General features: G+C 72.1%; 102 protein-coding genes and 1 tRNA gene (1 of these 103 only partly in view). 50 read left to right on the top strand and 53 right to left on the bottom strand.

From position 1 onward, the window contains the following. From MRBLMI1_RS07790 to MRBLMI1_RS07775, 4 genes are all read left to right on the top strand, one after another. Positions 1-168 carry the 3' end of a DUF4956 domain-containing protein gene (locus MRBLMI1_RS07790; RefSeq protein WP_367729205.1) on the top strand. 498 nt of this gene lie to the left of the window's left edge, so only the last 168 of its 666 coding nucleotides appear in the window; its start codon lies off the left edge, out of view; its stop codon occupies positions 166-168. After that, positions 165-1,007 carry a polyphosphate polymerase domain-containing protein gene (locus MRBLMI1_RS07785; protein ID WP_367729201.1) on the top strand — a complete coding sequence of 281 codons (843 nt, stop codon included), beginning with the start codon at positions 165-167 and terminating at the stop codon, positions 1,005-1,007. Before MRBLMI1_RS07790 ends, MRBLMI1_RS07785 begins: the two co-directional genes overlap by 4 nt. Then, complete coding sequence (locus MRBLMI1_RS07780; protein WP_367729199.1) at positions 992-2,560, top strand: carbohydrate-binding domain-containing protein; 1,569 nt, start codon at positions 992-994, stop codon at positions 2,558-2,560. Before MRBLMI1_RS07785 ends, MRBLMI1_RS07780 begins: the two co-directional genes overlap by 16 nt. A 187-nt stretch (positions 2,561-2,747) precedes the next feature. Beyond that, positions 2,748-3,350, top strand: a complete 603-nt coding sequence (locus MRBLMI1_RS07775) for a hypothetical protein (protein ID WP_367729197.1) — start codon at positions 2,748-2,750, stop codon at positions 3,348-3,350. A 15-nt stretch (positions 3,351-3,365) separates the two neighbouring features. On the opposite strand, the gene MRBLMI1_RS07770 is transcribed toward MRBLMI1_RS07775, so the two are convergent. After that, positions 3,366-4,124, bottom strand: a complete 759-nt coding sequence (locus MRBLMI1_RS07770) for an alpha/beta fold hydrolase (protein WP_367729195.1) — start codon at positions 4,122-4,124, stop codon at positions 3,366-3,368. A 356-nt stretch (positions 4,125-4,480) separates the two neighbouring features. Between MRBLMI1_RS07770 and MRBLMI1_RS07765 the strand changes: the two genes are divergently transcribed. The 5 genes from MRBLMI1_RS07765 to MRBLMI1_RS07745 all read left to right on the top strand — a co-directional run bounded on the left by MRBLMI1_RS07765 (position 4,481) and on the right by MRBLMI1_RS07745 (position 12,474). Next, positions 4,481-5,620, top strand: coding sequence for a hypothetical protein (locus MRBLMI1_RS07765; protein ID WP_367729193.1), 1,140 nt, complete (start codon positions 4,481-4,483; stop codon positions 5,618-5,620). Between the two features lie 507 nt (positions 5,621-6,127). Next, complete coding sequence (locus MRBLMI1_RS07760) at positions 6,128-7,576, top strand: MFS transporter (protein ID WP_414685829.1); 1,449 nt, start codon at positions 6,128-6,130, stop codon at positions 7,574-7,576. Between the two features lie 2 nt (positions 7,577-7,578). Then, positions 7,579-9,678: a molybdopterin oxidoreductase family protein gene (locus MRBLMI1_RS07755; protein WP_367729191.1), complete on the top strand. Its 2,100-nt coding sequence runs from the start codon at positions 7,579-7,581 to the stop codon at positions 9,676-9,678. Continuing rightward, positions 9,671-11,242 (top strand): FAD-dependent oxidoreductase, encoded by a 1,572-nt coding sequence (locus MRBLMI1_RS07750; protein ID WP_367729190.1) that lies wholly within the window; start codon positions 9,671-9,673, stop codon positions 11,240-11,242. Before MRBLMI1_RS07755 ends, MRBLMI1_RS07750 begins: the two co-directional genes overlap by 8 nt. A 599-nt stretch (positions 11,243-11,841) precedes the next feature. Further along, the gene (locus MRBLMI1_RS07745) at positions 11,842-12,474 is read left to right on the top strand and encodes a LysE family translocator (RefSeq protein WP_367729188.1); all 633 of its coding nucleotides are present in this window, start codon (positions 11,842-11,844) and stop codon (positions 12,472-12,474) included. A gap of 583 nt (positions 12,475-13,057) precedes the next feature. Here MRBLMI1_RS07745 and MRBLMI1_RS07740 read toward each other — a convergent pair. Next, entirely contained in the window at positions 13,058-14,542 is a 1,485-nt protein-coding gene (locus MRBLMI1_RS07740; protein WP_367729185.1) for an FAD-dependent oxidoreductase, read from the bottom strand. A 476-nt stretch (positions 14,543-15,018) separates the two neighbouring features. Here MRBLMI1_RS07740 and MRBLMI1_RS07735 point away from each other — a divergent pair, with 476 nt between their 5' ends. The 4 genes from MRBLMI1_RS07735 (at position 15,019) to MRBLMI1_RS07720 (ending at position 19,431) form a co-directional block, all read left to right on the top strand. Next, entirely contained in the window at positions 15,019-15,687 is a 669-nt protein-coding gene (locus MRBLMI1_RS07735) for a TetR/AcrR family transcriptional regulator (RefSeq protein ID WP_367729183.1), read from the top strand. A 113-nt stretch (positions 15,688-15,800) separates the two neighbouring features. After that, entirely contained in the window at positions 15,801-17,042 is a 1,242-nt protein-coding gene (locus MRBLMI1_RS07730; RefSeq protein WP_367729180.1) for an acyl-CoA dehydrogenase family protein, read from the top strand. A 159-nt stretch (positions 17,043-17,201) separates the two neighbouring features. Continuing rightward, positions 17,202-18,383: an AI-2E family transporter gene (locus MRBLMI1_RS07725; RefSeq protein WP_367729164.1), complete on the top strand. Its 1,182-nt coding sequence runs from the start codon at positions 17,202-17,204 to the stop codon at positions 18,381-18,383. A gap of 4 nt (positions 18,384-18,387) precedes the next feature. Next, a complete protein-coding gene (locus tag MRBLMI1_RS07720; protein WP_367729162.1) occupies positions 18,388-19,431 on the top strand; it encodes an ATP-dependent DNA ligase in 1,044 nt (347 codons plus the stop codon). A gap of 210 nt (positions 19,432-19,641) precedes the next feature. Here the strand turns inward: MRBLMI1_RS07720 and MRBLMI1_RS07715 are convergent, their stop codons facing one another. The 4 genes from MRBLMI1_RS07715 to ligD all read right to left on the bottom strand — a co-directional run bounded on the left by MRBLMI1_RS07715 (position 19,642) and on the right by ligD (position 24,211). Beyond that, positions 19,642-19,983 (bottom strand): hypothetical protein, encoded by a 342-nt coding sequence (locus tag MRBLMI1_RS07715; protein ID WP_367729160.1) that lies wholly within the window; start codon positions 19,981-19,983, stop codon positions 19,642-19,644. Continuing rightward, positions 19,980-21,050, bottom strand: coding sequence for a hypothetical protein (locus tag MRBLMI1_RS07710; protein ID WP_367729159.1), 1,071 nt, complete (start codon positions 21,048-21,050; stop codon positions 19,980-19,982). The genes MRBLMI1_RS07715 and MRBLMI1_RS07710 overlap by 4 nt, the downstream gene beginning before the upstream one ends. A 70-nt stretch (positions 21,051-21,120) precedes the next feature. Then, positions 21,121-22,998 carry an alkaline phosphatase gene (locus MRBLMI1_RS07705; protein ID WP_367729158.1) on the bottom strand — a complete coding sequence of 626 codons (1,878 nt, stop codon included), beginning with the start codon at positions 22,996-22,998 and terminating at the stop codon, positions 21,121-21,123. Between the two features lie 187 nt (positions 22,999-23,185). Further along, positions 23,186-24,211 (bottom strand): non-homologous end-joining DNA ligase, encoded by a 1,026-nt coding sequence (gene ligD / locus MRBLMI1_RS07700; protein WP_367729155.1) that lies wholly within the window; start codon positions 24,209-24,211, stop codon positions 23,186-23,188. A 128-nt stretch (positions 24,212-24,339) separates the two neighbouring features. Between ligD and MRBLMI1_RS07695 the strand changes: the two genes are divergently transcribed. After that, positions 24,340-24,966 carry a DUF1684 domain-containing protein gene (locus MRBLMI1_RS07695; RefSeq protein ID WP_367729154.1) on the top strand — a complete coding sequence of 209 codons (627 nt, stop codon included), beginning with the start codon at positions 24,340-24,342 and terminating at the stop codon, positions 24,964-24,966. Between the two features lie 639 nt (positions 24,967-25,605). Here the strand turns inward: MRBLMI1_RS07695 and MRBLMI1_RS07690 are convergent. The 3 genes from MRBLMI1_RS07690 to MRBLMI1_RS07680 all read right to left on the bottom strand — a co-directional run bounded on the left by MRBLMI1_RS07690 (position 25,606) and on the right by MRBLMI1_RS07680 (position 29,906). Next, positions 25,606-26,670, bottom strand: a complete 1,065-nt coding sequence (locus tag MRBLMI1_RS07690) for an SseB family protein (protein WP_367729153.1) — start codon at positions 26,668-26,670, stop codon at positions 25,606-25,608. Positions 26,671-26,854: 184 nt separating this feature from the next. Next, a complete protein-coding gene (locus tag MRBLMI1_RS07685; RefSeq protein ID WP_367729149.1) occupies positions 26,855-29,290 on the bottom strand; it encodes an ATP-dependent helicase in 2,436 nt (811 codons plus the stop codon). A gap of 94 nt (positions 29,291-29,384) precedes the next feature. Next, on the bottom strand, positions 29,385-29,906 hold the full coding sequence (locus MRBLMI1_RS07680) for a general stress protein (protein ID WP_367729147.1): 522 nt from the start codon (positions 29,904-29,906) through the stop codon (positions 29,385-29,387). A 152-nt stretch (positions 29,907-30,058) separates the two neighbouring features. On the opposite strand from MRBLMI1_RS07680, the gene MRBLMI1_RS07675 reads away from it, so the two are divergent. Next, positions 30,059-30,463 (top strand): YccF domain-containing protein, encoded by a 405-nt coding sequence (locus MRBLMI1_RS07675; protein WP_367729145.1) that lies wholly within the window; start codon positions 30,059-30,061, stop codon positions 30,461-30,463. A gap of 9 nt (positions 30,464-30,472) precedes the next feature. On the opposite strand, the gene MRBLMI1_RS07670 is transcribed toward MRBLMI1_RS07675, so the two are convergent. Beyond that, positions 30,473-31,411 (bottom strand): hypothetical protein, encoded by a 939-nt coding sequence (locus MRBLMI1_RS07670; RefSeq protein WP_367729143.1) that lies wholly within the window; start codon positions 31,409-31,411, stop codon positions 30,473-30,475. A 69-nt stretch (positions 31,412-31,480) separates the two neighbouring features. Here MRBLMI1_RS07670 and MRBLMI1_RS07665 point away from each other — a divergent pair, with 69 nt between their 5' ends. The 7 genes from MRBLMI1_RS07665 (at position 31,481) to MRBLMI1_RS07635 (ending at position 35,211) form a co-directional block, all read left to right on the top strand. Continuing rightward, positions 31,481-32,395, top strand: a complete 915-nt coding sequence (locus MRBLMI1_RS07665) for a DMT family transporter (RefSeq protein ID WP_367729141.1) — start codon at positions 31,481-31,483, stop codon at positions 32,393-32,395. Continuing rightward, positions 32,376-33,125, top strand: coding sequence for a GntR family transcriptional regulator (locus MRBLMI1_RS07660; protein ID WP_367729139.1), 750 nt, complete (start codon positions 32,376-32,378; stop codon positions 33,123-33,125). Before MRBLMI1_RS07665 ends, MRBLMI1_RS07660 begins: the two co-directional genes overlap by 20 nt. A gap of 69 nt (positions 33,126-33,194) precedes the next feature. Further along, positions 33,195-33,270 (top strand) — tRNA-Met (locus MRBLMI1_RS07655). Positions 33,271-33,308: 38 nt separating this feature from the next. Beyond that, positions 33,309-33,536 (top strand): DUF1653 domain-containing protein, encoded by a 228-nt coding sequence (locus MRBLMI1_RS07650; protein ID WP_367729138.1) that lies wholly within the window; start codon positions 33,309-33,311, stop codon positions 33,534-33,536. Between the two features lie 106 nt (positions 33,537-33,642). Next, positions 33,643-34,395 carry a DUF2071 domain-containing protein gene (locus tag MRBLMI1_RS07645; protein ID WP_367729137.1) on the top strand — a complete coding sequence of 251 codons (753 nt, stop codon included), beginning with the start codon at positions 33,643-33,645 and terminating at the stop codon, positions 34,393-34,395. Positions 34,396-34,400: 5 nt separating this feature from the next. Beyond that, positions 34,401-34,934, top strand: a complete 534-nt coding sequence (locus MRBLMI1_RS07640) for a DUF1697 domain-containing protein (RefSeq protein WP_367729135.1) — start codon at positions 34,401-34,403, stop codon at positions 34,932-34,934. A gap of 52 nt (positions 34,935-34,986) precedes the next feature. Beyond that, positions 34,987-35,211 carry an RNA-binding S4 domain-containing protein gene (locus MRBLMI1_RS07635; RefSeq protein WP_367729133.1) on the top strand — a complete coding sequence of 75 codons (225 nt, stop codon included), beginning with the start codon at positions 34,987-34,989 and terminating at the stop codon, positions 35,209-35,211. A gap of 77 nt (positions 35,212-35,288) precedes the next feature. Here the strand turns inward: MRBLMI1_RS07635 and MRBLMI1_RS07630 are convergent, their stop codons facing one another. The 3 genes from MRBLMI1_RS07630 to ykgO all read right to left on the bottom strand — a co-directional run bounded on the left by MRBLMI1_RS07630 (position 35,289) and on the right by ykgO (position 36,078). Beyond that, complete coding sequence (locus tag MRBLMI1_RS07630; protein WP_367729131.1) at positions 35,289-35,585, bottom strand: hypothetical protein; 297 nt, start codon at positions 35,583-35,585, stop codon at positions 35,289-35,291. Next, positions 35,582-35,890, bottom strand: a complete 309-nt coding sequence (locus tag MRBLMI1_RS07625) for an ArsR/SmtB family transcription factor (RefSeq protein ID WP_367729129.1) — start codon at positions 35,888-35,890, stop codon at positions 35,582-35,584. The genes MRBLMI1_RS07630 and MRBLMI1_RS07625 overlap by 4 nt, the downstream gene beginning before the upstream one ends. A 65-nt stretch (positions 35,891-35,955) precedes the next feature. Next, positions 35,956-36,078 (bottom strand): type B 50S ribosomal protein L36, encoded by a 123-nt coding sequence (gene ykgO, locus MRBLMI1_RS07620; RefSeq protein WP_367729123.1) that lies wholly within the window; start codon positions 36,076-36,078, stop codon positions 35,956-35,958. 79 nt (positions 36,079-36,157) lie between these two features. Between ykgO and MRBLMI1_RS07615 the strand changes: the two genes are divergently transcribed. The 3 genes from MRBLMI1_RS07615 (at position 36,158) to MRBLMI1_RS07605 (ending at position 38,283) form a co-directional block, all read left to right on the top strand. After that, complete coding sequence (locus MRBLMI1_RS07615) at positions 36,158-37,159, top strand: GTP-binding protein (RefSeq protein ID WP_367729121.1); 1,002 nt, start codon at positions 36,158-36,160, stop codon at positions 37,157-37,159. An 84-nt stretch (positions 37,160-37,243) separates the two neighbouring features. Continuing rightward, on the top strand, positions 37,244-37,450 hold the full coding sequence (locus MRBLMI1_RS07610; RefSeq protein WP_367729119.1) for a hypothetical protein: 207 nt from the start codon (positions 37,244-37,246) through the stop codon (positions 37,448-37,450). Beyond that, the gene (locus MRBLMI1_RS07605) at positions 37,450-38,283 is read left to right on the top strand and encodes a DUF72 domain-containing protein (RefSeq protein ID WP_367730826.1); all 834 of its coding nucleotides are present in this window, start codon (positions 37,450-37,452) and stop codon (positions 38,281-38,283) included. Before MRBLMI1_RS07610 ends, MRBLMI1_RS07605 begins: the two co-directional genes overlap by 1 nt. A 207-nt stretch (positions 38,284-38,490) precedes the next feature. On the opposite strand, the gene MRBLMI1_RS07600 is transcribed toward MRBLMI1_RS07605, so the two are convergent. The 4 genes from MRBLMI1_RS07600 to MRBLMI1_RS07585 all read right to left on the bottom strand — a co-directional run bounded on the left by MRBLMI1_RS07600 (position 38,491) and on the right by MRBLMI1_RS07585 (position 42,960). Beyond that, positions 38,491-39,576, bottom strand: coding sequence for an ABC transporter permease (locus tag MRBLMI1_RS07600; protein ID WP_367729118.1), 1,086 nt, complete (start codon positions 39,574-39,576; stop codon positions 38,491-38,493). After that, positions 39,573-40,568: an ABC transporter ATP-binding protein gene (locus MRBLMI1_RS07595; protein ID WP_367729116.1), complete on the bottom strand. Its 996-nt coding sequence runs from the start codon at positions 40,566-40,568 to the stop codon at positions 39,573-39,575. The genes MRBLMI1_RS07600 and MRBLMI1_RS07595 overlap by 4 nt, the downstream gene beginning before the upstream one ends. Positions 40,569-40,749: 181 nt before the next feature. After that, complete coding sequence (locus MRBLMI1_RS07590) at positions 40,750-41,679, bottom strand: NAD(P)/FAD-dependent oxidoreductase (protein WP_367729114.1); 930 nt, start codon at positions 41,677-41,679, stop codon at positions 40,750-40,752. A gap of 294 nt (positions 41,680-41,973) precedes the next feature. After that, positions 41,974-42,960, bottom strand: coding sequence for a glycerophosphodiester phosphodiesterase family protein (locus MRBLMI1_RS07585; RefSeq protein WP_367729112.1), 987 nt, complete (start codon positions 42,958-42,960; stop codon positions 41,974-41,976). Positions 42,961-43,101: 141 nt separating this feature from the next. On the opposite strand from MRBLMI1_RS07585, the gene MRBLMI1_RS07580 reads away from it, so the two are divergent. The 3 genes from MRBLMI1_RS07580 to MRBLMI1_RS07570 all read left to right on the top strand — a co-directional run bounded on the left by MRBLMI1_RS07580 (position 43,102) and on the right by MRBLMI1_RS07570 (position 46,227). Beyond that, positions 43,102-43,971: a Bax inhibitor-1/YccA family protein gene (locus MRBLMI1_RS07580; RefSeq protein WP_367729109.1), complete on the top strand. Its 870-nt coding sequence runs from the start codon at positions 43,102-43,104 to the stop codon at positions 43,969-43,971. Positions 43,972-44,188: 217 nt separating this feature from the next. Beyond that, the gene (locus tag MRBLMI1_RS07575) at positions 44,189-45,412 is read left to right on the top strand and encodes a DNA polymerase domain-containing protein (protein ID WP_367729107.1); all 1,224 of its coding nucleotides are present in this window, start codon (positions 44,189-44,191) and stop codon (positions 45,410-45,412) included. After that, complete coding sequence (locus tag MRBLMI1_RS07570; protein ID WP_367729105.1) at positions 45,409-46,227, top strand: formate/nitrite transporter family protein; 819 nt, start codon at positions 45,409-45,411, stop codon at positions 46,225-46,227. The genes MRBLMI1_RS07575 and MRBLMI1_RS07570 overlap by 4 nt, the downstream gene beginning before the upstream one ends. Before the next feature lie 44 nt (positions 46,228-46,271). On the opposite strand, the gene MRBLMI1_RS07565 is transcribed toward MRBLMI1_RS07570, so the two are convergent. The 8 genes from MRBLMI1_RS07565 to guaB all read right to left on the bottom strand — a co-directional run bounded on the left by MRBLMI1_RS07565 (position 46,272) and on the right by guaB (position 55,250). Further along, positions 46,272-47,645, bottom strand: coding sequence for a glycosyltransferase (locus MRBLMI1_RS07565; protein WP_367729104.1), 1,374 nt, complete (start codon positions 47,643-47,645; stop codon positions 46,272-46,274). Continuing rightward, positions 47,642-48,094: a nitroreductase/quinone reductase family protein gene (locus tag MRBLMI1_RS07560; protein ID WP_367729102.1), complete on the bottom strand. Its 453-nt coding sequence runs from the start codon at positions 48,092-48,094 to the stop codon at positions 47,642-47,644. The genes MRBLMI1_RS07565 and MRBLMI1_RS07560 overlap by 4 nt, the downstream gene beginning before the upstream one ends. Positions 48,095-48,803: 709 nt before the next feature. Continuing rightward, the gene (gene guaA, locus MRBLMI1_RS07555; protein WP_367729101.1) at positions 48,804-50,384 is read right to left on the bottom strand and encodes a glutamine-hydrolyzing GMP synthase; all 1,581 of its coding nucleotides are present in this window, start codon (positions 50,382-50,384) and stop codon (positions 48,804-48,806) included. After that, positions 50,381-50,914, bottom strand: a complete 534-nt coding sequence (locus MRBLMI1_RS07550; RefSeq protein ID WP_367729096.1) for a DUF3817 domain-containing protein — start codon at positions 50,912-50,914, stop codon at positions 50,381-50,383. Before MRBLMI1_RS07550 ends, guaA begins: the two co-directional genes overlap by 4 nt. A gap of 10 nt (positions 50,915-50,924) precedes the next feature. Then, positions 50,925-51,746, bottom strand: a complete 822-nt coding sequence (locus MRBLMI1_RS07545; RefSeq protein ID WP_367730824.1) for an SURF1 family cytochrome oxidase biogenesis protein — start codon at positions 51,744-51,746, stop codon at positions 50,925-50,927. Positions 51,747-51,822: 76 nt separating this feature from the next. Beyond that, on the bottom strand, positions 51,823-52,938 hold the full coding sequence (locus tag MRBLMI1_RS07540; protein WP_367730822.1) for a GuaB3 family IMP dehydrogenase-related protein: 1,116 nt from the start codon (positions 52,936-52,938) through the stop codon (positions 51,823-51,825). A gap of 15 nt (positions 52,939-52,953) precedes the next feature. Continuing rightward, positions 52,954-53,676 (bottom strand): TMEM175 family protein, encoded by a 723-nt coding sequence (locus MRBLMI1_RS07535; RefSeq protein ID WP_367729092.1) that lies wholly within the window; start codon positions 53,674-53,676, stop codon positions 52,954-52,956. Between the two features lie 71 nt (positions 53,677-53,747). Continuing rightward, a complete protein-coding gene (gene guaB / locus MRBLMI1_RS07530; protein ID WP_367729088.1) occupies positions 53,748-55,250 on the bottom strand; it encodes an IMP dehydrogenase in 1,503 nt (500 codons plus the stop codon). Positions 55,251-55,548: 298 nt separating this feature from the next. On the opposite strand from guaB, the gene MRBLMI1_RS07525 reads away from it, so the two are divergent. From MRBLMI1_RS07525 to MRBLMI1_RS07510, 4 genes are read left to right on the top strand one after another with little or no spacing between them, the layout of a single operon-like run. Next, the gene (locus tag MRBLMI1_RS07525) at positions 55,549-56,841 is read left to right on the top strand and encodes a branched-chain amino acid ABC transporter permease (RefSeq protein ID WP_367729087.1); all 1,293 of its coding nucleotides are present in this window, start codon (positions 55,549-55,551) and stop codon (positions 56,839-56,841) included. 11 nt (positions 56,842-56,852) lie between these two features. Continuing rightward, positions 56,853-57,833, top strand: coding sequence for a branched-chain amino acid ABC transporter permease (locus MRBLMI1_RS07520; RefSeq protein WP_367729084.1), 981 nt, complete (start codon positions 56,853-56,855; stop codon positions 57,831-57,833). After that, positions 57,826-58,761, top strand: a complete 936-nt coding sequence (locus MRBLMI1_RS07515) for an ABC transporter ATP-binding protein (protein ID WP_367729083.1) — start codon at positions 57,826-57,828, stop codon at positions 58,759-58,761. The genes MRBLMI1_RS07520 and MRBLMI1_RS07515 overlap by 8 nt, the downstream gene beginning before the upstream one ends. Continuing rightward, on the top strand, positions 58,758-59,540 hold the full coding sequence (locus MRBLMI1_RS07510) for an ABC transporter ATP-binding protein (protein ID WP_367729081.1): 783 nt from the start codon (positions 58,758-58,760) through the stop codon (positions 59,538-59,540). The genes MRBLMI1_RS07515 and MRBLMI1_RS07510 overlap by 4 nt, the downstream gene beginning before the upstream one ends. Positions 59,541-60,067: 527 nt before the next feature. Here the strand turns inward: MRBLMI1_RS07510 and MRBLMI1_RS07505 are convergent. From MRBLMI1_RS07505 to groES, 3 genes are all read right to left on the bottom strand, one after another. Continuing rightward, positions 60,068-61,351 (bottom strand): ABC transporter substrate-binding protein, encoded by a 1,284-nt coding sequence (locus MRBLMI1_RS07505; RefSeq protein WP_367729068.1) that lies wholly within the window; start codon positions 61,349-61,351, stop codon positions 60,068-60,070. Positions 61,352-61,534: 183 nt separating this feature from the next. Continuing rightward, positions 61,535-62,476 (bottom strand): EamA family transporter RarD, encoded by a 942-nt coding sequence (rarD, locus tag MRBLMI1_RS07500; RefSeq protein ID WP_367729066.1) that lies wholly within the window; start codon positions 62,474-62,476, stop codon positions 61,535-61,537. 128 nt (positions 62,477-62,604) lie between these two features. Then, the gene (groES, locus tag MRBLMI1_RS07495; RefSeq protein WP_039394204.1) at positions 62,605-62,901 is read right to left on the bottom strand and encodes a co-chaperone GroES; all 297 of its coding nucleotides are present in this window, start codon (positions 62,899-62,901) and stop codon (positions 62,605-62,607) included. Between the two features lie 343 nt (positions 62,902-63,244). Here groES and MRBLMI1_RS07490 point away from each other — a divergent pair, with 343 nt between their 5' ends. From MRBLMI1_RS07490 to MRBLMI1_RS07475, 4 genes are all read left to right on the top strand, one after another. Continuing rightward, positions 63,245-65,302: an Hsp70 family protein gene (locus tag MRBLMI1_RS07490; RefSeq protein WP_367729058.1), complete on the top strand. Its 2,058-nt coding sequence runs from the start codon at positions 63,245-63,247 to the stop codon at positions 65,300-65,302. A gap of 31 nt (positions 65,303-65,333) precedes the next feature. Next, positions 65,334-67,883, top strand: coding sequence for a LuxR C-terminal-related transcriptional regulator (locus MRBLMI1_RS07485; RefSeq protein ID WP_367729056.1), 2,550 nt, complete (start codon positions 65,334-65,336; stop codon positions 67,881-67,883). 148 nt (positions 67,884-68,031) lie between these two features. After that, a complete protein-coding gene (locus MRBLMI1_RS07480) occupies positions 68,032-68,745 on the top strand; it encodes an IniB N-terminal domain-containing protein (RefSeq protein ID WP_367729054.1) in 714 nt (237 codons plus the stop codon). Between the two features lie 118 nt (positions 68,746-68,863). Continuing rightward, the gene (locus tag MRBLMI1_RS07475; protein ID WP_367729052.1) at positions 68,864-69,454 is read left to right on the top strand and encodes a hypothetical protein; all 591 of its coding nucleotides are present in this window, start codon (positions 68,864-68,866) and stop codon (positions 69,452-69,454) included. Here MRBLMI1_RS07475 and MRBLMI1_RS07470 read toward each other — a convergent pair. The 4 genes from MRBLMI1_RS07470 to MRBLMI1_RS07455 all read right to left on the bottom strand — a co-directional run bounded on the left by MRBLMI1_RS07470 (position 69,386) and on the right by MRBLMI1_RS07455 (position 74,785). Further along, positions 69,386-70,939, bottom strand: a complete 1,554-nt coding sequence (locus MRBLMI1_RS07470) for a dynamin family protein (protein WP_367729050.1) — start codon at positions 70,937-70,939, stop codon at positions 69,386-69,388. The two genes, MRBLMI1_RS07475 and MRBLMI1_RS07470, sit on opposite strands and share 69 nt — an antisense overlap. Next, on the bottom strand, positions 70,936-72,918 hold the full coding sequence (locus MRBLMI1_RS07465; RefSeq protein WP_367729048.1) for a dynamin family protein: 1,983 nt from the start codon (positions 72,916-72,918) through the stop codon (positions 70,936-70,938). Before MRBLMI1_RS07465 ends, MRBLMI1_RS07470 begins: the two co-directional genes overlap by 4 nt. A gap of 130 nt (positions 72,919-73,048) precedes the next feature. Further along, the gene (locus MRBLMI1_RS07460) at positions 73,049-73,903 is read right to left on the bottom strand and encodes a hypothetical protein (protein WP_367729047.1); all 855 of its coding nucleotides are present in this window, start codon (positions 73,901-73,903) and stop codon (positions 73,049-73,051) included. A gap of 30 nt (positions 73,904-73,933) precedes the next feature. Further along, a complete protein-coding gene (locus tag MRBLMI1_RS07455) occupies positions 73,934-74,785 on the bottom strand; it encodes a hypothetical protein (protein WP_367729045.1) in 852 nt (283 codons plus the stop codon). Positions 74,786-75,069: 284 nt separating this feature from the next. On the opposite strand from MRBLMI1_RS07455, the gene MRBLMI1_RS07450 reads away from it, so the two are divergent. Further along, positions 75,070-76,272, top strand: coding sequence for a THUMP-like domain-containing protein (locus tag MRBLMI1_RS07450; RefSeq protein ID WP_367729043.1), 1,203 nt, complete (start codon positions 75,070-75,072; stop codon positions 76,270-76,272). A 21-nt stretch (positions 76,273-76,293) separates the two neighbouring features. Here MRBLMI1_RS07450 and MRBLMI1_RS07445 read toward each other — a convergent pair whose 3' ends face one another. Genes MRBLMI1_RS07445 through tsaB form a run of 4 tightly spaced genes read right to left on the bottom strand, consistent with a single transcriptional unit; the run spans position 76,294 to position 79,278 of the window. Next, entirely contained in the window at positions 76,294-76,782 is a 489-nt protein-coding gene (locus MRBLMI1_RS07445; protein WP_367729041.1) for a hypothetical protein, read from the bottom strand. Beyond that, positions 76,779-77,972, bottom strand: a complete 1,194-nt coding sequence (gene tsaD, locus MRBLMI1_RS07440; RefSeq protein ID WP_367729040.1) for a tRNA (adenosine(37)-N6)-threonylcarbamoyltransferase complex transferase subunit TsaD — start codon at positions 77,970-77,972, stop codon at positions 76,779-76,781. The genes MRBLMI1_RS07445 and tsaD overlap by 4 nt, the downstream gene beginning before the upstream one ends. Then, positions 77,972-78,646, bottom strand: a complete 675-nt coding sequence (gene rimI / locus MRBLMI1_RS07435) for a ribosomal protein S18-alanine N-acetyltransferase (protein WP_367729038.1) — start codon at positions 78,644-78,646, stop codon at positions 77,972-77,974. Before rimI ends, tsaD begins: the two co-directional genes overlap by 1 nt. After that, positions 78,646-79,278, bottom strand: a complete 633-nt coding sequence (gene tsaB / locus MRBLMI1_RS07430; protein ID WP_367729037.1) for a tRNA (adenosine(37)-N6)-threonylcarbamoyltransferase complex dimerization subunit type 1 TsaB — start codon at positions 79,276-79,278, stop codon at positions 78,646-78,648. Before tsaB ends, rimI begins: the two co-directional genes overlap by 1 nt. A gap of 147 nt (positions 79,279-79,425) precedes the next feature. On the opposite strand from tsaB, the gene MRBLMI1_RS07425 reads away from it, so the two are divergent. Then, positions 79,426-80,439: an alpha/beta fold hydrolase gene (locus MRBLMI1_RS07425; RefSeq protein WP_367729035.1), complete on the top strand. Its 1,014-nt coding sequence runs from the start codon at positions 79,426-79,428 to the stop codon at positions 80,437-80,439. Here the strand turns inward: MRBLMI1_RS07425 and tsaE are convergent. From tsaE to coaA, 8 genes are all read right to left on the bottom strand, one after another. Beyond that, complete coding sequence (gene tsaE, locus MRBLMI1_RS07420; protein WP_367729033.1) at positions 80,331-80,834, bottom strand: tRNA (adenosine(37)-N6)-threonylcarbamoyltransferase complex ATPase subunit type 1 TsaE; 504 nt, start codon at positions 80,832-80,834, stop codon at positions 80,331-80,333. The genes MRBLMI1_RS07425 and tsaE overlap by 109 nt on opposite strands. Continuing rightward, positions 80,831-81,952 (bottom strand): alanine racemase, encoded by a 1,122-nt coding sequence (gene alr, locus MRBLMI1_RS07415; protein ID WP_367729031.1) that lies wholly within the window; start codon positions 81,950-81,952, stop codon positions 80,831-80,833. The genes tsaE and alr overlap by 4 nt, the downstream gene beginning before the upstream one ends. Then, a complete protein-coding gene (locus MRBLMI1_RS07410; protein WP_367729029.1) occupies positions 81,949-82,389 on the bottom strand; it encodes a holo-ACP synthase in 441 nt (146 codons plus the stop codon). The genes alr and MRBLMI1_RS07410 overlap by 4 nt, the downstream gene beginning before the upstream one ends. A 370-nt stretch (positions 82,390-82,759) precedes the next feature. Further along, positions 82,760-84,610 carry a glutamine--fructose-6-phosphate transaminase (isomerizing) gene (gene glmS, locus MRBLMI1_RS07405; protein ID WP_367729012.1) on the bottom strand — a complete coding sequence of 617 codons (1,851 nt, stop codon included), beginning with the start codon at positions 84,608-84,610 and terminating at the stop codon, positions 82,760-82,762. Between the two features lie 11 nt (positions 84,611-84,621). Next, on the bottom strand, positions 84,622-85,674 hold the full coding sequence (locus MRBLMI1_RS07400; RefSeq protein WP_367729011.1) for an HTTM domain-containing protein: 1,053 nt from the start codon (positions 85,672-85,674) through the stop codon (positions 84,622-84,624). Next, positions 85,671-86,480, bottom strand: coding sequence for a DUF5819 family protein (locus MRBLMI1_RS07395; protein WP_367729009.1), 810 nt, complete (start codon positions 86,478-86,480; stop codon positions 85,671-85,673). The genes MRBLMI1_RS07400 and MRBLMI1_RS07395 overlap by 4 nt, the downstream gene beginning before the upstream one ends. Positions 86,481-86,482: 2 nt before the next feature. Further along, a complete protein-coding gene (locus tag MRBLMI1_RS07390) occupies positions 86,483-91,057 on the bottom strand; it encodes a choice-of-anchor G family protein (protein ID WP_367729003.1) in 4,575 nt (1,524 codons plus the stop codon). A 560-nt stretch (positions 91,058-91,617) separates the two neighbouring features. After that, a complete protein-coding gene (coaA, locus tag MRBLMI1_RS07385) occupies positions 91,618-92,559 on the bottom strand; it encodes a type I pantothenate kinase (protein ID WP_367729002.1) in 942 nt (313 codons plus the stop codon). A gap of 202 nt (positions 92,560-92,761) precedes the next feature. Between coaA and MRBLMI1_RS07380 the strand changes: the two genes are divergently transcribed. Next, a complete protein-coding gene (locus MRBLMI1_RS07380) occupies positions 92,762-93,694 on the top strand; it encodes a Ppx/GppA phosphatase family protein (RefSeq protein WP_367729000.1) in 933 nt (310 codons plus the stop codon). Positions 93,695-94,039: 345 nt separating this feature from the next. Here the strand turns inward: MRBLMI1_RS07380 and glmM are convergent, their stop codons facing one another. From glmM to MRBLMI1_RS07360, 4 genes are all read right to left on the bottom strand, one after another. Then, a complete protein-coding gene (gene glmM / locus MRBLMI1_RS07375; RefSeq protein ID WP_367728998.1) occupies positions 94,040-95,395 on the bottom strand; it encodes a phosphoglucosamine mutase in 1,356 nt (451 codons plus the stop codon). 14 nt (positions 95,396-95,409) lie between these two features. Continuing rightward, a complete protein-coding gene (rpsI, locus tag MRBLMI1_RS07370; RefSeq protein ID WP_367728996.1) occupies positions 95,410-95,880 on the bottom strand; it encodes a 30S ribosomal protein S9 in 471 nt (156 codons plus the stop codon). 24 nt (positions 95,881-95,904) lie between these two features. After that, on the bottom strand, positions 95,905-96,351 hold the full coding sequence (gene rplM, locus MRBLMI1_RS07365) for a 50S ribosomal protein L13 (RefSeq protein WP_367728991.1): 447 nt from the start codon (positions 96,349-96,351) through the stop codon (positions 95,905-95,907). Between the two features lie 205 nt (positions 96,352-96,556). Beyond that, complete coding sequence (locus MRBLMI1_RS07360) at positions 96,557-97,318, bottom strand: type II CAAX prenyl endopeptidase Rce1 family protein (protein ID WP_367728988.1); 762 nt, start codon at positions 97,316-97,318, stop codon at positions 96,557-96,559. Between the two features lie 76 nt (positions 97,319-97,394). Between MRBLMI1_RS07360 and MRBLMI1_RS07355 the strand changes: the two genes are divergently transcribed. Both MRBLMI1_RS07355 and MRBLMI1_RS07350 read left to right on the top strand, forming a co-directional pair. Beyond that, positions 97,395-98,060 carry a low molecular weight phosphatase family protein gene (locus MRBLMI1_RS07355; protein ID WP_367728987.1) on the top strand — a complete coding sequence of 222 codons (666 nt, stop codon included), beginning with the start codon at positions 97,395-97,397 and terminating at the stop codon, positions 98,058-98,060. A 498-nt stretch (positions 98,061-98,558) separates the two neighbouring features. Beyond that, positions 98,559-100,061 (top strand): polysaccharide biosynthesis tyrosine autokinase, encoded by a 1,503-nt coding sequence (locus MRBLMI1_RS07350; protein ID WP_367728972.1) that lies wholly within the window; start codon positions 98,559-98,561, stop codon positions 100,059-100,061. A gap of 117 nt (positions 100,062-100,178) precedes the next feature. Here MRBLMI1_RS07350 and MRBLMI1_RS07345 read toward each other — a convergent pair whose 3' ends face one another. Then, complete coding sequence (locus tag MRBLMI1_RS07345) at positions 100,179-101,015, bottom strand: alpha/beta fold hydrolase (protein ID WP_367728970.1); 837 nt, start codon at positions 101,013-101,015, stop codon at positions 100,179-100,181. A 154-nt stretch (positions 101,016-101,169) separates the two neighbouring features. On the opposite strand from MRBLMI1_RS07345, the gene MRBLMI1_RS07340 reads away from it, so the two are divergent. Both MRBLMI1_RS07340 and MRBLMI1_RS07335 read left to right on the top strand, forming a co-directional pair. Then, a complete protein-coding gene (locus MRBLMI1_RS07340) occupies positions 101,170-101,748 on the top strand; it encodes a PepSY domain-containing protein (RefSeq protein WP_367728968.1) in 579 nt (192 codons plus the stop codon). Positions 101,749-101,922: 174 nt separating this feature from the next. Further along, the gene (locus MRBLMI1_RS07335; RefSeq protein ID WP_367728966.1) at positions 101,923-103,242 is read left to right on the top strand and encodes a hemolysin family protein; all 1,320 of its coding nucleotides are present in this window, start codon (positions 101,923-101,925) and stop codon (positions 103,240-103,242) included. Positions 103,243-103,904: 662 nt separating this feature from the next. Here MRBLMI1_RS07335 and MRBLMI1_RS07330 read toward each other — a convergent pair. Continuing rightward, positions 103,905-104,030 (bottom strand): hypothetical protein, encoded by a 126-nt coding sequence (locus tag MRBLMI1_RS07330; RefSeq protein WP_367728964.1) that lies wholly within the window; start codon positions 104,028-104,030, stop codon positions 103,905-103,907. 176 nt (positions 104,031-104,206) lie between these two features. On the opposite strand from MRBLMI1_RS07330, the gene MRBLMI1_RS07325 reads away from it, so the two are divergent. The 4 genes from MRBLMI1_RS07325 (at position 104,207) to MRBLMI1_RS07310 (ending at position 107,420) form a co-directional block, all read left to right on the top strand. Beyond that, a complete protein-coding gene (locus MRBLMI1_RS07325; protein WP_367728962.1) occupies positions 104,207-104,713 on the top strand; it encodes a MarR family winged helix-turn-helix transcriptional regulator in 507 nt (168 codons plus the stop codon). Between the two features lie 49 nt (positions 104,714-104,762). Then, positions 104,763-105,182 carry an organic hydroperoxide resistance protein gene (locus MRBLMI1_RS07320; protein WP_367728960.1) on the top strand — a complete coding sequence of 140 codons (420 nt, stop codon included), beginning with the start codon at positions 104,763-104,765 and terminating at the stop codon, positions 105,180-105,182. Positions 105,183-105,591: 409 nt separating this feature from the next. Further along, positions 105,592-106,239: a response regulator gene (locus MRBLMI1_RS07315; RefSeq protein ID WP_367728958.1), complete on the top strand. Its 648-nt coding sequence runs from the start codon at positions 105,592-105,594 to the stop codon at positions 106,237-106,239. Further along, positions 106,236-107,420 carry a sensor histidine kinase gene (locus tag MRBLMI1_RS07310; protein ID WP_367728955.1) on the top strand — a complete coding sequence of 395 codons (1,185 nt, stop codon included), beginning with the start codon at positions 106,236-106,238 and terminating at the stop codon, positions 107,418-107,420. The genes MRBLMI1_RS07315 and MRBLMI1_RS07310 overlap by 4 nt, the downstream gene beginning before the upstream one ends. 378 nt (positions 107,421-107,798) lie before the next feature. On the opposite strand, the gene MRBLMI1_RS07305 is transcribed toward MRBLMI1_RS07310, so the two are convergent. Further along, a complete protein-coding gene (locus MRBLMI1_RS07305) occupies positions 107,799-108,845 on the bottom strand; it encodes a PIG-L family deacetylase (protein ID WP_367728953.1) in 1,047 nt (348 codons plus the stop codon). Positions 108,846-109,073: 228 nt separating this feature from the next. Between MRBLMI1_RS07305 and MRBLMI1_RS07300 the strand changes: the two genes are divergently transcribed. The 3 genes from MRBLMI1_RS07300 (at position 109,074) to MRBLMI1_RS07290 (ending at position 110,849) form a co-directional block, all read left to right on the top strand. Next, entirely contained in the window at positions 109,074-109,364 is a 291-nt protein-coding gene (locus MRBLMI1_RS07300; protein ID WP_367728949.1) for a hypothetical protein, read from the top strand. A 732-nt stretch (positions 109,365-110,096) separates the two neighbouring features. After that, a complete protein-coding gene (locus MRBLMI1_RS07295) occupies positions 110,097-110,621 on the top strand; it encodes a YbhB/YbcL family Raf kinase inhibitor-like protein (RefSeq protein ID WP_367728947.1) in 525 nt (174 codons plus the stop codon). 9 nt (positions 110,622-110,630) lie between these two features. Beyond that, positions 110,631-110,849, top strand: coding sequence for a three-helix bundle dimerization domain-containing protein (locus tag MRBLMI1_RS07290; protein ID WP_367728942.1), 219 nt, complete (start codon positions 110,631-110,633; stop codon positions 110,847-110,849). A 123-nt stretch (positions 110,850-110,972) separates the two neighbouring features. Here MRBLMI1_RS07290 and MRBLMI1_RS07285 read toward each other — a convergent pair whose 3' ends face one another. Together MRBLMI1_RS07285 and MRBLMI1_RS07280 are read right to left on the bottom strand one after the other, a co-directional pair. Next, complete coding sequence (locus tag MRBLMI1_RS07285) at positions 110,973-111,164, bottom strand: hypothetical protein (RefSeq protein WP_367728939.1); 192 nt, start codon at positions 111,162-111,164, stop codon at positions 110,973-110,975. A 105-nt stretch (positions 111,165-111,269) separates the two neighbouring features. After that, complete coding sequence (locus MRBLMI1_RS07280) at positions 111,270-112,415, bottom strand: PIG-L family deacetylase (protein ID WP_367728937.1); 1,146 nt, start codon at positions 112,413-112,415, stop codon at positions 111,270-111,272. Positions 112,416-112,709: the final 294 nt, after the last annotated feature.

Here is a 112,709-nt window from a genome sequence, read left to right as displayed (position 1 = left end):
CTCGTCGACGACACCACGCTCGTCGACGTGCGGTACCGCGTGCGGGCCGCCGCGGCCCCCACCGCCCGACCCGCCGACGACGCCCGCGCGGACACCCCCGCCGCGCGCCGCTCCGACGAGGACGGCACCGGCATCGCCTTCGCCGACCTGATCGGCGGCGCCCGATGAGCCCCCGCGACCGTGCGACCGACGCCCTCGCCGCCCTCCCGTCGATCGGGCTCGACGCCCTGACCGCCGATGCGGCGCTCCTCACCCGGGTGGACCGCAAGTACGTGGTGCCGATGGATGCCGCCGCCTCCCTCCTCCACGCCCTCCACCGTTCCGCCGACGCCCCGTCCGCGCTGGAGATCGCGGGCGAGCGGGAGCTGGCCTACCGGTCGGTCTACTTCGACACCCCCGACCTACTGAGCTTCCGCCTCGCCGCTCACGGCCGCCGCCGCCGGTTCAAGCTCCGGACGCGCACGTACCTCGACACAGGCGCCGCCTACCTCGAGATGAAGACGCGCGGAGCGCGCGGCCTCACCCGCAAGGAGCGCGACGAGTACGACATCGGCGCCGCCGAACGTCTCACCTCCGCGGCGCGCGACGACGTCGCCGAGGCGTTCGGGGCGATCGGGGTCGCCCCGGCTCGCGCCGACGACCTCGACGCGCGGCTGCAGACCCGGTACCGGCGCGCGACGCTGCTGCTGCCCGGGGCGATACCGTCGCGTGCCACCGTCGACCTCGACCTCGAATGGGTCGACGCGGACGGCGCCGGCTTCACCCTTCCCCGCTTCGCCATCGTCGAGACGAAGTCCCCCGGCCAGGCGGGAGCCCTCGACCGCGCCCTGTGGCGCGCCGGGCACCGCCCGCAGCGCGTCAGCAAGTACGCCACCGGGATGGCGGCGCTGCGCCCCGACCTGCCCCGGAACCGCTGGACCCGGGTCCTCTCCGGACCGTTCGCCTCCCCGGCATCCCTCTCCCCCTCCCGCCCCGCTCGAAAGGACACGCCATGCGCCGCCGCCTGATCCCCCTGACCCTCCCCCTCGCCCTGGCGGGCCTCGTGCTCGCCGGATGCGCCGTCACCGCGCAGCCCGCCGCGACGCCGTCGGCCACGTCGCCGCTCAGCACCGAGTCGAGCGTGCAGACCACCATGGACGTCGACGCGGCCATCCCCGCCGCCGCCGCGGAGCTGCTCGCGGCGAACGCCGACGGCACCGTCGTGAACGACGACGAGTGGAGCACCGCGGATGCCGCGACCATCACCCTCTCCGGCTCCACCGCGTCCAGCGACGCGGACGGCGTCACCGTCGACGGCTCGACCGTCACGATCACGGCGGCCGGCGTCTACCGCCTCACCGGGACCCTCGACGGTCAGGTCGTCGTGGACGCCCCCGACGACGCGCAGGTGGTCCTCGTGCTCGACGGGGCGACGATCACGAGCACCTCAGGCTCGGCGATCCACGTGGTGACCGCCGACGACGTCGCCCTTTCGCTCGCCGACGGCTCGACGAACGCCGTCACCGCGGCGAGCTCGGCCGACGCCGACGCGAGCGCGGCGATCTCCGCCGACAGCGACCTCACCGTCTCGGGCTCCGGCGCGCTCACGGTGACCGACACCGGCAACGACGGCATCTCCGCCACTGACGACCTGGCCATCCTCGGCGGGACGATCACCGTGGATGCCGCCGACGACGCCCTCCGCGGCAAGGACTCCCTCGTGGTGTCCGGCGGCACGCTCACCCTCACCGCCGGCGGGGATGCGCTGAAGAGCGACCAGACGGACGACGCCACCCAGGGCTACGTGTGGGTGTCCGGCGGCACGATCGACGCGACCGCGACCGATGACGGCATCGACGCGCAGACCGACGCCGTCGTCACGGGCGGCACCGTGGCGATCGCGGCCGAGGGCGACGGCATCCATTCCGAGACCGCCCTCGCGATCACCGGGGGCGACATCACCGTCAGCCGGTCGAACGAGGGCATCGAGTCGGCCGACATCCGCATCGCCGGCGGCACGACCCGCGTCACCTCCTCCGACGACGGCGTGAACGCGTCGGGCACCACCACGTCCGGCGGCGGGATGGGCGGCGGGATGCAGGACACCGGCGAGACCGTCACCATCTCGGACGGCACCCTCGTGATCGACGCGGAGGGCGACGGTCTCGACTCCAACGGCAGCATCACCATGACCGGCGGGGACGTCACCGTCTACGGACCCACCGGTCAGGGGAACGGGGCGCTCGACTCCAACGGCGGGCTCACCGTCACCGGTGGCACGCTCGTCGCGATCGGCAGCACGGGCATGGCGGAGTCGCCGGACGCCTCGTCGGCGCAGGGCTGGATCGCCGCGACGGCGTCGGGCTCCGCCGGGTCGACGGTGGAGATCCAGGATGCCACCGGCTCCGTCATCGCCTCGTACACGGCCGAGAAGTCGTTCGGGTCGGTGGTGTTCTCGTCGTCGGCGGTGACCGACGGCCAGACCTACACGGTGAGCGTCGACGGCTCCGCGACGTCGGTGACCGCCGGCGTCGCCGCGGCGGGCGGCATGGGGATGGGCGGCGGCGGCCAGCGGCCCTGACGCCCGCCGCGGGTCGGGGCGGGCGCCGCCGGGTCGGGGCGTGCGCCGCGGGTCGGGGCGGGTCGGGGCGCGGCGCTCGGGGCGGGTCGGGGCGCGAGATGTGCAGTGGGGCGGACGTAGGTCGCCCCCTGCACGAATCGCGCCCCGAACCGCGGGCCGGCGCCGCGCCGCGTGGGAGGCTGACGGCGTGAAACTGTATTCGGACTTCGCGCCGCGGCGGACGCGGCAGATCGTGGCGGACGTCGTCGCGGTCGCGCTGATCGCCGCGAGCGTCGCCATGGGCATCCTGGTGTTCTCCGTGGTGAACGAGCTCGCCCGGTTCGGCCGGCAGATGCAGGATGCCGGCGCGGGGCTGCAGTCGTCGATGACCGACGTCGGGGGTCGACTGGGTGGCATCCCTCTCATCGGCGAGAGCATTCGCGACCCGTTCGACGCGGCGAGCAGCGCCGGAGAGACGCTGCAGTCCGCCGGTCAGACCGAGCAGGACCTCATCCTGCGGGCGGCGACCGCCCTCGGGATCGGCGTCGCGGCCGTTCCGATCCTCATCCTGCTGCTCGTGTGGCTCCTCCCCCGCATCCGGTTCGTCACCCGCGCCACGCGCACGCGGCAGATGATCCGCGTCGGCCTCGACATCGACCTGCTCGCGCTTCGCGCCCTCACGAATCAGAAGGTCGGAGCGGTCGCCCGGATCGACCCCGACCCGCTCGGCGCCTGGCGTCGGAGGGACCCCGAGGTCATGAGGGAGCTCGCGAATCTGGAGCTGAGGTCCATCGGCATCCGGGTCCCCTGACCGCACTGCGGCGATTCATCGAGGCGGGTGCGCCGCCACGAAAGCCCGGATGCGGTCGGCCGTCTCGATCGGCGCGGTGAAGTGCGCGAGGTGCCGGTGGCCCGGGATGGTCACGATGTCGGCGTCACGGGCGCGAGCCCGCAGAAGCGTCAGCCAGTCCTGGGAGGCGATGGGGTCGTCGCCGCCCCGCATGAAGAGGACGGGCGCGGTCACATGCGCCACCCTGTCCTCGATCGGGTACCGCAGCATGTGTCGCGCCTGCCGGGCGTACCAGACCAGGCCGCAGCGGACGTAGTCACTGACGACGATGCCGAGCAGCCGGGGCGGCTCGAGCGCGGAGTCCCGCGCGAGGAGCAGCGCCTGGGTGACCGCCCCGCGGCGCCGGCTGTCGGCGACCGGACCGAGTGCCACGACCGCGCGGGCCAGATCCGGGCGGCGGGCGGCGAGTTCCACCACCCACTGCGACCCCATCGACTGCCCCACGAGCACCGCGTCGCGGACGCCGAGGTCGTCGAGCACACCACCCAGGGCGTCGGCCGTCTCGCGGATGCCCGGCGATCGCCCGGGCGTGGGGACGCCGGCGAAGCCGGGCAGGTCCACCGAGTGCACCTCGGCATCCGTCGCCAACTCGTCATGCAGGCGCCGCAGATAGCGGTGCGACATCCCGATGCCGTGGACGAGCACGTAAGCGGTCGCGCCCGGCCGCCGGGTCGAGAAGGACTGGAAAGGGAGGCCGTTCACGCGGTGGGAACGGGGAGGGGGCGTGAGCGTCACGCGCGCCACCGTAGGCGGCTCGGGCGGGTGGGCGGATGAGGGTTGCGGTGGCCGCGGCTCTCGGGTGACCTGGGCCGGAAACCGACCACCGAGCGCGATGGCGATGGGCCCGCCCCAATCGCCCCCGTGGGCGAGGAAATGGTCGTACCCGAGTTCGCCCACGAGCTGGGGTCGGCGATCTGGGACGTCATATGGAGTAAATGCGCGGCCAATGAAATTCGTGAACTCAAACCTACTGAGGCACGGGCCTTATTATTTCTCGTCAACGGCGGGACGGGGCAGCACCCTCTTGCCATCGCGAGCCCGGCTGATCTCACGCAACTTAAGATGTCGGAGCCATCCCATAACGTTGCTGCGTGGACATGTATACGCCTCTGCCGCCCGCTGACCCGTCTGACGTGGCGTTCCTGCAGCAAGTGCATCAGATTTGGAACCAGGGTGACCCGGCACAGGCCTCTAACTTGGTGCGAGCCAAAGCGGAGGCCAATCATCCATGGGCAGCGGCACTTCTGGCATGGATGCTCATGCAGCAGGGCTATCCCAGCCTCGAGGAAGGTGTTACCTGGGCATTGAGAGCGGCGGAAGCGGGCTTTGCGGGACAGCTCACGCAGACGTACCACAACGTCATCGGCAACCTCAGCTCCTACCCCCATCTCGCTAGCCGCCTTGCCGAGCTGCTGACTTACGGCGCGCCCTGGTGGTCAGGCCCCGATTTTGTTGGCCAGGCGTGGAACCTCCTGGCCAATGGCCAATCGGACCTAGCGGCGCGTTTACTCATGACGCCGAACCCACCTCCCCCAACTGTTTCGAACGAGCATCTGACGCACATCGTCGCCAGTGCGGGTGATCGGTTGCGCGGACTGGAAGGCACGGCGGCGGCAATCGAAAAGTTTGAATCGGAAATCCAAGAGACGAGCGTGCGAGCCCAGGAGGCCATCGATCGCGCAACGAGTGATCTCGAAACCAAAGCTGGCCAGGCGGGGCTGCTCGTCAATGCGACAACTTCGGACGCGACGAACTCCTTGTTCAAGGCTGACGCCGCTCGCAACGCGAAGGAGTCCAAGGGGTCATGGGTTGGAGGTCTTATCACTCTGGGAGCCGCAGCAACGGTGGCTGTCCTGCCCGTCGTGCTGCACTACCTGCAGATTGGTCCCGATTACACCGCGTTCGAACAAGTGGGACTGCATCTCGTCTCGACGGCCGCGCTAGCGACGTTCGCCGGTGTTCTATTGGCTCGCGCGCGATCACGCGACCAGTCAGCTCAGCGCGCGCACGACCTTTCGACGGCGATGGGCACGATGATCGCTTATAGCAATCAGATCGGCGACCCCACTGAGAAACAGCGTTTCATGACAACGATGGGCCAACTTGTACTACAGGCCCACCTCACGACGGGCGGAAAGGGCGGAACAGGTGATGAATCTCTGAGTGGGATGCTCACACTAGCGAATCTCATCAAGCCTGCCACAGCCTCCGCTACGTCGCCTACCTCGTAAATGGCGGAACGCGCATTTTCTCGGATCGCTGAAGCGGGCTCGTTGATAGTGCCACAACGGTCGAGGGCTGCTGAGAGGCGGGATGGAGCATCCAGAAGGCAGTGCGGCTCGGGTGGGTGTCCGACGCGAGCTCGGCGACGAGTGGCTTCCCCGGGGGGCGTTCTATCGACGGTCGCTCCTCGCACCGTGAATGGGGCGCATCGAAGGTGCCGGGCGGGAGAGCCTCGCAACATACGCGAGCCGAACCATCGGATGTGCGTGATTACCGGTCGCGTCTCAGCAGCTTCGATGTTCGACCGCCACCGCTCCGCCCTCCGCTCCCCGCTCCGCCCGGCGTGTAACGGCCACGTAAACTCCCCCTCTCCCCCGCCCCCACCGCGGGTGAGACAACCGTTACCTCCCCGCCCCCGACGACGCGGTCCCGGGTAATCCCTCCTCCCTACGCTGGCGGCACGCCCAGCCCATGCGGGGCGCTGCACCTCCCCACATCGCCCTACGGAGGACCCCGTGACCGTCACCGACCCGCGCCCCGACGCCGCCCCGGCGCACCGCGCACCCCGAGCCGAAGCCGCGAGCACCGCAGCAGCGACCGCGACCACCGCAGCAGCACCCACCGAAGCCGCGAGCGCAGAGCTGAAACACCGCCCCGGCCGCTGGATCGACAATTGGAACCCCGAGAACGCCGCGCAGTGGGCCCGTGAGGGCAAGGCCATCGCCTCCCGCAACCTGCGGTGGTCGATCTTCGCCGAGTTCCTCGGCTTCGTCGTCTGGCAGCTGTGGTCCGTCGTCGTCGTCTCGCTGCCGGCCGCGGGCTTCACGCTCTCGACGGGCGAGATCTTCTGGCTCATCTCCATGCCGAGCCTCGTCGGCGCGACGCTGCGCATCCCCTACACGTTCATGGTCCCGCGCTTCGGCGGCCGCAACTGGACGATCGTCTCGGCGGCGCTGCTGCTGATCCCGAGCATCGGCCTGGCGGTCGCGGTCTCCAACCCGGCCACCCCGTTCGGCGTGCTCCTCGTCATCGCCGCTCTCGCCGGCTTCGGCGGCGGCAACTTCGCCAGCTCCATGGCGAACATCACCTACTTCTACCCGGCCGCGCAGAAGGGCTACGCCCTCGGACTCAACGCCGCCGGCGGCAACCTCGGCGCCTCGGTCGCGCAGTTCGTCGTCCCCATCGTCATCACGGTCGGCGCCGCCGCCACCCTCAACCTGCCGCTCGCGGGTCTCATCTGGGTGCCGCTGATCATCGTCGCGATGGTGGGCGCGTACTTCCGCATGGACAACCTCTCCAACGCGAAGTCGGACATCACGGCATCCCTCGCCGCCCTCAAGGAGCCGCACCTGTGGGTCATGGCCGTCCTTTACATCGGCACGTTCGGGTCGTTCATCGGCTTCGCGGGCGTCTTCCCGAAGCTGCTCGCCGACACGTTCCCCGACTTCACGGGCATCGCGATCGGCTCGGCCACCGTCACTCTCGCGTTCATGGGCGCGCTCGTCGGCTCCCTCGCCCGCCCGTACGGCGGCAAGCTCGCCGACCGCTTCGGCGGCACCGTCATCACGATGGGCGCCTTCACGGTGATGGGTCTCGGCATCCTCAGCGTCATCCTGACCCTGCCGATGCAGAACTTCGCCGTCTTCCTGGCGTGCTTCCTGGTGCTGTTCGCCGCGGCGGGCATCGGCAACGGCTCGACCTACCGCATGATCCCGACGATCTTCACCCTCCGCGCCAACGGCGGCATCGGCGCGCAGCGCAAGGCCGCCGCGGCCCTGGGTCTGATCTCGGCGATCGGGGCCTACGGCGGCTTCTTCATCCCGCAGCTGCTCGGCTTCTCGAAGACGACCTTCGGCTCCTACACCCCCGCCCTCGGCTGGTTCGCCCTCGCCTACGTGGCCTTCCTCGCGATCACCGCGAGCGTGTACCTGACGCTGTCCAAGAAGTCCGGCACCCGCATCTGACCATGAGCTCCGCCGACACCCACTGCCCCTACTGCGCGCTGCAGTGCGCGATGACCGTCACGCACACCCATGACACGACGGTCGCCGGGCGCGACTTCCCCACCAACCGGGGCGGTCTGTGCGCCAAGGGCTGGACGTCGGCGGAGCTCCTGGCATCCCCCCAGAGGCTCCGGATGCCGCTGCGCAAGGCCCCGGACGGCTCCTTCGCCGAGATCACCTGGGACGAGGCGCTGGATGCCGTCGCCGCGGCGTTCCGCGACGCCAAGAACACCCACGGCGCCGACGCCAACGCGATCTTCGGCGGCGGCGGGCTCACCAACGAGAAGGCCTATCAGCTCGGGAAGTTCGCCCGGGTGGCGCTGGGGACCTCGCGCATCGACTACAACGGCCGGTTCTGCATGTCGTCGGCGGCCGCGGCATCCAATCGCGCCTTCGGAATGGACCGGGGCCTGCCGTTCCCCGTCACCGATCTCGACGACGCCGAGACGATCCTCCTGCTCGGCTCGAACGTCGCCGCGACCATGCCCCCGTTCCTCGCCCACCTCGCCGGCGCGCGGGCCCAGGGCGGGCTCATCGTCGTCGACCCGCGCCGCTCGGCGACCGCCCGGCTGACCGAGGACGGCGCCGGCACCCACCTGCAACCCGCCCCGGGCACCGACCTCCCCCTGCTGCTCGGTCTCACCCATCTCGCGTTCGCGGAGGGCCTGGCCGACCGGGCGTACCTCGACGAGCGGACCACCGGCGCCGACGCGGTGCGCCGCAGCGTCGCGCAGTGGTGGCCGGAGCGCACGTCCGCCACGACCGGCGTCCCGGTGTCGCTCCTGCGCGCGACGGTCCGGCGTCTCGCCGCGGGACGGTCCTACATCCTCACGGGCCGCGGCGTCGAGCAGCACGTCGACGGCACCGCCACCGCGACCGCCGCCATCAACCTCGCCCTCGTCCTGGGTCTCGTCGGCCGCGCCGGTTCCGGATACGGCACCCTCACCGGGCAGGGCAACGGGCAGGGCGGGCGCGAGCACGGGCAGAAGGCCGACCAGCTCCCCGGCTACCGTTCCATCCGCGACCCCGAGGCCCGGCGGCACGTCGCGGGCGTGTGGGGCGTCGACCCGGACGGACTTCCGGATGCCGGCATCCCCGCGACCGCCCTCCTCGCGGAGCTGGGCGGGCCGGTCCGGACGCTGCTGGTCGCCGGATCCAACGTCGTGGTCTCCGCCCCGGACGTCCAGGCCGTCCGCGCGCGGCTCGGCGCCCTCGACATGCTCGTCGTCTGCGACTTCGTCCTGTCCGAGACCGCCGCGCTGGCGGACATCGTCCTGCCGGTGCTGCAGTGGGCCGAGGAGGAGGGGACGATGACGTCCCTCGAGGGCCGGGTGCTCCGCCGCCGTCGGGCGCTGACCCCGCCCGAGGGGGCCCGGAGCGAGCTGTGGGTGCTGTCCGAGCTCGCGCGTCGTCTGGGGGCGGCATCCACGTGGTCCACCGATCCGGCGACGGTCTTCGACGAGCTCGCGCGCGCCTCCGCCGGCGGCATCGCCGACTACTCGGGGCTCTCCCACGCGCTGCTCGACACGGGCGTCGAGGCCTACTGGCCGTTCGCGACCGAGAGCACCCCGCGACCGTTCGCCGAGCGGTTCGCGCACGCGGACGGGCGCGCGCGTCTCGTGCCGGTGGATGCCGCTCCCCCCTCACCCGTGGACGCCGGCGGCGACCTGACGCTGGTCACGGGCCGCTACCTGCAGCAGTACCAGTCGGGGGCGCAGACCCGCCGCATCGCGGAGCTGCACGACGCCCGGCCCGAGGCTCGGCTGGAGATCCATCCCGCGACGGCGGGAGGTCTCGGCATCCGGGACGGGGTGTTCGTGACGGTCGCCAACGAGCGCGGGACGGTGCGGGCGCGCGCGACCGTGACCGAGGACATCCGGCCCGACACGGTCTTCCTGCCGTTCCATTACGCGGGCGACGGCTGCGCCAACCGCCTCACGGAGGACGCCGTCGACCCGACCTCGGCGATGCCGGAGTTCAAGCGCACGCGCGTCCGCGTGTCGCTCGCCGAGCCGGCGGCCGGGGCTGCCGCTGGTTCCCTGAAGGAGGACGTCCATGTCTGAGCGTGTGGTGCTGGTGGGCTACGGCCCCGTCGGAGCGCGGCTCGTCGACGGGCTCCTCCCCGCGGTCCGCGACGGACGCATCGACCTCACCGTCGTCGGGGCCGAGACCCACGACGTCTACAACCGCGTCCTGCTGGCCGAGTATGCCGTCGGCCGCATGGACCGCGCCGGCCTCGACATGGACGACCGCCGTGTCGCCGAAGCGGCCGGGGTGCGCTTCGCGCTCGGCACCGCGGTCGTCGGCGTCGACCGTCATCGCCGGGCGGTGCGTCTGCACGACGGCATCCATCTGCCGTACGACCGGCTGGTGCTCGCGACCGGCGCCCGGGCGAACGTGCCGACGCTCGCCGGGATGGAACGCGCACGGCGCGACCGGACGGCCCGGCCGACGACGCCGGACGAGCTCGACCTCGGCGGCGCGCCCCTGCCGCACGGCGTGGTCGCACTGCGGGACCTCGCCGACGCCGAGCGGGTGCGGGCGGCCGTGACGTCCGGGCAGCGGATCGTCGTGCTAGGGGCCGGGGTGCTCGGGATGGAGCTCGCCCTCGCCGCGGCCGAGGCCGGGGCCGAGGTCGTCGTCGCCTACCACTCGGCCGCGCCGATGAACCGAACGCTCGACGAGAACGGCGGGCGCGTGCTCGCCGCCGCGGCGAGCGCTGCCGGCGTCGAGATGGCGCCCCACGCCCGCGCGGAGAGCATCGACCTGCGGTACGACGATCATGGACGCGCCTGGTTCGGCGGACTCGTCTGCGCGGACGGCAAGGTGCTGACGGGCGACCTGCTCGTGCTGTCGTGCGGCGTCGGGGCGCGGACGGAGCTCGCCGCGGCGGCGGGCGTGGCCACCTCGACGGGCATCCTCGTCGACGGAGCGTCGCGCTCCTGGACTGACCCGGCGATCTTCGCGATCGGCGACTGCGCACACGTCGCCGAGCCCTCCGACGTCGAGGCCGCGGGACGTGTGACGGGCGGGCCCAGCGGACTCGTCGGCCCCGGCTGGCGGCAGGCCGATCGTCTTGCGGCCCTGCTGTCCACGGGGGCCGCGGTGCCGGCGGTCGCCGAACGGCCCGGTGTCGTCATGCTCAAGGCCGAGGGGATCGACGTGGTGGCCGGCGGTGACGTCGACGTCGACCCGTTCGCCGCGATCCATGCACCTGGATGCCACGTCCCCCAGGCCACGGTCTGGGCCGACCCCGCCCGCGGGTCCTACGTCAAGATCGTGACGGTCGACGGCGTGCTCACCGGGTTCGTGGCGGTCGGGATGCCGCGCACCGGCGCCGAGCTCACCCTGCTGTTCGAGCGGGGATCCGAGCTGCCGGCCGACCGCTCCTCGCTGCTGCGACTGGACGCCCCCGACCTCGGGGCGCCGATCGCCGGAGACCCGTTCGCCGCGGACGCCACCGTCTGCTGGTGCAACGGCGTGACGGCCGGCGCCATCCGGGACGCCGCCGCGGCCGGCGCGCCGACGCTCGCGTGCGTCAAGGCCGCCACCCGCGCGGCGACCGGGTGCGGGACCTGCGCCGGCCGCATCACCGAGCTGCTCGCGCGCGACGCGGTCCCGGCCTGACGCCCGGGCGGGGCTTCCCGCCGAACTCCGGAGAACCGCGGCAGGACGCCGTCGAGAACGGCCGCGCGAGCCGGTGGCATCCACTTTCTCCGGAGTTCGGAGGGCCGACGGCTGACGGGGCTTCCTGCCGCACTCCGGGGAGTCGCGTGCGGCGGGCGGCGGGCGGGGGTTCCCGCCGAACTCCGGAGAACCGCGGCAGGACGCCGTCGAGAACGGCCGCGCGAGCCGGTGGCATCCACTTTCTCCGGAGTTCGGCGGGCCGACGGCGGACGGGGCTTCCTGCCGCACTCCGGGGAGTAGCGTGCGGACGGGGCTTCCCGCCGAACTCCGCAGAACCTCGGCAGGACGCCGTCGAGAACAGCCTCGTGAGCCGGTGGCATCCACTTTCTCCAGAGTTCGGCGGGCCGACGGCGGACGGGGCTTCTTACCGCACTCCGGGGAGTCGCGTGCGGACGGGGCTTCCCGCCGAACTCCGGAGAACCGCGGCAGGACGCCGTCGAGGACGGCCGCGTGAGCCGGTGGCATCCACTTTCTCCGGAGTTCGGCGGGCGGACGGCTGGCGACACCCGCACGAAACGCAGCGGCAGTACGCTGCGCGAGTGCTCCCCCTCGAGAACGTCGTGGCCTTCATCGCCGCCTCGGTCGTCATCATCGTGATCCCCGGTCCGAGCGTGCTGTTCGTCATCGGGCGCTCGATCGCGCTCGGCCGCCGCGCGGGCGTGCTGAGCGTCGTCGGGAACGCACTGGAAACCGTCCCGGCGGTGCTGGCCGTGGCCTTCGGGGTGGGGGCCATCGTCGCCTCGTCGGTCGTCGCATTCACCGTGCTGAAGATCGCGGGGGCCGTATACCTGGTGTGGCTCGGCATCCAGGCGATCCGCCACCGCCACGCGAACGTCGTCGGTCCGTCGCGGGTTGCCACGTCCTCCTGGACGCTGCTGCGGCAGGGCTTCGTCGTCGGCCTCACCAACCCCAAGACGATCGCCTTCTTCGTCGCCGTGCTGCCGCAGTTCGTCGCCCCGCACGCGGGCGCGGTGTGGCTGCAGCTGCTCCTGCTCGGGCTCACCTTCCAGGTGCTCGCGCTCGCCTGCGACAGCGCGTGGGCCCTCGCGGCCGGGACCGCGCGGAACTGGTTCGCCCGCTCCCCCCGCCGGATCTCGACCCTGTCCGGCACCGGCGGCGTCATGATGATCGGCCTGGGCGGCGCCCTCGCCGTCACCGGCGCCAAGAGCTGACGCGCCGGCCGGGCACGCGCGCGTCCGGAGAGCCGGCGTCGCACCCTGCGCCCGCGGCGCCCGCTCGCGCAACTCCGGAGAACCGGCGCGCCCACCGGCCCCGCTCACCCCGCCCACAGCCCGCGCCACCCGCCAGACACTCGCGCAACTCCTGAGAACCGGCGCGCCCACCGGCCCATCGCGTGCACCGACCCACGCCGTCGGCAGCCGCGCAGATCCGGTGCCACGCTCTGCAGAACGACGCGGTGGAGCCGTCCAGAATGGATGCCACTGGCCCGCGGCATCCATTCCTCCGGAGCCCGGCACGCCGACACCGGCGCCCACCCGCCCGCCGAACTCAGGAGTTACGCGAGCCGCCCCGCCCCCGTACCGCGCCCCAGTCGCGCCCGCCGAACTCAGGAGTTACGCGAGCCGCCCCGCCCCCGTACCGCGCCCCAGTCGCGCCCGCAGAACTCAGGAGTTACGCGAGCCGCACCGCGCCCACACCGCGCCCCGCACCCACCGCCAGAATTCAGGAGTTACGCGAGCCGCACCGGCCACCCCGCACCACCGCCGCACCGCGACCCGGCCCACCCGCCGGAGCTCAGGAGGTACGCCCCACCTCCGGCAGGTCGTGCGACGCCGCGCCCTCGAGCCGGCGACCGTCGGGCGCGAAGCGCGAGCCGTCGACGGGGCTGTCCCAGGACCGCTCGGCGTCGTTCCAGGTGAGCGGAACCGGAGCGACGACCGTGCGGGTCGTCCCCGCGGTCGTCGATACGGCCGCCGTCCGCAGGCCCCGACGCACGACGACTCCGGCGCCCTCGGCCGGCCGCGGGGCCGGGGCCGGAACCGCGCCCGACAGAGCCGCGCCCACGGTTCGGGCGCGGCGAGCGGCCTCGGCCAACCCCCGCCCGAGGTCGGCCGGGACGGTCATGCGCGTGCCGATGGTCCGCAGCCACTGCGGACGGTTCCGGCGCGACACCCCGCGGATCTCGTCGGCCAGCCGCATCGCAGCCGCGGGTCCGTTGGTGAGCCCCCACCCCGCATACCCCGTCGCGAAGCGGATGCGGCCGAGACCGCGCGGCATCCCTCCGACGAAGGGCACGAGATTGTGCGACTGGTAGTCCTGCCCGGACCAGCGCGCCAGCTCGTCCCCCACGGGCAGCGTGCGCCGCGCCCAGGCCGCGAGCTCCTCGGCCAGGGCGACCTCGGACCGCCCCGACCCGACCGGATGCCGCGCGCCCGTCACCAGCAGGGCGGGACGCCCGAACGAGGTGGGCACCGCCATCACCCCACGTCCATCGGCGCCCACCTCGGACCACATGCCGCCCGGGGCATGCGTCGCGTCAGCGAGTTCGTAGGCGATCGCCCAGGACCGGAGCGCCCGGGTCTTGAGGTCGTAGAGTCCGCGCCGCGTGAGCGGCGTCCCGGTCGCGAGGACGACCGTGTCGCCGAACAGCGCGCCCTGATCCGTGTCGATCCGGCCCTGCGGCAGCGCGTGCACGTCGCGCACGGTCACGCCCGTATGCAGCGCCGCCCCCGCGGCGACCGCCTGCTGCGCCAGGGTGGTCGCGAGACGCACCGGGTCGAGGGCGAGCTGGTCGTCGAGGGCCACGGCGCGCGCCCGCGACCGTCCGCCGAAGTCGTCGGGGGTGTCTTCGCGGACGGGCAGCCCCGCTTCCTTCGCGGCGGCGAGCACGGCGTCCAGCGCGGGGTCGGTGTCCGGGCCGCGACCGAAGGTGAACGACGTCCGGCGGTCGGCGTCGGCCCCCGCCCGCTCGACGAGCCAGTCGAACCCGGCCCGGTTCGCGTCGACGTAGGCGCGCACGAGACCAGCGGGATGGTGCGACCGCAGGGTGGCCAGCGTCGTCCCCTGGAGGAGGGATGCCTCCGCCGCCGAGGCCCCGGTCGCTCCCTGCCCCACGGGTCCGGCGTCGACCACGGCCACGTCGACGCCCGCCTCGGCCAGCAGCACGGCGGTCGAGAGTCCCGTGATGCCGGCCCCGACGATGACGACGTCGTGCCGACGGTCGGGTACGAGGGGGGTGCCCTCGACGGGGGCGGACGCGGACTGCCAGAGCGAAGTCATGGTCCTATCCCACTGCGGGACCCTGGCCGCCGGCATCCACTTGCCGCGGCCCGCCGAGTCGGTTACGGGCCGCCGCCCCTCCCTGCCGGGTCCGGCACGCGTCGCCGCCGGGTCCGGCACGCGTCGCGTTCCCGGGTCCGGCACTCGTCGCCGCCGGGTCCGGCCCACGTCGCCTTCCCGGGTCCGGCCCGCGCCGCCTTCTCGGGTCCGGCACGCGTCTGCAGGACGGGTGGGACGGATGCCACCCCCTGCGACTCCCACGCCTCCCCCAGCCCCACCGCCCCTGCATCCTCGCCGCGCCGCACCCCACCAGCCCCACGGCCCCGGCATCCTCGCCACCCGCGCCCCACCAGCCCCACCGCCCCTGCATCCTCGCCACGCCGCCCCACCCCGCGCCCCCCACCCCGCGCCCCGCGCCCCGCGCCCCACCCGCGCCGCGCCCGCCCTCCCCGCGCCGGGCCAATAGGCTTCGCGGTGTGAGCGACACGTCCCCCGCCCCCAGCCGCACGGCCGTCGTCGCCGCGGCCATCGACCTCTTCGCCTCGCAGGGGTACGACCACACGTCGGTCGAACAGATCGCCCAGGCCGCCGGAGTGTCGCGCTCGACGTTCTTCCGGCAGTTCGGCGGCAAGGAGGACGTCGTCTTCGCTGACCACGAGGTGCTGCTCGACGAGTCCCGCGCCTACCTCGCGCAGCCCCACGACGACCCGTGGGCCGCGGTCTGCGACGCCTCGATGCGCGTGTTCCGTCACTTCGCCGCCGACCCCGAGCTCGCCCGCCGCCGCTACGCCATCGTGCGCCAGGTCCCCGGGCTGCGCGATCGCGAGATCGTCACGGTCTTCCGCTACGAGCGCCTGTTCGACGAGTACCTGCGCGAGTCCCTGCTCGGACTGGACCCCCTGGATGCCGTCGGCTTCGCAGCCCTGGTCACCTCGGTGCACAACCACGTGCTGCGCCGTCTGCTGCGGGGCGGCCGCGTGCCGGCGGCAGTGCTGCGCCGGGCCCTCGACGACGCCATGCGACGGTACGGCGTGCATCCGGACGGGGACGCCTCCGCGGACGACGACCTCGTCGTGGCGACGTTCCCGCGGCGGATGCCGGCCGCCGAGGTGACGCGCCGCCTGCGCGCCGCCCTGCCCCGCTGACCCGCGCGCTCCCGCCCGGGGCCCGGCGCCTTCCCCGGACCCCACCACGGGTCCCAGCCGACTCACGGCGACGAGGGTGACACTCAGTACCGCCATGCGCGATACTGGGAACCATGAGCATCGACGCTGACGCCCGCACCCTCCCCGGTGAGCGCACCGCCCGCTACGACGTGCTGGGCCGCCGCGACACCGACTACTACGCGCTGTTCGCCGACATCCCGCAGGACGACCGCGCGGCGTGGGACCGGGCCAAGGCCTTCGTCGACGAGGTGGGCACGACCATGCACGCGCACTGGGACGCCGCGACCTACCCCGTCGAGATGCTCCGCCGCATGGGCGAGCTCGAGCTGTTCACCGACGGCATCGAGCACCCCGCGCTGCCGGCCTCGTCGCCGCTGGCCGCCGGCCTGGTCAACATGGAGATCTCGCGCGGCGACGGCTCGCTCGCCACCGCTCTCGCCGTGCAGGGCGGCCTCGCGCTGCGCACCCTCGCGCTCTTCGGCTCGCCGGAGCAGCAGGACCGATGGCTGCAGCCGCTCGCCGCGGGCACGGTGCTCGGTGCGTTCGCCCTGACCGAGCCCGACCACGGCTCCGACTCCGTCTCTCTCGAGACGACGGCGACGCGCACCGCGGACGGCTGGTCCCTCAGCGGGACGAAGAAGTGGATCGGCAACGGCGCCTCCGGCGGGATCACGTTCGTCTGGGCGCGCGTCGCGGACGAGGGCGGCGAGGGCCACGGCGCCGTCCGCTGCTTCCTCGTCGAGCAGGACACCCCGGGCTACACGGGCACCGTCATCACCGGCAAGGTGTCGCTCCGCGGCATCCATCAGGCCCACATCGCCCTCGACGACGTGCGCCTTCCCGCCGACGCCGTGCTGCCGGGGTCGCACACCTTCAAGGACGCGTCGCGGGTGCTGTACGCGACGCGCTCGGGCGTGGCGTGGTCGGCGCTCGGACACGCGACCGCCTGCTACGAGGCCGCGCGGACGTACGCGACGGAGCGGACGCAGTTCGGCAAGCCCCTCGCGTCGTTCCAGATGGTGCAGGAACGCCTGGCGCAGATGCTCGACGAGCTCACCGCGATGCAGCTCTACTGCCGTCGGCTGGCCGACCTCGAGGCATCCGGGGGTCTCCGTCCCACGCAGGCGTCCCTGGCGAAGTACCACAACACCCGCGCCGCCCGACGGATCGCGGCGACCGCGCGCGACCTCCTCGGCGGCAACGGCATCCTCCTCGAGAACGGCGTGATGCAGCACATGGCCGACATCGAGGCCATCCACACGTACGAGGGCACCGAGAGTGTCCAGGCCCTGCTGCTGGGGCGTGACATCACCGGGGTCGGCGCCTTCGTCTGACACGGGAGGGATGCCACCACCCCCACGACCGCCCGGTCCGGAGCCGAGCGGGACGGGCGGAGGGATGCCGCCATTGCTTACGACCGCCCGGTGTATGCCGCCGCGGGGTCGCAGCGCAACCGCCCGCGGGATGTCGGCCCTCCCGGCTACCTTCGGAGCATGAGCCTGTTCTCTCGTCGCCCCGAGCCCCGCACCGTCGTGGCCCCTGCGGCCCTGCCGCCGGGCGCGGACACGCCCCGGAGCCTCTGGTCCGACGGGTTCGGACGCCTCGCCGTGCGCGCCGTGCAGATCATCGTGGTCGTCGTGCTCGTCGCCGGGCTGATCTGGGGCATCCAGCAGGTGACGCTCGTCATCATCCCGCTGATCCTCGCCCTCATCTTCGCCTCGGCCTTCGGCCCCGTCACCATGTGGCTGCGACGCAAGGGCGTCCCGGCGGTCGTCGCGACCCTGCTGACGCTGCTCGCCGTCGTCGCCGTGCTCGGCGCGCTGGGCTGGCTCGTGGTGAACGCCGTCGTCGACCAGTGGGACTACCTCAGCGCGCAGGCCGTCGAGGGCTTCGAGACGGCACAGGACTGGTATCACACGCTGCCGTTCGCCATCTCGCCCGATCAGGTCAACCAGGCGATCAGCGGCATCCAGGACTTCGTCACGAGCGCGCAGTTCGGCACCGGCGCCCTCGCCGGCGTGAGCGCGGTGGCCTCGTTCGTCACGGGCTTCGTGCTGATGGTCGTCATCCTGTTCTTCTTCCTCAAGGACGGGCCGCGCATGTGGGAGTTCGTCCTGCGCCCCTTCCGCGGCGCCGACTACGACCGCGCCCGTCGCATCGGCGACAAGACGGTGACCGTCCTCGGTTCGTACGTCCGCGGCACGGCTTCGGTCGCGGCCGTCGACGCCATCGGCATCGGCATCGGCCTCGCGATCCTGCAGGTCCCGCTCGCCCTGCCCCTGGCCGTGCTGGTGTTCATGCTCGCGTTCATCCCGATCGTGGGTGCGGTGACCGCCGGCATCCTGGCGGCCCTCGTCGCGCTCGTCACGAACGGCTGGGTCGTCGCCTTGATCGTCGTCGGGATCGTGGTGCTCGTGAACCAGCTCGAGGGCAACTTCCTGCAGCCCGTGCTCATGGGCCGCTCGATGAAGCTGCACTCGTTCGTCGTGCTGGTGGTGCTCGCCGGCGGCACCGCGATCGGCGGCATCCTGGGCACCCTGCTGGCCGTGCCGCTCACCGCCGTCGTGTGGGGCATCGTCACCGTGTGGAACGGGCCCGACAAGCCGGCCGAATGGGCGCGCAAGAAGAAGCGGTCGAACCCCGTGCCTCTGTCCGGGGACGAGAGCAAGGCCTGAGTCCATGGGCTACGACATCCCCGCACCGATGCTGGCGAAGTCGGTGCCCGCGGTGCCGGAGCACGGCAAGGTCGCGGGCGGCTTCAGCTACGAGCCGAAGTGGGACGGGTTCCGCGCCCTCGTGTCGTGGGACGGCACGGAGGTCGAGATCGGCAGCCGCGGCGCGAAGCCGCTGACCCGCTACTTCCCCGAGCTGGTGGCGGCGTTCGCGGAGATCCTGCCCGAGCCGTGCCTCATCGACGGCGAGGTCGTCGTCGCCCGCGGCGAGCCGGGGGCGCAGCGCCTGGACTGGGAGGCGCTGTCGCAGCGCATCCACCCCGCCGCGTCGCGCGTCACCATGCTGTCCGAGCAGACGCCGGCGATGTTCATCGCGTTCGACCTGCTCGCACGCGGCGACCGGGACCTGCAGGACGAGCCGTTCTCCGAGCGCCGGGCCCAGCTCGTCGACCTGCTCGGAGACGTCCCGCACCCGGTGCACGTCACCCGGACGACCGACGACCCCGATCTCGCGCGCCGCTGGCTCGCCGAGTTCGAGGGGGCCGGTCTGGACGGCGTCATCGCCAAGCCGCTCGCCCAGGCCTACGCACCGAACAAGCGGACGATGTTCAAGATCAAGCACGCGCGCACGGCCGACGTGGTCGTTCTCGGGTATCGCATCCATAAGTCCGGTCGCGGCGTCGGCTCGCTGCTGGTCGGCCTCTACGACGGCGAGGGGCGGCTCCACGGAGTGGGCGGCATCTCGGCCTTCACCGACAAGCGCCGGCTCGAGCTCATCGACGAGCTGGAGCCGCTGGTCGAGCGCGACGACGCCGGCGACGCGGTCGTCGGCGAGACGGACCGTTCCCGCTTCTCGGCATCCAAGGACGTGTCGTTCGTCCGCCTGCGCCCCGAGCGCGTGGTCGAGGTCCGCTACGACCAGCTCGAGGGCATGCGCTTCCGCCACACCGTCCAGTTCGAGCGGTGGCGCCCCGACCGCGAGGCCCGGTCGTGCACGTTCGACCAGCTGGAGTCCGTCGGCGCCTACGATCTGGGCGACGTCCTGGACTGACCTGCGCGTCTGCAGGACTGGTGGGGCGGATGCCACTCCCTGCACCCCCGCAGTACGCACCAGCCCTACCGGCCCTGCATACTGACGGCGCAGCCCCACCAGCCCCACCGGCCCTGCAGGCTCGCAGCGCAGCGCCCCATCAGCCCCACGGGTCCTGCACGCTCGCGGCGCAGCACCCCATCAGCCCCACCGGCCCTGCGGGGCAGGAGCCTACGTCCGCGGGCGCCTTCGCAGCGCGGCGCCGATCGCCGCGAGGGCGACGGCCGCAGCCCCGCCGAGCAGCCACGGCGACCCGCCGGTCGCGGCGAGTCCGTCCGGCGTCGAGGAGGACGCACCGGGGGCCCGGGTATCGAGGGGATCGGGGGTGGCAGCATCCGGAACCCCCGCCCGCGCGGGCACGTCGACCTGCAGGCGGATGACCGCGCTCTCGTCGGACGGGTCGAGAGGGGATGCCGCCGCCGTCACGGCCCCGCTCATTCCGGCGGTCAGCAGACCGAGGCCCACCGCCATCGTCAGCACCGGCACGCCGACGCGGTTGCGCGGGAGCGTCACCGGGTCCCTGCCGCGGCGGTCTCGCGCGTCGCGTCGACGGTCTCGGGCTCGGTGGCATCCGGAGTCGCCGGGCGGCGCCGACGACGACGTAGGACGAGGGCGGTGACGGCCCCCGCGAGGAGCACGAGGAGGGCGAGGCCGGTCCATGACGGCGCCGCGGCGACGAAGTCGGCGTCGACGGGGGCCGGAGAGGTGATCGCATCGTCGCCGAGTGCGACGGGACGCACCTGAGTGGACCCGAACAGGGCGAGGATCGGCCAGGCGCTCGTCTCGGTGACGACGGTCGCGGAGTCGCCGGGCAGCAACTCGGTGGCGTCGCCGGTGAGGGACGCGGAGGTGATCCCCGGACCGGAGATCGCGGCGAGGGCGCCGAGGCGGACGTTGCCGGTGTTGGTGACGACGGTCTCGACACGGAGGATCCCGGGCGCGAAGGGGATCCACGACGGTGAGAACGTGGTGGACACCTCGCCGACCCCGAGCGCGGGGACGATGTCGCCCGCGACCTGGAGGTGCACGCGGACGCCGATGCGGTTCGTGACGGTGACGCCGTCGTCCGCGGTGCTGACGCCGACGACGACGCCGGCCGGGTGGTCGCCCGGGGTCACGTCCGCCGGCACGTCGATGCGCAGCGGGAGGACGCGGGTCTCGCCGGGCGCGACGGCGACGGTGCCGTCGGGTGCGCCCTCGAGGGTGATCCAGGCGCCGGAGTCCTCGGGCGCTCCGGCGGCGATGTCGAACGCACCGTCGTCACCGACGACGCCGTCGCCCGCCGCCACCGTGTAGGTCGCGGGCTCGGTGCCCAGGTTCGTGACGGCGATGGCGTCGGTCGCCGAGCCGCCGGGGTCGATCGTGTGACGCAGCGAGATGCGCCCGTCGGGGCCGTCGGCGTTCGCGGGGGCGACACTCCACTGCGCGGCCGCGGCAGAGGCGGGGGCAACGGCGGCGGAGCCGGGAGCCGCAACAGCGGCGGAGCCGGGAGCCGTGACAGCGGCGGCGGCCGGGCCGGCGGAGAGCAGCAGACCGCCGGCCAGGACGGCGGCGGTGAGAACGGGGATGCGGGGGGACACGGGGGTTCCTTCGAGTCGGGAGGAGGACGACGGCCGGTGCGCCCCGTCGGGACGCACCGGCCCGGAGCGATCAGTCCTTCGCGAAGAGCGTGAGGGTGATCTCGCTGCCGTAGCGGCCGCTCTCGGCGGTCGCGGGGATGGTGAGGTTCAGGTCGGCGGCGACGACCGTCTCGCCCACACGGCCGACGCGGTCAGCGTCGGCGAGGGTGGCGGGCTTGTCGAGGGTGGCGGTGCCACCGGCGACGGCCCCGGCGGCCGAGCTGACGACGCGCGGGGTCCACGCGAGGTTCTCGGCACCGAACGAGCGGTTGCCCGCGACGAACGCGGACGCGGAGCCCGAGAGCGTCCAGCCGCGGCCCTGGGCCTGCGCCTCGTTGCGACTGTCGGTGACGACGACCTGCGGCAGGGCCGCCTTCTGCGCGGAGGTGTCACCGGCGAAGGCCACCGGGCCCTCGACGGCGGGCACGGCGAGGCTCAGCTGACCGGCCTGCGCGGGCAGCGGGACGGATGCCTCGACGCCGACGGCGTCGCCCTCGGCCGGCGCGTGTCCGAGCAGGTCGAAGATCGTCTTGCCGAGGTCGGTGTTGTCGAGGTAGGCCCCGCGGACGAAGTCCCACTTGGCCGCGCGGGCCGGGAGGACGTCCGCACCGGCGCCCTGCGCGTAGAGCGGCACGAGCGCGTTGGTGTGGTTGCCGGAGTGCCACGACACGTTCGGCAGCTGACCGGCGGTACCGGTGAGCGCGGTCCACCCCTTCTCGACACCGGCGCCGGGGCCGGCGAGGTAGCCGGTCTCGTGGTCGGCGGTGACGATGACCAGCGTCTCGTCCCAGTTCGAGTTCGTCTCGACCCAGTCGGTCACGGCCTCGACGGACTCGTTGAACGACAGCTGCTCCTCGACGATGCGGGTCGTCTGGTTGGCGTGGCCGGCCCAGTCGACGGCGCCGCCCTCGACCATGAGGAAGAACCCGTCCTCGTCCTTCTCGAGCACGTTCAGCGCGGCGGTGGCCGACGTCGCGAGGGAGGGCACGTCCGCGTTGATCTTGTCGGTCCAGGGCAGCACGGTCTTGTTCGACAGGCCGGGACGGTTGTACTGGAACGTCTCGGCGACGCGGGCGAGGCCGAAGAGCTTGTCGGGGACGTTCTCACCGGCGGCGATCTTCTCGAAGTCCGCCTTGCTCTCCACGTACGAGAACGGGGTCTTGCCCTGCGTGACGCGGTCGAAGTCCGTCTGCGAGATCCACGAGCCGGTCCCGAAGTGCGACGAGCGCGAGGTGTTGGCATCCGTGTAGTTGGGGTGCCCGCCGCCGATGATCACGTCGACACCCGAGTCGATCATCTCGGTCGCGAGACCGTGGTAGTCGTTGCGGCTCTTGTTGTGCGCGATGAAGCCGGCGGGGGTGGCGTGGTTGAACGGCACCGACGTGACGAGGCCGACCTTCTTGCCGACCTCGAGGGCCTGCTCGCCGACGGTCAGCAGGCGCGTGCCGTCGGGGGCGAAGCCCAGGGTGCCGTTGGTGGTCTTCACACCCGTGCCGAGCGCGGTGCCCGCTGCGGCGGAGTCCGTCGCGCCGGAGGCGACCCACGTGAAGTCGCCCCACGCGAGGTCGGGGTCGTACGCCGCGCGGCCGCCGGCGGAGTAGTGCGACTGCGCGATCTGCACGGCGAAGTCGTCGTACACCTCGCTCTTGGTCCCGGGGACCTTCGTCGCGGTGCCCGATTTCGGGGCGACCTCGACCTGCTGGTAGCTCGCGCCGGTCTCGTAGAGGCGGGCGGCGTCGAACTGGTTGTAGCCGCCGCCGTCCGAGATCAGCACGATCACGTTCTTCGGGACGGGCGTCTCGGCGGTCTCCGCGGAGGCGGCCACGGCCGGGGTGGCACCGAGGGCGACGCCCGCGACGGTGCTCATGACGATCAGACGACGCGCGCGTCCGGTCGTGCGAGGGTTCATGATGTCTCTTCCGTTTCGTATGGGGGATGCCGACCGGTGGCCGACTTCCCCGAGCATGACGAACGGAGAAGACCTGAGAACGTCTCTCAGGAAGCGTCGAGGTGAACGTTCGCCCGGCTTCGTCACGGTTCCGTGAACGCTGCGCCGGGAAGTGGCATCCCGAGTCCCGGGATGAGAGGGTGTGCGCTCAGGCGGAGGGCGTGCGCGCGCGGGACGGCTGGACGCGCGGCGGCTCCCCGGGCATCTTCGGGAACTCGGGCGGGAACGGCAGCTCCCCCAGACCGGCGTCGACGTCGCGCTGCCACCACTCCAGGAGGGTGTCGACGCGACCGGGACTCTCCGAGAAGCCCGCCCAGGGGTCGCCGATGGATGCCAGCCGTTCCGGCACCGACCGGACGGTGAACGCGAGCGGGTCGAGGCCGTCCAGCTCGTCCCACGAGAGCGGAGTGGACACGGTCGCCGCGGGGAGGGCCCGCGGGGAGTAGGCGCCGGCCATCGTCCGATCGCGGTTGGCCTGGTTGAAGTCGACGAAGATGCGCTGGCCGCGCTCCTCCTTCCACCAGTTGGTCGTCACGGCATCCGGCATCCGTCTCTCCAGCTCGCGGGCCGCTGCGATGACCGCGTGCCGGACGTCGAGGAACTCGTGCGTCGGCTCGATGGGGCAGAACACGTGCAGACCGCGGTTGCCGCTGGTCTTGATGAACGCATCGAGGCCGGCTTCGCGCAGGACCGTGCGCAGCTCCCGGGCGGCGGGGACGGCCTCGGCGATGCCCGTGCCCGGCTGCGGATCGAGGTCGATGCGCAGCTCGATCGGGTGGTCGGGGTCGCTCGCGAGCGAGGCCCACGGGTGGAACACGATCGTGTTCATCTGCGCCGCCCACACCGCCGATCCGATCTCGCCGAGGAAGAGCTGTGGATGCCGCCGCCCGCTGTTGTACGTGACGGTGACGGCCTCGACGAAGTCGGGCGCACCCTTGGGCGGGTTCTTCGAGAAGAAGCTCTCGCCGCCCACGCCCTCGGGGAACCGCTCGAGCGAGACAGGGCGGTGACCGGTGGCGGCGAGGAAGGGCTCGGCGACGGCGATGAGGTACTCGGCGAGCTCGCGCTTGGTGATGCCGCTGTCGGGCCAGAGCACCCGGTCGGGGTTGGAGATGCCGATCTCGCGGTCGCCGTCGGGTCCCGGCACGGTGAGCATGATGCGGGGGGATGCCATGGTGCCGACGCTAGCCGCCGCGGCGGGGCCGTGTCTGCCCGTTGCGTGATCGCCGGGTCGTCACCCGGCCCCGCGCGCGCGTGTCCACCCCTGGACCGCGGTTCCCGGCATCCGCCTACGCTCGGATCATGACCACCCGCGCCGCCCGCACCGCCCTCGACATCGCCGACTGGCGCCGTCGCGTCTTCGCCCTGTACAGCGCCGTCCGCGAGATGGACGACGTCGAGGACGCGCACGAGCTGTGGCGGATCGAGCGCGATGCGCTGTTCGCCGACCACCCGGCCACTCCCCTGCTGCCCGAGCAGCGCGACGGGTTCGTCGGGCTCCCGCTCGCGCCGTACGACGCCGCGTGGCGCTTCGAGCTCCCGCTGCTCGACGCCGACGAGGCCTCCTTCGTCGCCACCACCGGCACGGACGGCGAGGTCGCCTTCGAGCGCATCGGACGGGTCGAGGTGCCCGACACCGGTTCGCTCGACGTGTGGCGTCTGACCTCGTACGGCGGCGGGATCTTCATTCCGGTCCGGGATGCCGCCGCGGGACGGCCCGGCGGAACCTACGGCGGCGGCCGCTACCTGCTCGACACCATCAAGGGCGCCGACCTCGGCCCCGGGGCCGCGCCGGACACGATCGTGATCGACTTCAACTTCGCGTACAACCCCTCGTGCGCCTACGACCCGGCGTGGGCCTGCCCGCTCGCTCCCGCGGGGAACGTCCTGCCGGTCGCCGTCCCCGTCGGGGAGCTGTCGGGGCACTGACCGCGTCCGGCGTCGGGCCGCGCTGACTCGCACCCGGGGCGAACCGCGCTGTGCCGCAGCGCCGTCGAGCCGCACTGACTCGCGCTCGGGTCGAACCGCACTGACGCGTGTCGCGGAGTGGCCCCGGGGCCACCCCCGACGCCCCGGGGCCACACGCGGCCACAACCACGGCCGGCGCAAAGCACTCCCCCCACAGGCGCACACGCAACCGCGGCCACGGCCGGCACAGGCCGCTCCCCCACACGGTCGCGGAGTGGCCCCGGGGCCACCCACGGCGCCCCGGGGCCACACGCGGCCACAACCACGGCCGGCGCAAAGCACTCCCCTCACAGGCGCACACGCAACCGCGGCCACGGCCGACACAGGCCGCTCCCCCACACGGTCGCGGAGTGGCCCCGGGGCCACCCCCGATGCCCCGGGGCCACACGCGGCCACAACCACGGCCGGCGCAAAGCACTTCCCTCACACGCGCACACGCGACCGCGGCCACGGCCGGCACAGCCCACTCCCCCACACGGTCGCGGAGTGGCCCCGGGGCCACCCCCGACGCCCCGGGGCCACTTGCGCACGCGCAAGCACAGCGCCGGAGCCGGCCAGGGTCCCGCCCAGAGGTCCGAGCCGGCGAACGCGAGGAGCGGACTACGCGCGGGCGATGACGGGCGCGAGGTCGTCGCGGGTGAGACGGATCCAGGGGCCCGCGGGGTCGATGAGCAGACCGGTGAGGCCCTCGTCGCCCGCAAGGGCCTTGGCGAGCTGCTCGACCTTGAGCGGCAGGGGCTGGTCCCCGCGGCCGAGGGCGAGCAGTTCGAGCGGGTGCGAGAACACCTCGAGGTAGCGCTCTCCGGTAGCCGACCGCGATTCGGCGACACCGACGGGGCCGCCCTCCTCGGTGCGGTTGACGGCGATCCACAGCGGCACCTCGGCGAGGATGGCCGCGACGACGGCGGCCGCGGTCTCGTCGGTGCGCGTCTCGCTCAGCGCGGTCTTGATCCGCAGCTCCGGATCGGCCTGCTCGACCATGCGCTCGAGCAGCGGACGCGGGAGCACCGCGCGCGCCGGCGACGAGGCGGGGTCCAGGACGATGCCGCCGTAGGGGCCGGCGAGCACGTGACGCAGCAGGGCCATGATGGGCTGCCCCATCGCGGAGGTGTCGTGGTCGCCGTCCGCGCTCACGCTGGCCCGCAGGGCATTGCCGCCGGTGAACGCGAGGACGAGCTGCTCGTCGCCGCGGGAGGCGACGGCCAGGGGCAGCTCCTTGCCCTCGGCGAGGAGCGCGCGGGCGTCGCCCTTGACGCGGAGGAAGACGTGCCCCTGCAGCAGCTGACGGGCGACGTTCAGCAGGTCGGCGTTCTGCGGCGGGTCGGTGAGCTCCGAGAGGGCGATACCGAGCAGGGCGTTATCGCGAAGACCTGGGATGCTCTCGGATCCGACGGGGGCCTCCGCGGGTCCCGGCTGGCGTGCCGACGGGCGGGCGGCCACCGGGGGCTCGGTCGGCGACGCTGCTCCGACACCCCGGAACGACGACATCGAGATGTTCACCGTGGGCGCGGCGTCGGCCGGGGCGGCGTCGCCCGGGGCGGTCGTGTCCGCGTCGCTCGGGCCGGCCGGGTCGACGGGCTGTTCGCCCGGCTCGATGGTCGAGTCGGGGCGGTCGGCCGACGCGTCTTCGGAGTCGGACTTGTTTCGGCGCGAAAAGAGGGCCATTGAGCAAGCCTATCCGCGCGCTCCCCCGCACCGGCCCCACCGCTCGCGCACTCCCGCCCCGCAGCTCCACCCCGGCCCCCGCCGCATGTGCGTTCCCGCCCCGCAGCGCGCGCACGACCGCTCGGCCGACGCGCGCTGCACACCACCCCCACCGCACCGGCAGGCGGCGGACCGGAGGGATGCCTCAGAGCTTGGCGATCGGCGCGATCTTGACGAGCAGCTTCTTGGGTCCCACGCTGTCGAACCGCACGTGCGCGACGCGCTTGGCGCCTTCGCCGGTGATGGCGTCGACCCGGCCCTCGCCGAAGTCGTCGTGGCGGATGCGGTCGCCCGCCGCAAGCTCCAGGTCGCCGTTGTCGCGGACCTTGGCGGGGATGCGATTCGGGAACTTCGACGGGTCCGCCGGCTCGCGCTTGGGCAGGGGGACGAGGTCGTCGCCGTACCGGTTGCCGCCGGACGGGGAGCCGGGGCGACGACCGCGCGCGTTGAGCGCCCGGGACTGCGTCCCGCCGCGGCCGTTGACGTCGCCTGGCGACTGACGCCAGTCGATGAGGTCCGCGGGGATCTCCTGCAGGAAGCGGCTCGGCATCGCGACGGTGACCTCGCCGAACTGGGCGCGGGTCATCGCGAGCGAGACGTGCAGTCGTTTGCGGGCGCGGGTGATGCCGACGTAGAAGAGCCGGCGCTCCTCCTGCGGTCCGCCCGGCTCGTTGGCCGAGATGCGGTGCGGGAGGAGGTCCTCCTCGACGCCGGTGAGGAACACCGCGTCGTACTCCAGTCCCTTCGCCGTGTGGAGGGTCATGAGCGACACCGAGCCCGACGCGTCGTCGAGGTCATCGGCATCCGCCACCAGGGTGACCTCCGTGAGGAAGTCGATGATGGTGCCCTCGGGGTTGTTCCGCGCGAACTCGCGGGTGACCGCGATGAGCTCGTCGAGGTTCTCGAGGCGCGCCTCGTCCTGCGGGTCCTTGCTGGCGCGCAGGGCGTCGAAGTAGCCGCTCTTGTTCAGCAGAAGCGTGAGGCCCTCGGTCACCGAGGTGGACGGGGCGAGCTCACCGGATGCCGGGAGCATGACGGCCGTGGCCTCGGTGAGCACCGCGTCGAGCTGGTCGATGGCCTTCTGCAGCTTGGGGCCGACCCCGATCTGCGCCGAGTTGGCCAGGGCGTCGCGGAAGGTGATGCCGTGTTCGGCGGCGTAGCGGGCGATGGCCGTCTCGGTGACGTCGCCGATGCCGCGGCGCGGCCGGTTGAGGATGCGGCGCAGCGCCATCGAGTCGGCGGGGTTCGCGACGGCGACGAGGTACGCGAGGGCGTCCTTGATCTCGGCGCGCTCGTAGAACTTGGTACCGCCCATGATCTTGTAGGGCACCGCCGAGCGGATGAGGATCTCTTCCAGCGCACGGGACTGCGAGTTGGTCCGGTAGAACACCGCGACGCCCGAGTAGTCGACGCCCTTCTTGTGCAGCGCCTCGATCTCGTCGGCGACGAACTGGGCCTCGTCGTGCTGCGAGTAGCCCGTGAAGCCGATGATCGGGTCGCCCGCGCCGACGTCGGTCCAGAGCTTCTTGTCCTTGCGGTCGAAGTTGTTGGCGATGACGGCGTTGGCCGCGGACAGGATGTTCTGCGTCGAGCGGTAGTTCTGCTCGAGCAGGACCACCTTGGCGCCCGGGTAGTCGCGCTCGAACTCGCTGATGTTGCGGATGTCGGCGCCGCGGAAGGCGTAGATCGACTGATCGGAGTCGCCGACGACGGTGAGGGATGCCGCCCCCTCGGCGGCCGGTTCGGCGTCGAAGATCATCATCCCGCCGGACGAGAACGGCTCGGCGTCCGAGCCGGGGGCCCGGGTGAGCTCGTGGATGAGGGCGTACTGGGCGTGATTGGTGTCCTGGTACTCATCGACCAGGATGTGGCGGAACCGCTTGCGGTAGACGTCCGCGACCTGCGGGAACGCGCGGAACAAGTAGACCGTCTGCGCGATGAGGTCGTCGAAGTCGAACGCGTTCGCGCGCTGCAGCTCCCGCTGGTACGAAGAGAAGATCTCGACGAAGACGCGTTCGGCCGGGTCGCTCATGTTGGCGGACCGCGCGTAGGACTCGGCGTCGGCCAGCTCGTTCTTGAGCTTCGAGATGCGGCTCTGCGTGCCCGCCGGGGTGAGCCCGAACGAGTCGCCCTCGTGGTCCTTCACGAGGCGCTTGATGAGTGCGCGCGAGTCGCCGGAGTCGTAGATCGTGAACGACTTCGTGAAGCCGAACTGCTCGGCCTCGCGACGGAGGATCCGGACGCAGGCGGAGTGGAACGTCGAGATCCACATCCCGTCGGCCTTCTGCCCGATCAGCTGGTGCACGCGCTCGCGCATCTCGCCGGCGGCCTTGTTGGTGAAGGTGATCGCCAGGATCTGGCTCGGATACGCCTCGCGCGTGCGGAGCAGCGAGGCGATGCGGCGGGTGAGCACGCTCGTCTTGCCGGACCCGGCACCGGCGACGATCAGCAGCGCCTGACCGCGGTAGACGACGGCCTCGCGCTGCGGCCCGTTCAGGCCGACGAGGAGGTCGGCGTCGGGACGGGCATCGGACGGTGCGGGACCGTCGACGATCAGGGGCGTGCGAGAGGCGTCGGTCATGGCGGGATCAAGTCTAGGCGGGGCCTCCGACATCGGCCCCGCCCCGAGACGCACGGAGGCGCCCGCGGTCAGGAGACCGCGGGCGCCTCGACGATCAGACCGCGGGAGCCGGCGGTGCCGGCGGACGCGGGGGCACGACATCGGCCGGAGCGTCGCCGACCGAGCCGGAGAGGATGGACTGCGCGCGGCTCAGGTGCTCGGCATCCACCATGACGTCCCAGCGCTCGGCCTCGAAGCCCTGCACGGACGAGAAGTCGCGGCGACCGCGGGTGAAGGCGTGCCCGGCGAAGCCGAAGACGGCACCCCACACGGCACCGAGGACGGCGCCCCACAGGAGGAGGCCGATCCACGTGGCACCGGGTGCCAGGATGCCGAAGACGAGTCCGATCAGCAGACCGAACCAGGCGCCGGACGCCGCGCCGAGACCGGCCGCGCGTCCTCGGGTCATCCGTCCGGTGACCTGCTCGACGATGCGCACGTCGTGACCGACGATGGCGGTGTTCTCGACGGGGAAGCCTTCGTCCGACAGGCGGTCGACGGCGGCCTGGGCGCCCGCGTACTCGCCGAAGCTCGACAGGACGCGGCGCTCGGGGGTGGCTCGAGTGAAGTCGCTCATGATGTGTCCCTCCCTGGTGACGCCGCCACGGTAACCGCGCCGCCTGTGGGCGACAGGGCACTTGCGCGCGGCCTCCCGCAGGGATAGCCCCTCCCGGTGACGTGATGTCAAACCCCCGGACGCCTCACAGACCCTGCGGCCAGGATTCCTCTATGCGGCTCATCCTCAACGTCCTCTGGCTGGTGCTCTCCGGCTTCTGGCTCTTCATCGGGTACATGGTGGCCGGGGTCATCCTGTGCCTGCTCATCGTCACGATCCCGTGGGGCATCGCGTCCTTCCGGATCGGCGCCTACGCCCTGTGGCCGTTCGGCCGCGACATCCGCGATCGGTCGACGTCCGGTGTCTTCTCGCTCATCGGCAACGTGATCTGGGTCGTGGTCGCCGGATGGTGGCTGGCGCTCAGCCACATCCTCAGCGGGGTGGCGCTGTGCCTGACGATCATCGGCATCCCGCTCGGCATCGCCAACTTCAAGCTCGTGCCGGTGTCGCTGATGCCGCTCGGCAAGGAGGTCGTCGAGACCCGGCGCGGCGCCTTCGACCGCAGCATCACGCGCTGACGCCGCTTTCTACAGGGATTCGCGCGTCTTCTGCCGCCCGGGCAGCGCGAGCGCGATCCCGATGATCGCGACCACGGCGCCGACGGCGGCAGAGACCGCGACGAGTTCGACGGCGAGCCCGCCGCCGCGTCCCCCGGTCATCTCGCCGAGGTTCCAGGGCAGGACGCCGATCTGGTCGTTCCACGAGTCGAGGGCGACGGCCGCGCCGAGGGCGGCGACGGTCGCTGCGGGCAGGGCGTATCCGGCGCCCACGCCGGCGAGGGCGATGCCGGTGGCCCGGCGCGCACCGATCTGCGCCGTGAGCGACCAGCCCGCGGCGACGAAGAGCCACGCCAGCAGGGCGAAGGCGATGCTGATGTAGAGGACGCGGACCGTCGGCCGGGTCCACAGCGCCTGCCAGACGCCCTCCGGGCCGGACAGCGATACCGCGCCGAGCGCGACCGTGCAGCGCAGCACGAGCGCTCCGCCCACCGCGGCGATGACGGGCCACGGCGACCGACGGCCCAGCAGCAGACGGACGGCGAGAGCGAAGACGAGCCAGCCGGCGAGCGCGACGAGCACGCTGAGCGCCCCGTCGTGCGGGGCCTGGACGAACCGCGTCGCGACCAGCAGCCCACCGGGGACGACGATCATGAGCCACCGGTCGAGCGGAAGCACGCCGAGGGCGGACTCCCTCGCGCGCCAGGGACGGGTCGAGGCGACCCACGTGGCGCGTGCCGCCGCAGCGCCCGGCCGGCGGACGAGCCGCGTCCGTGCGGCGACCATTCCGATCACGAGCCAGGCCGCGGAGAGCACGAGCAGGCCGCGGGCGTACCACTCCGTCTCCGCGCTGACCGTGACGGGCAGACGGGTGAACGGGTCGACCAGGGCGGCCAGCAGCACGCCGATCCCGAGGAGCATCACGGCGGTGGCGGCGGCGAGGGTCCCCCGTCCTGCCCGCATCGCCATGCGCCTACGTTACCCGCCGTCGAGAGGCGTCCCCGCCATCGCCTCCGCGGATTGTGTAACAATCTTGACATGCTCCCCGCCCTCGCGATCCTCGCCGCGGCACTGTGCTTCTCCACCACGGGGACGGCGCAGGCGCTCGCCCTCGTCGACGCCTCCCCCCTGGCGGTGGGGGCCGCGCGGATCGTCGTGGGGGGCGGCATCCTGGGCCTCATCGCCCTGGCGCGCGCTGGCCGCACCCGCGCGCCGGGCCGTCCCGCCCTCCCGTCCCGCGCGACGGTGCTCCTCGTCGCCCTCGGCGTGGTCGGCGTCCTCGCGTACCAGCCGCTGTTCTTCCTCGGCACGCGCGAGAACGGCGTCGCGATCGGCACCGTCGTCGCCCTCGGTTCAGCGCCGATCGCCACGGGGATCATGGATGCCGTCCGCCTCCGCCGTCCGCCGACCTCGCGCTGGATGCTGGCCACGGCCGTCGCCCTCGCGGGTGTCGTCCTCGTGTCGGGGGTCACCGGCGGCGCCGTCGCCCTCGCGCCCGGCGGTCTGCTCGCCTCGGCGGGAGCGGGGATGTCGTACGCCCTCTATACGGTCGGCGGCAAGTCGCTGATCGAGAGGGGGTGGGACTCGACCCGCGTGATGGGCACGGTGTTCGGCCTGGCGGCCGTGGCCAGCCTGCCGGTGCTCCTGCTGGCCGGGACGTCGTGGCTGTTCGCACCCGCCGGGCTCGCGCTCGCCCTGTGGCTGGGCGTCGTGACGACCGCGGTGGCGTACCTGCTGTTCGGCTGGGGGCTGGCGCGCCTGAGCGCCGTGACCGTCGCGACGCTGACCCTCGCGGAGCCGCTCGCCGCCACCGTCCTCGGCCTGCTCGTGCTGCGCGAGGAGCTCACGGCGATCAGCGCCCTCGGCCTCGCCCTCATCGCGGTGGGCCTCGCGATCGTGTCGGTCCCCGCGCGTCGTCGGAAGGGGGCCCTGGATGCCATCCCCTCGGCGTGACGCGCCCGACCACTCCCCCGCGGCGAACGCCCGCGCCGCTGCGGTCCGCCCGGTCGATGCCGGCGGCCGCGCCGGCGCCCCGAACGCCCGCACCGGCGGCGATGCCCCGGGCCCGCGGGCGGCCGACCTCGTCGCGGAGGCGGTGCGGAGCGGCATCCTGTCCGGCGAGCTCGCCCCGGGCACGCCGCTGCGCGAGGAGGAGCTGAGCGCGGCGCACGGGGTGTCCCGGCACACCGCCCGGACCGCCCTCGCCCGGCTCACGGCCGAGCGGCTCGTCACCGCCGAGCCGTACCGCGGCGTGCGGGTGTCCCTCCTCGACGACGCCGCGCTCGTGGCGCTGCAGCAGCTGCGCTGCGCCCTCGAGACAGAGGCCGTGCGGATCGTGAAGGAGGGCGGCATCCATCCCGCCGACGTCGACGACGCCCTCGACGCCCTCGCCGCCGCGGAGGAGTCCGGCGATTGGCCCGCGACGCTCGACGCGCACGCACGCGTGCATCTCGCCCTCGTCGACGCGGCCGGCAGCCCGCGGATCGCCGAGGAGTACCGCCGGCTCGATTCCGAGATGCACCTGCTGCTCACGCATGTCCGGCCGGCCTACCCCGCGGGCGCGCTGACGGCCGAGCATCGCGCGTACGTCGCCGCGGCCCTCGCCGACCCCGAACGGGCCGTGCGGGCGCACCTGGACCACTCGACGCGGGCGATCCTCGACAGCCGTCGTCGCGACGCCTGAGGACACATCCCGTCACCCGGCGCAACGAAACCCTGCAGCGCGACGGCCTGGGTTAGCGTCGGAGGACATCGCGGCGATCCGGGCGGTCCCGGGCCTCGGCTCATAACCGGAGGCGTTGCGGGTTCGACTCCCGCCGTCGCGTCCACTCCCCCGGGTGCACACCCGGCCCCGTACGATCACGGGATGCCATCACCTGATCCCGTCGCCGTCGAGCCCGGCATCTATCAGCACTTCAAGGGCGCCCGCTACGAGGTCATCGGCACCGGCCGGCACAGCGAGACCGAGGAGCCGATGGTGTTCTACCGGAAGCTGTACGACGACTACTCCTTCTGGGTGCGCCCCCTCGCCATGTTCACCGAGCACGTCAGCCGCGACGGCTACGACGGTCCGCGCTTCACCCGCCTGTTCTGAGCGTCCCGGCGCCGAGCGCGAGCTGGACCGTCGCGGATACCTCGACGCCGTAGCGCTTCCCGCCGTCGCCGTTGCCCCGCTCGGCCGCGCCGAGGAGGATCGGGCCATGGCCACCATCATCCCGACAATGGCTGCGACCATCGAGCGCCGCCTTCTCGTCAACTACCGCGTCGACCCCGCCGTCGCGCGCGAGCTCCTCCCGCAGGGGCTGCGCCCGCAGCTGATCGACGGGAGCGCCGTCGCCGGGGTCTGCCTCATCCGGCTCGGCGCTTTCCGACCCGCGTGGGTGGGCCCCGAGATCGGGCACCGCAGCGAGAACGCCGCCCACCGCATCGCCGTCGAGTGGGACGCGCCGAGCGGCACCCGGACGGGCGTTTACATCCCCCGGCGGCACAGCGCCTCCCGCCTCGCCCGGCTCGTGGGCGGCCGCGTCTTTCCCGGCGTCCACCGTCGTGCGCGCATCGTGTCGAAGGAGACGGATGCCGAGATCTCCGTGCACATCGACGCCGACGACCTGCGGGTCCGGGTCGATGCGCGGCTCGCTCCCGACGAGGCGTTCCGCAGCGGGCTGTTCCCATCCTTGGCATCCGCGTCGGACTTCTTCCGCAAGGACGCCGTCGGATGGTCTCCCGCCCGTAACGGGAGCCTGGAAGGCCTGCGACTCGACACGGACGCGTGGCGCGTCGAGGCGGCGACGATCGACACCCTCGAGTCGAGCTCCTTCGACGGGCTCCCGGCGGGCTCCGCGGAGTTCGACGACGTCCTCGTCATGCGCCGGGTGCCGGCCCGGTGGAGCAGCCCGTCCGACCCCGCGCCCGCGTCGCGGACGGAGCGCGCCACCTCGGGCCGCGACCGCTGACCGTCATGTCCTCGCCGACGCCGTCTTCGATGCGCCGCGTCGCGTTCATCCGCAATCTCAACCAGGGCCAGCGCGGCCACGTCTCGACGGCCGACCTCGTCGGGTCGTTCGACGATGCCGGATGCCGCGACGTCGCGCCCTTCCAGAGCAACGGCACCGTGGTGTTCTCCGGCCCTGCCGCCCTCGCGACGGACGCGATGTCCTCCCTCGCGGTGCGGACGGGGGTCGAACGCGAGGTCTTCGTGCACGGCTTCGACGACCTCGCGGACATCGTCGCCGCTCACCGGGGCGCCGATGACGCCGCACGGCGAGAGCTCACCCTGCATGCCCCCGTCCTCATCGCCCTCGACGAGCGGGCCGCGAGCGAAGCGGCGCGACGTCGCTGTTCGCTCCTGCAGACCGCCGTCGGCTGGACGGTCACCCGGAACGAGCGCGACCGCGAGTCGAACGCGACGCCCGTCATCGAACGCCTCACGGGCGCTCCGGCGACGTCGCGCGGCCTGCCGACCCTCATCCGCCTGGTCGATCGCGAAGCGTGACCGAGCGCGTCCGGTGCGACGGACGCGCTCGGAGTGCTGGCATCCTGGATCCATGACCTCCCCCGCGCCCCAGGACGTCCCGATCGGCAGCGAGGGCATCCGCCTCGGTTCGTTCCTGAAGCTCGCCGGCGCCGTCGACTCCGGCGGCGAGGCGAAGGAGGCCATCATCGACGGGTACGTCCAGGTCAACGGCGAGATCGACCGCCGCCGCGGGCGGCAGCTGCAGGTCGGCGACGTCGTGACGTTCGAGGGACGCGCGTTCCGCCTGACGGCCTGACGCCGCACGCGAACGGCCCGCCTCCCCCGGAGGGAAGACGGGCCGTTTCCGTCCCGAGTGCGTCGGGGGCGGGCGCCTCAGTGCTCGTCGTAGTGCGTCTCGTGGAGGGCGTGGCGGTGACCGTCGTGGACGTAATCGGCGTGACCGTCGTGGTCGATCTTCTCGTGCCCGCAGTCGTCGCCGTGACGGTGCTCGTCGACCGTGTGCTCGGCCGGCGACTCGTGCTCGTCGTAGTGGTCGCCATGGAGGGCGTGGTGGTGGGTGCCGTGCACGTAGTCGATGTGGTCGCCGTGCTCGATCTTCTGGTGGCCGCAGTCGTCGCCGTGGGCGTGCTCGTCGACGGTGTGTTCGGCGTGGGTCTCGGTCGTGCTCATGAATCGTTCCCCTGTTCGGTGGGCTCTTGAACGTGGGCGATCGCGTCGAGCACGACGTGCGAGACGTGCTGGTCGACGAGGGCGTAGCGGATCTCCTTGCCCTCGCGTTCCGACGTCACCAGCTCGGCCTGCCGCAGGGTCCGCAGGTGTTGCGACACCAGCGGCTGCGACAGACCGGTCTGTTCGGCGAGCGCACCGACCGTCAGCGGTTCGCGGCTCAGCAGCCAGACAAGCGCGAGGCGCGACTCGCTGCCGAGGACCTTGAACAGCTCGGCGGCATCGTGCAGGCCCGCGATCTTGTCCACGCCCTCCACTTCACCGCACACATAAACGAATTGCAATATGTGCAGTCAATCGGTAACGGTTCTCGTTACCCCTGGCGCCCCTTCATCCGCGGGTTGAGCTTGTTGATGACGTAGACGCGCCCGCGCCGGCGGACGACCTGCGCCCCCGGCTGGTTCTTGAGTGACTTGATCGATGCGCGCACCTTCATGGCGACCTCCTTATTGATAACTCTTCTCGATAAGAGGGTAGGGTGTCGAGAGTTCGACGACAAACGAAGGGTGGATGCCATGGATGCCACGATCGCGATCATGGGCGTGTGCGCGCCGGAGCGGCTGGCGTACGCCGAGCGCACCGCGACCGCGACGGGACGCGCGCTGCACCTCGCTCGTCGTACCGACCACGGGACGGCGCACACGCTCCCCCGCCCCCGACCGCGGACGGATGACGGCCGGATCGTCGTCGACCTCGGCACGGACGTGGACCTCGTCCACACCCTCCTCTCGCACGGCGGCGTCGCGGCCGAGGCCGTCTGCATCGTCGATGCCCGCCACATGATCGGGGACCTGCTCGAGGACGCCGCCCTCGTGGCATCCGCCCGGCCCGGGGACCCCCGCGGCGACGTGGGCGCCCGTGCCCGCCAGGCCGCGACCGCCCTGGAGCTGGCGACGCGCATCGTGTGGGTGAACTGGGAGCAGGTGCCGACCGCGGCCCTCGCCGTGCAGATGGCGCTCGCCTCGCACCTCAACCCGGCCGCGATCGTCCGCCTCTCCCTCGATCCCCTGCGCGACCTCGCCTCGCCGGCCGTCCGCGACGGCGAGTCCGAGGTGCTCGAGCGCGCGGGATGGGTGCGGGCGCTCAACGACGAGCACGACCCGTACATGTCCGATCGTCGCGTCCGGACCCTCCGCTACGACCAGGTGCGGCCGTTCCACCCCGGTCGCCTGATGGCGGCACTGGACCGCCTCGACGACGGTGCCGCCGGGCGTCTCGTCCGCTCCGCCGGCTTCTGCCGCCTGGCGACGCGTCCGGGGATCCTCGCCCGCTGGGAGCAGGTCGGGTCGGCGATGTGGATCGAGCCGATCGGCGCGGACGACGGCCGCATGGGGCTCGGACAGGAGATCGCGCTCACCGGCCTCGACCTCTCCCCCGCGGTGCTCGGACGCCTCCTCGACGACGCCGCCCTCACCGACGACGAGATCGCGGCGGGTCCCGCGGCGTGGGCGCACTACGAGGATCCGCTCCCGGCCTGGTCCGTGGTGGGGTCCTCGCTCCCGGATGCCACCGAATGAGGCGCCGTCACGACGCCGCTGGGCCGGCACCCGGCGCGTGTCAAGCCGGTGCCGCGTCGTCGCGCCAACAGGCACCGTGGACGCATGAGCAACCCTGACATCCCCTCCCGCCACGCCGACGACGCCCGCGCGGACTCGGCCGCCCCCACCGACGCCTTCACCGACGAGGTCCGTGAGGATGCCGCCGAGCACGAGGAGCACGTCGACCTCGACAGCGACACCGGCGACGCGATCGACGGCGAGCCGAAGGCCGACGACCCGGGCTTCCCCGCCGCGGAGGGCCACGCCTGATCGCTGACGCGTTCGTCGGCATCTCGGGCTGGCGCTACCCTCGGTGGCGCGGCGACTTCTATCCGCACGGCCTCGTGCAACGCCGCGAGCTCGAGTACGTCGGCGAGCGCCTGCGCTCGGTCGAGCTGAACGGGTCGTTCTACTCGCTGCAGCGCCCGTCGAGCTACCACCGGTGGCGCGCCGAGGTGCCGGACGGTTTCGTCTTCGCCGTCAAGGGATCGCGGTACGTCACGCACATGCTGCGCCTCGTCGGGGTGCGCACGGCGCTGGCGAACTTCTACGCCTCGGGGGTGCTCGCCCTCGGCCCCACGCTCGGCCCTTTTCTGTGGCAGCTGCCCGAGCGGGTGGAGTTCGACCCCGACGTCCTCGCCGCCTTCCTCGCCGAGCTGCCCCGCACGACCGGCGACGCCCTCGCGCTCGCCCGCCAGCACGACGACCGTCTCGACGGGCACACCTGGCTGGAGATCGAGGCGGACGTTCCGCTCCGGCACGCTCTCGAGCCGCGGTCGCCGTCGTTCTCGGACCCCCGGGCCGCCGACATCCTCCGCGAACACGGCGTCTCCCTGGTGCTCGCCGACACCGCCGGCCGATGGCCCGTCTTCGACGCGGTCACCGCCGACCACGTCTACGTCCGGCTGCACGGCTCACAGGAGTTGTACGCCAGCGGGTACGGCGACGACGAGCTGGACGCGTGGGCCGCCCGCATCCGCGGCTGGCGGAGCGGCGACGGATCGGAGGACGGGATGCCGCGCGACGTCTACGTCTACTTCGACAACGACGCCCGCGGTCGTGCGCCGTGGGACGCCGTACACCTGGCGGAGCGTCTGCGCTGACGGCATCCATCCGCCGCCTGCCGCTCGCTGCCGCCGCACGCCGGAGCGCAGTCGGCGGGTCGCTCAGGCGGTCGGGCGGCCAGGACGGGCGCAGTAAACGCGCTCCCGTGCCGGAAACGCCGTGCCACGGCGTTTCCCCCGTCGCGGAGCGTTTACTGACGGACGGGCCCGCGGATGCCGCCGGCGATGCGCCCCCGCCGGGGACGCTCAGGCGATCCGCGTACCGGGCGGCAGCCGCTTCGCGGGCGTCCGGGTGCGCGCGATGCCCCACAGCATCAGACCCGCCGCGATCACGAGCTGGACGAGCAGTCCGACGAACCAGCTCGGCGACGTGCCCTCTGCCTGCTGCTCGGGCGATGCCCCGCCGGGCTGATTGCTCGGCAGCGTGCATCCGTCGTACGAGAACCGGTCATCGGGCGGGGTCTGCGCCGCGCGTACTCCCGAGGCGATCTGACCGAAGAGGTCGCGCGGGTAGCCCTGAGCGTCGTACGTCGGCGGGACGGCGTCCGCGAGCACCACGAAGGGGTTGGCGGCCAGCAGCCACCAGACCCGGTCGAAGCGCGGCACCTCGGACACGTACGTCGACTCGATGCACTCGAGCTCCTCGAAGGTGGGGCACGTGCCGGAGCCCGTCGCCGAGTACGGGTCGCACCCCGGCGGGAGCGCGGCCCAGTCGATGTCGCGCGTGACCGTGGTCTGCTCCGTCCGCAGAGCCGTCCCTCCGAGGCCGAAGGCGATGAGCGTGCCGATGGTCAGGGCGGCGACGACGAGGTACGTGCTGGCCACCGAGAACAGCGGCCGCGCGACGACGGCCGAGAGCCCGACGCCGATCGCCGCGACGATGCCGACCTCGACCACGAGCACGACGAGGGCGGCCACGATGGTGCCCGGGTCGAGCTCCCCGGCGAGCGTCGCGACGACGACGAACGGCAGCGCGACGACGAGGAACGCCAGCCCGGAGACCCACGCGGCAAGGAACTTGCCGACGACGATCTCGGCCGTCGTGACGAGCGTCACCTGAACGGGAGCCAGCGTCGCGGTGTCGCGGTCGCCGTTCACTGCGCTGCCGCTGAGCGTCGGCGAGATGAGCAGTGTCAGCAGCAGCACGAGCATGATGACGAGAGAGAAGAACCACTGGGAGCCGTCGCTGGACGCGGCGAACGTCGAGAGCGACAACGCCATGACGGCGATGAGCACGACGGCGAAGACGCCGAGCAGCACGTACCAGGCGACGGACCGCACCCGCTGGCGCAGCTCGATCCCCATGATCGTCCCGAGACGATGGAGGTTCATCGGCCGCTCCCCTCGGTCGGGCGATCGTGGAACGGCGGCTCCCCGCGGTCCGGTGGCCCGGCCTCGTCCCGGAGGTCGAGGAAGGTGTGCTCCAGGTCGCCGACGGCCGGGGCGTACTCGACCACGGGGAGACCCGCCCCGACGAGGGCGCGGAGCCCCGCTGCCGCCGCCGCGTCGTCCGTGAAGGGCACGAGCACGTCGCGTCGGTCCACGCGGACGTCCTCGCCGGCCCGTCCCAGCGCCCCGGCGATCGCGTCCCGGGATGCCGCGGACGAGCGCGAGGCGTCCGCCGTCAGCCGCACGCGCCATGTCCGCGCGCGGGTCGCGGCCGCCGCGATGCGGTCGCCCGCGACCGTCCGGCCCTCGACGAGGAAGACCGCGTCGTCGACGACCTCCTCGAGCTCGGCGAGCACGTGACTGGAGATGAGGATCGTCCGCCCCTCGGCGGCCAGACGCCGCAGCAGGATCCGCAGATCGACGCGGGCCTGCGGGTCCAGACCCGACGCGGGCTCGTCGAGCAGCAGGACGCGCGGGTCGTGCATGAGGGCGCGGGCGAGCGCGAGACGCTGCTTCTGCCCGCGCGAGAGCACCCGCGCCGCGGAACCGGCGAGCGCGCTCAGTCCGACCTCCGCCAGCAGCTGGTCGGCGCGGGCCCGGGCGTCGGTGCGGGACAGGTCGTACAGCTGGCCGGTGGCCACGAGCACCTCGCGCGACGTCAGGCTGGGCCACGCGCCCAGGGCGTCCGGCATCCATCCCAGGAGCCGACGGGCACCGGACGGATCGGCGACGGGGTCGACACCGCCGATGCGCATCTCCCCCGCGTCCGGCCGCAGCAGCGACGCGAGCATGAGCATCAGCGTCGTCTTGCCCGAGCCGTTCGGCCCCACGAGTCCGGTGACCCGCCCGGGCGCGGCCTGGAAGGTCACCTCTTGCACGGCGTGCACGGAACCGAAGGCCCGTCGCACTCGCGTCGCGTCGATTCCGGCATCCATCCGGTCAGCCTAGGCGGACCGTCAGACACGCCCAAGGACGCCGCGCCCCGGCCGCCGGTAAACGCTCCCTCGCGGCGGAAACGCCCCGGCACGGCGTTTCCCCCACCGCAGAGCGTTTACCCGAAGCAGGACCCACGCAGCAAAGCGTTCACCCGACCCAGGATGCCGCGGGCGAACCGCCTCAGCTCCCGGCAAGCGCCCGCCCGAGGGCGTCGCCCGACGCCCACGCCGTGCGCACGGAGGAGCTCTCCCCCCAGGCGTCGCCGCACGCGGACAGTCCGGGGGACCGGAAGAACGGCTCGCCGGTGGTCTCGGTCGGACGCGCGAACGTCCAGCGGTGCGCGTACGTCGCCACGGGGTCGGCGTCGATGCCGAGCAGGCGCCGGGTCGCGGCGAGGACCGGGGCGATGGCGGCATCCGGATCCTCGAGGTGTCGCCGGGCCCGGTCGCCGGTCGTGTGGGCGACCAGCACCGGTGCGCCGTCTCCGCGGCGGTCGCCGTCGTCCGCGAGGAACGCGACATCGGGATCGCCGTTCACGAAGGCCCCGTGCAGGTCGGCCGGCCAGCGCCGCTCCTCCCACCGCAGCACCACGGCGATCACCGGCTCCCAGTCCTGCACTGCACCGGGCATCGGGTCGTGCAGGCGTGCGGCCTGCGGGGCGGGCAGCGCCAGGACGACCTCCCCCGCGGGGGCGTCGTCGACGCGATAGGGGGCGACGGATGCCACCGTGTGCTCCGACGTGACGTCGAGGCCGTCGGCGAGGTCGAGCGCGAGGGACCGCAGCCCCCTCGGGGCGGCCCACCGCAGCGGGCCGGTCTTGGGGGTCGGCCGGCCACCGTCCTCGATGACCTGGAAGGTGTCGGTCCAGGGGCGGGCGAGACCGCGTCGCTCCCAGTCGGCCACGACGGCCCCGAACCGGTCGTCGTCGCCGACGACGAAGTAGGAGGCGCCGAGGTCGACGGGCCGACCGTCGAGGGTGCGACTGGACAGGCGCCCGCCGGGCCGACGACCGCGGTCGAGCACCCGCACGGCCCTCCCGGCGTCGTGCAGCGCCCGCGCGCACGCCAGTCCCGAGATGCCCGCACCCACGATCGTCACGTCTCTCGTCATCCGGCCATCCTCCCGTCCGGCCCGCTCCGGCCGGTCGGGGTTGCGGCTCGGCCGCCCGCCGTGCCGCGCTCCCGAACTCCCCGCGCCCCTCGCCCCCGAACTCCTGAACTCCGCCCGCCGCTCGCGGCCGCTCCCCCACCGAACTCCTGAACATCGCCCGTATCCGGTCCTCACGGGAGCGTGAGACGGCGCGCAGCCGAAAAACACAGGAGTTCGGCGACGGCGCAGACACACAGCCGCCACAAAACACAGGAGTTCAGTGACGGCGCAGACACACCAGCCGCCGCAGAAGCCTCAGCCGAAGAACCCCACGCCCAGGTCGGGATGGTCGACGAAGACCCCGTCCAGCCCCGCCGCGCGCAGCACGGCCCACTCCCCCTGCCAGTCGCCGAACGCCGCGGGACCGCCGGGCCGCCGGAACGCCCGCGTCAGGAACGCGTTCTCGGGACGGCAGGTCCACGTGAACACCCGCAGGCCGCTCTCCTGCGCGGCGGCGACGAATGCCGCCGGGCCCCGCACGCGGCCGAGCCGGTCCGGATCGAGGATCATCCGCTTGTCCGGGCTGATCCCGTCGACCTCCTCGCGCAGCCGCCGCAGGCCGTCCGGCGCGAGCATCGACGCCCACGTCGCGGCATCCGCCCCGTCCCGCTCGCGCAGGTCCCAGGGCGCCCCCGTCGCCTCGAGCAGCTGGACGAGGGGAATCCGGATGCCGCCGGCCCGCAGCCGCGTCAGGACGAGCGGCTCGAACGACTCGATGACGAGGGCCGGGTCGTCCGCCCACCCGGCGTCCCGCAGCTCGTCGCGCACGAGCGCGGCCATGTCGAACCCCAGCCGGTCGAACGACGCCGCGTGCTTGATCTCCAGGACGACGCCCACGCCGCCGGAGCGCGCGAGGGCGAGCACGTCGCGCAGGCGCAGCATCGGCTCGCGGTCGTCGTGACCGGCGCTCGACGGCCGCAGCGCGGGGATCCGCTCCCGGCAGCGGAGGGTCGACAGCTCGCCCCAGGTGAAATCGAGGGTGAAGAATCCGGTGACGCTCTCGCCGTCGATGAGCCGCGTCGTCCGACGGTCGGCGAACTCGGGACGGTCGGCGACGTCGGTCGTGGCCCCGATCTCGCTCTCGTGGCGGACGACCAGCACGCCGTCCTGCGTGGGCACGACGTCGGGCTCGACGGCATCCACCCCGTCCGAGATCGCGCGCAAATAGGACGATCGCGTGTGCTCGGGCAGGTACCCAGGGGCGCCGCGGTGGCCGATGATCAAGGGGCGCGTGGATGCCACCGGCACAGGCTAGCCGCGCACTGAGACCGGCCTGCACGCTCATAGCGGAATCCCAGTCTGCACCGGCATTCTCCGAGGCCCCTCGGCTAGTGTTGTCTGACAGCACGGTGCTGTGATCACAACTTTGGAGTGTGAGTTCCCGTGGCCCTCAATAACCCGGCATTCAATACCCCGGCGTTCCAGGACCCCCGAGCCGGTGGCGCGCAGACGCGCTACAGCCCGCCCCCGGCCGCCGACCCCGCAGCAGACGCGCGTCTCGAGGGGGCTTACGCCGCCCCCGCCGCCGGCTCGGTCGACACCGGCCGCATGACGGTCGAAGACACCGTCTTCAAGACGCTCGCGCTGTTCGGCGTGCTCGTCGTCACCGCCGTCGTCGGCTGGATCTGGACGATGAGCAGCGTCTCCGTGACGTCCGGCCCCAACGTCGCCCCGATGATCATCGGTGGCCTCGGTGGATTCGTTCTCGCGATGGTCGCCATCTTCAAGAAGAAGCCGTCCGTCCCCGTCTTCGTCGCCTACGCGGCGTTCGAGGGTCTGTTCGTCGGTGGTATCTCGGCGTTCTTCGAGTTCCAGTTCCCCGGCATCGTCGTGCAGGCGACGCTCGCGACCCTCTCGGTCGTCGGTGTGACCCTCGCGCTCTTCGCCAGCGGCAAGATCCGCGCCTCCGCTCGCGCCACCAAGATCTTCATGATCGCCATGGTCGGCTACCTGGTGTTCAGCCTGGTCAACCTCGGCCTCATGCTGTTCAACGTGCCGCTCGCCGGCGGCGCCTTCGGTCTGCGCAGCAGCATCGAGATCTTCGGCATCCCGCTCGGTGTCATCATCGGCGTCTTCGTGGTCATCATGGCGGCGTACTCGCTGGTGCTCGACTTCGACCAGATCCAGCGCGGCGTGCGCAACGGCGCTCCCCGCGTCTACGGCTGGGTCGGCGCCTTCGGCATCATGGTCACCGTCGTGTGGCTGTACGTCGAGATCCTGCGCATCCTCGCGATCCTGCGCGGCAACAACTGACGCATCCCGTCGCACGGAGGGCCGTCCCGTTTCGGGGCGGCCCTTCGTCGTTCCCGCGGCGCGGCTTCGCCGTTCCCGCGGCACGGCCTTCGCCGTTCCCGCGGCGGCAGGTGAGGGCCCGCGACGGCAGCTGACGACCCGCGGCGGTGAGGTCGTGGCATCCGGTATCCCCCGCAAGGGGTCTCGACACGGGATGCCGCGGCGCTAGCCTCGCGCCATGAGTCCCACGAAGACGCCCGCGGAGACCCTCGACGTCGACGGGCACGAGGTGCGCGTCACGAGCCCGGACCGGGTGGTCTTCCCCGAGCCGGGTCTGACCAAGCTCGACCTCGTCCGCTATTACCTCTCCGTCGCTGACGGCGCCTTGCGCGGCGCGGGCGGACGACCGATGGTGCTCAAGCGGTTCGCGAAGGGCCTGGGGCAGGAGCCGTTCTTCCAGAAGCGGGTCCCCGACAACCACCCCGCCTTCATCGACACCGCGACGCTGCACTACGCCTCCGGCACCTCCGCCGAGGAGACCGTCCTCCGCGACGCCGCCGGCCTCGCCTGGGTGGTGAACCTGGGATGCCTCGACCTCAACCCCCACCCCGTGCGCGCCGAGGACCTCGACCACCCCGACGAGCTGCGGGTCGACCTCGACCCGATGCCGGGAGTCGACTGGGCGCAGATCGTCGACGTCGCGTTCATCGCGCGCGAGGTGCTCGAGGATCACGACCTCGTCGGCTGGCCGAAGACGTCGGGCTCCCGCGGCCTCCACATCCTCGTGCGCATCCGTCCGGAGTGGGGGTTCGCCGACGTGCGCCTGGCGGCCGAGACGCTCGCGCGCGAGGTGGAGAACCGGGCCCCCGGTCTCGCCACGGCCCGCTGGTGGAAGGAGGAGCGGGGCGAGAGCGTCTTCGTCGACTTCAACCAGAACGCCAAGGACCGGACCGTCGCCTCGGCCTACTCGATCCGACCGCTCCCCGACGCACGCGTGTCGACGCCCCTCACGTGGGACGAGGTGCGCGACCGGCGCCCCGAGGCGTTCACGGTGCTCACCGTGCCCGAACGCTTCGCGTCCTTGGGCGACCCGCACGCCGGCATCGACGACGCGGCCGGGTCGTTGGAGGGCCTGCTGGCGCTGGCCGCCGAGATGGGCCCCGCCGAGAAGCCTCCCCGCGGTTCCGACGGCTCGGGACGCCGCGCCTCGACGATGCCGCTCATCGAGGTGGCCCGGACCAAGACCAAGCCGGAGGCGCTGGAGGCTCTCGAGACCTGGAGGCAGCGGCATCCGGAGTCCGCCGCGCAGCTGCATCCCGCCGACGTGCTCGTCGACGGCATGCGGGGGTCGAGCTCGCTCTGGTACCGGGTGCGGGTGAACCTGCAGCACGTCCCCGAGGAGGAGCGGCCTGCACAGGAGGAGCTCATCGCCGACTACGACCCGTGGGCGGGCCGGTCGTGAGCGACGACGAGGGCCGCCGGCGCGAGGTCGGCGAGTCGGACGAGGTGGTCGAGGACGAGCTGGCCGAGTCCTTCGACACCACCGTCACCGAGGGCGCCGAGCGGCTGCAGCGCCCGTGGCGCGTGGTCCTCATCACCGGCTTCTTCGGGGGTCTCGAGGTGGGGCTGGGCGTCGCCGCGTATCTCGGCGTGCTGTACCAGACCGGGGATCAGCTCCTCGCCGGCCTCGCGTTCAGCGTCGGGCTCATCGCACTCTTCCTCGCCCACAGCGAGCTCTTCACCGAGAACTTCCTCATGCCCATCGCCGCACTCGTCGCCAAGGAGGGTACAGCTGGGCAGCTCGCCCGCCTCTGGGGCGGGACCCTCCTGGCCAACCTCGCCGGCGGATGGGTGTTCATGTGGCTGCTCACCACCGCCTTCCCCGACTGGCACGACGTGCTCGCCGAGTCCGCCTCGCACTACGTCGACGCGCCGTTCGGCCTGCAGAGCATCGTCCTCTCCGTGCTGGGCGGCAGCACCATCACGCTGATGACCCGGATGCAGCAGGGCACGACCTCCGACCCGGCCAAGATCGTCGCCACCGTCATCGGCGGGTTCCTGCTGGCCGGCCTGCAGCTCTTCCACTCGATCCTGGACTCGCTCCTCGTCTTCGGCGCGATCCAGTCCGGCGCCGACATCACCTACCTGCAGTGGCTCGGCTGGTTCGCGTACACGCTCCTATTCAACGTGCTCGGCGGGCTCGTGCTCGTGACGGCGCTGCGGCTGCTGCGGACGAAGGAGCTGTTCGCCGACGCGCGTCGCGAGAAGGACCGGTAGAAACCCGCAGGGCGCCACCGTGAGGGCCGGCGCCGCGGACCGCGTCAGCGCCGTGCGGGGCGTGACAGGACGTCGGTGCAGACCGCGGCCAGCGTCCGCATCGCCGCGTCGGGGGTGAGGGTGGATGCCGCGGCGAGCGCCTCGGCGGAGAGCCTCGACCGCAGGTCGGCGTCGGTCAGCAGCCGGGTGATCGCATCGGCGAGGGCCTGCTCGTCGCCGTCGGGCACCAGGATGCCGCCCCCGTGCGCGAGCATGTCGCGGGGGCCGTAGCGGATGTCGTACGCGACCACCGGGGCGCCGTGCGCGAGCGCTTCGACGAGCGCGAGTCCCTGTCCCTCGAAGGCCGACGTGGTGAGGTACATCGCGGCGGTGTCGAGCACCGCACCCGGGTCGGCCGTGAGCCCCGGGAGGGTCACCGCGTGCCCCACACCCGTCTCGGCGACCAGGGCCTCCAGCCGTGCGCGCTCAGCCCCGTCGCCCCAGAGCTCGAGACGCGCGTGCGGCGCCGCTGCGAGCACCCGCGCAAAGGCGCGGACGGCGTGGTCGAGACGCTTGCCGGGAGCCAGACGACCGAGCACGACCACGGCGCCGCCCGCGCGGTCCGCGGTCGACGGTGACGCGGGACCGGCCACCCCGTGGGGGGCGACGACGTCGACACGGTCGTCGCCAAAGCGGGTGCGGACCTCGTCCCGCTGCCACGGCGTCGGCCAGAGCACCGCGTCGAAGCGGGGCGCGAGCGCGAGCCAGCGCGTCCACAGCGGGTTGACGGGCGCGTCCGCCGTGAACGGCGGGTCGAGGTGGATGGTGTGGACCGTGTGAACGATCCGCACGTCCGGGTCGTCCCACGCGACGAGCAGCTCCCCCAGCTGCCGGGACTCGCAGACGAGGACGACCGGACGGTCGCGTTCGGCACGCAGCCGCCTGACGACGTCGGTGAGCCATGCCCGGTAGAGCCCGCCGAAGCCCTCGACCGTGCCGGCGGTGCGGCCCGTGGCATCCCGGATCACGACCGGCGCCGTCGTCAGGTGCCAGTCGGGGTCGCCCACGATGACGGGGAGCTCGATGGCCCCGTCGGCCACCGTGCGGTAGTCGAGGGCCGGATCGGGGTGCCCGGGTCGAGCGGCGGCGAGCGCCCAGTCCGCTGCGCCTCCCGCGGGACCGGTCGCCTCGTCGAAGAGGTTGCGGAAGACTCCGGATGCCGCCGCCGCACCGCGGCGCACGAACTCCTCGCGGTGCGCGGCGTGCGCCTCCGCCGTCCCGGGGTCCACGGTCAGCAGGAGCGGCCCGCGTCCGCCGTCCGCGCCGGCCTCGGCCATCTGCCGCGCGCGGGCGAGGGTGGAGATCGTGTAGCCGCCGTCGAGGTCGGGGATGAGGCGGCTCGAAAGGACGAGGTACCAGGCGTCGGGGAACGCGGTCACCGGGTGGCCGCCTCGACGAGCCGGAAGACCGGGAAACCCGGGGCGATCTCCGCGAGACGCGTGTCCGGGGAGTTCTTGTCGACGCCGTCGAAGAAGCGGCCCACCTCCCAGGCCCACGCGGCGAGGTAGGCGCGGAGGATCGGCGGCTTGGCGGCATCCGGGAGCTCCTCCGCCCGGAACGCCTCCACCGACCGGCCGTGACGCAGCTCGCCCTCCCCGGCGGCACGGAGGTTCCGCACCCACTGCGTGGTTCCGCGGGGTGCGACGAGGTAGCGCTCTCCGGCGACACGCAGCGGGTTCACCGGCGTGGTCCGCCACTCCCCCGTCGAGCGACCGCGCACGGCCAGGACTCTGCTGCCGGCCAACGGCAGCCCGAGACGGGTGCTGGCGGCCACGAGCGTGTTGAAGACGGCATCCACCCGGGTCGGGCGTACGAACCTGTCGCGCATCCCTTCATCCTCGCTCACTCCGCCCGCACCGACCGCCCACGGCCCGGTTCTTCACCCTCCCGCGCCGGCCGAGCAGCGGGGCGGTGCCGTGCCGCGGGTGGAGCGAGGCACCGCACGTGGCCCCGGGGCGGGGCTGTCCGTGGACGGGGCACCCCCGGTGGAGCGGGGCGCCGCGAGTGGCCCCGGTGTACGCCAGGTGGCGCCGGGGCCATTCCGGCACCCCAGCAAAGCCGCCGGTCGCACGCTGCCGCGCTGAGACCGACCTCCAACGGCGCCGCGCGTGGCCCCGGGGCGCGCCAGGTGGCCCCGGGGCCACTCCGGCACCCCGGCAGAGCCGCCGGTCGCGCGATCGCCGCGCTGAGACCGAGCTCCAACGGCACCGCGCGTGGCCCCGGGGCGCGCCAGGTGGCCCCGGGGCCACTCCGGCATACGCAGAGCCGCCGGTCTCACGATGCCGCGCTGAGACCGACCTCCGACCGCACCGCGCGTGGCCCCGGGGCGCGTTAGGTGGCCCCGGGGCCACTCCGGCACCCCGGCAGAGCCGCCGGTCTCACGATGCCGCGCTGAGACCGACCTCCGACCGCACCGCGCGTGGCCCCGGGGCGCGTTAGGTGGCCCCGGGGCCACTCCGGCATACGCAGAGCCGCCGGGAAACGGGCGACGCCCCGGCATCCGCGAGGGATGCCGGGGCGTCAGCGCGCAGGGAGCGTCACTCCCACTCGATGGTCCCCGGGGGCTTCGACGTCACGTCGAGCACCACGCGGTTCACGTCGCGCACCTCGTTGGTGATCCGGTTCGAGATCTTCGACAGCACGTCGTAGGGCAGGCGCGTCCAGTCGGCGGTCATCGCGTCCTCGGACGAGACGGGCCGCAGCACGATCGGGTGGCCGTAGGTGCGGCCGTCGCCCTGCACGCCGACCGAGCGCACATCGGCGAGGAGCACGACGGGGCACTGCCAGATCTCGGTGTCGAGTCCGGCCTTGGTCAGCTCGGCGCGGGCGATGGCGTCGGCCTCACGCAGGATCTCGAGACGGTCAGCGGTGACCTCGCCCACGATGCGGATGCCAAGACCGGGCCCCGGAAAGGGCTGGCGGCCGACGATCGCCTCGGGCAGACCCAGCTCGCGGCCGATGGCGCGGACCTCGTCCTTGAAGAGGGTACGCAGCGGCTCGACGAGCTCGAACTGCAGGTCCTCGGGGAGGCCGCCGACGTTGTGGTGCGACTTGATGTTCGCGGTGCCGGCGCCGCCGCCGGACTCGACGACGTCGGGGTACAGCGTGCCCTGCACGAGGAAGCGCACCTGCTCGCCCTCGGCCTTCGCCTCCGCGACCAGGTCGGCCTGCACCTGCTCGAACGCGCGGATGAACTCGCGGCCGATGATCTTGCGCTTCTGCTCCGGGTCGCTGACGCCGGCGAGGGCGTTGAGGAACGTCTCGCGGGCGTCCACCGTGATCAGGCGCACGCCCGTCGAGGCGACGTAGTCGTTCTCGACCTGCTCGCGCTCGCCCTTTCGGAGGAGGCCGTGGTCGACGAACACGGCGATCAGCTGGTCGCCGACGGCCTCGTGGACCAGAGCGGTGGAGACGGCGGAGTCCACGCCGCCCGACAGCGCCGAGATGACGCGGCCGGTGCCGACCTGCTGACGGATGCGCTCGACCTGCTCGGCGATGACGTTGCCGCTGTTCCAGTCGGCGGGGAGGCCGGCCGCCTTGTGGAGGAAGTTCTCGAGGACGTTCTGCCCGTGATCGGAGTGCTTGACCTCGGGATGCCACTGGACGCCGTACATGCGGCGCGCGTCGTTCGCGAACGCGGCGACGGGGGTGTGCGCGGTACGCGCGAGCACGTCGAAACCGTCGGGCGCCCGGGAGACCTGGTCGCCGTGGCTCATCCACACGTTCTGCTCGACCGGCTGCCCCTGCAGCAGCGTGCCCTCGGTGACGATCGTCGCGTCGGTGGCGCCGTACTCGCGGAGACCCGTGTTCGCGACCTCGCCGCCGAGCGCCTGCGCCATCACCTGGAAGCCGTAGCAGATGCCGAGGGTCGGGACCTCGAGGTCGAACACCTCGGTGTCCAGGCGGGGAGCGCCGTCCTCGTACACCGACGAGGGACCGCCGGAGAGGATGATGCCGACGGGGTTCTTCGCGGCGATCTCGGACGCGGTCGCGGTGTGCGGCACGATCTCGCTGTAGACGCCCGCTTCGCGGACGCGACGGGCGATCAGCTGCGCGTACTGCGCGCCGAAGTCGACGACCAGGACGGGGCGCTGGGACGTTTCGGTCTGTTCGGTCACCGGATGCCTTCGTTATCGGTGCGGGCAGGGGAAGCGGGAGGGGATGCCTCGGCGGCCTCGCGCTCGGCCAGGTAGGCGCGCACGCCGCGGGCGGTGCGGACCTCGAGGACGAACGACAGGAACGGCACGACGCCGCCCAGCGCGAGGAAGATGAAGCGGCGGAACGGCCACCGCATGAGGCTCCAGATGCGGAAGCACGAGAAGAGGTACACGACGTAGAACCAGCCGTGCGCGACGAGGATCGCGAGCGAGATGTTCAGCCCGTCGCCGGTGGAGACGATGTCGCAGCCGTTGCCGCCCGGGAGGAAGAGCGAGAACCACTGGCATCCGGGGCCGGGGATGGCGTCCGCGAACCACAGGAAGCCGCCCGATCCGCCCAGGAACAGCTCCCTGTGGATGGGCGTGTACTTCACGATCATCTCGGCGACCAGCAGCAGCAGGCCGACACCCGTGATCACGGAGCAGATCTGGTAGAACTTCAGGGCTCCGCGGATCGCCGGGAACGAGGCGAGCTTGGGGGCGCGGGGCATGGCTGCCAGTCTAGTCGCGGGATGCCGCGACCCCTGCCGCTCCGCTCGCCGCCTCCGCGGCCTCGGCCTGCGCGTCCTCGAGGTCCTCGACCTCCTTCTCCCAGGCGTCCCGCGCGAGGCGGTACCAGAGGTAGAGCGCGAAACCGGCGAAGACGGCCCACTCGGCCGCGTAGAAGATGTTGAGCCAGTTGACCCGCGACCGCTCCTCGGGCGCGGGAGAGGCGATGGCATCCAGGGGTCCGAAGGCCGTCTGCGACGCGATGTACGAGCGGTAGACCGCCACGCCCTCGGTGTCGTTCCAGCGACCGAGCAGCGCGGGCGGCGACATGCGGGTGAGCGTCTGCGGGTCGGCGCCGGCCGGAGGTGCCACCGGGCCCTCGTCGGAGATGAGACGACCGACGACGTCCACGACCGCGTCCGGGTCGGCGGCGGCGTCGGCCTGCAGCGCCGTGACGGCGGCGTCCGCGGCCTCGCGCGTGGGGGCCCAGCCCAGGGCGACGGCGATCGAGGTGGGGCGGTCGACATCGTCGAGGCGCAGCTGTCCGGCGACCCAGTAGCCCTCCGTGTCGTCGCCGTTGTAGCGCGATGACACGACGACGAAGTCGGAGGGCACCCAGCTGCCGCGGGCCTCGACCCGTTGGCCGACCTGCGGCTCGGGCAGGTACGCACCGGGCTCGCTGACGTCGGCGAGCGGTTGCACGACCTCCGTCAGTCCGGGCTCCGGCGGCGCCGTGTCCACGGCGCGGCTGAGCTGCCACTGCCCGAGCCACGCGAGCACGCCCGCGACGAGCAGCGAGAACGCCAGCAGGGCGATCCACCGCGGCCGCAGCATGACCTCGCGGAGGGTCGGCGGGAACAGGTCGGCGGGCGGGGCCGTCGACACCGCGTCGTCGCCGCGGAGGGTCATGTCAGTGACCGTAAGGCGCCACGACGACCTCGACGCGCTGGAACTCCTTGAGGTCGGAGTAGCCCGTGGTGGCCATGGACTTGCGCAGGGCGCCGATGAGGTTGGCGGTGCCGTCGGCGACGGGAGCCGGCCCGAAGAGCACCTGCTCGAGCGGACCGACGCGGTCGACCTCGACGCGGCGACCGCGGGGCAGCTTGGCGTGGTGGGCCTCCGGGCCCCAGTGGAAGCCGCGGCCGGGCGCGTCGGCCGCGCGGGCCAGGGCGACGCCGAGCATGACCGCGTCCGCGCCCATGGCGAGCGCCTTCACGATGTCGCCGGAGGTGCCGACGCCGCCGTCGGCGATGACGTGCACGTAGCGGCCGCCGGACTCGTCGAGGTAGTCGCGGCGGGCACCGGCGACGTCCGCGACGGCCGTCGCCATCGGCGCGTGCAGGCCCAGCGTCGCGCGCGTCGTGGACGCCGCGCCGCCGCCGAAGCCGACGAGCACGCCCGCGGCTCCGGTGCGCATGAGGTGCAGTGCGGCCGTGTAGGTGGCCGCGCCGCCGACGATGACGGGGACGTCGAGGTCGTAGATGAACTTCTTCAGGTTCAGCGGCTCGGCGACGCTCGAAACGTGCTCGGCCGAGACGGTGGTCCCGCGGATGACGAACAGGTCGACGCCGGCGGCCACGACCGTCTCGTACAGGTCCTGCGTGCGCTGCGGGGTCAGGGCGCCGGCGACGGTGACACCGGCCGCGCGCACCTCCGCGAGCCGGTCGCGCACGAGCTCCGGCTTGATGGGCTCCGCGTAGAGCTCCTGCATGCGGCGGGTGGCGTCGGCCTCCGGCAGGTGGGCGATCTCGGCCAGCAGCGGCTCGGGGTCGTCGTACCGCGTCCACAGACCTTCGAGGTCGAGGACGCCGAGACCGCCGAGACGGCCCAGCTCGATCGCGGTGCGGGGGCTGACGACCGAGTCCATCGGGGCGCCGAGCACGGGGATGCCGAACTGGAACGCGTCGATGGTCCACGCCGTCGAGACGTCCTCGGGGTTGCGCGTGCGCCGCGACGGCACGACGGCGATGTCGTCGAAGGTGTAGGCGCGGCGGGCGCGCTTGGCGCGGCCGAGGTCGATCTCCATGGTCACCGTCCCAGCCTACCCGCGACCCTCCCCCTCGCCGTCGGCCGGGCGCGAACGTCCCCCGTCGGCCGGGCGCGAACGGTCCGCGTCGGCCGGGCGCGAACGTCCCCCGTCGGCCGGGCGCGAACGGTCGCCGTGCAGCAGGCGCGTCAGCGGCCCGTCCAGGACGAACAGGAGGAACGCCGCCGATCCGATCCACGGCGACGCGAGCACGACGACGGCGCTGAGCAGCACCGCGCTGAGCGCGGCCCGCGACGCGCGGCGGGCGTCGTCGTCCGACAGCCCGGCGACCGCCCCGGAGCGGCGGGCCCACAGCCACTGCACCCACCCGAGCAGGATCGCGACGAAGAAGTTGACCGGCAGCAGCACCCGTCCGAGCACCTCGTCGGCGTAGGCGGTGTTCAGCGACGACGTGAACGGCACGAGCACGATGAACAGCAGCCGGACGGTGTTGATCCACATCCCGACCGCGTCGATGCGGACCAGGTGCTCGAACTGCTGCACGTGGGTCATCCACATGAGACAGAGGATGAGGAACCCGACGGCGAAGGTGAAGAGTGGATGCCACAGGCCGATCAGGGCGTCGGCGAGGGCGGCATCCGAGTCGATGTCCCCCAGCGAACGGTCCGTCAGCCCCAGGACGAGCAGAGTCGCGGCGATCGCGAAGACGCCGTCGGTGAACGCCTCGGTCCGACGGGTCGAGACCGACGCGTCGGGATGGCTGCGACGCCGGATCATGCGCACAGCGTAGCGGCGGCGAGGAGACGACGAGGGGCCGGGCAGTCGCCTGCCCGGCCCCTCGGAACCATTTACTTCTTGTAGTTCGGCGCCTCGACGACGATCTGCACGTCGTGCGGGTGCGACTCCTTGAGCCCCGCGGAGGTGATGCGGACGAAGCGGCCCTTGGCCTTGAGCTCCTCGACGGTGCGCGCGCCGACGTAGAACATCGACTGCCGCAGGCCGCCGATCAGCTGGTACGCCACGGCGGCGACGGGGCCGCGGTAGGGCACCTGGCCTTCGATGCCCTCGGGGATGAGCTTGTCGTCGCTGGGGACGTCGGCCTGGAAGTAGCGGTCCTTCGAGTAGGACGTCTTCTTGCCGCGCGTCTGCAGGGCGCCGAGCGAGCCCATGCCGCGATACTGCTTGAACTGCTTGCCGCCCTGGAAGACGATCTCGCCCGGCGACTCGTCGGTTCCCGCGAGCAGCGAGCCGAGCATGACGGTGTCGGCCCCGGCGACGAGCGCCTTGGCGATGTCTCCCGAGTACTGCAGACCGCCGTCCGCGATGACCGGGACGCCGGCGGGGATCGCCGCCTGCGCGGCCTCGTAGATCGCGGTGACCTGCGGGACGCCGACGCCGGCGACGACGCGGGTGGTGCAGATGGAGCCCGGGCCGACGCCCACCTTGACGGCATCCACCCCCGCGTCGATGAGCGCCTGGGCGCCCTCGCGGGTCGCGACGTTGCCGCCGATGACGTCGATGTGGGCGAAGGACTCGTCGGCCTTGAGGCGACGGACGATGTCGATGACGCCGGCGGACTGGCCGTTGGCGGTGTCGACGACGAGGACGTCCACTCCGGCGTCGCGCAGGGCCTCCGCGCGCTGCCAGGCGTCGCCGAAGAAGCCGATCGCCGCGCCGACGCGCAGACGACCCGAGTCGTCCTTGGTCGCGAGGGGGTACTTCTCGCTCTTGTCGAAGTCCTTGATGGTGATGAGGCCGGCGAGCTTGCCGTCCTCGTCCACGAGCGGCAGCTTCTCGACGCGGTGCTTCGCGAAGGTCGCGATCACGTCGTTGGCGTGGATGCCGACGGGCCCGGTGATGAGACCGTCCTTCGTCATGACGTCCTTGACCAGGGTGGTCTGACGCTCGAAACCGGAGACGAAGCGCATGTCGCGGTTCGTGATGATGCCGACGAGCACGCCGTCGGGGTCGACGACGGGGAGACCGGAGATCCGGTACTGCGCGCACATGGCGTCGACCTCGGCCACCGTGGCGTCCGGGTTCGTCGTGATCGGGTCGGAGACCATGCCCGACTCGCTGCGCTTGACCTGGTCGACGATGCCCGCCTGATCCTCGATCGAGAGGTTGCGGTGCACGATGCCGATCCCGCCCTGGCGCGCGATGGCGATCGCCATGCGGGCCTCGGTGACGGTGTCCATCGCGCTGGAGAGGAGCGGCGTGGCCACCGTGATGCGGCGCGTCAGACGCGAGGACGTGTCGGCCTCGGACGGGATGACGTCCGTGTGCCCCGGCAGGAGCAGGACGTCGTCGTAGGTGAGTCCGACGAAACCGAAGGGGTCGTGCTGCTCCATTAATCCTCCTGCGCGCGCGGCGCCTGCTCGAAAGGGACGACGACGGCCGGAGCGGATGAGCGCTCCAGCTGCGATTCTAAGCGTCCGCGAGGCGGGAAACATTCCCGTCCGCCGCCGACCGAGTACAAGAACGCAACGACACGGTTCGCTAACGAGGTGGTCGGCGAAACATGGGCGACACATTACGCTCGTACGGTCGAACGTCGAAGCTGACGGGCGACATCGTCAGCGCTGCCGAACTGGAGACTCCGTGGGTCATTCCTCCCCCACCGCGATACGATCGCGCACCCTTCCCCGCATGGCCCTCGTCGTCTCGCTCCTCGCGAGCGCGATCGCGGTCCTGAGCCTGCTCTTCGCGACACCCGCGAGCGCGCAGACGACGCCCGCTCCCACGCCATCCGCGGGAACCGGCGACGTCTCGAGCACCTACTCCGTCGGCGGCATCATCCGCGCCGAGGACGAGCCCCTCGAAGGCGTCGAGGTGAGCGTCGAGGGCTCCGGGTTCTCCGAGATCGGCACCACGGGCGCCGACGGGCGCTGGTCGGTGGCCGTGCCCGGACCGGGCGCCTACACGGCGACGCTGCAGGTCGACACCCTGCCCGAGGGCGTGGCCCCCCGCGACCCCGACAACGTGACGCGCGACGTCACCATCGGCACCACCAACACGGTGAACGTGCTGTTCCCGACGGGTGAGGGCACGGCGGCATCCGGGTCCATCTGGGACACCATCTTCACGCGCTTCTTCTACGGCCTGAACTTCGGCCTGCTGCTCGCGCTGGCCGCCATCGGCATCTCGCTGATCTTCGGCACCACCGGCGTGAACAACTTCGCGCACGGCGAGATGCTGACCTTCGGCGCCATCATCTTCTACATCTTCACCGCGATGGGGTGGAACCTCATCCTGGCGCTGCTGATCACCGTCGCGCTCTCCGTCGCGCTCGGATACACGCAGGATGCCGTCCTGTTCAAACCACTCCGCAGACGCGGGGTCGGGTTGGTGCAGGTGCTGATCGTGACCATCGGTCTGTCGATCGTCCTGCGCTACGGCTACCTGTTCTTCTTCGGCGGCGGCACGCAGAACATCGCCACCGGCATCGCGGACACCGTCACGATCGGCCCGGTCACCGTCACGCTGACCTCGATCATCAGCATGGGCGTCAGCGTCGTGATGCTCGCCGCGGTGGCCTACTTCCTGACCCGCACCCGCATCGGCAAGGCCACCCGCGCCGTCAGCGACAACGCGTCGCTCGCCTCCGCCTCGGGCATCAACGTCGACCGCGTCATCCGGATCGTCTGGATGATGGCCGGCGGTCTCACGGGCCTCTCGGGCGTGCTCTACGGCCTGTACCGCGGCGTCACCTGGGACATGGGCTTCGCGATCCTGCTGCTGCTGTTCGCCGCGGTCACCCTCGGCGGCCTGGGCAGTGCGTTCGGCGCCCTCGTCGGCTCGCTCATCATCGGCATCATCACGGAACTGTCCACCATCGTCATCCCGCCGGACCTCCGCTACGCGGTGGCCCTCATCGTGCTCATCGGCGTGCTGCTCTTCCGGCCGCAGGGTGTACTGGGACGTAAAGAGCGGATCGGCTGAGGAAAAGACTCATGGACTGGCTTTCGATCTTCAACAACGCCGCGGGCGAGCTCATCAGCCCGACCACCGCGGCCTACGCCCTCGCGGCGATCGGCCTCAGCGTGCACTTCGGGTACGCGGGTCTGCTCAACTTCGGTCAGGCGGGCTTCATGGCCGTCGGCGCCTACGCGTTCGCCATCTCGACGCTGTCGCTCTCGGCCCCGGTGTGGCTGGCGATCCTCATCGCCATCGTCGCCTCGGTGGTGTTCGCCTTCATCCTCGGCATCCCGACCCTTCGTCTGCGTGCCGACTACCTCGCCATCGTCACCATCGCGGCGGCCGAGATCATCCGCTACGTGGTGTCGACCGTCGGGCTCACCGACGTCACCGGCGGCTCGCAGGGCCTGAACGGCTACAACCGCGAGTTCCAGGCGCTCAACCCGCTCCCCGAGGGCACCTACGGCATCGGCCCGTGGACCTACTCGGCGAACGACTGGTGGGTCCGTCTCTTCGGCTGGCTCCTCGTGATCGTCGCGACGATCCTCGTGTACGTGCTGATGCGCAGCCCCTGGGGCCGCGTCGTCAAGGGCATCCGCGAGGATGAGGACGCCGTGCGCAGCCTCGGCAAGAACGTCTACTCCTACAAGATGCAGGCGCTCGTGCTCGGTGGCGTCATGGGCGGTCTGGCGGGCGTGGTGTTCATCCTCCCCCGCGCGGTCCAGCCGGGTAACTACGGCACCGCACTGACCTTCTTCGTGTGGACGGCGCTGCTGCTCGGCGGTGCGGCCACCCTGCTCGGCCCGATCGTGGGCGCCATGCTCTTCTGGGTCCTGCTCTCGCTGTCGAACGGCATCATCGTCGGACTGCGCGATGTCGGCATCCTGGGCTTCATGAGCAGCACGCAGGCCGGCCAGGTGCGCTTCATCCTCGTCGGAATCGGTCTGATGCTCCTGGTCATCTTCCGGCCACAGGGGATCTTCGGAAACAAGAAGGAGCTGTCGTTCAATGTCTGACACGACCGTCACCCACCCGCTGGTGAAGGGCGCGGTCGGCCCCGGCTGCGAGAAGGTCGACCCGATCGTCGTCGCCGACGGCGTCACGCGGCAGTTCGGCGGCCTCAAGGCCGTGGACGTCGACCACCTCGAGATCCCCCGTGGGCACATCACCGCGCTGATCGGCCCCAACGGCGCCGGCAAGACCACGCTGTTCAACCTGCTCACCGGCTTCGACAAGCCGAACACCGGGCGCTGGAGCTTCGAGGGCTCGAACCTCGCGAGCGTCCCCGCGTTCAAGGTGTCCCGCAAGGGCATGGTCCGCACGTTCCAGCTGACGAAGTCGCTCGGTCGCCTCTCGGTGCTGCAGAACATGCTCCTCGGCGCCCGCGGGCAGAAGGGCGAGAACATCTTCCGCGCCCTCATCCCGGCGTTCTGGCGCGCGCAGGAGAAGGCGAACACGGAGCGCGCGGACGACCTGCTGCGCCGCTTCAAGCTCGACGCCAAGCGCGAGGACTTCGCCGCATCGCTCTCGGGCGGACAGCGCAAGCTCCTCGAGATGGCCCGCGCACTCATGAGCGACCCGAAGCTCGTCATGCTCGACGAGCCGATGGCCGGGGTGAACCCGGCGCTCACGCAGAGCCTGCTCGGCCACATCCTCGACCTCAAGCGCGAGGGCATGACGGTACTGTTCGTCGAGCACGACATGCACATGGTCCGCCACATCTCCGACTGGGTCGTCGTGATGGCGGAGGGTCGCGTGGTCGCCGAGGGTCCGCCCGAGACGGTCATGAACGACCAGGCCGTGATCGACGCCTACCTCGGTGCGCACCACGACACCGACCTGGGTGACATGACGACGTCGCAGCTGGAGGTCATCGAGGCCGAGGCTGCGGCCGAGGCGGAGGCCGAGCTGGCCGCCGACGAGAAGGACGGGAAGCTCCGATGACCGACACCGCCACCCGCACCGCGGTGCTGCGTACCGACGACCTCGTCGCCGGGTACCTGCCGGGCGTGAACATCCTCAACGGCTGCACCGTGGACGCCTACCAGGGCGACCTCATCGGCATCATCGGCCCGAACGGCGCCGGCAAGTCGACGCTGCTCAAGGCCATCTTCGGACAGGTCAAGATCCGCGGCGGCGCCGTGCTCCTGCACGGCGAGGACATCACCGCGCTCAAGGCCGACAAGCTCGTCGGCAAGGGCGTCGGCATGGTGCCGCAGAACAACAACGTGTTCCCGAGCCTGTCCATCGAGGAGAACCTGCAGATGGGGCTCTTCCAGCGCCCCAAGGTCTTCTCGGAGCGGTTCGAGTTCGTGACCGGCCTCTTCCCGGAGCTCGGGAAGCGGCGTCGTCAGCGTGCCGGCTCGCTGTCCGGCGGTGAGCGTCAGATGGTCGCCATGGGCCGCGCGCTCATGATGGACCCGTCGGTGCTCCTGCTCGACGAGCCGTCGGCCGGCCTGTCGCCGGTCCGTCAGGACGAGACGTTCCTGCGCGTCGCCGAGATCAACCGCGCCGGCGTAACGATCATCATGGTCGAGCAGAACGCCCGCCGCTGCCTGCAGATCTGCCACCGGGCCTACGTGCTCGACCAGGGCAAGGACGCGTACACCGGCACCGGCCGCGAGCTGCTCACCGACCCCCGCGTCATCGAGCTGTACCTCGGAACCCTGGCGGCCGACGAGGACGCCAAGCGCGACAGCGCGAAGAAGCCCCTCGAGGACTGACCCCCTCTCCCAGCGCCCCGCGGCCTCGGCCGCGGGGCGCTGTCGTTCGGGGGGTGCCGTGGTTCTTCCGGTGGGCGCCGCGTTGGCGAAGGGAGGGGATGCGGCGGAGGGAGGTGGCATCCACCCCTCCACGTCATCCCCTCGTCACAACCCCTCCCCCCGAGCGACCCCGTCGGCGAAAGGAGGGAATGCGGCCGAGGGAGGTGGCATCCACCCCTCCACCTCCTCCCCTCGCCACAACCCCTCCCCCCGGCCACGAGCGACCCCGCAGGGGTGGGAAGGAGTCGCGGCCGCGCGGACGGCTGTTAGCCGTCCTGCGGGGCCCAGGCGCCTCTGAAACCGTCCTGCGGAGACCGGGAACGACACGCCGCCCCACAGCCCGCCGCACCGGCGTGTCGCCCCACCACTCCGCACGACGGCAGCCACCGACAAGCCCTCCCCGCATGCCGGGGACGGAATATGGATGCCACGGGCACGACGAAGGGGCCCGGATCCTGGCGGATCCGGGCCCCTCGATGCGGGTCAGGTCACTCGTTGAGCGAACCGAACTCCGTGTTCAGCAGCGTGTACTTGTTGTCCGCGCCGTACTGGTAGATGCCGACGTACGCCTCGGTCGGGTCGCCGTTCTCGTCGAACGTGATCGGACCGGAGACACCGTCGTAGTCGATGTCGGTGCCCTCGTTGATGAGCGCGAGGCAGTCCGCGAACGTCGTGCACTTCTCGCCGCCCTCGGAGACCGACTGCATGTTGTCGCGGATCGCCGTGCCCGAGTCCTCGCCCGCCTGAGCGGCGGCCAGGGCGGCCACGATGACGGCGTCGTACGACTCCGGCGCGTAGCTGAAGTCGGTCAGCGCGGGGTCGACCCCGAGCAGACGGGACTGGAAGTCGCTGTCGGCCGGGTTGCCGGGCAGGGTGCCCTTGCCGCCCTCGAGCGTGCCCTCGGGGAACTCGTACGAGTTCGACAGGTTGCCGTCGACGAAGTAGACCTGCGATCCCGGGTAGCCCTGCGTGTTGACGAGCTCGGGGATGATCGAGGAGGTCTCCTCGAACGCGATCACCGCGATGGCGTCGGGCTGAGCCGCGAGCAGCTCGTCGACCTGCGACGTGAAGACGGTGTCACCCGGGTTGTAGGGGACCGCGACCGAGACCTCGCCACCGGCGGCCTCGATGGCCGTCGTCGCGTTGTCCTTGAGGCCGATGCCGTAGGGGTCGTTGATGTAGATGATGCCGACGTTCGCCGCACCGTCACCGGTCATGAGGTTACCGAGCACGCGACCCTGGAGGACGTCCGAGGGGGCGGTGCGCCAGTAGTAGCCGTCGTCGGCGTAGTCGGTGAAGTCGGGCGAGGTGTTCGCCGGCGAGATCTGGACCACGCCCGCGTCGACCAGCTGGTCGACGAACGTGAACGAGACGCCCGAGGACGCCGCACCGATGACGACGTCCGCGCCGGCGTCGACGAGCTCGCTCGCCGACTGGGTCGCGATGTCGGTGGTGGTGTCACCGGAGTCGCGCTCGGTGAGCTCGACGGTGAAGGGGAACGCGTCGCCAGCGGCCTCGATGTCCTGCACCGCGAGCTTGACACCTGCGACCTCGGGCGGGCCGAGGAAGGCGAGGTTACCCGTGGCGGGCAGGATCGTGCCGACGTGGAAGGTCCCGTCGGACTCGGACACGGCTCCCCCGCCGGTCGAGGCGGAGGGGGCTGCGTCGCTGCCGCCGCCACCGCTGCACGCGGCGAGGAAGAGCGCGCTGGCACCGATCACGGCGATACCGCCGTAGACCTTGCTCGCGCGCGTGCGCGTGAAGACGCTCATAGTGCTCCTTGCTGTGGATGAACGTTCGGCAGCGTCGGGACGCCGCCTGGTGACCTAAACCTAACGGCCCCCAGGTTTTCGCCGTGTTGCCGTTCGTTAACGATGTGAGTCACCCCGGTCACGGCCGCATAACGACCGCCGCTTCACCCCACGGATCGCCCGGTGAGACCGGATGCCTCCCCCTCAGACGGGCTCGGACACCTCGGTCGGAACCCGCCGGTTCCTGCGTGCTGCGGCCACCGAGTCCGCACTGAGGAGCACCAGCGCGACCCAGACCAGACCGAACCCGATCCAGCGCTCGGCGGTCATCGGCTCGTGCAGCACCCACACGCCGATGATGAACTGCAGGATCGGTGCGACGAACTGCAGCAGGCCGATCACCGTCAGAGGGGCGCGGCGCGCACCCGAGGCGAAGAGCAGCAGGGGGACGGCGGTGACCGCTCCGGCCGCGAGCAGCAGGAGGGTGTGGACGGGACCCGCGGTGCCGAGCGTGAGGCCGGTCGTCGCGCTGACGGCGATGAGCTGCACCACCGCGACGGGGAGGAGCCAGAACGACTCGAGGGTGAGTCCGCTGACGGCATCCACCGCCGGTCCGATCTGCTTCTTGACCAGCCCGTAGACCCCGAACGACAGCGCCAGGGTCACGGCGATCCACGGGAAGGCGCCGTAGCCGACCACGATGACGACGACGGCGAGCACGGCGATGCCGATCGCGATCCAGGGCAGCAGCCGCAGCCGTTCACGCAGGACCAGGACGCCCAGCAGGACCGTCACGATCGGGTTGATGAAGTACCCGAGGCTCGTCTCGATCACGTGCCCGGTCAGCGTGCCGATGAGATACGTCTGCCAGTTGACGTAGATGAGGACCCCGGCGAGGGCGGTCAGCGCCATGAGGCGCGGCTGCCGCACGATCGCCAGGAACGGTCGCCAGCTGCGCAGGACCGTGAGCAGCAGGAGGCAGAAGGCGAACGCCAGCACGATCCGCCACGCCACGACCTCCCACGGGCCCGTCGGCCGCAGCTGCAGGAAGTAGAGCGGGAGGACGCCCCAGAGGAGGTAGGCGCCGAGGGCGTACAGTCCCCCGCGGAACGCCCCGCCGGCAGGAGCGGGAGCAGGGGAGGTCATTCGACCAGCCTAGGACCCGCCCCTGTCGGCGCGGGCGCCGTCGGACGGCCAGGGGACGTCGCATTCCGGCCGAAACGAAGAGGACCCCGGATGCCATGGCATCCAGGGTCCTCTCGAGAACGCGAAGGTCAGCGCACGACCACCGCGAGGACGTCGCGGGCCGAGAGCACCAGGTACTCGTCGGCGCCGAACTTGACCTCGGTGCCGCCGTACTTGCTGTAGAGCACGCGGTCGCCGACGGCGACGTCGAGGGGGACGCGGTTGCCGTTGTCGTCGATGCGGCCGGGGCCGACGGCGACGACCTCGCCCTCCTGCGGCTTCTCCTTGGCGGTGTCGGGGATGACGAGACCACTCGCGGTGGTCTGCTCAGCCTCGACCTGCTTGATGACGATGCGGTCCTCGAGCGGCTTGATGGAAACCGACACGGTCTACCTCTTCTTTCTCGTTACAGAAGACTTGTCAGCACTCACGCGGGGAGAGTGCTAATCCGAGTGTAGAGAAGCGCTGGCACTCATGCAACGCGAGTGCCAGTCCGGGGTCGCCGGGGCCGGGGTGCAGGGCTTATACCCCATCCGAGGGCCGTTCGGATCCCCGGTTTGCGGAAAACCGCACGATCCCGCGTAGTTCCGCAACCCGCGGTCATCGTCTTTCACCTGCCCTTTCATCCCCGGCCCCCCTGTGACACACTGCTCGCAAGGGCGTCGCTGCGTAAGGGGCATGAAGCGACGAAAGCAAACCGCGTTCGGTGACGAGGGCGGAAACTTGGGGATGAGCAGGGTCGCTTCGGCGTTCCTGCGCACCCTGCTGGGGGTCATATCAATGGGAACGCCGTACTACTTGGCGATCGATGTGGGGACGAGCAGGACGGCCGCGGCGACCGCGCGCTCTGCGCCGGACGGAACGCTGGTGGCGACACCGCTTCCGCTGGGGCGGAACGCCGACAGCACACCGACGACCGTCTTCGTCTCGGACAGCGGGCTGCTCTTCGGAGACGCCGCGGAACGCCGGGGAACGGCCCAGCCCGAGCGGCTGGTGCGCGAGTTCAAACGCCGCATCGGTGACGACGTCCCGATCGTCGCCGCCGACCGCCGCTTCTCGCCGCAGGACCTCTACGCCCTCGTCGTGGGCTGGGTCATCGGCACCGCGGTCGAGCGCGAGGGACAGCACCCCGCCGGGATCGCCGTCTCCGTCCCCGTGACGTGGGGCGAGTACCGCACGCGCCTCGTGCAGGACTCGATCGGCCGCCTCGGCTGGAACGACGTGCACGTCATCACCGAGCCCGAGGCCGCCGCACGGCACTACGAGTCCACCCACCCGCTCGAGAGCGGCCGCGCTCTCGCCGTCTACGACTTCGGCGGCGGCACCTTCGACACCGTCATCCTCCAGAAATCGCGCGACGGTCACGTGGACTTCGTCGGCGCGCCCGTCGGCATCTCCGACCTCGGCGGAGCGGACTTCGACGACATCGTGCTGCGGCACACCGTCCGCACGGCCGGACTCCCCGCGGCGACGATGGCCGCCGCCGCCACCGACCCCGGGCTGCGGATGGCGCTGGCCTCCCTGCGCCGCGAGTGCGTCGAGGCCAAGGAGTCGCTGTCGTTCGACGGCGAGGCCGTCGTCCCCGTGCTCGTCGGTGACGGTCACGGCGCGGTGCGGCTCACGCGCGCCGAGTTCGAGGACATGATCGAGCCCGAGATCGAGCGCACGATCGAGGTCCTGGAGACGGCGCTCGAGCAGTCCGGGCTGACCGCCGAGGACCTGGATGCCATCCTCCTCACCGGCGGCACGTCGCGGATCCCGCGCGTGGCCCAGCTGCTGTCGGAGCGGTTCGACCGCCCGATCGCGGTGGACGCCGACCCCAAGGCGATCATCGCCCTCGGCGCGGCCCGGGTGGCCGCCGACGACGCCCGCGGTCCCCTTGCCGCGGTGACGGACGACGAGGTCGACGAGGACGCGGAGGACGACGACGACCCGATCGCCGCGGCCGGCTTCCGCCCGACGCGGGCGGAGAAGCGCGCTCCCTGGTTCCGTCGCGTCCCGGCGACGGCCTACGTCGCGGCCGGGGTCACTGCCCTGGCCGTCGGGGTCGGGTTCGTGAGCGTCCCCGCACTCGGCGCCGGCATCCTGGCCCGCTCCGACGCGGAGATGACGTCGCAGCCCCTGGCCGAGGACCGCGAGGACAGCAAGTTCCTGCCCTTCGGCGAGCCCTCCGAGACGCCCGAGAACATCGCCGCCCCCGAGACCCAGCCCGTCGCGGCGCAGGAGCCGGCCGCCCCGCAGCAGGAGGCCGCCCCCGAGCGGTCTTCCGGCGCCAGCAACCCGCGCGCCCGCGCGCAGCAGCGTCAGGCCCCCAAGACGAACGAGAAGCGCAGCAGCGCCTCGCCGGTCGCACCGGTCAACCAGGCGGCGCCGGCCCCCGCGTCCGGCGGCGGCAACGGCGGCGGCGGCGGTGGCGGCGGCCAGCAGGGCGGCGGCAGCACGGGTGGTCAGGGCGGCAGCTCCACGGCGCCGACCACCGGCAACAGCTCCTCGCCGACGACGCCGACGGACACCGAGACGGGCCCCACCGCCCCCGGGACGACCTCCCCCTCCCCCAGCGACCCCGGCACCACGTCGCCGTCGCCGTCGGATCCCGGGACCACGTCGCCCTCGCCGTCGGACCCGGGCACGACGTCCCCCTCGCCGTCGGACCCGCCCCCGACGACCCCGGCCGAGACGCAGCCGCCGGTCACCGAGGAGCCGCAGCCGGAGCCCCCGGCCGAGACGACGCAGCCGCCGGCCGAGACCTCGACGCCGGACCCGGGCTCCACCGAGCCCGTCGGCTGAGTCGCGCCGCCCGTAACGAGGAAGCACCTCGATGTCGATCTCGACCACGTCGTCCGACCCTGCCATTCCGGACCTCGGCGGCGTCCTGCTGCCGCGCGTCGCCCGCACTCTGATCACCGCCTACGTCGACGCCGCCGACCCCGCGCCCCTCGCGGTGGTCGGGACGGCCGGCGCGGGCAAGTCCCGGGTTCTCCGTCACCTGTTCGCCGCGCTCCGCGCGTCCGGCGCCGCTCCGACCGCGCTCGTCGCCGGGGCGGAGATGGATGCCGCCCCCGGCGGCGTGATCGTCGTGGACGACGCCCATCTCCTCGACGACGCGCTGCTCACCGCTCTCTCCGCGCGTCTGCGCGAGGGGACGGCCACCGTCCTCCTCAGCACCCGCCCCGACCCGGAGTCCCCGGTGCTGCGAGCCCTCCTCGAGGACGTCGAACGTCACCAGCCGCCGGTGCTGCTGGGTCACGTGTCCGCGTCCGACGTGGCGACGTTCGTCGGCGGCACGCCGACGCCCGCCTCCCGCGCGTGCATCGACGCGATGCTCGAAATGACGGGCGGCCTGGCCTGGCTGACCGCCGAGGCGCTGGTGCTGCACGGCGACGTCGCGTGCGACGGGCGCTGCGACCACGAGGAGATCTCGCGCTCGCTCTTCGACCTCGTCTCGCACCGCATCGACTCCCTCGACGCGTCCGTGCGCCGACAGGTCGAGGCCCTCTGCCTGGACGAGCGCGGGGCCCTCGAGAACGCCTCCGGCCCCGCCTGCGCGGCCGGATACGACGCCGGTCTGCTGCAGCGCGGCGGCCGCACGGTCCCCGTCGTGCGCGACGCCGTGCGCGCCCACCTCACGGCCGAGCGCCTGCTCGAGCTCTATTCCGCACGACTCGTCCAGGATGCCGCCTCCGTGCAGGCGCTTCTCGGCGGCGCGACGGATGCCCGGGTGGCATCCGCCCTGCTCGTCGACGGCGACCGCGAGCTGTCGCGGGACCCCGCCAAGGCGGCGGAGCTGTACCGCGCCGCGGAGACCGCGGGTGCGGACGCCGACGTGCTGGCGCTGCGACGCGCCCGCGCCGCCTGGGCGCTCGGCGACATCGACGCGGCCGGCGCCTTCGTCGACGTGCTGCTCCGGGGCGCCGACGAGGCCCCCGACGAGGAGGCGCTCGACATGGCGGCCGCCGTCTGGGCTATGCGCGGCGATCTCGACCTCGGCTCACAGGTCTATCGCGGCGGTCAGCCGCGTACGCCCGAGAGCCGCGCGAAGTGGCTCGTCGCGGCCACGGCCGCCGGCCACCCCGACCCCGCCGCGGAGCCGACCTCGGCCCCGGCCCGCTCCATCCCGACCGCCCACGGCGTCTCGCTCGAGCTGCTGTCCCGCGGCCTGCGGGCCTCTCTCGGGGCCGACGCCCACGCGGGCGTCTCGGACCTGGTGCGCGCGAGCGAGATGTACACCGCGTCCGGCAGCGACGCCCCGCTGCCGGAGCTGCCCGCCGTCCTGGCGGCGCTGGTGGCCCTGCACCGGGGAGAGCCGGTCGTCGCGCAGACGGCGCTCGACGCCGCGATCGCCGGCGAGCAGGGCGGCGCGTGGGCACGACCCCGGCTTCTGCTGTGGCGCGCCTGGGTCGCCGTGCAGCTGGAGCACCCGGCGGAGGCGGAGGCGGCGCTGCACACCGTCGCGACGAGCGGACGGCCGCTGTCCCCCCGCGATCGCTTCCTCGCCGACGCGGTCGAGCTCGGCTTCACCCGCCGGCACGGACAGCCGTCCGAGCTGGCCCCGGTCTGGCAGCGGGCCCAGGGCTCGCTCCTGCGGGCGCAGATCGACCTGTTCACCCTCATCCCGCTCGGCGAGTTCGCCGTCTCGGCCGCCCGCCTCGGCGAGTTCGCGTCGGTGCGCCCGCAGGTCGCGCAGGCCGAACGCCTGCTGGAGGGTCTCGGTCAGCCGGCGCTGTGGGCGGCTCCGCTGCAGTGGTCCCTGCTGCAGGCGAGCATCCTGCTGGGCAGCCCGGAGGAGCTGACCGTGCACGCCCGCGCGCTGCGCGCCGCCGCCGAGCACTCCGCGCTGGCCGCCCGGCTCGCGCACGCCGGCCGGGTCTGGACGGAGGTCCTGACGGGAGAGGTCGACGTCGACGCGATCGAGGATGCGGCCGCGGGTCTCGCCGCGGCGGGCTTCGCCTGGGACGGCGCGCGTCTGGCCAGCCACGGGGCGAGCAAGTCCTCCGACCGTCGCGTCATCGCGCGTCTCCTCGCGTGCGCCCGTCAGCTCCACCCGCGCGAGCGGGCGGAGACGACCGCGCCGGCCGAGGCGCCGGAGGCCGGGCCCGTGATGCTGACGCCCCGCACGACGGAGTACAAGAGCGTCCTCAGCGAGCGCGAGCGCGAGGTGGCCGCCCTCGTGCTGCAGGGCAAGACGTACGCCGAGATCGGGATGACGATCTTCATCTCCCCGCGCACCGCGGAGCACCACATCGCGCGCATCCGCCGTCGCCTGGGCGCCACCTCGCGCTCGGACCTCATGGCGCGGCTGCGCCGCGAGCTGGACGGCGACCCCCGCGGCGGCGCTGCCGACCCCGACCGCCCCCGGAAGCTCGGATGAACGCCACCGCCGGCGGCATCCCGGCAACCCCCTATGACCCGTCGCGCGCTATGGGGGTTCCCCCCGACGCGGACGCCCACCCCCTCGACCTACGGTCGAACAAGAGAACAACCGTGAGGAGACACCAATGAGCGTCACGCTGGCGACCATGGCAGATGCGTTGATCGAGTTCATTCTGAGCCTGCTGCGCGACCCCGATGCGGCCGCGGAGTTCGATGAGGACCCCGAAGGCACGCTCGCCGCCCGAGGCCTGGACAACGTCTCCTACGCCGACGTGTGCTCGGTGGCCCCGGTCATCGCCGAGAAGCCCTCGGTCATGCCGAACCCGCAGCCCGCGGCCCCCGTCCACGTCTCGCCGAAGCCGTCGGACAACCCGGTGATCCGCGAGATCAAGACGATCACCAACCAGCTCTCGTACACCCACATCGACGACCGCGACACGATCGTCGACCAGTCGGTGAACCAGAACATCTGGGCAGACGGCGACGTCACCCAGAACTTCGACAACGACGCGGTCGTGGCCTCGGGCGACGACGCCATCGCCGCCGGCAACGACGTCACCCAGGAGACCACCCTGGACCAGTCGACCGACGTCACCGCGGGCGAGGACGTCAACATCGGCAACGACACGGACAACACCGCGATCGACGGCTCGTACAACGAGGACACCGACACCACCGAGAACACCGACAACTCGACGGACGTCGACATCGTCGACTCGGGCAACGACTCCTCCACGGACGTCGCGGTCGACGACTCGTTCAACGACACGACGGAGACCACCGTCGACACCGACACCTCGGTCGCGTTCGAGTCGACGGACGTGTACATCGAAGACAACACGTCGGATGACACCCTCTGACACGCCTTCGGAACGGCGGGCGGGCTCGGACGAGCTCGCCCGCCGTTCCGGCGCTCCCGCCGCACGTTCCGAAGCCGCCCGCCGTCCCGGCGCGGCGGTTCCGTCGTCTCGGGATGCCGTGAAGAAGCCGGTTCCGCGCGACCGTCCGGCCCCGCCGGCCCGGCCCGCGCTGCACGACAAGGCCGCGGCGCCGGTGATGGTGAAGCTGCCGCCGCCCGCCTCGGTGCGGCTCGCGCAGATCAGCTGGATCCTGAGCCTCGTCGTCGGCGGCATCGCCATCGGCTACATGTTCGTCATCCGCGAGCCGATCCTCCCCGAGATCGAGAACCTCGTGCGCGGCGTGGACGCCGAGCGCCTCGACGAGACCATCCAGACCGCTGCGGACATCGTGTTCTGGACGGTGTTCGGGTCGCTCGTCGCCGTGATGCTCGTGCAGATCACCTCGCTGGTGTCCTTCAGCAACCGCCGGGAGCGCGCGCGCTGGTGGATGCTCGGCATCCTCCTGTTCCAGGGCGCGGCGTTCCTCGCCGCCCGTCAGCTGGTGGCCCTCGGCGACCGCGGCATCCCCCTGGAGCGCCTGCTGCTCATCCAGCTGGGGCTCTCGCTCCTGGGGCTGCTCTTCTCGCTCCTGCCGGGCGCCCTACGCTGGACCGCGCGTAAGCACGACATCCGTCGGGGCGACCCCGACGCCGTCGCTCCCGAGCTCTGAGGAGGCGGCATCCGGGCCGACCAGCTCGGATGCCGCACCCTCGACGCTGCGGATGACGCCACGGCACAGGTCGGCCGTGTGACGGTCCGTCAGCGGGGACTCCGCGATCGAGCGCCAGTGCGTCAGCAGGTCGCCGACGCGGCCGCGCTGCTCCTCCGCCGAGGAGTCGTCCCGCAGCCCGAGCCGAGTGGTCGCGCTGAGGCCGGAGCTGCCGACGATGCGCTCCGCTTCGGCCAGCGCCGACGCGTCCAGGGACGGCGGCGCGGTGCGCAGCTCGGCGAGCAGCGACAGCTCGCGCAGGTCGTGGCTCTGAGCTGTGAGGCGCTCGATCGAGCCGAGCAGCGCCGCGGTGTTCGTGCGCGGCCGCTCCCGGACCAGGCGCTCGACGCTGTGCAGGATGCCGCGGGCCTTGAGCGCGAAGGCGCGCCCGCGGAACTGGTCCTCGACGAAGCGCTGCACCTCGAGGAGCCCGCTCTGCTGGACGAGGCGGTCCGACAGCTCGGACGAGCTGGAGACGCCGCCGCGGATGAGGGCCGCGGCCAGGCGCACGCCGAACAGACCGAAGCGGTGCAGGAGCCCGCGGCGCACGTCGACCGACAGGGCCGTGTCGTCGTTGGCGCGGATGAAGCGGTCCACCGACAGCAGGAGCTTGTCGCGCGCGGCGCGCTCCATCCCGGCGATGTGGCGGAGGGCGATGAACTCGCTCTCGCGGAGCGTCCGGCCGCCCTCGGCCAGGAGGCCGGCGACGGGAACGACGTCCAGAGCCAGGGCGCGCAGCTCGCCGTCCCGGCGGTAGCGGTCCGCGATCTTCGCGGCGGACAGGAGCGAGTCGATCCGGCCCGAGCCGATCTCGTCGGCGCGGGACAGCGCGGCGACGGCGTTCACCGTCTGCGAGGCGCCCGCGGCCGTGTCGCGGAAGGCCTCCAGGAACTTGAGGTCCTCGGCATGCACGTGACGGAGGAGGTAGATGATGGCATCCGCCGCCGTCGGGGTGTCCTTCGGGATGAAGAAGTCGGTCGACCGCGCCGAGTTCTCCACCGTCAGGGAGGCGATGCCGGGGGTGTCGATGAGGACGGTCGAGCGGAGGCTCTCCGACGGCCACGCGACGTCGATCCAGGCGACGTCCTCGGCCGCGTAGCCGCCCATGTCGAGCACGAGACGGCCATCCGCGCGGCGGACCGGACGGGAGATCTTGCGGCCGTCGTGCAGCCGCAGGTCGACGCGCGCGGTCGAGCCGTAGCGGTACCAGGTGATGGTCTTGGTGCACTCCCCTGCGTCGGTGGGGGCGATGCGCTCCCCGATGAGGGCGTTCAGCAGCGTCGACTTGCCCGCCTTGACGATGCCGGCCACCGCGAGCCGCAGCGGCTCGCGCAGCCGCCCGCGGAACGACTCCAGCACCTCGACGGCGGCGAGATCGTCGGCGTACGCATCGAGCGCGTCGTCGACGATCCGGGCGACCTCGGGCAGTCCCGTCGCACCGCTCACCGCGCGACCGCCTTGGCCGGCGCGGCGCCGCCCTGGGAGCGCGCACCGCTCTCGACGGCGAGCACGGGGATGCGCCCGCGCAGAGCCTCGATGTCGCGCAGCTGCGCCTGCAGCCGCGTGATCCGCTGGTCGCGGTCGGCGGTGTAGTTGGCCGCGGCCTGCTTGGCCACCAGGACCGAGTCGGCGAGGGAGCGGTGCAGCTCGTCGGCGATCGAGCCGAAGTGGTCGCGCGCGGTCCGCTGGACCAGGCGCAGACGGTCCTTGAGCTGCTTGCCGACCTGGAACACCGTGTCCTCGATGTGGCGGCGGAGCAGGTTCTTCGCCTCGTTCTGTCGACGGGTCAGGCGCGACGACATGTCCTCGCGGTAGGCACGGCGTCCCACCAGCACACCGGCCAGCAGCGACAGCGGGTTGATGAGGGACAGGCCCACGATGCTCGTGGCCAGACCGACCATCAGCACACCGCCGTAGGAGCCGCGGACGCCGATGTAGATCTTCTCGGCCGCGCCGAGACGCCCCTCCTCGAGGTGCTGCAGCTCCTCGACCGGATCGAGCAGGCCGTCCGTTCCGGCCACGTCGATGAGCGGAATCATCTCCTCGCCCATGCGGAACTCGTCGGCCACCTGCTCGGCGAGCCACTGCGAGCGCTCGTTCGTCCACACGAACGTCTCCGACACGGCCGCGTTGACGCGCTGGTCGACCCACTCGGCGATCTGCTCCCAGATCGGACCGGGGTCGCCTTCGTCGATCGCCGCCTCGCCCTCGCGCTGCACCTTGCGCAGGCGGTCGCGGAGGTCGTGCTCGGTGTCGCTGATGAGGTCGGCGATGCCGTCGCTCAGCGTGACCTGCCACCGTGAGGTGCGGCTGCGGAAGTCGTCGGCCTTGGCCTTGGCGTCCTCGAGGCGGGCGATCATGCCCGGAGTGTCCTCGGGATGCTGCAGGGCGTTCAGCTCCGTCCGCACCGACAGCGACAGCTGGTCGGCGACGGTCTGCAGGTCGTGCACGGCGGCCTTGCGGTTGAGGTCCTCGGCCTTGCCGAGCACGTCACGGCGCAGGTGGGCCACGAGCTGAGGGAAGCCGGACTCGTCGTTGAGCTCGCGGTCCTGGTGCTCGGCGGCGAGCATGCGCAGATCGCTGGAGACCGCGAAGACGGGCACGTCGGCGACGTCCACGCCGAGCTCGGTGAGGTGGTCCTGGTCGACGGCGCGGATGTCGCGCCACTGCGGGTAGAGATCGGTCTTCGACAGGACCGCGGCGACGTTCGGCGAGATGCGCATGGCGTGACGCAGGAACTGGATCTCCGGCTCGGTGTACTCCTGCGAGGCGTCCGACACCAGCAGCACCGCGTGCGCCGTGGTCAGGGCGGCGAGAGTGGCCAGCGAGCGCGTGGACTCGAGCCCGCCGACGCCCGGGGAGTCGACGATGCGCAGGCCCCCCTTGAGGATCTCGCGCGGCAGCAGCACCTCGGCGCCCACGACGTCGCCGTTGTGGTCCTCCTCGGCACGGGCCGTGACGTAGTCGTTGAGACGCTCGAACGGGATCTCGACGCGCTGGATCTCGAAGTCGTCGCCGCTCTCGCGCTTGACCAGCACCGTGGCGGAGGGGTCCTCCGCATAGCCGACGGACGTGGGGACGCTCGTGGCGATGTCGTCGTCGACCGCGCACGCGGGGGCGTTGATGAGCGCGTTGACCAGCTTGCTCTTGCCCTGTTTGAACTGCCCGACGATGACGACGCGCACGTGCGGGTCCTGCAGACGGGTGCGGGTGTTCGCGAGCTTCTCGGCGAGGTCCTCGCGTCCGAGCGACCCGGAGAACTGCCGGGCGCGATCGACCAGCTGGGTCAGCTCCGCGGCGGCGGGCGGCCGGGGCGCGTCCGTCTCGGCGGGCCGGCCGCCCTGCGGCGCACCCCCGTCGGATGCCGTGGAACGGGCGCCGGCGCGGGTGCTGGCGGGGGTCGGGGTCTGGGCCGGTGCGGACACGCAGGCACCTCTCGATCAAAAGGTGGTGGCGCCGCTTCGGCGCCGAAGTCTCTGTGGGGACGACGATAGCCCCGGGCAGGAGAACCTGCCCAGGGCTACCGTCAAACGGTCATGCGTGAAGCGATGTCGCTCAGGCCTCGGCGTCGAAGTCGGGGACGACGACGTCGATGTCCTCCGAGTTGCCCGAACCCCACACCACGTCGGCGTTGATGGTCCAGTTCTCGGTCTCGACGGTGCTGAAGTCCTCGTTGAACGAGTCCGTCAGGTCGACGTTGAGCGAGTTGTCGTTGCCGACGTTGTCGAACGACCAGTCCTGCGACGCGTCGGTGATGTCGATCGTCGTGGTGGACTCGTTGTACGAACCGTCGATGTCGACGATCTCGGTCGAGTTGCCGATGTTGATGTCGCCGCCGGCGTCGATGTTGGTCGAACGGTCCAGCGACTGCGAGATCTCCACGTCGCCGCCGGCAGCCAGCGAGCCCTCACCCGAAGCGGTGACGGACGAGTTCGCGAAGAACTGGTCGACATCGCCCGTGGAGGCCACGTTCTGGTTGACCGACTGGTCGGTGATGGTCGCCGAGCTGTGGATCGCGGCAGCGCCGCCACCGAAGCCGCCGAAGCCCTCGAAGCCGGTGTTGTACTCGCGCACGCCGGCGTTCGTGGACGCGTCGGTCCAGGACTCGTCGGTGTTGTACGAGTCGATCGCCACGTCGATGGCGGTCTCGTTGCCCGAGTCGTTCACCGAGTTGTCCGAGTTGTCGTTGCCCGAGCCGTCGATGTCCCAGTCGGTGTTGCCCGAGTCCACGTTGCCCGAGTCGACGATGGTCGTGTCCTCGGTGGTGGTCTCCTCGTACGACGTGTCGGTGTTGCCGACGTTGTCGAGGTCGACGACCAGGTTGCTCGAGTTGTTGGTGTTCGTGCTGTTGCCGACGTTGAACCAGCCCTCGTTGCCCGAGTCGTCGATGTCGCCGATGTTCCAGACCATGATGTGTGTCTCTCTACTCTTCTATGCGTCTCAGAGGATGGGGAAGGTCGCGTCGACCGAGTTGAAGCTGTCGACGACCTCGGTGTAGTCCACGTCGATGTCGGTCGTGCTCTCGAAGATGTCCGAGGTGTTGAACGAGCCGTCGACGTCGTAGTTCTCCGAGAAGTCGTTGAACGAGTCGGTGACGTCGATGACGGTGGACTCATCGGTGTACGAGAAGTCGACGTCGACCGTGTTGAACGAGTCGGTCACGGTGGTGACGGAAGTCTCGTTGCCGATGTTGATGTCGCCCTCGGCGGTGAGGTTGGTCGACTGGTCGATCGTGGTGGTGGAGGTGAAGTCGCCACCGACGGCGACCGAGTCGGCGCCCGACGCGGTGACCGAGAAGTTGGCGAAGTCCTGCGTGACGGTGCCCTCGGCCGCGATGTTCTGGTTGACCGACTGGTCGACGATCGTCGACTGGCTCCAGATCTCGGTGTGACCGGCGCCACCGGCGGCCGCAGCCGACGAGCCCGAGCCGCCCCAGATGCCGGTGTTGTACTCACGGACGCCCGCGTTGACCGAGTTGTCGGTCGTGGAGTTGTCGGTGTTGTACGAGCCGTCGGCGAAGTCGAAGTCGAGCGAGTTGACCGAGTCGTTGATCGAGTTGTCCGAGTTGTCGTTGCCCGAGTCGGTGATGACGGTGGACTCGTTGTTCGAACCCTCGTTGAACGAGCCGTCGACGTCGGTGGTGGTCTCGTCGGTGACGACGATGTCCGTGGTCTCGTTGAAGGAGTCGCCGACGGTGTAGTCCTCGTTGACCGAGTTGTCCTCGGTGGTCTCGTTGAGCGAGTCCGCGATGACCGTGTTGAGCGAGTTGTTGATGTCGCCAGTAGTAGGCATTTCTTCCATCCAATCCTCGGGCCGCGGCCCGCAAGAGCTGTTCGTACTGTCGAGATTAGGAACCGGCCTCTAATCCGGCATCGGGGGGCTCCCCGGTATCCCGTACGGGGGTGCCCGGGGTTTCGGGGTGGGGGTGGGGGGTGTTGCCCAGGGATACGGGTCCGGCATCCCCGCACCCGGGGTGGGGGGTGGCGCCCGGGGATACGGTCCCGGCATCTCCGCACCGGGGGCGAAAGGGATGCCACGGCCCCGACCCGTGTCATCCCGCCGCCTAGGCTGGATCGGTGGACACCGCCGAGCTCACCGCCCTGCTCACCCCCGAAGGGCTGCGCCTGCTGGACGAGCTGGACCCCGTCCGCTCGACGGACGACGCCGCCCGCGCGGTCTCGCGCCTCCGGGCGGCCGGCCACTCCCCCTCCCTCGTCTCGGCCGTCGTGGGGCAGGCCTCCCTCCGCGTCCGCGCGGCGGCGAAGTTCGGTCCCTTCGCGGACCGCATGCTCTTCACCCGCGCGGGCCTCGAGCAGGCCACGCGTCTGCCCATCGCCGCTCGTCACGCGGGACGGTTCCGCGCAGCGGGGATGGCATCCGTCGCCGACCTGGGATGCGGGATCGGGGGCGACGCGCTCGGCCTGTCCGGGCTGGGCCTGCGCGTGCACGCCGTCGACGCCGACGAGGTCACCGCCGCGATCGCCGCGTACAACCTCGCCCCCTTCGGAGACGCCGTGACCGTCGCGCAGGCGCGCGCCGAGGAGGTCGACCTGGCGGGGACGGATGCCGTGTGGCTCGACCCCGCGCGGCGGACGGCGGGGCACTCCGAGACGCGCCGGGTGTCGGCGGACGAGTGGTCGCCCTCCCTCGACTGGGTCTTCGGCCTGCTCGGGAGCATGCCCGGGGGTGTCAAGCTCGGACCGGGTTTCGACCGCGACCGGATCCCCGCCGACGTCGAGGCGCAGTGGGTGAGCGCGGACGGGTCCACGATCGAGCTGGTGCTGTGGTCGAAGGAGCTCGCGCGCCCGGGCGTGCGCCGGGCGGCGCTCGTCGTCCGCGGTGACGAGGCGTGGGAGCTCACCGCGCCGGACGACTCCCCCGACGTCGAGCAGCGCGAGCGGGGCGCCTACGTCCACGAGCCCGACGGCGCGGTCATCCGGGCCCGGCTGATCGGCGAGGTGGCCCGGTCCCTGGATGCCGGGATGCTGGCGCCCGGGATCGCCTACCTGACCTCGGATGCCGCTGTCACGAGCCCCTTCGTCTCGTCGTTCCGGGTGCGCGAGGAGCTGCCCGCCGACCCGAAGAAGCTCGCCCAGGCCCTCCGGGCGCGCGGCATCGGGACGCTGGAGATCAAGAAGCGCGGTGTCGACGTCGACCCCACGGTGCTGCGCAAGAAGCTGTCACTCAAGGGCGACGAGTCGGCGACCCTCCTTCTGACCCGCGTCGGCTCGCGCCGTCTGGCGCTTCTAGCCGACCGCGTCGCCGCAGCCTCCGCCTGAGCGTCAGAGCGCGGCGGGCGCCTACGCGCGCAGCGCGTCGAGCTGCGGCAGGGTCCACAGCAGCCAGCCGGCGCTGTAGACAATCGCGAGCAGCCCCAGGGCGAGCGCCCACCCCGCGACCAGCCGGCTGTCGTGCCGGCGTCGCAGCGAGACCAGCGCGAGCACGACCGCGACGACGCCCAGCGGCAGCAGCCACCCCACGAACACCGCGGCGACAAGCGCGACGATCGCGGTGCCCAGCGCCCACGGCGCGACGGATCGGCGCTTCGGCGGCGCGGCCGGGAGCCACTCCCCCGCGACGAGGTGCGGCCCGAAGGCGGCCATCTCGAGCTGCGCGGTCGGCAGGCGACCGTCGTCCTCGTCCTCGACGAGGGGGTTCCGGTTCTCCCCGACGCTGCCCCCGGCCGGGCTCGCCGCGGGTCCGGCCCACGCCGGCATCGGGGGGAGGGGCGGGACGGCACCGTCGGCGGCGCGGCGCTCCCGCCGCGACGGCGGTTCCTGCGTGCTCACGGGGCACCGCCGGACGGGTCCGCCGCCCCGGCGCCGGTCGCCACCGCGGCACCCGCACCCCCGCGGGAGTGCACGGGGTCCGGGATGCCGGAGGGGGTGGCATCCATCGCCCTCGACGGGAGGGGGGCGTCGGGGTCCTCCGCGACCTGGATCTCCGTGACGGGGAGGGTCGAGTCCGCCCCGAAGGCCAGCGTCGAGGGACGGCGGCCCGAGGTGATGAGCTCGGCGGCGAGCGCGGCGATCATCGCACCGTTGTCGGTGCACAGGCGCAGCGGCGGGATGCGCACCGCGACCCCGGCCGCCGCGGCGCGCTCCAGGGCGACGTCGCGCAGGCGCTTGTTCGCGACGACGCCGCCGCCGAGGAGCAGACGCGGCACGCCGTGGCGGGCGCAGGCGTCGAGGGCCTTCGTGACGAGGACGTCGACGACGGCCTCCCGGAACGACGCGGCGACGTCGGCCACGGGCACGGGCTGCCCGGCCGCCTCGTGCTGCTCGACCCAGCGGGCGACCGCGGTCTTCAGCCCCGAGAACGAGAAGTCGTAGCGGTGCGACGCCATGTCCGACGCCCGCGACAGGCCCCGCGGGAAGCGGATCGCCGTCGGGTCGCCCGCGGCCGCGGCCCGGTCGATCTCGGGACCGCCGGGGTACGGGAGCTTCAGCAGGCGGGCGACCTTGTCGAACGCCTCGCCGGCCGCGTCGTCCATCGTCTCGCCGAGGAGCTCGACGTCGCTCGTGAGATCGCGCACAAGGAGCAGCGAGGTGTGCCCGCCGCTGACGAGGAGCGCGACCGTGGGGTACTCCAGCTCCCCCGCGTCGGCGTCGAGGATGTCGGCCGCGATGTGCCCCACGAGGTGGTTCACGGCGTAGAGCGGCTTGTCGAGTGCCACGGCGAGGCCCTTCGCGGCGCCCACTCCCACCATGAGCGCCCCGGCGAGGCCGGGACCGCTGGTCACGGCGACGGCGTCGATGTCCGCGAGTCTCACCCCCGCCTCGGCGAGCGCGGCGTCGATGGACGGCTGCAGCGCCTCGAGGTGGGCGCGCGCCGCGACCTCGGGGACCACGCCGCCGTAGCGGGCGTGCTCGTCCATGCTGGAGGCGATCGTGTTGCTGAGCAGCCGCCGGCCGCGGACGATGCCGATGCCGGTCTCGTCGCAGCTGGTCTCGATGCCGAGCACGAGGGGCGCGTCCATCAGCACCATCCCTTTCCGGTGGTGGTCGGTGTCGCAGAGCCCGCCGGGTGCGCGGTGGTCGGTGTCGCGGAGCCCGCCGGGTGCGCGGTGATCGGTGTCGCGGAATCGGACGAACGCGCCGGAGTCGGACCGGCCGGCCCTTCTGCTCCGATTCCGCGGCCTCCGTCCGATTCCGCGAGCGAGCTCCCCGCGAGCGATCCCGCGGCCTCCGCCCGCCTCGCGGCCCAGCCCCGCAGGTCGAGCTGCATGACGAGGGCGTCGACGTCGTCCGGCTGGTAGTAGCGCGGACGCCGGCCGACCTCGGCGAAGCCCTCCGACAGGTACAGCCCCTGCGCGACCGGGTTGTCCGCCCGCACCTCGAGGAAGACGTCGTGGACGCCCCGGCGCACGGCCTCGTCGAGCAGGACGGTGAGGAGCGCGCGCCCGCGCCCCCGTCCCCGCGCGGCCGCGGAGATCGTGATGGTCTGGACGTCGGCATCCCGAGCCCCGCGCACCGCGCGGAGTCCCGCGTAGCCGACGAGGCGTCCGGCCTCCTCGACCACGACGTACCACCCGTGCGGCGACGCGAGCTCCTCGCGCATCATCGCGGGGCTCCAGGCGTCGGTCGGGAACGACGCGTGCTCCAGCGCCATGATGCCGTCGAGGTCGGCGAGGGTCGCGGGGCGGGTCGTCATCAGCTCACCCGCTTCGGCGCGTGCGCGGCGACGACGTCGGGGCTGCGCAGGTAGAGCGGCTCCGGTCCCGCGAGCGTGCGCCCGGCGTCGAGGGCGCGGGCCGCGGCGAGGGCGATCATCGCGGCGGAGACCGCGGCGGCGTCCCGGCGGACGGCCCCGAGCTCGGCGAGGCGATCGTCGAGGGCGTCGCGCGGGGCGAGGGCGGCATCCGTCACCCGCACGGGCAGGCCGTCGTCGTCGATGCCGTCGTAGACCGTGAAGGCGAACTCCTTGCGGCGCGCGTCGGTGACCACGGCGAAGCGGCCAGGGTCGGTGTCGGTGAGCGACCCGTGCAGCAGGAGCTCGAGCGCGACGCCGTCATGGCTCGGGACGGGGACGGCCGGGATGCCGCGCCCGAGGGCGAAGGCGCGCGCGGTGGCGATGCCGACACGCAGTCCGGTGAACGGGCCGGGGCCCATGCCGACGGCCACGTGCGTCGGCGCCGGCCCGGCGCTGCCGGCACGACGGAGCAGGTCGCCGATCACCTCGGCGTGGCCGAGGGGGTTCAGGCTCTGCTCGTCGGCGAGCACCTCGCCGTCGGGCGTGATGGCCGCGACCGCAGTGCCGAGCGAGGTGTCGATGCCGAGGATCACTCGTCCAGGGTATCCGGCCGCCCTTCGCTCCTCCCCGGCGTCCGCCCTCCGCGGACCGCCGGCCGCCGTCCGCCCCGCCGGCCGATCACCGGCGACGGGTCCGCGGGCCGTGGCATCCATCCGGCACCTCCGCTCCGAAGAGAGGACATGGACACCGATGCCGCCCGTCTCGGGCTGCGGCAGATGCTCGTTCCCACGGCGGTGGGGGCCGTCGCCGTGCGCGCGGGCCGCGGATCGGGGAGCCCCGTCTCGACAGTCCTGCTGCACGGTGCGGCCGGCTCGTGGCGGACGTGGACGCCGCTGATCGACGCCTCCGACCGGCTCGGACTGCCCCTGTCGGACATCGTCGCGATCGACCTGCCCGGCTGGGGCGACACCCCCGGACCGGTCCCCGACCCCGCCGACCTCGCCGTCGCCGTCGCTGCGGTCGCGCGCGCGCTCGGGTACCCGCGCTGGCGCGTCGTCGGCCACTCCCTCGGCGGCGTCATCGCCCTCGACGTCGCGGCGCGCTTCCCGCGGGAGACGGTCGCCGTGGGCGTGGTCTCGCCGAGCGGCGCCGGTGTCCGCGCGGTCTCGCGACACCCGGCCCTCGCGGCCGCTCGTCTGCCCGGCTTCGCCGGGATGGTGTGGGCGATGCGCATCCTGCGCCTGCTCGGGCCCGCGGCCCGCCCGCTGCTCCGCCTCCTCCGCCGGACCCGCGTCATCCGCGCCCTCGCCCGGCCGCTGTTCCGCCACCCCTCCGCCGTGGACCCGGCGGTGAGCGACGCGCTGGCGGACGAGATCCGTCCGACGTCGTTCCTCGCCGCCATGAGGTCGTCCCGCGCTCACGACGACGGCCTGTGGCGCCGGGTCGTCTGTCCCGTCCGGTCGGTCCGCGGCGCGCACGACGTGTTCGTCGGTCCTCGCGACACCCGCGCGTGGGATCGCCTGCTTCTCGACCACGACGAGACCGTGCTCGCCGACAGCGGGCACTTCGCCCACGTCGAACAGCCGGTCGAGACCCTGCGGGCGCTCCGCGACGTCTGGGCGGCGCACCGGGCACCGCGCCCGCGTCAGGGACGGCGCGAGATCGTCACGGTGCGCGGCGCGTCGGCGTCCAGGTCGAGCGTGTGGCCGGCGATGTCGCCGCAGGCGTTGTCCACACCCCGCCCGCCGGTCTGACGCGCGATCTCGACCTCCCACCACGTGTCCGCGAGATGGTCGGCGACGCCCCGCCCCCATTCGACGATCACCACGGAACGCTCCACGTCGATGTCGAGGTCGTCGAGCTCGACGGCCGCGCCGAGACGGTAGGCGTCCACGTGCACGAGCGGCGCCCCTCCGACGAGGGAGGGGTGCGTGCGCGCGATGACGAACGTCGGGCTCTGGATGGGACCCCGGATGCCGAGACCCTCGCCGATTCCGCGGGTCAGGGTCGTCTTGCCGGCGCCGAGCGGACCTGTGAGCACCACGACGTCGCCCGGCTCCAAGTGCGCGGCGAGCGTGCGCCCGAGCTGCTCCATGTCGTCCGGGCCGTCGATCTCGCGCTCGCCCAGCAGGTCGTTCGGAACGCTCATGAGTCCGCCTCCGTCCGCATCACCCGCGGGCCGATCCGCGTGACGATCTCGTAGTCGATGGTGCCGGCGGCATCCGCCCAGTCCCGTGCCGACGGCACGCCGAGGGTGGGGTCGCCGAAGAGCACGACCTCGTCGCCGACCGCCACCGGGTGGTCGCCGACGTCCACGACGAACTGGTCCATCGCGATGCGCCCGGCGACGGTGAAGCGCCGCCCGCCGATGACGACCGGCCCGCGGCCGGACGCGTGCCGCGGCACCCCGTCCGCGTACCCGAGCGGGACGAGGGCGAGCGTCGTCTCCCGCTCCGTGCGGTAGTCGTAGCCGTACGACACGCCGGTTCCGGCGGGGACGCGGCGGACGGCCGCGACCGCGCCGCGGAGCGTCATCGCCGGCCGGAGGCCGAGGTCGGCGGGCGTGCGGTCGTCGAAGGGCGAGACGCCGTAGATGCCGATGCCGGTGCGGACGCAGCCGCGCCGCATCTCGGGATGGGCGATGGCGGCCTGCGTCGCGGCGATGTGCTGCAGCGGCGGGCGGACGCCGAGCTCCGCGGCGACGGCGAGACCCTCGTCGAACGTCGCGAGGGCGGCGAAGTCGTCCGCGGGGCTCGTGTTCGACAGGTGCGAGAAGATGCCGACGACCCGCAGACGTCCGATCCGCTCTAGCCGCGCGGCCTCCGCGAAGACCGTCCGCCAGTCCGCCGGGGCGACGCCGTTGCGCGACAGCCCGGTCTCGATCTTGATGTGCACCGCGGCGGGGCGGTCGCCGGTCGAGGCGGCGCCGGCGCGCGTGAGCTGGTCGATGTCCGAGACGCCGATCTCGACGTCGTGCCGCACCGCCTCGTCGAAGGACGCCCCGGGCGCGTGCAGCCACGCGAACAGCGGGGCGGTGATGCCGGCGCGCCGGAGCGCGATCGCCTCCGCGATGTCGGCCACGCCGATGCGGGCCGCTCCCCCGCGCAGAGCCGCGACGGCCGCGCGGTGGGCGCCGTGGCCGTACCCGTCGGCCTTGACGACGGCGATGAGCTCGCAGCCGGTGAGGCGACGGAGGTGGCGGACGTTGTCGGCGATCGCGTCCGTGTCGATGACGGCCTCGCGCATCACGCCGGGGGCCAGGGTCATGCGTCGTCCTTCTCTCGCGGGCGCGTCGCCGCGGGCGGCGGAGCCGTCGCGGCGTCGGGCGCTGCTGCGTCGGCCGTCGCGGCGTCCGTCGCTTCCGCGATCACGTACGCCGTCGCGAGCCCGGCATCGTGCGACATCGACAGGTGCAGCGCGCGGATCCCGCGGCCGGTCACGGTCGCGGCGGTCTCGCCGCTCAGCGCGAACGTCGGACGTCCGGACGGCTCGGAGGTGACCTCGATGTCGGTCCAGTGCACGCCGTCGGATCCGCCGAGGGCCTTGATGAGCGCTTCCTTCGCCGCGTACCGGGCGGCCAGCGACCGGGGCTTCAGCAGCCGTTCCGACGGGGAGAACAGCCGCGGCAGCAGGCGGGGCGTCCGCGCGATGTGCTGCTCGAAGCGCGGGACGTCGACGACGTCGACGCCGATTCCGACGATCATGGGCGCTCCCTCCGCGGCATCCCTCCATTCTGCCGGTCCGGGGTGCCCGCCCGGTCACGCCCGCCCCCTCGCCGAATTCCTGAGTTCCGGCGCCCTCCGGCGAGCGCTGCGGCCGCCTCCCCGCGGACGGCCTCCCGCCACCCCCTCGCCGAACTCCTGAGTTCCGGCGCCTCCTCGCACGTCCGCCCCGTGCCCGCCGGGCGTCCGGCCCCCCGAGCCCGCAGAAGTCAGGAGTTGCGCGACCCACCCCGGCGCACCCCCCGCCCCGCACCCGCCGACGCGCTCCCCGGTTCTCCGGAGTCAAGCGAGAGCAACCCGGACACGAAAAAGGGGCCGGATGCCATGGCATCCGGCCCCGAAGAAGGCGGCGTTACTCCACCGTCACCGACTTGGCCAGGTTGCGCGGCTGGTCGACGTCCAGGCCCTTGGCCTCGGCCAGGCCCATGGCGAAGATGTGCAGCGGGACGACGGCGAGCAGCGGCTCGAAGAGCGGTGCGGCGAGCGGGATGCGCAGCACCTCATCCGCGGCGGGGAGCACGGCGGCGTCGCCCTCTTCGGCGATGGCGATGACGCGGGCGCCGCGCGCGCGGATCTCCTCGATGTTCGAGACGACCTTCTTGTGCATCTCGCCGGAGCCGCGGGGGCTGGGGACGACGACGAACACCGGCTGGCCGGGCTCGATCAGCGCGATCGGTCCGTGCTTGAGCTCACCGGCGGCGAAGCCCTCCGCGTGGATGTACGCCAGCTCCTTGAGCTTCAGCGCGCCCTCGAGCGCGACGGGGTAGCCCACGTGACGACCGAGGAACAGCACCGAACGGGTGTCGGCCATCCAGTAGGCGAGCTGCGAGATGCGCTCCTGCTCGTTCTCGAGCACCTGCGCGATCTTGCCGGGCACGGCCTCGAGCTCGTCCACCGCGTCCGCGGCGGTGGAGACGTCGATGGCGCCGCGCACGCGGCCCACGTGCAGGGCCAGCAGGTACAGCGCCGTGATCTGCGCGACGAAGGCCTTCGTCGACGCGACCGCGACCTCGGGTCCGGCGTGCGTGTAGACGATCGCGTCGGACTCGCGCGGGATCGTGGCGCCCTGGGTGTTGCAGATCGACAGCGTCTTGGCTCCCCGCGAACGGGCGTACTTGACGGCCATCAGGGTGTCCATGGTCTCGCCGGACTGGCTGATCGAGACGACGAGCGTGCGCTCGGACAGCACCGGGTCGCGGTACCGGAACTCGTGGGCCAGCTCGACGTCGACGGGGACGCGGGTCCACGTCTCGAGCGCGTACTTGCCGACCATGCCGGCATAGGCGGCGGTGCCGCAGGCGATGACGAGGATGCGGTCGATGTCGGCGAGGAACTCGTCCATGCCGTCGAGCTCGGGGATCTCGACCCGGCCCTCGTGGATGCGGCCGCGCAGGGTGTTGGCGACGGCCTCGGGCTCCTCCGAGACCTCCTTGGCCATGAACGACGACCAGCCGCCCTTCTCGGCGGCCGATGCGTCCCAGGTGACCTCGAACGGCTCGACCTCGACGGGCGCGCCGTCGAAGTCGGTGACCTCGACGCCCGACGGGGTGATGGCGACGATCTCGTCCTGGCCGATCGCGAGGGCGTTGCGGGTGTGCTCGACGAACGCGGCGACGTCGGAGCCGAGGAAGTTCTCGCCCTCGCCCAGGCCGATCACGAGCGGGGAGTTGCGGCGGGCGCCGACGACGAGGCCGGGGTGGTCCTTGTGCATCGCGAGGAGCGTGTACGCGCCCTCCAGACGCGACACCACCGCGCGGAACGCCGCGACGAGGTCGCCCCGACGGGCGTACTCCCGGCCGATCATGAGCGCCGCCACCTCGGTGTCGGTCTCGCTGCGGAAGGCGACGCCCTCGCCCACGAGCTCGCTCTTCAGCTCGGCGAAGTTCTCGATGATGCCGTTGTGGATGACGGCGAGCTTGTCGTCGTCGGCGAGGTGCGGGTGGGCGTTCGCGTCGGTCGGACCGCCGTGGGTGGCCCAGCGGGTGTGACCGATGCCGGTCGTCCCGTCGCCGAGCGGCGTCGACTCCAGGTCGTCGCGCAGCACTTTGAGCTTGCCCGCGCGCTTGCGCATCCCCAGGTCGCCCTCGCCGTCGATCACGGCGATGCCCGCCGAGTCGTAGCCGCGGTACTCCAGGCGCGCCAGACCCGACAGAAGGATGTCCTGGCTCTGCCGGGGGCCCACGTAACCGATGATTCCGCACATGAGCAGTGAGTCTACGTGGCGGGGCTGAGCAACCCCCGACGCACCCGGTCGACACGGCCGGCCAGCCGCCGCCAGGACCCGTCGCGCACGAGCAGCAGGTCGAGCGCGATCATCGCCAGCGAGAACGGCCACAGTCCGAGCAGGATCGCGATGCCGAGGTGCATGCCCGTGATGAGCAGCACGGCGACGTACCGCGTCGGCTTCCACAGGATCAGGACGGGGAACAGCATCTGCACCCACAACGCCGCCCACGTCGCCAGCGCGACGACGGGCGCCGACTGCCAGGCGAGCTCGCTGAGCGCGGGGATCACGTGGAACTGGTCGATGCTGAGGGCGTAGTAGATCGCCGTCCCGTTCAGCCACTCCTCGCCCTGGAACTTCAGCACGCTCGACACGAAGTACACGAGCAGGATCTGGAACACGCAGAGGATCAGCACCGTGTTGTGCAGCCACGCCCCGAACCACGGCGGCACGCGTCGCGGCATCCGGAACCGTCCTTTGCGCGCGGAGGCCAGGGACGGGATGCCGCCCCCTCGGCGCCGCAGCCACGCGTCGATCGAGAAGTGGCGGCTGAGGTCCGCGAAGACGACGAACAGCAGGACGATGCGCATGAGCGTGTCGCCGCCGTTGCCGAGCAGCGTGGTGTTGGTCGAGAGCCCGACCCAGAACACCAGCAGGACCGGCGTGACGAACCGCGTCTGGAATCCCACGAGGAACAGCACCGCGAGCGCGAGCAGCACGTGGAACGACACGTCGAAGACGATCGCGTTGTCTTTCGGGAACAGCAGGCGCAACGGTTCCCACCAGCCGCGACGGCTCGCTTCGGGCTCGACCCACCACGCCCCGGCGCCCCACAGGTAGTGGCGGTCGGCGTAGCTGGGCACGAGCACGATGAGCATCGCGATCGCGAAGAGGATCCGCAGGATCGAGAACCCGATGGTCGAGTGCTTCCGCTCGGTGAGCCACCCCTGCAGTCCCTGCCACAGCGCCGCGGGACGCAGGCGGTCGCTCAGGCGCGGGCGGTCCGGGCTGCGGACCTCGTCGATGGATGCCGTTGCGCTCATCGTCCCGTGTACCTCTCGATGACCTCGTCGTAGATGGCGCGGACCTCGTCGCTCGGCCCGACCGCCGGCTGCCGCCATCCGAACGTCGTGTACGACAGATCGGTCTGCCGCTCCTCGTCGAAGCGGTGCAGGAAGTCGTTGGGCCGGTCGTGCTGGATGCGCCACCGGACGCGTTCGATGTCCCGGTCGAAGTACGCGGTGCCGAACGCCGAGGCGAAGCGCACGAGCATGTAGTCGTAGCGCAGGTACTTCACGAGCGCGTCCCGGCTGCCGCCCAGCCCGTCGAGCTCGGTCAGGAGCGCCTCGGGGTCCATCGGTGCGAACGCACCGTCGCCGACGCCGCGGATGAACGTGTCGCGCACGCGGTCCCGCTGCTCCTCGCCGAGCGCCTGATAGCGCATCAAGAACGCCTGGGCGGCGTTGAAGCTGTTCTTCGAGATGCGGGAGGGGGTCGGGATGCCACGGGCCGAGGTGAACTCGGTGTCGGTGACGTCGATCCATTCGCTGCGCTGCAGCTCGCCGTCCTCCCGCCACTGCACCTGGATCTGCAGGTTGCGGTTGACCTTCATGATGTTCGGGGCGAACACGTTCCACCGCTGCGAGAAGTACGGGGAGAAGGCCGCTGACACGGCGGGTCGCGTCGGGCTGGTGGGGATGGTGAAGGAGACGGCCACGAAGGCGTAGCCGAGAACGATGGCAAGGGTCACGGCGGCGGCGACCGCCGCCGTGACCCCGCCCGACCGCCCGGCGGAGGGACGCCCCTCCGACACCCCCGCTTCGGGGGCGCCCTCCGCCGTGGTGGTCATCTTCAGCGCTGCTCTCCGGCGGGAGTGCTCCGTCGACGCATGGTCCACAGAGCCGCTCCTGCCAGGATCAGGGCTGCCGCGATGCCGCCGGTGAGGGGACCGTTCAGGTCTGCACCGGTGGCCGGGAGTCGACCGCCGCCGCCCGTCGCCGCCGGGACCTGCTTGGCGATGACGGTGAAGGCGGTGTTCTCCCGATCGGTCGGGATCTCTCCCGAGACCGAACCGCGGACTTCGACACGGTGAGCACCGAGCTCGAAGTCGGCGCCGACCACGAAGGTCATGCGCGCCGAGCCCGAGGCGTCAGCGGTCACCGGAGTGAGCTCGAACGGGGTGGAGAGGACCGTCGCCGAGATGGTCTCGCCGGGCTGGAAGCCCGTGAGGATCACGGTCTGGGTCACTCCGGTCCCCCGGACGATCTGCGTGAACTGGACATCGGCCCGCGGCTGCGAGGACACGTCCCCATCGGTCGCGTCGGCGTCCGTCGCGTCGGCGTCGACCGCGTCAGCGGCGTCTGCGTCGGCGGCGTCGATCGCGTCGACTGCATCGGCGTCGGCCACATCGGCGGCGTCCGTCGCGTCGGCGTCGATCGCGTCGGCGTCGGCCACGTCAGCGGCGTCGACCGCGTCAGCGGCGTCGGCATCAGCGGCGTCGGCGTCAGCGGCGTCGGCGTCGGCGTCCGCGACGTCAGCGTCGATCGCGTCGGCGTCCGTCGCATCGGCGTCGGTCACGTCCGCATCGAGGGCGTCGATGTCGAGCTGGTCCAGCGCGTCGGCGATGTCGAGCTGGTCGAGCGCGTCCGCGATGTCGAGCTGGTCCAGGGCGTCCGCGATGTCCAGCTGGTCCAGCGCGTCGGCGATGTCCAGCTGGTCCAGGGCGTCCGCGATGTCCAGCTGGTCCAGCGCGTCCGCGATGTCCAGCTGGTCCAGCGCGTCCGCGATGTCGAGCTGGTCCAGCGCGTCAGCGATGTCCAGCTGGTCCAGGGCGTCCGCGATGTCCAGCGCGTCGGCGTCGGCGTCGGCGTCAGCGGCATCGGCGTCAGCGGCATCCGCATCGGCCACGTCCGCGTCCACCGCGTCCGCGTCGATGTCGAGCACGTCGGCGTCGGCATCCAGGATGTCGATGTCCAGCGCGTCGGCGTCGATCACGTCGAGGTCGAGACCGTCGGCGTCGGCGTCGATGTCCAGCACGTCAGCATCCGCGTCGAGGACGTCCGCGTCGGCGTCGATGTCCAGGGCGTCCAGGACGTCCGTCACATCGATGTCCAGCACGTCCAGCGCATCCGCGTCAGCGGCATCCGCATCGGCCACGTCCACGTCCACCGCGTCCGCGTCGATGTCGAGCACGTCGGCGTCGGCATCCAGGATGTCGATGTCCAGCGCGTCGGCGTCGATCACGTCGAGGTCGAGACCGTCCGCGTCGGCGTCGATGTCCAGCACGTCAGCATCCGCGTCGAGGACGTCCGCGTCGGCGTCGATGTCCAGGGCGTCCAGGACGTCCGTCACATCGATGTCCAGCACGTCCAGCGCATCCGCGTCAGCGGCATCCGCATCGGCCACATCGGCGTCCACCGCGTCCGCGTCGATGTCGAGCACGTCGGCGTCAGCGTCGAGAACGTCGATGTCGAGAGCGTCGGCATCCACGAGGTCCACGTCCAGACCGTCGGCGTCCGCGTCGATGTCCAGCACGTCAGCGTCGGCGTCGAGCACGTCCGCGTCGGCGTCGATGTCCAGCGCGTCCAGGACGTCCGTCACATCGATGTCGAGCACGTCCAGCGCGTCGGCGTCAGCGGCATCCGCGTCGGCCACATCGGCGTCCACCGCGTCCGCGTCGATGTCGAGCACGTCAGCGTCGGCATCGAGAACGTCGATGTCGAGAGCGTCGGCATCCACGAGGTCCACGTCCAGACCGTCGGCGTCCGCGTCGATGTCCAGCACGTCAGCGTCGGCGTCGAGCACGTCCGCGTCGGCGTCGATGTCCAGCGCGTCGAGCACGTCCGTCACATCGATGTCGAGCACGTCCAGCGCGTCGGCGTCAGCGGCATCCGCATCCGCATCCACGACGTCGAGCGCGTCGGCGTCGATGTCGAGCACGTCAGCGGCCTCAGCCGAGACCGAGAACGAGACCTCGTCGGTCGTACCGTCGATGTCCTGCGTCGCCGTCGCCGTGAACTCGCCGACGGGGACCTCGGCGAAGGTCACCGACCACGCGCCGAGTTCGTCGACGGTCGTGGTCTGCGTACCGAGACCCGGCACGTCGACCTCGATCTCGGCACCGGCCTGGCCGGTTCCCGAGACGGTCACCGACTGGGTGGCATCCGGCTCCCCGACGACGAAGTCGGCGCCGTCCGCCGGAGCGACGATCGCGACCGGGTCGGCCAGCACGACCGAGAAGTCGACGCTCGCCTCGGAGCCGTCCACGTCCTGCGTCGCGGTGGCGGTGTAGTCGCCGATCGGCAGGTCGACGAAGTCGACGCTCCACGTGCCGTCCTCGGCCACGACGTCCGTCTCGGTGTCGCCGTTGTCGAGCACCACCGTGACGGTCGCGCCCGGCGAGCCCTCGCCGGAGACGGTCACCGTGGTGACGTCGTCGGCCTGGCCGACTGCGATCTCCGTGCCGTCGGCCGGCACCTCGATGACGACGTCCGGCGTCTCGGCGACCGAGAAGTCGACCTCCGCCGTCGAGCCGTCGAACTCCTGCGTCGCGGTGGCGGTGTAGTCGCCGATGGGCAGGTCGGTGAACGTCGCCGTCCACGTGCCGCCCTCACCGACGGTCACCGTCTGCGTCTGACCGTCGACGACGACCTCGACGTCGGAGCCCGGGAAGCCCGAGCCCTCGACCGTCACGTCGGTCGTGTCGTCGACCCCCGGGACCACGAAGATCTGGTCCGGGGTCGGCGCGGTGATGGTCACGTCGGGGGCCTCGACGACCGCGAAGTCGACCGTGGCCGTCGTCCCGTCGACGTTCTGCGTCGCGGTGGCGGTGTACTCGCCGACCGGGAGATCGGGGAACGTGACCGTCCACTCTCCGTCGACGACCGTCGCCACCTGGGGCTCCTCGCCCTCGATGGTGACGGTGATCTGCGCGCCCTCCTCACCGGAACCGGTGATGGTCACGTCGCTCACGTCCTCGGCATCCGGAACGAAGAACTCCGCGCCGTCCTCCGGCGTCGCGATCGTCACGTCGGCGTTGTCGTCGAGGACGTTCGGACCCACGGTGGCGTTGGCCAGCTCGATGGTCGTCGCGATCGAGCCGGGCAGGATCGTGACGATCGCTCCGGTGATCGAGAAGACCCCGTCGTCCGTGGTCGTCTGGTTGTTGACCGTGACGGTGACGAGCGCGGGCACCACCTGACCGAGCGCGGGCGAGAGGATCGTGGTCACCGAGGTGACGACCGTGTCGACGGCGCCCGCGACGTTCGCCACGACCGCCTCGATCGGCGCCACGATGGCCGCCGCCACGGGGCCGATGCCGCCGGGGATCGTCAGGCCGCCGAGCACGACGATGCCCGAGGTGTTCCCGTCGAGGAGAGCACCGACCGTGGTGTTCACGCTCAGGACCGGGATCTGCGGCGTGACGAGGATCGGCGGGATCACGACGCCGCCGGTGATGGTGATGCCGCGGACAGCCGCCAGCACCGCCTCGTTGATCTCGTCGACGAGACCGTCGACGAGCCCGACCACGGACGCCTGGATCTCGGCGACGGTGTCGGGACCGAGGATGTTCGTGCCCGGAGCGAGACCGTTCAGCGGCTGGATCTCGTCGAGGTCGACGATGATCTCGCCGGAGCTCAGGTCGATGATCACGCCGGGGTACGCGTCCGACGTGAGCTGACCGGTGAGCAGCCCGCTGATCGCGCCGGTGAGGCTCGTCGTTCCGACCGTCAGGTTGGACTGCACGCCCAGGCTCGACAGGGCGCCGAGGACTCCGGAGTTGACGAGCGCGTCGACGTTGTCGAGCGAGCCCTGCAGTCCGCCGACGGCGGCGTTGAGGTCCGCGGTCAGGTCGCTGAGCGTCGCGCTGTCGATCACGAGCTGTCCGCCGGCGATCGTGTACTCGCCGACGGCGGCGTTCGGAGCCTCTTGCGACGCGCGAGCCGACACGGCGTCGAGCGTCAGGTCGACGTCGAGGATCTCGTCGGTCACCGCGGTCCCGAGACCGAGCGCGTCGACCGCACCGCCGAGGCTGATGCTCAGCGGGCCGGTGGCCGGGGCGCCGGTGCCGATGACACCGCCCGAGCCGACAGCGCCCGACGCGCCGACCGACGATCCGTCGGGGTCGGCCTGGGCGTACTGGCCGACGACACCGAGGCTGCCGAGGTCGACGGGAATCTGGATGCCACCGGTCGCCGTGACGTTGACCGTGCCGAGCGCCGTCAGGTCGAGCGTGTTGTAGTCGGTGACCGTGGGCTGCGTGCCGTCGTTGGTCGCGGCCGCGCCGTCGATCTCGGCGACGGCGCCGAGGTCCACGAGGCTGAGGATGGAACCGCCGAGGAACGTCCCCGTGGCGGCGGACTGGTCACCGGGAGCGGCGTGGGCGGCGCTGATGCCGCCGAGCAGACCGAGAGAGGCGGCCCCCACCGCCGCGGCGGCCTTGACCGCCGTCCTGCCGACGCGGGTGGAGGACCAGATCCCACCCCGCCTTTCCTTGACGGCCCGACCGGGCGAATCCCCGGTCGTCCCCCACCTAGCGCGATTCATATGTCGAACTCCCCATTTGTGGTGCGTGGGACGCCGCGATCGAGCGCCCTCCACGGCTTCCGACAGCCGTACCGGCCACGCTAAAGCGGCTGTGAGGAGCCTGAGAGTGCGCGGGCTGCGGGTAGTAGTACCGGTTCGACACGGCCGGTATACCGGGGCGTGTCGCTAGGTGAGCGCTATCAACGCGGGGTTTCATGCGCCTGAATAAGCGCGTCGCCGCAGCCCGCCGCGCACAGCCCGCACATAAGTAGTACTTAGGCAACGCGCAGTAATGCCCCGTTGTCCCCCGCTCCCGCGCGCATCCGCCGCGGGTCCCTCCGGCCAGTAAACGCTTCGCGCCGGTGGAAACGCCGTCGCACGGCGTTTCCACCGCGCGAGGGCGTTTACTGTCCCTCCGACCCGCCGCAGCGCCGACCCGCGGCAACGCCGACCGGCGGGCGTCAGAGCTTGCGGAGCAGGACCGTCTCGACCGTGTGGTCGGCGCCCTTCTGCAGCACGAGCTTCGCGCGGTGCCGCGTGGGCAGCACGTTCTCGCGCAGGTTGGGCAGGTTGATGTCGCGCCAGAATCCGAGCGCCCGCTCCACGGCCTCGTCGTCGCTGATGTCGGCGAAGACGCGGAAGAACGACGACGGGTTCGTGAAGGCGTTGTCCCGCAGCGCGAGGAACCGATCGACGTACCAGCGCTCGATGTGCGCGGCGTCCGCGTCGACGTAGATGGAGAAGTCGAACAGATCGCTCACCGCGACCTCGTTCGGCGACGGCGGCGGCTGCAGCACGTTCAGGCCCTCGACGATGACGACGTCGGGGCGGTGCACGGTGACGTGCGCGTCCGGCATGATGTCGTACCGCACGTGCGAGTAGAACGGTGCCCGCGCCTCCTCGGCCCCGGACTTGACGTGGCTGAGGAACTCCACGAGCGCCCGGCGGTCGTACGACTCCGGGAAGCCCTTGCGGTCCATCAGCCCGCGGCGCTCGAGCTCGGCGTTGGGGTAGAGGAAGCCGTCCGTCGTGACCAGCTCGACCCGCGGGGTGTCCGGCCACCGGCTCATGAGCTCGCGCAGCAGGCGCGCGATGGTGGACTTGCCCACCGCGACGGATCCGGCGACGCCGATGACGAAGGGCGTCGTGGCATCCGGCTCGCCCAGGAACTCGCTGGTGTCCGCGCCCAGCCGTCGCGTCGCGCGGGCGTACAGGCTGAGCAGGCGGCTCAGCGGCAGATACACCTCCGACACCTCTCGCAGGTCGAGGCGGTCGCCGATGCCCCGCAGCTGCACGACCTCGGTCTCGGTGAGCGGCTGCTCGATGCCCCCGGCCATCCGCGCCCACTCGGCGCGGTCGATCTGCCGGTAGGGACTGAGCGACGGCGCGACGGTCTCGGACACCCGCCAATCGTACCGGCGCGCTCCGCCCCGCTCGCGGAGCGCCCCGTGTCGGTTTCCGGACCATGGATGCCACCCCGTGGCATCCATCTCGCCTTCACCTCTGCGGAGTCGGACGAAGAACCCGGAACCGGATGCCACGGGCTTCGTCCGCGTCCGCCACGCTCGTCCGATTCCGCGCAGTCCCGCCCGCTACGCTCGGAGCGTGCGTCTCGGGGTTCTCGACATCGGCTCGAACACGGTCCATCTGCTCGTCGCCAACGCCCGGGCGGGCGGTCGACCGACGGCGACGACGTCGCACCGGTCGGTGCTGCGCCTCATGCGCTATCTCGAGCCCGACGGCTCGATCTCGGCCGAGGGGGTTCGTGGCCTCATCGACGCGGTCACCGCGGCGTGCGAGCGCGCGAAGGCGGAAGGCGTCGACGAGTTGCTGGCGACGGCGACGTCCGCGGTGCGCGAGGCGACCAACGGCGAGGCCGTCATCGCGCAGATCGAAGACGTGCTGGGGCAGCCACTGCAGGTGCTCGGCGGCGAGACGGAGGCGCGGTTCACGTTCCTGGCGGTGCGCCGGTGGTTCGGCTGGTCCGCCGGGCAGATCCTGCTGTTCGACATCGGCGGCGGCTCGCTCGAGATCGCCGGCGGTGCGGACGAGCTGCCCGACCTGGCCGAGTCGGTGCCGCTCGGCGCGGGGCGCTCGACGGTCCGGTTCCTCCCCCACGACCCGCCGACCGTGGGCGAGATCGACGCGCTGCGGCAGCATGCGGCCGCGGTCCTGGCGCCGGTGGCGCAGCGCTTCGCCGCGCTCCCCCGCCCCGATCACGTCGTCGGCTCGTCGAAGGCGATCCGCTCGTTGGCGAAGCTCGCCGGGTATCCCGTGCCCGGCTGGTCCGGCATCGACCGGATGGTGCTCCCCCGAAAGCAGCTGAAGGACTGGATCCCGCGCCTGGCGCAGATCCCCGCCGACGCCCGCGAGGCGCTGCCGGGCATCACGGCGGACCGCACCTTCCAGATCGTCGCCGCGGCCGTCGTGGTCGAGCGCGCGATGAAGGCGATGGACGTCGACGAGCTCGAGGTGTCGCCGTGGGCGCTCCGCGAGGGCGTTCTGCTGCGGTACATCGAGGAGCTCGACGGCGCCTGACCCGCACCCTGCGAGGCGCTCCCCCGCAGCCGTGACTTGCCGCACATGTACGCGCCACGCCCCGCGCGGCGTACATGTGCGCCAACTCAGCGGCATCCATCCCGCCCGCGCGGACGCACCCCCGCAGCCGTGACTTGCCGCACATGTACGCGCCACGGCCCCCGCGGCGTACATCTACGCCAACTCAGCGGCATCCATCCCGCCCGCGCCGAAGCACCCCCGCAGCCGTGACTTGCCGCACATGTACGCGCCACGCCCCGCGCGGCGTACATCTGCGCCAACTCAGCGACGACAGGCGACAGCCCCGCAACGACGCCCCGCCCCGCCCCGGCGGAGCCAGGGGACCTACAGCGCCAGGCGCTCCCGGACCACGTCGGCCAGACGGTCTGCGTGCGCGCGAGCGGTCTGCTCGTCGGCGGCCTCGACCATGACGCGCACGAGGGGCTCGGTGCCCGAGGCCCGCAGCAGCACGCGTCCCGAGTCGCCGAGTTCCGCGGTCGACTCCGCGACGGCGGCCTGCACGACCTCGTCCTTCACGCCGTCGCGATCGACGCCGCGAACGTTCACGAGCACCTGCGGGTACACCGTCATGAGGGAGGCGAGCTCGGCGAGCGTCTTGTCCTGACGGGCCATCTCGGCCACGAGGTGCAGCCCCGTGAGCAGGCCGTCGCCGGTCGTGGCGAAGTCGCTCATGATGACGTGCCCCGACTGCTCGCCGCCGAGCGAGTACGAGCCCGCGTTCATCGCCTCGAGCACGTACCGGTCGCCGACCGCGGTCTGCAGGACCCGGATGCCGTGGGCCTCCATCGCCCGGTGCAGGCCGAGGTTGCTCATGACGGTCGCGACGAGGGTGTCGTCGGCGAGGGCGCCGCGCTCCTTCATGGCCACCGCGAGGATCGCCATGATCTGGTCGCCGTCCACCACGTTGCCGTCGGCGTCGACGGCGAGGCAGCGGTCGGCGTCGCCGTCGTGCGCGATGCCGACGTCGGCGCCGAGCCGGACCACGGCCTCGGCGAGCACGTCGAGGTGCGTCGAGCCGACGCCGTCGTTGATGTTGAGGCCGTCGGGGTCGGCACCGATGACGGTCACCTGCGCACCCGCGTCGCGGAAGGTCTCGGGCGACACACCGGCGGCAGCGCCGTGCGCGCAGTCGAGGACGACGTGGATGCCGTCGAGCCGGTGCGGCAGCGATCCGAGGAGGTGCACGACGTAGCGGTCCTCGGCGTCGGCGAAGCGGCGGATGCGGCCGACACCGGCACCGGTGGGCTGCAGGCGTTCGCCCTCCAGGGCGCGCTCGATGCGCTCCTCGACGATGTCGGGGAGCTTGGTGCCGCCGCGGGCGAAGATCTTGATCCCGTTGTCGGGAGCGGGGTTGTGGGATGCCGACACCATCACGCCGAAGTCGGCGTCACGGTCGGCGATGAGGAAGGCGGTCGCCGGCGTGGGGATCACGCCCGCGTCGAGGACGTCGACGCCCGACGACGCCAGGCCCGCGCTGACCGCGGCCGCGAGGAACTCCCCCGAGACCCGCGGGTCGCGCGCGACGACGGCGGTGAGACGCCGGCCCTGGGCCTTGCGTTCCTCCGCCGAACGGCCCTGGCCCAGGACGACAGCAGTCGCCTGGGCCAGGTGCAGCGCGAGTTCGGCGGTGAGGAGGCCGTTGGCCAGCCCCCGCACCCCGTCCGTGCCGAAAAGAGGCATCCGGAGTTTCGAACTCAGCGCTTGGAGTACTGAGGCGCCTTGCGGGCCTTCTTGAGACCGGCCTTCTTGCGCTCCTTGACGCGAGCGTCGCGCGAGAGGAAGCCGGCCTTCTTCAGGGTCGGGCGGTTGTTCTCGGCGTCGATCTCGTTCAGGGCACGAGCGATGCCGAGGCGCAGCGCGCCGGCCTGGCCCGAGGGGCCACCACCCGAGATGCGGGCGATCACGTCGTACGAGCCCGCGAGCTCGAGGACCGTGAAGGGGTCGTTGATCAGCTGCTGGTGCAGCTTGTTCGGGAAGTAGTCCTCGACCGTGCGGCCGTTGACCGTGATCGTGCCCGAACCGGGGACGAGGCGCACGCGGGCGATGGCCTGCTTGCGACGGCCCACGGCTGCGCCGGGGACCGAGAGAACGGGGCGCTCGGCGGCGACGGTCGACTGCTCGGCCGGCGTCTCGGTGCTGTAGTTGCTGGAGTCGATGTTCGACACTGTTTCGTCCTTATCCGGCGGCGCTTACTGGGCGACCTGGTCGAAGGTGTACGCGGTGGGCTGCTGGGCACCGTGGGGGTGCTCCGCGCCGCGGTAGACCTTGAGCTTCTTGAGCTGCGCCGCGCCGAGGCTGTTCTTGGGCAGCATGCCGCGGATGGCCTTCTCGACCGCGCGGACGGGGTTCTTCTCGAGGAGTTCCTCGTAGCTGACCGCCTTGAGGCCGCCCGGGTAGCCCGAGTGGCGGTAGGCCATCTTCTTCTGGAGCTTCTGACCCGTCAGCGCGACCTTCTCGGCGTTGATGACGATGACGAAGTCACCGGAGTCGATGTGGTTGGCGAAGGTCGCCTTGTGCTTGCCGCGGAGGATGGCCGCCGCGTGCGAGGCCAGACGGCCGAGGACGACGTCGGTGGCGTCGATAACGACCCACTCGCGCGTGACCTCAGCGGCCTTGGGGGTGAAAGTGCGCGTCACAGTAGTGCTGCTTTCTTGATCGAACGGAGGAGTTCGTGAATCCCGCTCCGGTGGTCCGTTCTCCGCCGATGACGGGGAACAGGGCCGGTGGAGGGCTCACGTTCGTGCTACCCGCTCGCAGAGAGGCGGGCACCAAAGGGATAGTCTACGGCATCCGGATGCCACGACCAAACCGCCGTCGTCCCGCACCGCGGGCACGGGTCACTCAGGACAGCATGGTCCCGACCGCGACGAGCAGGAACCCCGTCGCGTTGAACACGATGTGCGTGACGACCGCCGCCCAGATCCGGCCGGTGCCGAGGACGAGCGCCGAGGCGACGACACCGAGCAGGACCAGGGCGAGCACGCCGGTGGCATCCATCCCCTCCACGAGGAGGTGGGCGATCACGAAGAGCCCGGTGGAGACGGCGGCCGCCGCGACGCCGCCCGCGATCCGGCCGCTCATCCGGCGGAACACGCTGTAGGCGGCGACGAGGACGACGCCACGGAAGAAGAACTCCTCCAGCGTCGGCGCCACGATCGAGCCCAGGGCCGCCTCGAGCGCGAACCCGTCGGGGAGGCTGCCGTCGATCGAGAAGGTGGTGGGCCAGGGGGCGGGCGTTCCTCCCATCCCCTGCAGGGCGCCGTCAGCGAGGCGGAGGGCGACGCCGAACACGAGGCCGTACATGAGGTCCAGGGCGCGGAAGCGCAGCAGTCCGCGGGGGCGCGAGCGGCGGAACGCGAGGACGATCGGGACCGCGAAGCCCAGCCAGATCGCCGCCTGCGCGACGGGGGCCGCGATCGCGGCCGGCAGGAGCAGGGCGGCGGCGTTGGCCAGGAGCACCCCGGCGCCAAGAGAGAGGAGCGCCCAGCCGAGGAGTTCGAGCGTCCAGCGCGCCGTGCTCGACCCGCCCTCGCGCCACGTCCGGCGGGGCGGACGGCGCCGCGGCCGCTTCTCGGCGGGCGGCGACTCGAGGGTCTGCTCCATGCGCGCCAGGCTACCGGGCGCGGGCCGATAGACTCGCCGCGCCCGAGCGACCCGGGGCATCGCGGAAGGGGGAACCGTGCTGGACCTGGACCTGTCCTCGTTGTTCGCGGGAGACGCCGCGCCCGCCGCCGATCGCACCGTGCGGATCCTCACCGTGTGCACCGGCAACATCTGCCGCTCTCCCCTGGCCGCCCAGATCCTCGCCGCTCGCCTCGCCGACCTCGACGTCGTCGTCGCGAGCGCCGGGACGCGTGGTCTCGTCGACAAGCCGATGACCCCGGAGGCGCTCCGCCTGGCCGCCGAGCTGGGGGTGGATCCCGCGACCAGCGCCGGCCACCTCGCACGCTGGCTGAACGAGACGCACCTGGACGACGTCGACCTCGTCCTCGGGATGACGCGGGAGCACCGATCCGCCGCCGTCGCCCTCGCACCGGCCCGGACGCGTGCCGCGTTCACCTCCCGGGAGTTCGCCCGCCTCGCCGACGGCGTCGACGATGCGGCGATCGCCCGCGCCGCGGACGAGGCCGGCGACGACCCCCACGCACGGGTACGGGCCGCGCTCGCCCTCCTGTCGCAGCGTCGGGGCGAGGCGGAGCTGCCCGCGGACCCCGCCGACGACGACGTCGTCGACCCCTACCGCCGCTCGTGGGACACGTATCAGCTCTCCGCCCGGCAGCTGATGCCCGGAATGGATGCCGTGACCCGTGTCATCCGTGCCGCCCTCTCCCCCTCCCCGCGCTGACTCTTCCTTCTGCGCTGACGCCCCCTTCTGCGCGCTGGCCCCTTCCCCGCACTGACGTTCTGTGCACGGCGTTGTTCAGCGCTGACTTGTCGCAAATGCACGCGCCCATACCCCCACGGCGTACATCTGCGCCAAGTCACGGCACCCCACCACCACCACGGCCACCACCACGGCCGCGGCCACCACCACAGCGCTGACTTGCCCCAAATGCACACCCCTGCACCCTCACCGCGTACATCTGCGCCAAGTCACGGCGACCCACCCACCACCACCACGGCCGCGGCCACCACCACAGCGCTGACTTGTCGCAAATGCACGCGCCCATACCCCCACGGCGTACATCTGCGCCAAGTCACAGCCCCCCCACCACCACCACGACGACCCGGCGCGAAACAGCGCGGGCCGGGGTGCGAAAAGGCGCCGCGAGGCCCGATTTCAGGACACGGCCGCGAAACACGTCTGTGGCATGATGACCCGGGGGCTGACAGAAGAGGTGCCATGGAGCTCAGCGACTACATCCGCATTCTGCGAAAGAACTGGCTGGTGATCCTGGCGACGACCCTTCTGGGTATCGCGATCGCCGCGGGCTATTCGCTGACCCGCACGCCGCAGTACGAGGCCTCGGCCGAGGTGTTCGTCTCGACGCAGACCTCCGGGTCGGTGCAGGAGCTGCAGCAGGGCTCGAGCTTCACCCAGGCGCGCGTCGCCACCTATGTGAACCTCGTGGGCACGCAGGTCGTCCTCGCGCCTGTCGTCTCGCAGATGGAGCTGCCCTTCACGGCGGCGCAGCTGGCCGAGAAGGTCACCGCGTCCAACACGCTCAACACGACGCTCATCCAGATCTCGGTGTCGGACCCCGACCCGACCCTCGCCGCGGATATCGCCAACAACGTCGCCGCGAGCCTGACCGCCGCCGTCCCGCGCCTGGAGACGACGAACGAGGGCGACCCGAGCCCGGTCAAGCTGACCCTCACCGAGGACGCCGTCCCGTCCTCCGCGCCGGTCTCGCCCAACGTCCCGCTGAACCTCGCGCTCGGCGCTCTCGTCGGCCTCGCGCTCGGCATCGGCTTCGCGGTCCTGCGCGCGGTCCTCGACAACCGCGTGCGCACGCCCCGCGACGTCGAGGGTCTCACCGACCGCCCGATCATCGGGGCGATCCCCTTCGACCCGAAGGCGAAGGAGCGGCCGCTCATCCTCGAGGCCGACCCGCACAACACCCGCTCCGAGGCGTTCCGCTCGCTGCGCACCAACCTGCAGTTCCTCGAGATGGACGGCGGGCACAGCTTCGTCGTCACCTCGAGCCTGCCGAGCGAGGGAAAGTCGACGACGACGATCAACCTCGCCGTGGCCCTGTCCGACGCGGGCAAGCGCGTCGCGCTCCTCGACTGCGACCTCCGCAAGCCGAAGGTCGCCGAGTACCTCGGACTCGAAGGCAACGCCGGTCTGACCGACGTGCTCATCGGACGCGCCCGCGTCGCCGACGTCATGCTCCCGTGGGGCCGTCGCCCGCTGTACGTCCTGCCCGCCGGCAAGATCCCGCCGAACCCGAGCGAGCTGCTCGGCTCGAAGCAGATGAACCAGCTGCTCGAGGCGCTCACGGCCGAGTTCGACGTCGTCCTCTGCGACGCTCCCCCGCTGCTGCCGGTGACCGACGCCGCGGTGCTCTCGAAGTCCACGGCGGGCGCGATCGTCATCGTCGCCGCCGGCAAGACCACCACCCACCAGCTCACCGGCGCGTTCGACGCGCTCGAGACGGTCGGTGCGAAGGTCGCCGGCGTGGCCCTCACGATGGTCCCGACCCGCGGTCCGGACGCGTACGGCTACGGCGGATACGGCTACGGATACGGCGGCTACGGCACCTACACCGCGACCCCGGCCGCGACCCCGCGTGGCGACCGCCCCGCCCGCACCGGCCGCTCGGACCGTCAGGCCTCCCGCGACGCGGTCCAGACCGGCGGCACCGAGGCGCTCCCGCAGGACCTGCTCACGCCCCGCGACTGAGCCCGCACACGCGAACGCCCCCGCCACCGATCATGGTGGCGGGGGCGTCGTGGCATCCCGGGTCCTCCTCCGCGCGAACGCGGGCGAGAGAGAAGGCGGACCGGGGATGCCGCGGGCTCAGCGCTGCAGGAAGTCGAGGAGCACGCGGTTGAACTCGTCGGCGTGGCTGACGTTCACACCGTGCGGGGCGCCGCTGACGACGTGGAGCTCGCTGCCGGCGATGGCCTCGTGCGTGCGCTTGCCCGAGCCTTCGAAGGGGACCGTCGCGTCGCCGTCGCCGTGGATGACGAGGGTGGGGACGGTGACCTTGGGCAGGTCCTCGCGGAAGTCGGTCGTGGCGAACGCCTCCATCGACTTCAGCGCCGCGTGGTGGTCGGCCTGGTTGGCGAGGCGCTCGGCCTCGGCGCGGTCGGCCTCCGACACCTTCAGCTCGCCGTCGACCGAGAAGAAGTCGGTCGTGAACTGGTGGTAGAACGCCTTCTCGTCGTCCTTCAGACCGCTCTTCATGCCGTCCGCGGTCGCGTCGTCGAGGGGGCCCTCCGGGTTGTCGTCGGTCTTGGCCAGGTACGGCGGGACGGCCGCGGCGAAGACGACGCTGTGGATGCGCGCGGCACCGTTGCGGGAGATGTACCGCGCCACCTCGCCGCCGCCCATCGAGAAGCCGACGAGCGTGACGTCGCGCAGGTCGAGGGAGGTCAGGACGGCCTCGAGGTCGTCCGCGAAGGTGTCGTAGTCGTAGCCCGAACGCGGCTTGTCGCTCCGGCCGAAGCCGCGGCGGTCGTAGGTGACGACGCGGTAGCCGGCCTCTTCGAGGACGGGGACCTGGTGGGCCCAGGACTCGCCCGAGAGGGGCCAGCCGTGGATGAGGACGACGGGACGGCCCGAGCCGCCGGTGTCGTCCACGTGGAGGTTGATGTCGGTCAGCAGTCCGTGGTGTGCGGTGATCTCGCTCATGGCCGACATATTCGACACCGAACCTGACCGAACCCCACGTCTTGACGGTCGCGCGGGCCTCCGCTAGGACCGGTCGCCGAGTCATCCCGGGCACACGGGATGCCGCGGGCGCAAGCGGGCCGTGACGAACGAGGTCGGTCGTTACCCTCGGGGCATGAACCGCACCCCCGCCTTCGCCCTGCTCGCCGTCGCCTCCGCGCTCGTGCTGACCTCGTGCTCGAACGGGAGCGACGCCGCCGCACCGACCGTGACCGTCACCGCCGACCAGGGATCCGGCGGCCAGAGCAGCGCCGCCCCGGCCCCCACTGGTGGCGGCAGCGACACCGCCTCGACGTGGGAGACGGCCGTCGCCGCGGCCACCACCGCCGAGTCCTCCGCCGGTGGTCGCGCGATCGAGCTCGACCAGGAGGACGACGGAACGTGGGAGGTCCACGTCGCCGCAGGCGACCGCGAGGTCGAGGTGCGCGTCAGCGCCGACGGCTCGACCGTGGATTCCTCGCGCGACGACGACGACGGCCTCGACGACGAGGACCGCGCCGCGCTCGACAGCGCCGTGACGACCCTCGCCGACGCGATCCGCATCGCCGCGGCCCAGAACCCGTCGGGTGCCGGCATCGACGACGTCACGCTGGACGACGAGGACGGCACGTGGGCGTGGGAGGTCGGCTTCCGCGACGACGTCGACGTGTACGTCTCCGCCGCCGACGGCGCGATCCTGCGCACCGATCGCTGAGCGCCGGCCCGCGATCACAGCGACTATCCCGTGCGCAAGCCCCCGGCCGGGCGGCATCCGTTCAGCCTGCCCTCACTACACTCGGGACATGAGCCTTTCTGCCGATTCCGACGGTCATAGTACGAGCGCCCGGGTGACCCCGGGCGCGTCTCTCGGAACGGGGGAGGTGAATCGATGAACGACCTCGCTCTCAATATCGTCCTGGTCGTCGTGTTCGTCCTGATCGGCGGCGTCTTCGCCGCGACCGAAATGGCCCTCGTCACGCTGCGCGAGAGCCAGGTGAACGGCCTCGCGGCGCGCGGCAAGCGCGGGCAGAAGGTCGCCGACCTCGCCCGGAACCCCAACACGTTCCTGTCCGCCGTGCAGATCGGCGTCACGGTCGCCGGCTTCGCGTCTGCCGCGTACGGCGCCTCGTCCATCGCGCCGTCGGTGACGCCACTGTTCGTCTCGCTCGGACTGAGCGAAGCGGCCGCGGGCACCGTCGCCACCATCGCCCTCACGCTCGTCATCGCGTACCTGTCGCTGGTGCTCGGCGAGCTCGTGCCCAAGCGTCTGGCGATCCAGCGGAACGCGTCGTTCGCGTACGCGGTCGCCCCCGTTCTGAACGGCTTCGCCACGCTAATGCGGCCCGCGATCTGGCTGCTGTCCCTCTCGACGAACCTCCTCGTCCGTCTGCTCGGCGGCGACCCGAACAAGACCGGCGAGGAGCTCACCGAGGAGGAGCTGCGCGACATCGTCTCCAGCCACGAGGGTCTCCCCGCGGACGAGCGGCGCATCCTCGACGACGTGCTCTCCCTGCGCGACCGGCACGTGAGCGAGGTCATGCGCCCGCGTCCGGAGGTGGTGACCCTGGATGCCGCCGGCACGATCGGCGAGGCCATCGAGCAGGTCCGCGACCTTCCGTACTCCCGCTATCCCGTGGCCGAGCAGACGATCGACGACGTCATCGGGTTCGTGCACGTCCGCGACCTGTACGACGACCCGCAGAGCCCCATCACGTCCGTGATGCGCACCATCCGGTACATCCCCTCGACGGCCCGCGTGCTGCCCACGCTGACGTCGATGCGGGCGGACGGCAGTCACATCGCCGTCGTCGTCGACGAGTACGGCGGAACGGACGGCATCGTCACGCTCGAGGACCTGGTGGAGGAGGTCGTCGGCGAGATCTTCGACGAGTACGACACCGACGCCGAGCAGCCCCTCGCCGAGGGCGAGCACGGGGTGGTCGAGGGCCGCCTCAATCTGCAGGACTTCGAGGAGGCGACCGGCGTCGCGCTCCCCCGCGGTGCCTCCGACACCGTCGCCGGCTTCGTCATCGAGCGGCTGGGCCGTCTCGCGCGCGTGGGCGACATCGTCGAGGTCGAGGGCGCGACGCTGCAGGTCAGCGCCGTGGACCGCCGCCGCGTCTCGGAGCTGCTGGTGACCCGCCACGTGATCGGCGACGACGACGCGGCCGAGGCCCCGCCCGCCCCGGTGGAGCGCGCTGCGGAGTAAGCGGCTCTCTCGACGACGTTCGGCCGCAACTCCGCCCGGTCTCCGCAAGTGGCCCCGGGGCGCGCAAAGTGGCCCCGGGGCCACTCGCCAACCACGGCCTCGCATCACCCGCTCAGCCCCGCGCCGACGCCCGCGCTCTGGCCCCGACACCCACGCACGCAAATGGCCCCGGGGCGCGCAAAGTGGCCCCGGGGCCACTCACCATGCACGACCCCGCACCACCCGCTCAGCCCCCGCGCCGACGCCCGCGCTCTGGCCCCGACACCCACGCACGCAAATGGCCCCGGGGCGCGCAAAGTGGCCCCGGGGCCACTCACCATGCACGACCCCGCACCACCCGCTCAGCCCCCGCGCTGACGCCCGCGCCCTGGCCCAGACACCCACGCACGCAAGTGGCCCCGGGGCGCGCAAAGAGGCCCCGGGGCCACTCGCCAACCACGGCCCCGCATCACCCGCTCAGCCCCCGCGCTGACGCCCGCCCTGGCCCAGACACCCGCGCACACGCAAGTGGCCCCGGGGCGCGCAAAGTGGCCCCGGGGCCACTCGCGTGAGCGCGCCGGACGGACGGTCGGACGCCCTAAGTGAGGCGGCGAGAGGCCACCCCGGACGCACGGCACGAGGCGGGTGCGCGCCCCCCGGCGGGAACACGCGCCGGATGCCGGTCAGCCGACCGACGATTCCGGAATGCCGAGATCGAAGTGGTGCCCGTTGATGGCGAGGAGGTCGCGGTCTCCGTCGGCGGGAAGACCGGACGACGAGGTCATGCTCGCGTCGCTTCGGGGGGTCATGCGGACCATGTTCAGGGCGCGACCGGGCTCTGCGGCAGGGCTTGACATCGCGCGGGACCAACGGATCGCCGGGCGTGTCGGCCCTCGCCGTACCGCCGCCCACCTCGCCTGAAGCGCGGCCGGAGAACCACCGAAGGAGAGTTGTGCACAATTCAGTTGTGTGCAATGCTTGCCGCATGCCCGCCGTCGACGCCCTCGTCTGCTTCGCGCTCTACGCCGCGAACCGCACCACCACCCAGGCCTACCGCGTGCTCCTCGAACCCTGGAACCTCACCTACCCGCAGTACATCGCCCTCGTCACGCTGTGGTCCGACGGCGACCAGACCGTCGGCAGCCTCGGCGAGGCGCTGCAGCTGGACTCCGGCACCCTGTCCCCGATGCTCGCCCGCATGGAGGACGCCGGCTACGTCGTCCGCCGCCGCAGCGAGGAGGACGAGCGCGTGGTCGCGGTCACCCTCACCGACCGCGGCCGCGAGATGCGCGAGGAGCTCGCGCACGTACCGCAGTGCATCGCCTACGGCGCGGGCCTCACCGACGCCGACAGCGCCCGCGAGCTCGTCGACGCCCTCCACCAGCTGACCGACGCGATGAAGAGCCTGCGCGACCAGCCCGACGCGGTGCTCTCCGCGGTCGGCGCCCCGGCCCGCCGCCCCAAGACGACCGCGCGTCGGCGCTCCGCCTGAGCCCCGCGCCTGCGGCATCCCTCCCCCCGTCCAGAGAAAGGAACACCCCATGGACGTTCTCTACACCGCTGAAGCCATCTCGACCGGTCACGGTCGCACCGGTCACGTGACCGCCGGCAGCTACATCGACCTCGAGGTCGCCCCGCCCAAGGACATGGGCGGCTCCGGCCAGGGCACCAACCCCGAGCAGCTCTTCGCCGCCGGGTACGCCGCGTGCTTCCACGGTGCGCTGCACGCCGTCGCCCGCGGTCACAAGATCACGCTCGAGGACTCCTCGGTCGGCGGCCGCGTCCAGATCGGCCCGAACGGACAGGGCGGCTACCAGCTCGCCGTGCTCCTCGAGGTCGTCCTCCCGGGCGTCGAGCACGACCTGGCCCAGCAGCTCGCCGACGAGGCGCACCAGGTCTGCCCCTACTCGAACGCCACCCGCGGCAACATCGAGGTCACGGTCACCGTCTCCGACGACTGACCCCCACAGACGGCCGGGGCGGGGTGCCGCACCCCCACGCAGCATCCCGTTCCGGTCCATCGCGGCACGCCACCCCCACGGCGCCGCACCCGCCGGTACCGCCCCCACGGTGCCGCACCCCCGCCGGCACCGCCCCCATGGTGCCGCACCCGCGAGTGCCCGAGGCACCGGTGCCCCCGTGGCATCCTCGCCTCGGGCACTCTGGCGTTCCCGCCCCTGTCGTCGTCGCCCCGGATGGATGCCACGGGCCCTGCCCGAGCCGACGGTCCGACCCCGGCCGCCCGCCGCACCCCGGGCCCGACGGCCCGCCCTCCGCACCCCTGGCCCGAGGGCCCCACCTCACCCGCCCCCGGCCCGGGGCTTCACCCCCTCCAGCACGCGGAGAGCCGCACATCGTATGGTGTCTGTCGTGATCCGTGTCGTGGTGGTGGACGATGAAGCGCTCGTCCGTTCGGGCTTCCAGCTGATCCTCGGGGCCGCGGACGACATCGAGGTCGTCGCCGCGGTCGACGGCGACGACGCGGTCGACACGATCCGCCGTCTGCACCCCGACGTCGTGCTGCTCGACATCCGCATGCCCGGTCGGAGCGGCCTCGATGTGCTCGCGGAGCTGCGCGACGAGCCGATGCGTCCGATCATCGGCATCCTGACGACCTTCGACACCGACGAGTACATCGCCCGCGCGCTGCAGGACGGCGCCTCGGGGTTCCTCGTCAAGGACACCGCCCCGGAACACCTCGCGGCCATGGTCCGCACGCTGGCCGCGGGAGGCGTCGTCCTCTCCCCGCAGGTGTCGCGGACCCTCGTCGAGGGGTACGCCGGCGGCGCCGACCGCGACGCGCTGCAGCGCGTGAGCCTCCTCACCGAGCGCGAGCGCGACGTGCTGTCGCGGCTGCCCACGGGCGAGTCGAACGCCGAGATCGGCCGCCGCCTCCACTTGAGCGGAGCGACGGTCAAGGACCACGTCAGCGCCATCCTCGCCAAGCTCGCCGTGTCGTCCCGTCTCGAGGCTGCGCTCATCGCGGAGCGCGCCCGCGTGGGCAGCGACCGCAGATGAGGGATGCCGCGGAGTCCCGCCCCCGCGAGACCCCCTCCCCCGCGGCGCCCTCCGCCGTGGCATCCCTCCGCCTCCGTTTCGCGGAGATCCGCCACCGGTGGTGGTTCGCCCTGCTCGTGGACGTCGTGCTCGCCGGCGCCGCGTTCGTCGACGTCGCGGTCGCGGTCGGCTGGTGGTCGCCGTTCGAGACGACCCTCGCCGTCGTCGCGGTCGCGGGCGTGCTGCTGCGCCGCCGGCTGCCGTGGGTGGCGTTCGCGATGGTCCTGCCGGGACTCGTCGTGGATGCCATGACGATCGCCACCCCGATCGTCCTCTACGCGCTGTCGGTCCGGACCCGCCGCGTCTGGCCGATGGTCGTGGCCGGCGCGGTGACGTTCCTCTGCTTCCTGCTCCCGGACTGGCAGATGCCGCCGCTGGACTACCTCGCGCCGTCGCTCCTGTACGCGCTGATGTACGCGGCGACGCCGATCGCCCTCGGCGCGCTCGTCCGCACACGGCACGAGCTGTCCGACCGCCTCGCCGACCTCTCGGCCGCCCGGGAGGCCGAGCGCCGTCGCGACGAGCAGGACGTCCTCCGCGGCGAGCGCGCCCGCATCTCCCGCGAGATGCACGACGTCGTCTCGCACCAGGTCAGCCTGATCGCTGTGCAGGCCGGGGCGCTCCAGGTCGCGTCCGCCGATCCGACGGCGCAGCAGGGCGCCCGCGTCATCCGGTCCCTCGCCGTCCGCACGCTCGACGAGCTCCGCCAGATGGTCGGGGTCCTGCGCGCCGAGGGCGTGGTCACCCCGTCCGAGGCGCCGCAGCCGACGATCGCTGACCTCCCCCGCCTCGTCGAGGAGAGCGGGATGGATGCCACCCTCCGCTCGCACCTGCCCGACGATCTGGCTCCGGCGGTGCAGCGTGCCGTCTACCGCACGGTCCAGGAGGGTCTCACCAATGCTCGCAAGCACGCTCCGGGGGCGCGGGTCGACGTGAGCGCCGTCGCGACCACGACGACGATCGACGTGGTGGTCTGCAACTCGTCCGGGACCATGGACGCGTTGACCCTCCCCTCCAGCGGCACGGGGCTCCGCGGTCTGCGCGAGCGCGCCGAGCTGCTGGGCGGCCACCTCGAGGCCTCGCCCGCCGACGGCGGGTTCCGGCTGTCGGTCTCGGTCCCGCGGCGCTCCGCCGACGCCTGACCCGGCCGTCCCCCTCCTGCTCCCGTTCGGGGCGCCATTCGTGCACCGGGGCGAGCATCGACCGCCCCCGTGCACAAACAGCGTCCCACAAGGCGCCGGCCACCCCCGCCACCTCCCCGCGGCCCCAGCCCCGGTCGGGGCGCCGTCCCTGCGAACGGCCCCACCCCGCGGCCGAACCCCCTCCTGCTCCCGTCCGGGGCGCCATTCGTGCACCGGGGCGAGCATCGACCGCCCCCGTGCACAAACAGCGCCCCGCAGCGCCGGCCGACGCCCCACGACACCGGCCGACGCCCCACGACACCGGCCGACGCCCCACGACACCGGCCGACGCCCCCAAGACACCAACCCCCGCCCGCGCGGCGAGCCGGCTCAGCGCGGCTACAGTTCGGCGTCGCTCTTGCTGTACGACCGCTGCAGCCACTGCCCGAAGCCGCGCTGCGCGAGACAGGCGTGGGCGTCGGCGCAGCGGATCACCGGGTCGTCCTGCGCGTAGGTGCGGTAGGTCTCGACCTTGTCGTCCAGCCGCTCGCCGGCGACGTTGGCCGGCTGCGACTGCGACGGATAGCCGAGGAAGTACGACACCGCCGCCGCCGACACCCCGGCCGAAGGCATCGCGCCGCGGGCGAGCTCCCCGACGCACGAGTGGTCGGGATGGTCGCCGGCTGCAAAAGCACTCCCCCGCGGGATGTGCGTCGACACCCGTGTCGGCCGGGCCGCCCCCACCAGCTCCGCGAGACTCGCCCGCAGCCGGGTGACGTCGAGGGCGGGACTTCCGTCGAGCGGGCTGAGCGTGGGCGCCCGGCCGTCGAGCAGCTGCGTCAGACCCGTGCGTCCGGTGGCGGCGAAGCCGGTGGCATCCAGGTTCCCGTCCGGAAGGCGCAGCATGGTCAGCGAGAACCGCGGGTCGTCGTCCGGGACGAACCTCGTCACGCGCGCGCCCGTCAGCAGGGTGATCTGCCGCGGCGTCCAGTCGGCGGTGCTGCCGCGCATGCGGTTATAGGCCTTCATGATCCCGAGCTCGCGCGACCGCATGTAGTCGAGCCCGCGTCCGGCGTCGCCGCCGGTGACGAACACCGTCCGGACGGTCGCGCCCTCCGCGATCGCCTCCGTCAGCCCGGGGTTCGAGAAGATGATGTCGTCGTCGGGGTGCGCCCAGATAGACAGGAGCGTCTGCGCGCCGGCGGGTTCCGCGGCGGGCGAGACGGGCCCCTCGGTCGGCACGGGCGGGGGGAGGGATGCCACCCCCTGCGGCGCCGCATCCAGCGGGCCCCCGTCGGGCAGGGTCGCCGCGACCAACGCGGTGACCGCGCCTCCGGCGGCGACGAGACCTCCGACGAGCAGCCCGCGGCGGGTCAGCGTCGCACGGCGGGCGAGACGGCGAGCGCGGACACGGTCGCTCGGGGTCTCGAGGTCGTCGGGCTGCACGGTGTCCTTCCCGGGTCACGGCCGGGCGGACCGCTGCAGGGACCGCGCACCGGCACACGTGGCTTCCATCCCACGCGCCGCGGAGCCGCCGCACGAGCGCCGCGAGGTGGAACCATCCCCGCCGCCCAGGTACCGCCCACCCACCCGCCCGGCGGGTCTTCGCGTCTGTTCACCGGGTGCATCGACCCCGCACAGCCCACACCTAGAGAGGCCGGGAACACTCCAGGCATGCAGACGTCCTCGCCGCCGCGGTCACTGTCGCCCAACGCCCTGCGTGTTCGTGCCGTCCTCTACGCCTGGGACCCGATCGGTGTCCACGACATCGGCGCGGGCTGGCCCGAGGACGAGTACGACGACCTCATCGTCCCCGTCCTCGCCGCTCTCGCCGACGGCACCTCGGTCGAACAGCTCGCCGCGGACCTCCACGCCGTGGTCGAGTCCGACTACGGCATCCCCTCGCCTCATGGATGCCACGCTGCCGCACGCGAGCTCCTCTCGCTGCCCCTCACCGACGCCTGACCCCGCCGCCGGCCCTCTCCCCCTCTATCGAAGTGGCCCCGGGGCCACTTCCGGCGCCCCGGGGCCACTCCCACCGCCCCACACCCGAGCACGAGCCACCGCACCCCGGCCGCACAGACGTCAGGGGGGCTCGTCAAGCCCGGGGTCGGCGACGGCGGCGGTCGTAGCGTGAGCCATCCAAGCCGAAGGTGGCCGGTCACCGCCTCGGCTTCGGAGCCCCGGACAGCCCGGGCGGCATCGGCACTCCCAGCGGAGCCGTCCGGGCGCGGACCCGCAATCCACGCTGACTTGCCGCAAATGCACGCCGCCGCACCCCCGCGGCGTACATCTGCGCCACCTCACGGCCAACCCCCGCAGCACGCCCAATCCACGCTGACTTGCCGCAAATGCACGCCGCCGCACCCCCGCGGCGTACATCTGCGCCAACTCACGGCCAACCCCCGCAGCACGCGACCACCGCCCACCCCGGAATCCACGCTGACTTGCCGCAAATGCACGTCCACGCACCCCCACGGCGTACATCTGCGCCACCTCACGGCCAACCCCCGCAGCACGCGCCCCCGCCCACCCTGGAAACCACGCTGACTTGCCGCAAATGCACGCCGCCGCACCCCCGCGGCGTACATCTGCGCCAACTCACGGCCAACCCCCGCAGCACGCGCGCAACCACGGCGACGGAAGCCGCCGTCAAGACCCCCGGTCCCGTCAGGTCGACGTCATATCGTGCCGCTCATGGCTGACCTCACCAGACCGCAGAGCCCCGATCCGTATCCGCTGCTTCCCGCCGCGGCGTCGTTCGATGTCGTCAGCGACGACGTCACCGACGGCCAGCCCCTGAAGGACGACCAGGTCGCCGACAAGGGCAACACCTCGCCGCACCTGCGGTGGTCGAACGCGCCCGAGGGCACGAAGTCGTTCACCGTGACGTGCTTCGACCCCGACGCGCCGACCCCGAGCGGGTTCTGGCACTGGGTGCTCGTGGACCTTCCCGCCGACACGACGGAGCTGCCGACCGGGTTCGCCGCGGGCGATCTGCCCGAGGGCGCCTTCCACGTCCGCAACGACGGCGGCGAGTCCGGCTTCATGGGCGCCGCCCCGCCGCAGGGCGACCAGCCGCACCGCTACTTCTTCGTCGTCCACGCCGTCGCGGAGGAGAAGCTCGGCGCCGAGCCCGACGCCTCCCCCGCCGTCGTGTCCTTCAACCTGGCGTTCAAGACCCTGGGCCGTGCGATCCTGCACGGCACCTACGCGCACTGAGGTCGGGACGTGACTCAGCGCACGGAGGGATTCGACAAGGACGAGACCATCGCCGGCGTCGAGGAGCGCGTCAAGGCGCGATTCCCGGATGCCGAGCCGGCGGTCGTGCATGACGAGGCCGTGGCCGCGGTGGAGAAGTTCGCCGACGCGCCGGTGAAGGACTTCGTCGACATCATCGCCGAGCGCGAGGCCCGTGCCCGCGTCGAGGACGCCACGACAGAGGCCTGACCCCGTCCGCGGCAACGACCGCGCGGCATCCCACGTCCGACCCGGGCGAACACCGGACGAACACCGGACGAACACCGAGCCCGCCGACCCGACAGCACCTGTCGCGTCGGCGGGCTCGTGTCGTCAGGGGCGCCGCGCCTGGCGGCTCTTGAGCACCTTCGACGCGACCTTGCGGCGCACCTTCTGCACCTTCGGGTCCTTCCACACGCGGTAGGCGATGGTGCCCGCGGTCACGGCGCGTCCGACCGCCGTCTTGGCGAACACCGCGCCCGCGACTCCGACGGCTCCCGTGCCGATCCAACGTCCTACACCCATGTCGCCTCCTTGGTTCCGAGTTCTCCACGAAACCCGATCCGGCGAGGGATGCCACACCGCTTGCGCCTCATCGAGGCTTGTGCTGCATGCGCACGCACGCACGCGTCACTGCATCTGCAGCTCGGTCTCGGTCTTGGGGTAGGAGCGTTGCAGCCATTGCCCGAACTTGCGAGTGGCCAGGCACGCGGCACGGTCGGCGCAGCGGATGACGCTGTCTTCCTTCGCGTAGATCCGGTACGTCTCGACCTTCTCGTCCAGCTGGGATCCGCCGAGGTTGGCGGGCAGGTCCATCGACGGATAGCCGACGAGATACCGGATGCCGGGAGCCGCTGCCGCGACCGCGCCCACCGATCCGCGGACGATCGTGCCCACCACCGAATGATCGGGGTGGTCGCCGGGCGCGAAGGCGCTCCCCCGCGGGATGTGGGTGAGGGTCTGCGCCGGCTGGAGCGCCTCGGCGATCTCGGTGACGCTGCCGGTCAGCTGCGCGGCGGTCACGGCCGGGCCGCCGTCCACCGGGGCGATCGCGGGGATCGCGCCGTCGATGAGCTTGCTGATGGTGACGGAGCCCGTCGACGGGAAACCGGCGCCGGTGATGTTGCCGTCGGGCAGCCGCAGGAACAGCACCGAGATGCGGGCGCTGTCCTTCGGCGAGAAGCGGGTGACGTGCACGCCGGTGTTGAGCGTGACGTCCTCGCTGGTCCAGAACTCGCCGCTGCCGCGCATGTGGTTGTACGCGCGGAGGATGCCGAGCTCGCGGGAGGTGACGTACGGCATCCCTCGTCCGGCGTCGCCCGCGGTGAGGAAGACGGAACGCACGCACTGCCCGGTCGCGATGGCATCCGAGATGGTCGGGTTGCCGAAGATGATGTCGTCATCGGGGTGAGCCCAGACGGTCAGCGTGGTCGCGCCGCCGTCGCAGGTCTGGGCGGCGGGCGAAGCCGGCACCGGCGGCGGCGGAGGCGGGGGCGTCGGGGTGGGGGTCGGCGTCGGCGTGGGAGTCGGCGTCGGGGTCGCCGTCGGGGTCGGGGTCGGCGTCGGCGTCCGGGTCGGACGCGCGCTCGACGGCTCCGGGGTCGGCGTCGCGAAGAGCACGGTGTCCTGCCGCATGCTCGTGATGACGGCGGGGATCGTCACCGACCCCACGGCGATCGCCGCGATCGCGACGACGGCGATCACCACGACGGCGATGACCCCGCCGGTTCCGAAGCGTCGGCGCCGCGGGCGCGTCGGCGGCGGGGCGTGGGTCATGGGGTGGATCCTCTCGGCGGCTCGTTCCCCCGCCGATTCCGCGATTCCCGTGGCGAGGACGTCATGTCGCGAGGGACCAGGAGGCCGATTCGCAGGGCAAGTCTAGGAGTAGCGCGCACGTACACCAAGAAAGGATTCCGCCTGATGGGGTTGACACGGAAAATGCGTTTCCTTACATTCACCCCGATTTTCATCCGTCGAGCGAAGAAGAATGCGCGGAGGCTCGACGCGCGAGCCCGCATACACCCATCATGGTCGAGGACAAGTGGGGTTGTCGCCAGTAGCACCGTTCCG

Source organism: Microbacterium sp. LMI1-1-1.1 (assembly GCF_040815675.1).
GTDB lineage: Bacteria > Actinomycetota > Actinomycetes > Actinomycetales > Microbacteriaceae > Microbacterium.
Note: the sequence above shows the minus strand (reverse complement) of the source record. Positions and strands in the feature narration are given on the sequence as shown.

Excerpts from the sequence above, each read along its gene's own strand:
- MRBLMI1_RS07395 (WP_367729009.1), bottom strand. The coding sequence starts at position 86,480 with ATGACCACCACGGCGGAGGGCGCCCCCGAAGCGGGGGTGTCGGAGGGG.
- MRBLMI1_RS07600 (WP_367729118.1), bottom strand. The coding sequence starts at position 39,576 with ATGAACCTCCATCGTCTCGGGACGATCATGGGGATCGAGCTGCGCCAG.
- MRBLMI1_RS07480 (WP_367729054.1), top strand. The coding sequence starts at position 68,032 with ATGGCAGATGCGTTGATCGAGTTCATTCTGAGCCTGCTGCGCGACCCC.
- MRBLMI1_RS07505 (WP_367729068.1), bottom strand. The coding sequence starts at position 61,351 with ATGAGCGTCTTCACGCGCACGCGCGCGAGCAAGGTCTACGGCGGTATC.
- MRBLMI1_RS07340 (WP_367728968.1), top strand. The coding sequence starts at position 101,170 with ATGAACCGCACCCCCGCCTTCGCCCTGCTCGCCGTCGCCTCCGCGCTC.
- MRBLMI1_RS07425 (WP_367729035.1), top strand. The coding sequence starts at position 79,426 with ATGGACACCGATGCCGCCCGTCTCGGGCTGCGGCAGATGCTCGTTCCC.
- MRBLMI1_RS07730 (WP_367729180.1), top strand. The coding sequence starts at position 15,801 with ATGAGCATCGACGCTGACGCCCGCACCCTCCCCGGTGAGCGCACCGCC.
- MRBLMI1_RS07645 (WP_367729137.1), top strand. The coding sequence starts at position 33,643 with ATGGCCACCATCATCCCGACAATGGCTGCGACCATCGAGCGCCGCCTT.
- MRBLMI1_RS07720 (WP_367729162.1), top strand. The coding sequence starts at position 18,388 with ATGGGCTACGACATCCCCGCACCGATGCTGGCGAAGTCGGTGCCCGCG.
- MRBLMI1_RS07490 (WP_367729058.1), top strand. The coding sequence starts at position 63,245 with ATGAGCAGGGTCGCTTCGGCGTTCCTGCGCACCCTGCTGGGGGTCATA.
- MRBLMI1_RS07635 (WP_367729133.1), top strand. The coding sequence starts at position 34,987 with ATGACCTCCCCCGCGCCCCAGGACGTCCCGATCGGCAGCGAGGGCATC.
- MRBLMI1_RS07335 (WP_367728966.1), top strand. The coding sequence starts at position 101,923 with ATGAACGACCTCGCTCTCAATATCGTCCTGGTCGTCGTGTTCGTCCTG.
- MRBLMI1_RS07705 (WP_367729158.1), bottom strand. The coding sequence starts at position 22,998 with ATGAACCCTCGCACGACCGGACGCGCGCGTCGTCTGATCGTCATGAGC.
- MRBLMI1_RS07550 (WP_367729096.1), bottom strand. The coding sequence starts at position 50,914 with ATGCCCCGCGCCCCCAAGCTCGCCTCGTTCCCGGCGATCCGCGGAGCC.
- MRBLMI1_RS07610 (WP_367729119.1), top strand. The coding sequence starts at position 37,244 with ATGAGCAACCCTGACATCCCCTCCCGCCACGCCGACGACGCCCGCGCG.
- MRBLMI1_RS07675 (WP_367729145.1), top strand. The coding sequence starts at position 30,059 with ATGCGGCTCATCCTCAACGTCCTCTGGCTGGTGCTCTCCGGCTTCTGG.
- MRBLMI1_RS07695 (WP_367729154.1), top strand. The coding sequence starts at position 24,340 with ATGACCACCCGCGCCGCCCGCACCGCCCTCGACATCGCCGACTGGCGC.
- MRBLMI1_RS07680 (WP_367729147.1), bottom strand. The coding sequence starts at position 29,906 with ATGAGCGACTTCACTCGAGCCACCCCCGAGCGCCGCGTCCTGTCGAGC.
- ykgO (WP_367729123.1), bottom strand. The coding sequence starts at position 36,078 with ATGAAGGTGCGCGCATCGATCAAGTCACTCAAGAACCAGCCGGGGGCG.
- tsaD (WP_367729040.1), bottom strand. The coding sequence starts at position 77,972 with ATGGACGCGCCCCTCGTGCTCGGCATCGAGACCAGCTGCGACGAGACC.
- rarD (WP_367729066.1), bottom strand. The coding sequence starts at position 62,476 with ATGACCTCCCCTGCTCCCGCTCCTGCCGGCGGGGCGTTCCGCGGGGGA.
- MRBLMI1_RS07650 (WP_367729138.1), top strand. The coding sequence starts at position 33,309 with ATGCCATCACCTGATCCCGTCGCCGTCGAGCCCGGCATCTATCAGCAC.
- MRBLMI1_RS07285 (WP_367728939.1), bottom strand. The coding sequence starts at position 111,164 with ATGGGTGTAGGACGTTGGATCGGCACGGGAGCCGTCGGAGTCGCGGGC.
- MRBLMI1_RS07455 (WP_367729045.1), bottom strand. The coding sequence starts at position 74,785 with ATGCCTACTACTGGCGACATCAACAACTCGCTCAACACGGTCATCGCG.
- MRBLMI1_RS07595 (WP_367729116.1), bottom strand. The coding sequence starts at position 40,568 with ATGGATGCCGGAATCGACGCGACGCGAGTGCGACGGGCCTTCGGTTCC.
- MRBLMI1_RS07280 (WP_367728937.1), bottom strand. The coding sequence starts at position 112,415 with ATGACCCACGCCCCGCCGCCGACGCGCCCGCGGCGCCGACGCTTCGGA.
- MRBLMI1_RS07410 (WP_367729029.1), bottom strand. The coding sequence starts at position 82,389 with ATGATCGTCGGAATCGGCGTCGACGTCGTCGACGTCCCGCGCTTCGAG.
- alr (WP_367729031.1), bottom strand. The coding sequence starts at position 81,952 with ATGACCCTGGCCCCCGGCGTGATGCGCGAGGCCGTCATCGACACGGAC.
- MRBLMI1_RS07615 (WP_367729121.1), top strand. The coding sequence starts at position 36,158 with ATGGATGCCACGATCGCGATCATGGGCGTGTGCGCGCCGGAGCGGCTG.
- MRBLMI1_RS07545 (WP_367730824.1), bottom strand. The coding sequence starts at position 51,746 with ATGCTGCGGCCGCGGTGGATCGCCCTGCTGGCGTTCTCGCTGCTCGTC.
- MRBLMI1_RS07780 (WP_367729199.1), top strand. The coding sequence starts at position 992 with ATGCGCCGCCGCCTGATCCCCCTGACCCTCCCCCTCGCCCTGGCGGGC.
- glmS (WP_367729012.1), bottom strand. The coding sequence starts at position 84,610 with ATGTGCGGAATCATCGGTTACGTGGGCCCCCGGCAGAGCCAGGACATC.
- MRBLMI1_RS07540 (WP_367730822.1), bottom strand. The coding sequence starts at position 52,938 with ATGGAGATCGACCTCGGCCGCGCCAAGCGCGCCCGCCGCGCCTACACC.
- MRBLMI1_RS07590 (WP_367729114.1), bottom strand. The coding sequence starts at position 41,679 with ATGACGAGAGACGTGACGATCGTGGGTGCGGGCATCTCGGGACTGGCG.
- MRBLMI1_RS07560 (WP_367729102.1), bottom strand. The coding sequence starts at position 48,094 with ATGCGCGACAGGTTCGTACGCCCGACCCGGGTGGATGCCGTCTTCAAC.
- MRBLMI1_RS07755 (WP_367729191.1), top strand. The coding sequence starts at position 7,579 with ATGAGCTCCGCCGACACCCACTGCCCCTACTGCGCGCTGCAGTGCGCG.
- MRBLMI1_RS07330 (WP_367728964.1), bottom strand. The coding sequence starts at position 104,030 with ATGACCCCCCGAAGCGACGCGAGCATGACCTCGTCGTCCGGTCTTCCC.
- MRBLMI1_RS07665 (WP_367729141.1), top strand. The coding sequence starts at position 31,481 with ATGCTCCCCGCCCTCGCGATCCTCGCCGCGGCACTGTGCTTCTCCACC.
- MRBLMI1_RS07685 (WP_367729149.1), bottom strand. The coding sequence starts at position 29,290 with ATGACCGACGCCTCTCGCACGCCCCTGATCGTCGACGGTCCCGCACCG.
- rimI (WP_367729038.1), bottom strand. The coding sequence starts at position 78,646 with ATGACGACCCGCCCCGCGACCCTCGCCGACCTCGACGGCATCATGGCG.
- MRBLMI1_RS07750 (WP_367729190.1), top strand. The coding sequence starts at position 9,671 with ATGTCTGAGCGTGTGGTGCTGGTGGGCTACGGCCCCGTCGGAGCGCGG.
- MRBLMI1_RS07640 (WP_367729135.1), top strand. The coding sequence starts at position 34,401 with ATGTCCTCGCCGACGCCGTCTTCGATGCGCCGCGTCGCGTTCATCCGC.
- MRBLMI1_RS07690 (WP_367729153.1), bottom strand. The coding sequence starts at position 26,670 with ATGGCCCTCTTTTCGCGCCGAAACAAGTCCGACTCCGAAGACGCGTCG.
- MRBLMI1_RS07535 (WP_367729092.1), bottom strand. The coding sequence starts at position 53,676 with ATGATCCGGCGTCGCAGCCATCCCGACGCGTCGGTCTCGACCCGTCGG.
- MRBLMI1_RS07360 (WP_367728988.1), bottom strand. The coding sequence starts at position 97,318 with ATGGAGCAGACCCTCGAGTCGCCGCCCGCCGAGAAGCGGCCGCGGCGC.
- MRBLMI1_RS07630 (WP_367729131.1), bottom strand. The coding sequence starts at position 35,585 with ATGAGCACGACCGAGACCCACGCCGAACACACCGTCGACGAGCACGCC.
- MRBLMI1_RS07670 (WP_367729143.1), bottom strand. The coding sequence starts at position 31,411 with ATGGCGATGCGGGCAGGACGGGGGACCCTCGCCGCCGCCACCGCCGTG.
- tsaE (WP_367729033.1), bottom strand. The coding sequence starts at position 80,834 with ATGAGCGTTCCGAACGACCTGCTGGGCGAGCGCGAGATCGACGGCCCG.
- MRBLMI1_RS07515 (WP_367729083.1), top strand. The coding sequence starts at position 57,826 with ATGTCTGACACGACCGTCACCCACCCGCTGGTGAAGGGCGCGGTCGGC.
- MRBLMI1_RS07400 (WP_367729011.1), bottom strand. The coding sequence starts at position 85,674 with ATGAGCGCAACGGCATCCATCGACGAGGTCCGCAGCCCGGACCGCCCG.
- MRBLMI1_RS07320 (WP_367728960.1), top strand. The coding sequence starts at position 104,763 with ATGGACGTTCTCTACACCGCTGAAGCCATCTCGACCGGTCACGGTCGC.
- MRBLMI1_RS07295 (WP_367728947.1), top strand. The coding sequence starts at position 110,097 with ATGGCTGACCTCACCAGACCGCAGAGCCCCGATCCGTATCCGCTGCTT.
- MRBLMI1_RS07520 (WP_367729084.1), top strand. The coding sequence starts at position 56,853 with ATGGACTGGCTTTCGATCTTCAACAACGCCGCGGGCGAGCTCATCAGC.
- MRBLMI1_RS07575 (WP_367729107.1), top strand. The coding sequence starts at position 44,189 with ATGAGTCCCACGAAGACGCCCGCGGAGACCCTCGACGTCGACGGGCAC.
- MRBLMI1_RS07345 (WP_367728970.1), bottom strand. The coding sequence starts at position 101,015 with ATGAGCGAGATCACCGCACACCACGGACTGCTGACCGACATCAACCTC.
- MRBLMI1_RS07725 (WP_367729164.1), top strand. The coding sequence starts at position 17,202 with ATGAGCCTGTTCTCTCGTCGCCCCGAGCCCCGCACCGTCGTGGCCCCT.
- MRBLMI1_RS07785 (WP_367729201.1), top strand. The coding sequence starts at position 165 with ATGAGCCCCCGCGACCGTGCGACCGACGCCCTCGCCGCCCTCCCGTCG.
- MRBLMI1_RS07300 (WP_367728949.1), top strand. The coding sequence starts at position 109,074 with ATGCAGACGTCCTCGCCGCCGCGGTCACTGTCGCCCAACGCCCTGCGT.
- MRBLMI1_RS07485 (WP_367729056.1), top strand. The coding sequence starts at position 65,334 with ATGTCGATCTCGACCACGTCGTCCGACCCTGCCATTCCGGACCTCGGC.
- glmM (WP_367728998.1), bottom strand. The coding sequence starts at position 95,395 with ATGCCTCTTTTCGGCACGGACGGGGTGCGGGGGCTGGCCAACGGCCTC.
- ligD (WP_367729155.1), bottom strand. The coding sequence starts at position 24,211 with ATGGCATCCCCCCGCATCATGCTCACCGTGCCGGGACCCGACGGCGAC.
- MRBLMI1_RS07350 (WP_367728972.1), top strand. The coding sequence starts at position 98,559 with ATGGAGCTCAGCGACTACATCCGCATTCTGCGAAAGAACTGGCTGGTG.
- MRBLMI1_RS07740 (WP_367729185.1), bottom strand. The coding sequence starts at position 14,542 with ATGACTTCGCTCTGGCAGTCCGCGTCCGCCCCCGTCGAGGGCACCCCC.
- MRBLMI1_RS07525 (WP_367729087.1), top strand. The coding sequence starts at position 55,549 with ATGGCCCTCGTCGTCTCGCTCCTCGCGAGCGCGATCGCGGTCCTGAGC.
- guaB (WP_367729088.1), bottom strand. The coding sequence starts at position 55,250 with ATGGAGCAGCACGACCCCTTCGGTTTCGTCGGACTCACCTACGACGAC.
- MRBLMI1_RS07510 (WP_367729081.1), top strand. The coding sequence starts at position 58,758 with ATGACCGACACCGCCACCCGCACCGCGGTGCTGCGTACCGACGACCTC.
- MRBLMI1_RS07660 (WP_367729139.1), top strand. The coding sequence starts at position 32,376 with ATGCCATCCCCTCGGCGTGACGCGCCCGACCACTCCCCCGCGGCGAAC.
- MRBLMI1_RS07460 (WP_367729047.1), bottom strand. The coding sequence starts at position 73,903 with ATGGTCTGGAACATCGGCGACATCGACGACTCGGGCAACGAGGGCTGG.
- MRBLMI1_RS07325 (WP_367728962.1), top strand. The coding sequence starts at position 104,207 with ATGCCCGCCGTCGACGCCCTCGTCTGCTTCGCGCTCTACGCCGCGAAC.
- MRBLMI1_RS07310 (WP_367728955.1), top strand. The coding sequence starts at position 106,236 with ATGAGGGATGCCGCGGAGTCCCGCCCCCGCGAGACCCCCTCCCCCGCG.